This is a genomic window from Streptosporangium sp. NBC_01755 (genome assembly GCF_035917995.1).
GTDB lineage: Bacteria > Actinomycetota > Actinomycetes > Streptosporangiales > Streptosporangiaceae > Streptosporangium.
The window spans coordinates 4,886,332-5,001,674 of the sequence record NZ_CP109131.1 but is presented as its reverse complement, the minus strand read 5'-3'; the positions used below and the strand labels follow the sequence as shown (position 1 = coordinate 5,001,674).

The 115,343-nt window shown below is 69.6% G+C and carries 97 protein-coding genes, 1 other RNA gene and 1 pseudogene (2 of these 99 only partly in view); 48 read left to right on the top strand and 51 right to left on the bottom strand.

Features of this window, described 5'->3' with window-relative positions:
* From OG884_RS23925 to OG884_RS23900, 6 genes are all read left to right on the top strand, one after another.
* Positions 1-489, top strand: the 3' portion of a protein-coding gene (locus OG884_RS23925; protein WP_326636353.1) for a serine/threonine-protein kinase. 1,137 nt of this gene lie to the left of the window's left edge; 489 of the gene's 1,626 nt are visible here — the last part of the coding sequence; its start codon lies off the left edge, out of view; the stop codon is at positions 487-489.
* A 119-nt stretch (positions 490-608) separates the two neighbouring features.
* On the top strand, positions 609-2,423 hold the full coding sequence (locus OG884_RS23920) for a hypothetical protein (RefSeq protein ID WP_326636351.1): 1,815 nt from the start codon (positions 609-611) through the stop codon (positions 2,421-2,423).
* Positions 2,416-3,987, top strand: coding sequence for a serine/threonine-protein kinase (locus OG884_RS23915; protein ID WP_326636349.1), 1,572 nt, complete (start codon positions 2,416-2,418; stop codon positions 3,985-3,987). The genes OG884_RS23920 and OG884_RS23915 overlap by 8 nt, the downstream gene beginning before the upstream one ends.
* An 80-nt stretch (positions 3,988-4,067) precedes the next feature.
* Positions 4,068-4,199 carry a hypothetical protein gene (locus OG884_RS23910; protein WP_326636347.1) on the top strand — a complete coding sequence of 44 codons (132 nt, stop codon included), beginning with the start codon at positions 4,068-4,070 and terminating at the stop codon, positions 4,197-4,199.
* Complete coding sequence (locus OG884_RS23905; protein WP_326636345.1) at positions 4,196-4,531, top strand: hypothetical protein; 336 nt, start codon at positions 4,196-4,198, stop codon at positions 4,529-4,531. Before OG884_RS23910 ends, OG884_RS23905 begins: the two co-directional genes overlap by 4 nt.
* 232 nt (positions 4,532-4,763) lie before the next feature.
* Complete coding sequence (locus OG884_RS23900; RefSeq protein WP_326636344.1) at positions 4,764-4,955, top strand: hypothetical protein; 192 nt, start codon at positions 4,764-4,766, stop codon at positions 4,953-4,955.
* Between the two features lie 132 nt (positions 4,956-5,087).
* Here OG884_RS23900 and OG884_RS23895 read toward each other — a convergent pair whose 3' ends face one another.
* Positions 5,088-5,399, bottom strand: a complete 312-nt coding sequence (locus OG884_RS23895) for a DUF3817 domain-containing protein (protein WP_326636342.1) — start codon at positions 5,397-5,399, stop codon at positions 5,088-5,090.
* Positions 5,400-5,428: 29 nt separating this feature from the next.
* A complete protein-coding gene (locus OG884_RS23890; protein ID WP_326636339.1) occupies positions 5,429-6,256 on the bottom strand; it encodes an SURF1 family protein in 828 nt (275 codons plus the stop codon).
* A 132-nt stretch (positions 6,257-6,388) separates the two neighbouring features.
* Between OG884_RS23890 and OG884_RS23885 the strand changes: the two genes are divergently transcribed.
* Together OG884_RS23885 and OG884_RS23880 are read left to right on the top strand one after the other, a co-directional pair.
* Positions 6,389-6,565, top strand: coding sequence for a hypothetical protein (locus OG884_RS23885; protein WP_326636338.1), 177 nt, complete (start codon positions 6,389-6,391; stop codon positions 6,563-6,565).
* 209 nt (positions 6,566-6,774) lie between these two features.
* Positions 6,775-7,050 (top strand): hypothetical protein, encoded by a 276-nt coding sequence (locus OG884_RS23880; RefSeq protein ID WP_326636337.1) that lies wholly within the window; start codon positions 6,775-6,777, stop codon positions 7,048-7,050.
* Here OG884_RS23880 and OG884_RS23875 read toward each other — a convergent pair.
* Complete coding sequence (locus OG884_RS23875; RefSeq protein ID WP_326636336.1) at positions 6,984-8,819, bottom strand: gamma-glutamyltransferase family protein; 1,836 nt, start codon at positions 8,817-8,819, stop codon at positions 6,984-6,986. The genes OG884_RS23880 and OG884_RS23875 overlap by 67 nt on opposite strands.
* A gap of 131 nt (positions 8,820-8,950) precedes the next feature.
* Here OG884_RS23875 and OG884_RS23870 point away from each other — a divergent pair, with 131 nt between their 5' ends.
* The 9 genes from OG884_RS23870 to OG884_RS23830 all read left to right on the top strand — a co-directional run bounded on the left by OG884_RS23870 (position 8,951) and on the right by OG884_RS23830 (position 19,790).
* Complete coding sequence (locus tag OG884_RS23870) at positions 8,951-10,078, top strand: sensor histidine kinase (protein WP_326636335.1); 1,128 nt, start codon at positions 8,951-8,953, stop codon at positions 10,076-10,078.
* Positions 10,075-10,722, top strand: a complete 648-nt coding sequence (locus OG884_RS23865; protein ID WP_326636334.1) for a response regulator transcription factor — start codon at positions 10,075-10,077, stop codon at positions 10,720-10,722. The genes OG884_RS23870 and OG884_RS23865 overlap by 4 nt, the downstream gene beginning before the upstream one ends.
* 84 nt (positions 10,723-10,806) lie before the next feature.
* Positions 10,807-11,451, top strand: a complete 645-nt coding sequence (locus tag OG884_RS23860; RefSeq protein WP_326636332.1) for a Uma2 family endonuclease — start codon at positions 10,807-10,809, stop codon at positions 11,449-11,451.
* A gap of 285 nt (positions 11,452-11,736) precedes the next feature.
* Positions 11,737-12,930 (top strand): IS701 family transposase, encoded by a 1,194-nt coding sequence (locus OG884_RS23855; protein WP_326636329.1) that lies wholly within the window; start codon positions 11,737-11,739, stop codon positions 12,928-12,930.
* A gap of 274 nt (positions 12,931-13,204) precedes the next feature.
* Positions 13,205-15,037 carry a B12-binding domain-containing radical SAM protein gene (locus tag OG884_RS23850; RefSeq protein WP_326636327.1) on the top strand — a complete coding sequence of 611 codons (1,833 nt, stop codon included), beginning with the start codon at positions 13,205-13,207 and terminating at the stop codon, positions 15,035-15,037.
* A 36-nt stretch (positions 15,038-15,073) separates the two neighbouring features.
* The gene (locus OG884_RS23845) at positions 15,074-15,979 is read left to right on the top strand and encodes a pantoate--beta-alanine ligase (RefSeq protein ID WP_326636325.1); all 906 of its coding nucleotides are present in this window, start codon (positions 15,074-15,076) and stop codon (positions 15,977-15,979) included.
* Positions 15,976-17,115: a glycosyltransferase gene (locus OG884_RS23840; protein ID WP_326636323.1), complete on the top strand. Its 1,140-nt coding sequence runs from the start codon at positions 15,976-15,978 to the stop codon at positions 17,113-17,115. Before OG884_RS23845 ends, OG884_RS23840 begins: the two co-directional genes overlap by 4 nt.
* 93 nt (positions 17,116-17,208) lie before the next feature.
* The gene (gene hisS, locus OG884_RS23835; protein ID WP_326636321.1) at positions 17,209-18,537 is read left to right on the top strand and encodes a histidine--tRNA ligase; all 1,329 of its coding nucleotides are present in this window, start codon (positions 17,209-17,211) and stop codon (positions 18,535-18,537) included.
* 29 nt (positions 18,538-18,566) lie between these two features.
* Complete coding sequence (locus tag OG884_RS23830) at positions 18,567-19,790, top strand: ATP phosphoribosyltransferase regulatory subunit (RefSeq protein ID WP_326636319.1); 1,224 nt, start codon at positions 18,567-18,569, stop codon at positions 19,788-19,790.
* On the opposite strand, the gene OG884_RS23825 is transcribed toward OG884_RS23830, so the two are convergent.
* Complete coding sequence (locus OG884_RS23825; RefSeq protein ID WP_326636317.1) at positions 19,769-20,599, bottom strand: NAD(P)-dependent oxidoreductase; 831 nt, start codon at positions 20,597-20,599, stop codon at positions 19,769-19,771. The genes OG884_RS23830 and OG884_RS23825 overlap by 22 nt on opposite strands.
* 539 nt (positions 20,600-21,138) lie before the next feature.
* Here OG884_RS23825 and OG884_RS23820 point away from each other — a divergent pair.
* Positions 21,139-22,350 (top strand): sulfite exporter TauE/SafE family protein, encoded by a 1,212-nt coding sequence (locus OG884_RS23820; protein WP_326636315.1) that lies wholly within the window; start codon positions 21,139-21,141, stop codon positions 22,348-22,350.
* 100 nt (positions 22,351-22,450) lie between these two features.
* Entirely contained in the window at positions 22,451-23,863 is a 1,413-nt protein-coding gene (locus OG884_RS23815) for an SEL1-like repeat protein (RefSeq protein WP_326636313.1), read from the top strand.
* Between the two features lie 88 nt (positions 23,864-23,951).
* On the opposite strand, the gene ald is transcribed toward OG884_RS23815, so the two are convergent.
* Together ald and OG884_RS23805 are read right to left on the bottom strand one after the other, a co-directional pair.
* Positions 23,952-25,067: an alanine dehydrogenase gene (gene ald / locus OG884_RS23810; protein ID WP_326636311.1), complete on the bottom strand. Its 1,116-nt coding sequence runs from the start codon at positions 25,065-25,067 to the stop codon at positions 23,952-23,954.
* Between the two features lie 73 nt (positions 25,068-25,140).
* Positions 25,141-26,535, bottom strand: coding sequence for an aspartate aminotransferase family protein (locus tag OG884_RS23805; RefSeq protein ID WP_326636309.1), 1,395 nt, complete (start codon positions 26,533-26,535; stop codon positions 25,141-25,143).
* 293 nt (positions 26,536-26,828) lie between these two features.
* On the opposite strand from OG884_RS23805, the gene OG884_RS23800 reads away from it, so the two are divergent.
* The 5 genes from OG884_RS23800 (at position 26,829) to OG884_RS23780 (ending at position 33,679) form a co-directional block, all read left to right on the top strand.
* Positions 26,829-28,175: a M20/M25/M40 family metallo-hydrolase gene (locus tag OG884_RS23800; protein WP_326636307.1), complete on the top strand. Its 1,347-nt coding sequence runs from the start codon at positions 26,829-26,831 to the stop codon at positions 28,173-28,175.
* Positions 28,176-28,490: 315 nt separating this feature from the next.
* Positions 28,491-30,284 (top strand): substrate-binding and VWA domain-containing protein, encoded by a 1,794-nt coding sequence (locus tag OG884_RS23795; RefSeq protein WP_326636305.1) that lies wholly within the window; start codon positions 28,491-28,493, stop codon positions 30,282-30,284.
* An 80-nt stretch (positions 30,285-30,364) separates the two neighbouring features.
* Positions 30,365-32,191: a substrate-binding and VWA domain-containing protein gene (locus OG884_RS23790; RefSeq protein WP_326636304.1), complete on the top strand. Its 1,827-nt coding sequence runs from the start codon at positions 30,365-30,367 to the stop codon at positions 32,189-32,191.
* Entirely contained in the window at positions 32,191-32,922 is a 732-nt protein-coding gene (locus OG884_RS23785; protein ID WP_326636303.1) for a hypothetical protein, read from the top strand. The genes OG884_RS23790 and OG884_RS23785 overlap by 1 nt, the downstream gene beginning before the upstream one ends.
* Positions 32,923-32,932: 10 nt before the next feature.
* The gene (locus OG884_RS23780) at positions 32,933-33,679 is read left to right on the top strand and encodes a PspA/IM30 family protein (protein ID WP_326636301.1); all 747 of its coding nucleotides are present in this window, start codon (positions 32,933-32,935) and stop codon (positions 33,677-33,679) included.
* A gap of 70 nt (positions 33,680-33,749) precedes the next feature.
* Here OG884_RS23780 and OG884_RS23775 read toward each other — a convergent pair whose 3' ends face one another.
* Positions 33,750-34,274, bottom strand: a complete 525-nt coding sequence (locus OG884_RS23775; protein WP_326636300.1) for a cysteine dioxygenase family protein — start codon at positions 34,272-34,274, stop codon at positions 33,750-33,752.
* A 75-nt stretch (positions 34,275-34,349) separates the two neighbouring features.
* On the opposite strand from OG884_RS23775, the gene OG884_RS23770 reads away from it, so the two are divergent.
* The 3 genes from OG884_RS23770 to OG884_RS23760 all read left to right on the top strand — a co-directional run bounded on the left by OG884_RS23770 (position 34,350) and on the right by OG884_RS23760 (position 36,295).
* A complete protein-coding gene (locus OG884_RS23770; protein ID WP_326636297.1) occupies positions 34,350-35,216 on the top strand; it encodes a LysR family transcriptional regulator in 867 nt (288 codons plus the stop codon).
* Between the two features lie 125 nt (positions 35,217-35,341).
* A complete protein-coding gene (locus OG884_RS23765) occupies positions 35,342-35,986 on the top strand; it encodes a LysE family translocator (RefSeq protein WP_326636295.1) in 645 nt (214 codons plus the stop codon).
* 87 nt (positions 35,987-36,073) lie between these two features.
* Positions 36,074-36,295, top strand: coding sequence for a type II toxin-antitoxin system HicB family antitoxin (locus OG884_RS23760; protein WP_326636293.1), 222 nt, complete (start codon positions 36,074-36,076; stop codon positions 36,293-36,295).
* Here OG884_RS23760 and OG884_RS37590 read toward each other — a convergent pair.
* Both OG884_RS37590 and OG884_RS23750 read right to left on the bottom strand, forming a co-directional pair.
* Positions 36,217-36,738 carry a cytidylyltransferase domain-containing protein gene (locus tag OG884_RS37590; RefSeq protein ID WP_442811511.1) on the bottom strand — a complete coding sequence of 174 codons (522 nt, stop codon included), beginning with the start codon at positions 36,736-36,738 and terminating at the stop codon, positions 36,217-36,219. The two genes, OG884_RS23760 and OG884_RS37590, sit on opposite strands and share 79 nt — an antisense overlap.
* Before the next feature lie 26 nt (positions 36,739-36,764).
* Positions 36,765-37,244, bottom strand: a complete 480-nt coding sequence (locus OG884_RS23750) for an NUDIX domain-containing protein (protein ID WP_326636290.1) — start codon at positions 37,242-37,244, stop codon at positions 36,765-36,767.
* Between the two features lie 256 nt (positions 37,245-37,500).
* Here OG884_RS23750 and OG884_RS23745 point away from each other — a divergent pair, with 256 nt between their 5' ends.
* A complete protein-coding gene (locus OG884_RS23745) occupies positions 37,501-38,061 on the top strand; it encodes an NUDIX hydrolase (RefSeq protein WP_326636288.1) in 561 nt (186 codons plus the stop codon).
* A gap of 155 nt (positions 38,062-38,216) precedes the next feature.
* Here OG884_RS23745 and OG884_RS23740 read toward each other — a convergent pair.
* The 3 genes and pseudogenes from OG884_RS23740 to OG884_RS23730 all read right to left on the bottom strand — a co-directional run bounded on the left by OG884_RS23740 (position 38,217) and on the right by OG884_RS23730 (position 40,800).
* A pseudogene (locus OG884_RS23740) lies at positions 38,217-38,848 on the bottom strand (mycothiol-dependent nitroreductase Rv2466c family protein).
* Between the two features lie 811 nt (positions 38,849-39,659).
* Positions 39,660-40,478: a phosphotransferase family protein gene (locus OG884_RS23735; protein WP_326636286.1), complete on the bottom strand. Its 819-nt coding sequence runs from the start codon at positions 40,476-40,478 to the stop codon at positions 39,660-39,662.
* Positions 40,479-40,506: 28 nt separating this feature from the next.
* Positions 40,507-40,800 carry a winged helix-turn-helix transcriptional regulator gene (locus OG884_RS23730; protein WP_326636284.1) on the bottom strand — a complete coding sequence of 98 codons (294 nt, stop codon included), beginning with the start codon at positions 40,798-40,800 and terminating at the stop codon, positions 40,507-40,509.
* Positions 40,801-41,013: 213 nt separating this feature from the next.
* Here OG884_RS23730 and OG884_RS23725 point away from each other — a divergent pair, with 213 nt between their 5' ends.
* The gene (locus OG884_RS23725) at positions 41,014-42,222 is read left to right on the top strand and encodes a cysteine desulfurase-like protein (protein ID WP_326636282.1); all 1,209 of its coding nucleotides are present in this window, start codon (positions 41,014-41,016) and stop codon (positions 42,220-42,222) included.
* Between the two features lie 151 nt (positions 42,223-42,373).
* Here the strand turns inward: OG884_RS23725 and OG884_RS23720 are convergent, their stop codons facing one another.
* Positions 42,374-42,640 carry a DUF397 domain-containing protein gene (locus OG884_RS23720; protein ID WP_326636280.1) on the bottom strand — a complete coding sequence of 89 codons (267 nt, stop codon included), beginning with the start codon at positions 42,638-42,640 and terminating at the stop codon, positions 42,374-42,376.
* A gap of 128 nt (positions 42,641-42,768) precedes the next feature.
* Between OG884_RS23720 and OG884_RS23715 the strand changes: the two genes are divergently transcribed.
* A complete protein-coding gene (locus OG884_RS23715; RefSeq protein ID WP_326636278.1) occupies positions 42,769-43,155 on the top strand; it encodes a VOC family protein in 387 nt (128 codons plus the stop codon).
* A gap of 301 nt (positions 43,156-43,456) precedes the next feature.
* Here the strand turns inward: OG884_RS23715 and OG884_RS23710 are convergent, their stop codons facing one another.
* From OG884_RS23710 to OG884_RS23695, 4 genes are all read right to left on the bottom strand, one after another.
* Positions 43,457-44,203, bottom strand: coding sequence for an SDR family NAD(P)-dependent oxidoreductase (locus OG884_RS23710; protein ID WP_326636276.1), 747 nt, complete (start codon positions 44,201-44,203; stop codon positions 43,457-43,459).
* Between the two features lie 93 nt (positions 44,204-44,296).
* Positions 44,297-45,622, bottom strand: a complete 1,326-nt coding sequence (locus OG884_RS23705) for an FAD-binding oxidoreductase (RefSeq protein ID WP_326636274.1) — start codon at positions 45,620-45,622, stop codon at positions 44,297-44,299.
* A gap of 49 nt (positions 45,623-45,671) precedes the next feature.
* Positions 45,672-46,601 (bottom strand): decaprenyl-phosphate phosphoribosyltransferase, encoded by a 930-nt coding sequence (locus OG884_RS23700; RefSeq protein WP_326636272.1) that lies wholly within the window; start codon positions 46,599-46,601, stop codon positions 45,672-45,674.
* Positions 46,602-46,624: 23 nt separating this feature from the next.
* Positions 46,625-47,557 (bottom strand): DUF3068 domain-containing protein, encoded by a 933-nt coding sequence (locus OG884_RS23695; RefSeq protein ID WP_326636270.1) that lies wholly within the window; start codon positions 47,555-47,557, stop codon positions 46,625-46,627.
* Between the two features lie 201 nt (positions 47,558-47,758).
* Here OG884_RS23695 and OG884_RS23690 point away from each other — a divergent pair, with 201 nt between their 5' ends.
* Positions 47,759-48,967, top strand: a complete 1,209-nt coding sequence (locus tag OG884_RS23690) for an acyltransferase family protein (protein ID WP_326636268.1) — start codon at positions 47,759-47,761, stop codon at positions 48,965-48,967.
* Between the two features lie 64 nt (positions 48,968-49,031).
* Here OG884_RS23690 and OG884_RS23685 read toward each other — a convergent pair whose 3' ends face one another.
* Positions 49,032-50,915 (bottom strand): hypothetical protein, encoded by a 1,884-nt coding sequence (locus tag OG884_RS23685; RefSeq protein ID WP_326636266.1) that lies wholly within the window; start codon positions 50,913-50,915, stop codon positions 49,032-49,034.
* A gap of 78 nt (positions 50,916-50,993) precedes the next feature.
* Between OG884_RS23685 and OG884_RS23680 the strand changes: the two genes are divergently transcribed.
* Positions 50,994-51,782: a methyltransferase domain-containing protein gene (locus OG884_RS23680; protein ID WP_442811510.1), complete on the top strand. Its 789-nt coding sequence runs from the start codon at positions 50,994-50,996 to the stop codon at positions 51,780-51,782.
* Here the strand turns inward: OG884_RS23680 and OG884_RS23675 are convergent.
* From OG884_RS23675 to OG884_RS23645, 7 genes are all read right to left on the bottom strand, one after another.
* On the bottom strand, positions 51,763-52,086 hold the full coding sequence (locus OG884_RS23675; protein WP_326636263.1) for a hypothetical protein: 324 nt from the start codon (positions 52,084-52,086) through the stop codon (positions 51,763-51,765). The genes OG884_RS23680 and OG884_RS23675 overlap by 20 nt on opposite strands.
* Positions 52,083-53,045 (bottom strand): DUF3068 domain-containing protein, encoded by a 963-nt coding sequence (locus OG884_RS23670; RefSeq protein ID WP_326636262.1) that lies wholly within the window; start codon positions 53,043-53,045, stop codon positions 52,083-52,085. Before OG884_RS23670 ends, OG884_RS23675 begins: the two co-directional genes overlap by 4 nt.
* Complete coding sequence (locus tag OG884_RS23665) at positions 53,042-57,238, bottom strand: alpha-(1->3)-arabinofuranosyltransferase domain-containing protein (protein ID WP_326636260.1); 4,197 nt, start codon at positions 57,236-57,238, stop codon at positions 53,042-53,044. Before OG884_RS23665 ends, OG884_RS23670 begins: the two co-directional genes overlap by 4 nt.
* Positions 57,235-58,554, bottom strand: coding sequence for a glycosyltransferase family 4 protein (locus OG884_RS23660; RefSeq protein ID WP_326636258.1), 1,320 nt, complete (start codon positions 58,552-58,554; stop codon positions 57,235-57,237). The genes OG884_RS23665 and OG884_RS23660 overlap by 4 nt, the downstream gene beginning before the upstream one ends.
* Positions 58,555-58,957: 403 nt before the next feature.
* Positions 58,958-60,631, bottom strand: a complete 1,674-nt coding sequence (locus OG884_RS23655; RefSeq protein ID WP_326636256.1) for a hypothetical protein — start codon at positions 60,629-60,631, stop codon at positions 58,958-58,960.
* 123 nt (positions 60,632-60,754) lie between these two features.
* Entirely contained in the window at positions 60,755-62,968 is a 2,214-nt protein-coding gene (locus OG884_RS23650) for an acyl-CoA dehydrogenase (RefSeq protein WP_326636254.1), read from the bottom strand.
* 218 nt (positions 62,969-63,186) lie between these two features.
* Positions 63,187-64,317: a hypothetical protein gene (locus OG884_RS23645; RefSeq protein ID WP_326636252.1), complete on the bottom strand. Its 1,131-nt coding sequence runs from the start codon at positions 64,315-64,317 to the stop codon at positions 63,187-63,189.
* Between the two features lie 288 nt (positions 64,318-64,605).
* Between OG884_RS23645 and OG884_RS23640 the strand changes: the two genes are divergently transcribed.
* From OG884_RS23640 to OG884_RS23630, 3 genes are read left to right on the top strand one after another with little or no spacing between them, the layout of a single operon-like run.
* Positions 64,606-64,743, top strand: a complete 138-nt coding sequence (locus OG884_RS23640) for a hypothetical protein (protein WP_326636250.1) — start codon at positions 64,606-64,608, stop codon at positions 64,741-64,743.
* A gap of 22 nt (positions 64,744-64,765) precedes the next feature.
* Positions 64,766-64,927 carry a hypothetical protein gene (locus OG884_RS23635; RefSeq protein ID WP_326636248.1) on the top strand — a complete coding sequence of 54 codons (162 nt, stop codon included), beginning with the start codon at positions 64,766-64,768 and terminating at the stop codon, positions 64,925-64,927.
* Positions 64,928-64,946: 19 nt separating this feature from the next.
* Positions 64,947-66,074: a S1C family serine protease gene (locus OG884_RS23630; protein WP_326636246.1), complete on the top strand. Its 1,128-nt coding sequence runs from the start codon at positions 64,947-64,949 to the stop codon at positions 66,072-66,074.
* A gap of 139 nt (positions 66,075-66,213) precedes the next feature.
* Here OG884_RS23630 and OG884_RS23625 read toward each other — a convergent pair whose 3' ends face one another.
* A complete protein-coding gene (locus OG884_RS23625; protein ID WP_326636245.1) occupies positions 66,214-67,284 on the bottom strand; it encodes a polysaccharide deacetylase family protein in 1,071 nt (356 codons plus the stop codon).
* Between the two features lie 368 nt (positions 67,285-67,652).
* Here OG884_RS23625 and OG884_RS23620 point away from each other — a divergent pair, with 368 nt between their 5' ends.
* Both OG884_RS23620 and glpK read left to right on the top strand, forming a co-directional pair.
* Positions 67,653-68,480, top strand: a complete 828-nt coding sequence (locus tag OG884_RS23620; RefSeq protein WP_326636244.1) for an MIP/aquaporin family protein — start codon at positions 67,653-67,655, stop codon at positions 68,478-68,480.
* 72 nt (positions 68,481-68,552) lie between these two features.
* Positions 68,553-70,070: a glycerol kinase GlpK gene (gene glpK, locus OG884_RS23615; protein ID WP_326636242.1), complete on the top strand. Its 1,518-nt coding sequence runs from the start codon at positions 68,553-68,555 to the stop codon at positions 70,068-70,070.
* Between the two features lie 151 nt (positions 70,071-70,221).
* Here the strand turns inward: glpK and OG884_RS23610 are convergent, their stop codons facing one another.
* On the bottom strand, positions 70,222-70,590 hold the full coding sequence (locus OG884_RS23610) for a roadblock/LC7 domain-containing protein (protein ID WP_326636240.1): 369 nt from the start codon (positions 70,588-70,590) through the stop codon (positions 70,222-70,224).
* A 153-nt stretch (positions 70,591-70,743) separates the two neighbouring features.
* Positions 70,744-71,658, bottom strand: coding sequence for a hypothetical protein (locus OG884_RS23605; RefSeq protein ID WP_326636238.1), 915 nt, complete (start codon positions 71,656-71,658; stop codon positions 70,744-70,746).
* Between the two features lie 479 nt (positions 71,659-72,137).
* Here OG884_RS23605 and OG884_RS23600 point away from each other — a divergent pair, with 479 nt between their 5' ends.
* Positions 72,138-72,503: a hypothetical protein gene (locus tag OG884_RS23600; RefSeq protein WP_326636236.1), complete on the top strand. Its 366-nt coding sequence runs from the start codon at positions 72,138-72,140 to the stop codon at positions 72,501-72,503.
* Positions 72,504-72,709: 206 nt separating this feature from the next.
* On the opposite strand, the gene ssrA is transcribed toward OG884_RS23600, so the two are convergent.
* The 5 genes from ssrA to ftsE all read right to left on the bottom strand — a co-directional run bounded on the left by ssrA (position 72,710) and on the right by ftsE (position 77,657).
* Positions 72,710-73,094: a transfer-messenger RNA gene (ssrA, locus tag OG884_RS23595) on the bottom strand.
* 458 nt (positions 73,095-73,552) lie between these two features.
* Positions 73,553-75,442: a penicillin-binding transpeptidase domain-containing protein gene (locus OG884_RS23590; protein WP_326636233.1), complete on the bottom strand. Its 1,890-nt coding sequence runs from the start codon at positions 75,440-75,442 to the stop codon at positions 73,553-73,555.
* Complete coding sequence (smpB, locus tag OG884_RS23585) at positions 75,439-75,906, bottom strand: SsrA-binding protein SmpB (protein WP_326636230.1); 468 nt, start codon at positions 75,904-75,906, stop codon at positions 75,439-75,441. Before smpB ends, OG884_RS23590 begins: the two co-directional genes overlap by 4 nt.
* A gap of 121 nt (positions 75,907-76,027) precedes the next feature.
* A complete protein-coding gene (ftsX, locus tag OG884_RS23580; RefSeq protein ID WP_326636228.1) occupies positions 76,028-76,936 on the bottom strand; it encodes a permease-like cell division protein FtsX in 909 nt (302 codons plus the stop codon).
* 31 nt (positions 76,937-76,967) lie between these two features.
* Positions 76,968-77,657 carry a cell division ATP-binding protein FtsE gene (gene ftsE / locus OG884_RS23575; RefSeq protein ID WP_184939289.1) on the bottom strand — a complete coding sequence of 230 codons (690 nt, stop codon included), beginning with the start codon at positions 77,655-77,657 and terminating at the stop codon, positions 76,968-76,970.
* A gap of 236 nt (positions 77,658-77,893) precedes the next feature.
* On the opposite strand from ftsE, the gene OG884_RS23570 reads away from it, so the two are divergent.
* Positions 77,894-78,082, top strand: a complete 189-nt coding sequence (locus OG884_RS23570; RefSeq protein ID WP_326636222.1) for a hypothetical protein — start codon at positions 77,894-77,896, stop codon at positions 78,080-78,082.
* A gap of 75 nt (positions 78,083-78,157) precedes the next feature.
* Here the strand turns inward: OG884_RS23570 and prfB are convergent, their stop codons facing one another.
* Positions 78,158-79,276 (bottom strand): peptide chain release factor 2, encoded by a 1,119-nt coding sequence (gene prfB / locus OG884_RS23565; RefSeq protein ID WP_326636220.1) that lies wholly within the window; start codon positions 79,274-79,276, stop codon positions 78,158-78,160.
* Between the two features lie 65 nt (positions 79,277-79,341).
* Between prfB and OG884_RS23560 the strand changes: the two genes are divergently transcribed.
* The gene (locus tag OG884_RS23560; RefSeq protein WP_326636218.1) at positions 79,342-80,451 is read left to right on the top strand and encodes a hypothetical protein; all 1,110 of its coding nucleotides are present in this window, start codon (positions 79,342-79,344) and stop codon (positions 80,449-80,451) included.
* A gap of 238 nt (positions 80,452-80,689) precedes the next feature.
* On the opposite strand, the gene OG884_RS23555 is transcribed toward OG884_RS23560, so the two are convergent.
* Positions 80,690-85,570 carry an NAD-glutamate dehydrogenase gene (locus OG884_RS23555; protein ID WP_326636216.1) on the bottom strand — a complete coding sequence of 1,627 codons (4,881 nt, stop codon included), beginning with the start codon at positions 85,568-85,570 and terminating at the stop codon, positions 80,690-80,692.
* A gap of 836 nt (positions 85,571-86,406) precedes the next feature.
* Between OG884_RS23555 and OG884_RS23550 the strand changes: the two genes are divergently transcribed.
* Positions 86,407-87,945: an FAD-binding oxidoreductase gene (locus OG884_RS23550; RefSeq protein WP_326636214.1), complete on the top strand. Its 1,539-nt coding sequence runs from the start codon at positions 86,407-86,409 to the stop codon at positions 87,943-87,945.
* 116 nt (positions 87,946-88,061) lie between these two features.
* Here the strand turns inward: OG884_RS23550 and OG884_RS23545 are convergent, their stop codons facing one another.
* The 5 genes from OG884_RS23545 to OG884_RS23525 all read right to left on the bottom strand — a co-directional run bounded on the left by OG884_RS23545 (position 88,062) and on the right by OG884_RS23525 (position 93,247).
* Positions 88,062-90,044 carry an acetoacetate--CoA ligase gene (locus OG884_RS23545; protein WP_326636212.1) on the bottom strand — a complete coding sequence of 661 codons (1,983 nt, stop codon included), beginning with the start codon at positions 90,042-90,044 and terminating at the stop codon, positions 88,062-88,064.
* A gap of 159 nt (positions 90,045-90,203) precedes the next feature.
* Positions 90,204-90,938 (bottom strand): HAD family hydrolase, encoded by a 735-nt coding sequence (locus OG884_RS23540; protein ID WP_326646977.1) that lies wholly within the window; start codon positions 90,936-90,938, stop codon positions 90,204-90,206.
* Positions 90,939-91,166: 228 nt separating this feature from the next.
* Entirely contained in the window at positions 91,167-91,799 is a 633-nt protein-coding gene (locus OG884_RS23535; protein ID WP_326636211.1) for an HAD family hydrolase, read from the bottom strand.
* Positions 91,800-91,958: 159 nt separating this feature from the next.
* The gene (locus tag OG884_RS23530) at positions 91,959-92,465 is read right to left on the bottom strand and encodes a DUF6912 family protein (protein WP_326636209.1); all 507 of its coding nucleotides are present in this window, start codon (positions 92,463-92,465) and stop codon (positions 91,959-91,961) included.
* Positions 92,466-92,602: 137 nt separating this feature from the next.
* Positions 92,603-93,247 (bottom strand): HAD family hydrolase, encoded by a 645-nt coding sequence (locus OG884_RS23525; protein WP_326636207.1) that lies wholly within the window; start codon positions 93,245-93,247, stop codon positions 92,603-92,605.
* Between the two features lie 81 nt (positions 93,248-93,328).
* On the opposite strand from OG884_RS23525, the gene OG884_RS23520 reads away from it, so the two are divergent.
* A complete protein-coding gene (locus OG884_RS23520) occupies positions 93,329-94,531 on the top strand; it encodes an acyl-CoA dehydrogenase family protein (RefSeq protein WP_326636205.1) in 1,203 nt (400 codons plus the stop codon).
* Positions 94,532-95,070: 539 nt separating this feature from the next.
* Here the strand turns inward: OG884_RS23520 and OG884_RS23515 are convergent.
* Positions 95,071-95,832: a hypothetical protein gene (locus OG884_RS23515; RefSeq protein ID WP_326636203.1), complete on the bottom strand. Its 762-nt coding sequence runs from the start codon at positions 95,830-95,832 to the stop codon at positions 95,071-95,073.
* A gap of 82 nt (positions 95,833-95,914) precedes the next feature.
* Between OG884_RS23515 and OG884_RS23510 the strand changes: the two genes are divergently transcribed.
* Together OG884_RS23510 and OG884_RS23505 are read left to right on the top strand one after the other, a co-directional pair.
* The gene (locus OG884_RS23510; protein ID WP_326636201.1) at positions 95,915-100,375 is read left to right on the top strand and encodes an HAD-IC family P-type ATPase; all 4,461 of its coding nucleotides are present in this window, start codon (positions 95,915-95,917) and stop codon (positions 100,373-100,375) included.
* A 54-nt stretch (positions 100,376-100,429) separates the two neighbouring features.
* Positions 100,430-100,555 carry a hypothetical protein gene (locus tag OG884_RS23505; protein ID WP_326636199.1) on the top strand — a complete coding sequence of 42 codons (126 nt, stop codon included), beginning with the start codon at positions 100,430-100,432 and terminating at the stop codon, positions 100,553-100,555.
* A 146-nt stretch (positions 100,556-100,701) separates the two neighbouring features.
* Here OG884_RS23505 and nagZ read toward each other — a convergent pair whose 3' ends face one another.
* The 5 genes from nagZ to OG884_RS23480 form a co-directional block, all read right to left on the bottom strand.
* A complete protein-coding gene (gene nagZ / locus OG884_RS23500; RefSeq protein ID WP_326636197.1) occupies positions 100,702-102,066 on the bottom strand; it encodes a beta-N-acetylhexosaminidase in 1,365 nt (454 codons plus the stop codon).
* An 86-nt stretch (positions 102,067-102,152) separates the two neighbouring features.
* Entirely contained in the window at positions 102,153-102,410 is a 258-nt protein-coding gene (locus OG884_RS23495) for an HPr family phosphocarrier protein (RefSeq protein ID WP_326636196.1), read from the bottom strand.
* A 183-nt stretch (positions 102,411-102,593) separates the two neighbouring features.
* A complete protein-coding gene (locus OG884_RS23490; RefSeq protein ID WP_326636194.1) occupies positions 102,594-103,049 on the bottom strand; it encodes a PTS sugar transporter subunit IIA in 456 nt (151 codons plus the stop codon).
* 42 nt (positions 103,050-103,091) lie between these two features.
* Positions 103,092-103,328 (bottom strand): glucose PTS transporter subunit EIIB, encoded by a 237-nt coding sequence (locus OG884_RS23485; RefSeq protein WP_326636193.1) that lies wholly within the window; start codon positions 103,326-103,328, stop codon positions 103,092-103,094.
* A 64-nt stretch (positions 103,329-103,392) separates the two neighbouring features.
* Positions 103,393-104,427 carry an SIS domain-containing protein gene (locus OG884_RS23480; protein WP_326636192.1) on the bottom strand — a complete coding sequence of 345 codons (1,035 nt, stop codon included), beginning with the start codon at positions 104,425-104,427 and terminating at the stop codon, positions 103,393-103,395.
* Positions 104,428-104,587: 160 nt separating this feature from the next.
* Between OG884_RS23480 and OG884_RS23475 the strand changes: the two genes are divergently transcribed.
* The 3 genes from OG884_RS23475 to OG884_RS23465 all read left to right on the top strand — a co-directional run bounded on the left by OG884_RS23475 (position 104,588) and on the right by OG884_RS23465 (position 107,483).
* Positions 104,588-105,328: a GntR family transcriptional regulator gene (locus tag OG884_RS23475; RefSeq protein WP_326636191.1), complete on the top strand. Its 741-nt coding sequence runs from the start codon at positions 104,588-104,590 to the stop codon at positions 105,326-105,328.
* A gap of 51 nt (positions 105,329-105,379) precedes the next feature.
* On the top strand, positions 105,380-106,747 hold the full coding sequence (locus OG884_RS23470; protein ID WP_326636190.1) for a PTS transporter subunit EIIC: 1,368 nt from the start codon (positions 105,380-105,382) through the stop codon (positions 106,745-106,747).
* Between the two features lie 226 nt (positions 106,748-106,973).
* The gene (locus tag OG884_RS23465; protein ID WP_326636188.1) at positions 106,974-107,483 is read left to right on the top strand and encodes an Rv3235 family protein; all 510 of its coding nucleotides are present in this window, start codon (positions 106,974-106,976) and stop codon (positions 107,481-107,483) included.
* A gap of 46 nt (positions 107,484-107,529) precedes the next feature.
* Here the strand turns inward: OG884_RS23465 and secA are convergent, their stop codons facing one another.
* Complete coding sequence (gene secA, locus OG884_RS23460; protein ID WP_326636186.1) at positions 107,530-110,343, bottom strand: preprotein translocase subunit SecA; 2,814 nt, start codon at positions 110,341-110,343, stop codon at positions 107,530-107,532.
* Between the two features lie 337 nt (positions 110,344-110,680).
* Here secA and OG884_RS23455 point away from each other — a divergent pair, with 337 nt between their 5' ends.
* The gene (locus tag OG884_RS23455; RefSeq protein ID WP_326636184.1) at positions 110,681-111,868 is read left to right on the top strand and encodes a winged helix-turn-helix domain-containing protein; all 1,188 of its coding nucleotides are present in this window, start codon (positions 110,681-110,683) and stop codon (positions 111,866-111,868) included.
* 105 nt (positions 111,869-111,973) lie between these two features.
* Here the strand turns inward: OG884_RS23455 and OG884_RS23450 are convergent, their stop codons facing one another.
* The 4 genes from OG884_RS23450 to OG884_RS23435 all read right to left on the bottom strand — a co-directional run.
* On the bottom strand, positions 111,974-112,678 hold the full coding sequence (locus OG884_RS23450) for a response regulator transcription factor (protein WP_326636182.1): 705 nt from the start codon (positions 112,676-112,678) through the stop codon (positions 111,974-111,976).
* A 94-nt stretch (positions 112,679-112,772) separates the two neighbouring features.
* Positions 112,773-113,414 (bottom strand): ribosome hibernation-promoting factor, HPF/YfiA family, encoded by a 642-nt coding sequence (hpf, locus tag OG884_RS23445; protein ID WP_326636180.1) that lies wholly within the window; start codon positions 113,412-113,414, stop codon positions 112,773-112,775.
* A gap of 519 nt (positions 113,415-113,933) precedes the next feature.
* Positions 113,934-114,638 carry a ComF family protein gene (locus OG884_RS23440; RefSeq protein WP_326636178.1) on the bottom strand — a complete coding sequence of 235 codons (705 nt, stop codon included), beginning with the start codon at positions 114,636-114,638 and terminating at the stop codon, positions 113,934-113,936.
* 105 nt (positions 114,639-114,743) lie between these two features.
* Positions 114,744-115,343: the end of an LpqB family beta-propeller domain-containing protein gene (locus tag OG884_RS23435; RefSeq protein WP_326636175.1), read on the bottom strand. It continues 1,200 nt past the right edge of the window; only the last 600 of its 1,800 coding nucleotides appear in the window; its start codon lies beyond the right edge, outside the window — the gene reads right to left on this strand; the stop codon is at positions 114,744-114,746.

Sequence of the window (115,343 nt, the reverse complement as noted above, 5' to 3'; positions counted from 1 at the left end):
CCCGGCAACAGGGCCAGGCAACTGCTGCCCGCGCTGACCGGCGAGGGCAAGCCCACCAACGACGGGGGCTGCCAGTGGGCGGTCAGTGGCATGGGACTGGAGGTGCGTCTTCCCGATAGCAAGCAGTGGGGCAAGAGCCCTCAGCAGGCCCACGAGCTGTTCGTGAACCAGCACCAGAGCACCATACCGAGCGGGGAGAACGCCTGGAGCTGGCCGGAGATCCAGGCCGGTATCCGCTCCGCCCGCTCCACGGCGCCGACGGCCGTGAAACCCGTCGGGGACGAGTCGTTCGGCTACGACGTCTACGAGAACCGCAGGACAGGCAGGCTGGAGCAGAGCTATGTGATCATCCGTGTGGACAGCCTCGTCCTGGAGGTCGGTTACACCGTGGTGGACGGCAGCAAGGACGGTCCTGCGATCCAGGCGGGTGCCCACACCACCGCGACGTGGGTCGCGAACGCGTTGAACAATCAGAAAGCGGGCGAATGAACCATCCAGACGTCCCCTCATCGCAGGGCAGGCACGCGGGCGGGCACACCGCCCCCGCGCCGGGGCCGGGGCCGGGGCCGGGGCCGGGGCCGGGGATCGCCGGAACCGGGGGCCCGCCCATGCTCGAGCAGAGCTCGCTGGAGCAGGTGATCACCCGGTTCGGGCCGATGTCCCCGCAGCAGGCCGCGATGGTCGGCGTGGCCGTGCTGGACCAGCTCGTGGTGATACACAGGCAGGGCATGCTCCACGGGGATGTGCGACCGGGCTCGGTGTTGCTCGGCCCGTACGAGCAGATCGTCCTCACCGCGCCCTCCCTGCCGTCCTCGCTCTTCACCTCTCCCGAGGGCGTGACCAGCCCTGCCGCCGACCTGTGGTCGCTCGGCGCGACCCTCTACACCGCGGTCGAGGGCCGCCCGCCGTCGCCGGGCGGCTCCCTGGACAACGCGGGCCCGATCGCACCCATCCTGTTCCGCCTTCTCGCGGGCGACCCCACCCAGCGACCCGATCCCGACACCCTGCGCAATGCCCTGCTCGACGTCTCCCTGTACCGTCCCGAACCTCCCGCCCCCCCACTCCCCTGGGGTGCGCTCTCCCAGGTTCCGGGACCCACCCCTTCCGCTCCCTCCGGCCCCTCCACCCCTTCCGCTCCTTCCGCTCCCTCCACCCCCTCCGCTCCCTCCACCCCTTCCGCTCCCTCCGGCCCCTCCACCCCCTCCGCTCCCTCCACCCCTTCCGCTCCCTCCGGCCCCTCCGGCCCCTCCGGCCCCTCCGCTCCCGGAGCACCGGCGGCCTTCGGGCAGGCGGCCTTCCCGACCCTCGCGGCACCGGTACCCCAACCGCTCAGCGGCCCTGAAGCACCAGGAACGGCGGGAGCCTCCGGGGGGCAGGAGGGCGGGACCGTTTCGATCACCGAAGCGGAGGTGACCACGCCCTTCAGGAAGAACCTGACCGAGCAGATATCCACAGTCACCGCCGGGCTCGCCCCCCAGGACGTCTCGGCCCCCCAACAGGCCGCGCCCCCTGCCCCGAACGCGCCGACCGCCTGGCCGGGACCGCTCCCTCCCCTGGACACACCGGCCGCCTGGCAGGACCCGCCCTCAAGCCCGCCTCCCCAGGGCTCACCTCACCAGGACCCGTCCCCCCCCGGCGGGCCCTTCCAGCACGGTCCCCCGCCAGCCCACTCGAACCCCCCGGACACCCCCACCTCACGCGAGTTGGTCCCCACCCCCGACGCGGCACGGGAGATGGCGGACGAGCCCACCGGGCGTTCCGCGCGGGCGACGGGGGTGCTCGTGCCCCGGCCGGTCGTGGCACTGACCGGGGTGCTGCTCTTCGGCATGGCGGTCAGCATCGGCGTCCTGCTCACCTCGGTGCTCGCCAACGCCGACGGCGACATCTCCGTTACCCCCTCCGGGGCCAAGGGGCGCTTCGCCACGGCGCCCCGGGCCTGTGGCCTGCTCGACGACAAGCAGGTGAACCAGCTGGTGCCGGGATTCAACAGCTCGGAGGTCGAACACTCGGCGTGCGACTGGCTCAACCGGTACGACTGGCGCAAACCCAACGTGGAGAAGTACGACCTGCGGGTCCGGCTGATCGCCCAGAAGCAGAACGGGTCGGAGGTCGCGAGAGCGAAGGAGTATCTGGCCGGCAAGAAGAAGGACACCCTCGACAAGGGCCAGTTCGCCACCCCCAAGCCGACCCCGCCCAAGGACCTGCGAGGGATCGGCGAGGAGGCCTTCACCTCCGGCGGGCACAACTCCATCAACCTGTACGGCGGGTCCTACAAGACAACGGTGGTCTTCCGGATCAGCAACCTGATCGCCGAGGTCGACTACGAGCGGGGCGGTGTCAAGGATGACCCGGACGGCAAGATCGCCGAAGGCGCGTTGCAGGCCGCGCGCTGGCTCGCCGAGTCCCTGAAGACCGATGAGTGATCCGGCGTCCGGCCCGCTGCCCGTGCTGGCGGGCCGCTACCGGGCGCTCGCACGGCTCGGCGCGGGCGGGATGGGCGTGGTGTGGCGGGCCCGTGACGAGCTCCTCCACCGCGAGGTGGCGATCAAGGAGGTCACGCTCGCCCCGCACCTGCCCCAGGCGCACCGCGACGAGATGCGGGAGCGCACCATGCGCGAGGCCCGCGCCGCCGCCAGACTCGGACATCCGTCCATCGTGGCCGTCCACGACGTCATCGCCCAGGACGGCCGCCCGTGGATCGTGATGGACCTGGTCAGGGGCCGTTCGCTGGACGACGCGATCCGCGCCGGCGGACCGCTCCCGCCGCACCGGGTGGCCGTGATCGGCCTGGCCGTGCTGGACGCGCTGACCCTCGCGCACAGCCGGGGCATCATGCACCGCGACGTGAAACCGGCCAACATCATGCTCGCCCAGGACGGCGGGGTGTTGCTGACCGACTTCGGCATCGCCACGCTGGAGGGCGACGCCCAGCTCACCTCACCGGACGCGCTGGTCGGCTCCCCGGGCTACATCGCCCCCGAGCGGCTGCGCGGCGCCGGCGACGGCCCGTCCGCCGACCTGTGGTCCCTGGGCGCGACCCTGTACGCGGCGGTCGAGGGCCAGGGGCCCTTCCGGCGTGACACGCCGGTCGCCACCATCGGTGCGGTGCTCACCCAGGACACCCCTTTCCCGTCCCGGGCCGGGGAACTGGCTCCCGTACTGCTGGCCATGCTGGCCAAGGAGCCCCGGCAGCGACCGGGAGAGTCCGGGCTGCGCACCGCGCTACGGCAGGTCGCCCAGGGACTGCCCGCGGGACCGCTCTCCCCGACGACCGCACCGCAGGTACCGCCGCCCCAGACCGCGACACTCCAGATCGCGGCCCCGGCACCGGCCAGACCGCGCCGTACCGGCCTGATCGTCGGAGCCTCGCTGGCCGTGGTCGCGGCGGCGGTGGCCGGTACGGCGGCGGTGGCCGGTACGGGGCTGCTGACCATGGGCGGGTCCGAGACGTCCGGGACACCGCCGCGGGCGGCGGACGCCGGCCGGTTCGCCACCGCCCCCGACCCGTGCACGCTGCTGGCCGGGTCCCAGGTCGAGGTCGCGGTGCCGAGTGCGTCACCGCTGCCCATGGAGGGCAGGCAGGGCCACGAGCCCTACTGCAGCTGGGACAGCTCCCTGGGCGATACCCGTACCGACCGCAGGCTGCAGGTCGCGGTCGGTCACATGGCTCCCACCCCCGGCAAGAGCGGCCCCGACACCGCCCACGCGTTCTTCGTCTCCGAGCGCACCAGGACCATCGCCGACCAGGGCAACGGCCTCCTGGGCTCCACAGGCCCGCTCAGGAACATCGGCCGGGTCGGGGCGGAGGCGTTCTCCTACGACATCGTCGCCCTGGACCGGATCCACTCCCTGATCCGGTTCCGGGTGAGCAACCTGCTGGTCGAGGTCAACCTGTCGGAGGTGGGAAAGCGTGCCGGAACCGCGCTGCGACGGGACGCTCTGAAGATCGCACGCCAGGTCTCCGAGGAGCTGAACAGCCGTGACTGAGGAACGCGTCCGCCGGGACGGCTCGCGTTGACCGACGCCGAGAAGCACACCGGACAGCACACCGGACCGGGAGGGTTCGCATGACCGATCCCGGCCTTCTGGCCGGGCGCTACCGCATGCTGGAGCGCCGCGACCGCGCGGGCACGAGCTGGCGCTCGCGCGACGAGCTGCTCCGCCGCGACGTCACGATCACCGAAAGTACAGCCTGGTGATCTCCACCTTCGGCTTCGTCTCCGACGAGGCGGCCCGGCGCACCTACGCGAGGTTCCTCAAGGAGACCCGCGAACGGACCAGGACGGACGTGGGAGCTCCGGTCACCCACGTCAAACCGGCTGAGGCACTGGCCGGGATCGGCTCCGAGGCATATGCCGACGAGGTCACCAACGAACTGACCTACACCGGCTCGGTGGTCTTCCGTGCGGCCAACCTCGTGGTCGCCGTCCAGTACCAGCGCGGCATCGCCGAGGACGTCGACGGCAGTACGAGCAGGGGCGCGCTCAAGACCGCCCGGTGGATCCTGGAAAGGCTCAGCCGGGAGAAGTGAGCCCCGGACCTGGCCTCAACGGACCTGACCTCAGCCGGGCAGGCGGAACGGTCGTCTCGGGAGAGTCTGATGGACGAGATGGCCCCGGCGTGGCGGCGCTCAGGGCACTGGCGGAGCAGCGGGAATCACGATATATCTCGGCTGGAACCGCGCGGTGTGTCCACACGTTGGACTGGCGACGCACAATGAAATACAGACGGGGCGTCCGCCCCGCGTTCGGAGGATGTTGAGGATGTCGCCTATCCAGAAGTACGCGATCGGCGCCGGAGCAGTGGTGTTCCTGTCGTGGCTGTTCCTGCCGGGTTTCCTGACGCTGCTGATCCTCCTGGGCGTCGTCGCCGCCCCGGTCGTCGGCTACCTGATGCTCGATCCGTCCCAGCGCGAGCGGCTCAAGCGCGCCCGCCGTCGTGGTCTCGGCCGCTGACGCGAGGACTGTCCCACCCGTCGCGGCCCGGCCTCGCGAGCCCACGTCCACGGGCCACGACAGCCGGGCCGACGGGGACCGGATCGCGAGGGGCCCTGCCGGCAGGGACCGGACCGCGAGGGGCCCGGCCGATCAGGCGGCGGCGGTCGCGAGCTCTGATTCCACCCGGCGGGTGACCCTGCGCTCGAACACGAACGAGAGCAGCGGCACGGTGCCGGCGAGCATCACCCCGAGGATGTACTGCCACGTCCAGCGCGCCTTCATGCCCAGGTTCATCGCGGCCACGAGATAGAGCATGTAGAGGAAGCCATGGATCGGGGAGACGACCTTCGAGGGCTCCTCGATGCCGAAGCCGTACCTGAGCACGATGCAGGTGACCAGGACGAGCAGCATCACGCCGACGATGTAGGCCAGGATGCGAAAGGGCTTGAGAGCGGATTCCACTGTCGGTTACCTCGGTCTTGGGGTTCGGTTCACGGGGTGGTGTGAGCTGGCAGGGCGGGGGTTTCGGGCGCGGCGGCGGCTCCGGCGTCGAAATCGGAGTCCGAGCCGGAGTCTGAGCCGGAGCCGGGGGTGCTCTCCCGCACGCGGCCGCGCAGCGCGTCGCGTACGAAGTGCCACCACATGAAGACCGCGAACAGCCCGAAGATCCACCACTGGGCGGCATAGGCGAGGTTGCGCCAGGTGAGCACCCCCGACTCGGTCGGCGGGGGGACGTTCACCGGCCTGGCCGCGACCGCGGGAGCCGGTGACTGCTCGCCTGCCACCACGAACCCGTTGCGCAGCTTCGTGTCCCGCCAGAGGTTGATCAGTTCGGCCGACGACACGGTCAGCACCTGCCCCTGCGGCAGCTGCCGGGTCCGGCGCTGGACACTGTCGGTGGCCTCCGAGGGCTGCAGCCGCCCGCTGACGGTCACCCTGCCCTCGGGCACGGCCGCCACGGCGGGATCCTGCGCCGTGGCCACCCAGCCACGCACGATGGGAACGAAGGTTCCGTCGCCGAGATCGAGCGCGGTGAGCAACCACAGGCCCCCGTCGCGCTCGGCCACCAGAAGCTGCTTCGAGGCGTCGAAAGTGCCTTCCGCGGTCACCCTGTGGCTGACCGCATCGGCCGTTATGTGCTTTCCGGGCGTGGTGAGGGTGGTGACCGCCACGGGGGCGGGGTCGACCAATGCCCGGGGCCCACCGGACTCCTCGAAGACGCCGAGCTGCCACCTGCCCAGCAGCCCGCACACGACGAGGGCTCCGACCGCGAGCAGGTGGAGCGCCACCACGCGGGCGGAGAACAGGATCCGGAGCATGACACCACGCTATCCGCCCCGGTAGGCGGTCCGGCCCTCAGCACCCGCCTCGGCCCGGCGCGAGGACGGCCTTCCCGTGAAAGTGGACAAATCAGTGTTGGGGAGGCACCCAATATCGCTAAAGTCATCCCCATGTCTGATCCTCAGCAGATTGACCCTGCGGGCAACACCCAGGCGTTCCGCGCGTTCGCCCAGCGCAAGGACCCGGAGGCCGCCCCCGAGAAGCGGTCGCTCACACTGCCGATCACGGCGGCCGTGGTGGTCGCGGTGCTGGTCATCGTCGTCGTGGCCGCATACCTGCTGCTCTAACAACCGAACGGTACGAAGCGCCGACGGCACCGCCCTCGGCGCTTTTCGCGTTCCCGGGCGACGGGAACGTGCCGACCGGTTGGTGTGATGAGACTCACCGCACCCCGAGTATGGACGGTGCGGCCACCGCTCACTAAATTAGACAGGAAATCCAATAGTAACGAGCGTGGAACGCTCTCATCGCCACAGCAGGAACCGGGGGAAAGTCTGTGCCGCCGGAGAGGTCGCCGACGGCAGAGGCCGGCAAGGAGCTCGAGGTCGACGTGATCGTCTACGGCACCGGCTTCAAGGTCGTCGAGGCGCTGGACGGGCAGCGGATCATCGGCAGGAACGGCCTGTCGCCGGTCGCCCGGCCGCTGAAACCGGTGGCGCGGCCGGGGCCGTGCCACCGGGCGTCCGTGTGTACCGCCGCGAGAGGCTACCTGCGCTCGCTTACCACCAGCGCGCTGCCACCGCCGCGCCGGGTCGGTTCCGCGACCGCCTGAAGCCTCCCGTTCCGCAGGAACTCGACAGCCGTGGCCGCGCCGATCTCGGGGTTCAGCACGAGGCTGTGGCCCTGGAGCGTGAGCTCGGCGCCGTAACGATCGATGAACGCCTGCTCGGCCTGGGTCTGGGCGGTGTTGCGCTGCGTGGCCCGGGGGGCGGCGAGCGCCTCGGGCAGCGACATGCCGAAGTCCCAGCGGTCGAGGAGGATCTGCAACACGGTGGTGATGATCGTCGAGCCGCCGGGGGAACCCAGCGCGAGCAGTGGCCTGTCATCGGCCAGGACGATCGTCGGCGCCATCGAGGAGCGGGGCCGCTTGCCCGGCGCGGGCAGGTTCGGGTCACCGGGGGCGGGGCCGAAGGTGAAGTCGGTCAGCTCGTTGTTGAGCAGGAAGCCCCTGCCGGGGACGACGATGCCGTTGCCTCCGGTCGACTCGATGGTGATGTTGTAGGCGACCACGTTGCCCCACCGGTCCGCGACCACCAGGTGCGTGGTCTCCGGCCCCTCCTTCGCCACCTCTGGGGCCGTCTCGGCGGCCTCGGCGGACGGCGCCGCCTGGCACGGCCCGTACACCCCGTCGGGGGCGCCCGGCGCGGCCGGATGCGGCATCGCCCGCTCGCCGATCAGGCAGGCGCGCTCCTTGGCGAACCCGTCGGAGAGCAGCTCCTTCAGCGGGACGCCGGGGATGTCTCCGACGTACTTGCCCCGGTCGGCGAAGGCGAGCCTGGACGCCTCCAGGTACTCGTGCTCACCGACCTCGGGCAGGGCCTCAAGGATGTTGAGCGCCTCACCGACCGTCGAGCCTCCCGAGGACGGCGGCGCCATGCCGTACACGTCCATGCCCTTGTACGTCATCTTCGTGGGCGGCCGTTCGAGCGCCCGGTACGCCTTCAGGTCGGACAACTCCATCAGCCCCGGCCGCACGTTACGGGTGGAGCCAGGGGTGATGGGCGGCTTCTTGACCGTGGCCACGACCTCGGCGCCGAGGGCACCGCCGTACAGCCACTCCCCTCCCTGCCTGCCGAGCCTGCGGTAGGTGTCGGCCAGCTCGGGGTTGCGGAAGGTGGAGCCGACCGGCGGCGGGGCGCCGCCAGGCAGGTAGAGCTTGGCCGTGGAGGTGAAGTCCTTGAAGCGGGCGGCGTTGGCGGCGGTCTGGTCGTAGAAGGTCTGGTCGACCTTGAACCCCTTGGAGGCGACGTCGATCGCGGGTTTCAGCGCCTGGCGCAGCGAGAGCGTGCCGAACCTGCGCAGTGCCAGCTCCCACTGGGCCACGCTGCCGGGCACCCCCGCAGACAGTCCGCTGGTCACGGCGTCGTCGAACGGGATGCCCTCCAGGGACGTCGGTCCCATCGCCTTCGGCGCGGTCTCCCGGCCGTCGATCGTGTGGACCTTCTTGCGGCGCGCGTCGTAGTAGACGATGAACCCGCCCCCGGCCAGCCCCGCCGAATAAGGCTCGGTCACGCCCAGGGCGGCCGCCGCGGCGACCGCGGCGTCCATGGCGTTGCCGCCCTCGCGCAACACGCCCAGCGCGGCCTTGCTGGCGTCGAGGTCGACGGTCGAGACCGCGCCGCCGGACCCCTCGGCGACGGGTTTCTTCTCCAGCTGCGGCGACAGCGGCGGTGACAGCAGCGGTGACAGCGGCGGTGACAGCGGCGGCGGCGACACCGGCGGAGAGACCGCGGATGGAGATGCCAGCGCGGGTTGGACGAGCAGTAAGGAACTTCCCACCAGGATCCCCGCCAGGGGGGTGGCGACGCGACGACTGATCATGAAGACCTCCCGCAGACAGCTTGACTCAGCCGGTGAGCCTTGTCAGCCCCTTCCCTAACCCAAGGGATGTAGTGCCACATACCTCACTGAACGGACGTAACCGCTATGGAAGCGCACGTACAGTGCTGAGCGTGCGTGCCAAACCCCGCTGGGTCGACCTTCTCCTACCGCTGTTCGTGGGGGCCCTCCAGGTCGCGGGCACACTCGGCGTGCAGTGGTCGCAGATCCACGACACCGGCATGCTCCGCGTCCCGCTCGATCCGCTGGGCTACGTGCTGCTGCTGGCCGGGCCGCTGGCCCTGACCGTCCGGCGCCGCCACCCGGCGCTCAGCGTGGCCGTCGCGGTGGGCTCGACCCTGCTCTTCATCGGCCTGGGCCACGCCTACGGCCCGGTCTTCCTCAGCCCGATCATCGCGTTCCACACCGCCGTGGTCGGCGGCCACCGGCGGGTGGCCTGGCCGCTATGGGGCCTGGCCTACGTGTTCTTCGTGGTCTACACGTCCTGGTTCGCCCCCGCCCCCTCTCCCGGCTGGTTCCACAACATCGCGATGGCCGCGCTGATGGGCCTGGTACTGGCGGTGGCGGAGTTCGTACGGGCCAGAAACGAGCGGCAGGCCGAGCACAAGCGGGTGGAGCGGGAGGAGGTGCGGCGGCAGGCCAGCGAGGAGCGGCTGACCATGGCGCAGGAGCTGCACGACGTGCTCGCGCACAACATCTCCCTCATCCACGTCCAGGCCTCCACCGCGCTGCACCTCATCGAGGACCACCCCGAGCAGGCGCGGACCGCGCTCACCACGATCAAGCAGGCGTCCAAGGACGTGCTGACCGAGATGCGCTCGGTGCTCAACGTGCTCCGCGACGGCGCGCCCCGCTCCCCGACCGCCGGCCTGGACCGGCTCGACGAGCTCACCGAGCGCAGCGGGCTGCGGGTCGTCAAGAACGTCACCGGCGAGGTCAGGCCACTGCCTCCCGGGGTCGACCGGGCCGGCTACCGCATCGTTCAGGAGGCCCTGACCAACGTCACCAGGCACGCCCCGGGCGCCTCGGTCACGGTCGCCCTCGACTACGGCCCCCGCGCGCTGACCCTCCGGGTCACCGACTCGGGCGGCAACGCCCCCGGAGAGAATCTCGGCAGTGGCAACGGCGTCCCCGGCATGCGGGAACGGGCCTCGGCCCTTGGGGGAACGCTGACCGCCGCACACCATGGAAGGGGCTTCCGCGTCGAGGCCCGGCTGCCGATCCCGGAGGAGTCCGAATGATCAAGATTGTCCTCGCCGACGACCAGGCCCTCGTCAGGGCCGGGTTCCGGGCCCTGCTGGACGCGCAGCCGGGGATGACCGTGGTGGCCGAGGCCTCGGACGGGGCGCAGGCACTGCGGCTGGCCGCCGAGCACGAGCCGGACGTGGTCCTGATGGACATCCGCATGCCCGGCATGGACGGGCTGACCGCCACCCGGGAGATGCCTCCCGGGCCGAGGATCATCATCTTGACCACCTTCGAGCTCGACGAGTACGTCTTCGAGGCCCTCCGCAACGGCGCCAGCGGCTTCCTGGTGAAGGACACCGAACCGGCCGAGCTCATCCAGGCCGTCCGGGTGGTGGCCGGAGGCGACGCGCTGCTCTCCCCCGGCGTGACCCGCCGCCTGATCGCCGAGTACGCCAGCCGTGCCAAGGAGCCGCACCGCAGCCGCGATCTCGACCTGCTCACCGACCGGGAGCGCGAGGTCCTCGCCCTGGTCGGCACCGGCATGACCAACGACGAGATCGCCGGCAAGCTCTGCATGAGCCCCGCCACCGCCAAGACCCACGTCAGCCGGACCATGATGAAACTCCATGCCCGCGACCGTGCCCAGCTCGTCGTCATCGCCTACGAATCCGGCCTCGTCCGCCCCGGCTGGGTCTGATCCTCTCGCTTTTTCACCAGAATTCCGCGCTTCACCCCCTCACTCTGGAAAACTCAGCGTGTTCACAACAGCACGGAGGGGCATATGGGTATGGAACTACGACGGCGCCACGCGGATCTGCGGCCATCACCCGAGACCGCGTCCCGACCCCTGCCGCACACACCGCGCGAGCTCTTCGACGCACTTCCCTCCCTTCCAGGGTTACGTGCCGAGGTGATCGGCGGAAGGTTGGTGGTGAGCCCACTGGGGACCCCCGAATACGCCCGAGCTGCGATGCTCCTTTCCTTACGGCTCCACCCACTGATCACGGATGGCGATCTGGAGGCTTACACGAGCAACGTCGCGGTCTGCGTCGACGGGTCCTATGACCCGGTTGTTCCCGACTTCGTGCTGGCCCGGGTCGACTGCCCGCGCTGGGGCGACCGCGAGCTGCTCTCCTCCGGCCTGCTCATGGTGGCCGAGATCGTGTCGCCGGGAAGCGTCACCGACGACCGCGACCGCAAGCCCGACATCTACGCCTCCGGCGGCGTCCCCGTGATGCTCCTCATCGACCCCGTGGCCACCCCCGCCACCGTGACGGTCCTCAGCGACCCCAAGGAAGGGGCGTACCGGACCTCCACCCGGGTCGAGATGGGCTCGCACCTGCACATTCCAGAACCGGTCGACTTCACCCTCGACACGTCGATCTTCGCGACCGCCCAGGGCACAGTGTCAACGACCCCCTCCTGAGGGAGGGGGCTTGAGGCGCGGTAACGCGCCTTGAAGCCCCGCGTTGACCAGCCCTGGCCGTCAGCTCAGGGAGGTGCGTTTTGATGGCTACGTTGGACACGAGATCGCAGACCCACCGGCGGGTGCTTCCTCAGCCTGCCGCTCTGGAATCCGTGGGAGCGGACACGCCCGAGGGTGGGCACGAAACGGCTCACGGACACCGCCTCGCCTTGCATTCCGCACGTGACCCCGGTACTACATTCGTAGATCATGGAATGAGTGCCGGGTGTAGCCCGTTGACCAGGGATGATGGACATCATCACCTACGATCGGATCGTGGCCTGGGAGGAAGATCTTCGCGAGTTGAGTGAGGAGATCGCCGGGCCGTTGTTCACCCGTCCGGAGCCGAGGGCGACGTTCGCGGATCTGGTGCGCGGCCTGCTGGCCGATGTGGCCCGCAAGAACTCCTGGCAGCTGGCCGATCATGTCGGGCATGGCACGGCGTATCGGATCGAGTGGCTGTTGAACGGCGCCAAGTGGGACGCCGACGCGTTGCGCGACCGGGTGCGGGATTACGTCGTGGCCGGTCTGCGGCCCGAGGCGGCGGGTGGCGGGCCGGCCGTGCTCGTTGGCGACGACACCGCTGTGATCAAGAAAGGGGATCGGTCGGTCGGGGTGGCCCACCAGCATTGCGGGTTGACCGGTCAGGTGGAGAACTGCCAGGTCATCTGCATGCTGTCGTATGCCAGTGAGCGCGGGCACGCCTTCATCGACCGAGAGTTGTACCTCCCCCAGGGCTGGGCCGCCGACGCCGAACGGCGCGCGCGGGCCGGAGTACCCGCAGACCGCGACTTCCTGACCAAGCCGCAGCTGATGGCGTTGATGCTGGAGCGGCAACTGGCGGCCGGAGTGGGACTGGACTACTTCGCCGCCGACGCCGGCTACGGCCGCGACCCGGACCTGCGGGAGTTCTGCCATCGGCGTGAGGTCGCCTACGTGCTGGCGGTGCCGGTCGATCTTCCCCTGGTCGGGGTGCGCGGACAGAGCGAATGCGCGGGCCATGTCCTGGATCGGCTGCTGGCTCTGGGGAAGAGGTCGGTGTGGGAACGCCGCTCGTGCGGGGCGGGCACCAAGGGCGCCCGCGTGTATGACTGGACCGCGATCGCGGTGACGGTCACCGACCAGGCGCCCGCTGCCGGATTCACCCATACCCTGCTGCTGCGCCGCTCGATATCCAACCCGGCCGAGGTGAAGTTCTTCCTGGCCCACGCCCCGGCCGGCACGGCCGTACCGGAGTTGATCTCGGTTGCCGGAATGCGCTGGAAGATCGAGGAGAACAACGAGTCCGGCAAGGACCTGCTCGGCCTGGATGAGTACCAGGTCCGCAAGTGGACCCCGTTCCACCGGCACGTCACCACCTCCATGCTCGCTCTGGCCTGGCTCGCCGTCACCCGCGCCCGCCTGGGAAAAGACCCACGGACGAAGGAGAGGAGCAGCTGACGACACCGCGGCTGATCCCTCTCTCCCTGGCCGAGATCCGCCGCCTGCTCGCCCGTACCCTGCTCGCCGCCGTCACCTGCGTCGAGCATGTGCTGGCCTGGTCACGCTTCCGCCGACTCCACCAAGCCCGCGCGCCGATCAGCCACTACCGAAGGCGCGGCGACCCACTACCCCAAGATCTGCGAATGTAGTACGAGGTCGAGGCATTTGCCGCTCTGCTCGCCAAGGATCCGGGGAAATCGACGTGACCTCCGCCGGTGAATTCAGGATCAGTTTGGTAGATCTCTCAGGCGAGACGAAGATTGCCTACACGCCCCTGGGAATCATGCTGCTCAACGCGGCTCTGGTCGGCGATGAACGGCTCAGGGACAATGTGGAGATCTCCCTCCACACGTTCCTGTCGGGTACGAGCCTTGCCTCGATCATCGAAGAGATCCGCGCAGCCCAACCAGATCTTCTGGGCTTCTCCTGCCAGGGCTGGAACGTGATCGCCTACCGGCAGATGCTGCCCACCCTCCGCCAGCTCCTGCCCGACGCGGTCATCGTGTTCGGTGGCAACCACGTGTCCCACCAGGGCGAACGCTGGCTTCGTGAACTCCCGGAACTGGATTTGGTGATCACCGGGGAGGGCGAACGGACGATATGCGAACTCGTCCATTCGATCCGCGACGGCATTCCCGCGTGGGCGGACATCGAGGGTCTCGCCTTCCGGCAGTCAGGCACGGTCGTCGCGACCGCTGATCGACCTCGGATGGCGTCCCTCGACGAGACACCGTCTGCCTACCTGCGGCCGGGCCTGGACCTGACACAGTTCGACGTCGCGCTGTGGGAGACGAACCGGGGATGTCCGTATCACTGCGCGTTCTGCCACTGGGGCGGAGCCGTGGGCCAGAAGCTGACGAAGGCCGCATCTGATCGGCTCGAAACAGAGATCGACGTCATCGGCAGTGCCGGAATCGACACGATCTTCCTCTGCGACGCGAACTTCGGCATCCTCCGCCAAGACGTGGAAGTCGCCCACATGCTGGTGCGAGCGCTCCAACGGCACGGCTCTCCCCACACCGTTCATGTGAACTGGGCCAAGAACCACGCGAAAACTGTCGAGGAGATTCTGGCCGTCTTCCAGGCCGGGGGCATCCACACCAACGTGTACCTGGCGCTGCAGACGATGAGCCGTCCCGCCTTACAACTCGCCGGCAGGTCAGAGCTCGGACGCTCGGAGATGACCGCGATGGCCCAGCGTGTGATCGCCGCCGGTGGCCATGTCGGCGCAGAACTCATCTTCGGGCTCCCCGGCGAGACTCTGAGTGAGTTCCGGGCCGCCTATGACGAACTCTTTCTGTCCTTCCCGAGCCTGCTGATCCACCCGCTGTGGATCCTGCCGAACACCAGCTATGACGCTGACCGCGAGAAGCTCGGGCTGATCACGATCCGCCCGGATCCTTCGGTCGACTACGAGGGAGTCCTCCAGCACACCACCCTCGACATCGAAGAGAACCGGGCCGGCCTACGACTCCTGCTCGCGGATGAGATCTTGATCGGCTCCGGCTGGGCCCGCACGACCGTCCGGGGCATGGCCCACTGGGCCGGTCTGCGGCCGACCGAAGTCCTCGACGCACTTCCGGCTTTCGTCGCAGGGCAAGAGGGACGGCTCGGCCGGGTCCTGTCCAAAGCCTTCGATGAGATCCACGCCGAGTGCTACTTCCACCGGATCCTCCGTAGCCGAGTCCGTAGCGCGATCTACACCGACCGTGACGAGAGCCGGGAGTTGTTGATCGCCTTTCTCGATCACCTCATCGACGACACCGTGCTTCGGGACACGTGCCGACAACTCGCGCTCCACGACACCACGCTGCTTCCTCGCGCCGACCTCGAAGCACGAGCTTCGGCTCCAACTGCCGACAGCCATTTCGAAGCCGCCTACGACACGCACGCCGCAGCGCAGGCCCTGCTGAGCGGGTCCGTTCCGACAAGGCCCTCAAGACGAAGCGTGCCGGTCAAGATCCGCGTGCGGCATCCTTCGGGCTTCGCCGACCACCTGAACGACGCCATCGACCTGTCCGCTCGCTGGGGAGGGCAGGTTGCCGAGGTCTCTCCCCATTCCTGAATCGTCTACCGAGATCCCTTTGCCGAGAGGTGCGCGTTGCTGCACATCAAGTCCGTCGCCGACGCCCGCCCGATCCTGCGAGAGCTCTGGGGAACCGGTCAGTCGATCGGCTCCATCCACACGCTCGGCGCGCTGCACAACGCCCACGGCGAACTCATCCAGCGGTCGGCGAACGAAAACGATCAGACGATCGTGACGGTCTACCCCAACCGGATCCAGCTCTTTCCCGGCAGCGTCTACCAGTACGACCTCGACGCCGACATCGCCCTGGCCGAGTCCCGCGGTGCCACCATCGTCATCTCCTCCGACGACCAGGAGATGTACCCGCCGGAGTACGCGACCTTCATCGACCAGGGCGAGCGCCACCAACGGCTCAACAATTCCGTCTTCGACTTCGCCTCACGCGGCCAGGTCACCGGCGCCATCCGGTGGATCTCCCTGTGCCGCCCGACGGCCAGCTACTTCGGAATGAAAGACATCGAACAGGCCCTGCTGGTCCAGCGTGCCACCCAGGACCTCATGATCGACTGCGAGATCAGGCACGTCCCCTGCGTCCGGCTGAGAGGCAGCGGAGTCCCCCTCTCCTCCCGGCTGCGTTTCCTGCCCGCGGAGCGGCTCGCAGAGGTCGGAAGCATCTACACGGCGCTGGAAGCAGGCCGCCAGGCCGTCCAGAACGGCGAACATGATCCCGGTAAAGTCGTCTCCCTCGTCCGTTCTCTCCTGCGGCAGAGCCTGTCGACGTTCAAGGTCCTCTACGTCACGGTCGTCGACGTCCACACCTTCGGGCCGGTCACGACCATCGAAGGACCACCGTTCATCCTGCACTGCGCGGTGACGGACGGAGACCTTTACCATTTCGACGGCTTGTGCATCAGGACCGCGGATGAGCTCGCCCACTCACCAGAGGTGATCTGGATCGACTCAGTCAGTGATCAGCCATGACGCTCCGGATCCTGGTCGGCCTCCCCAGCTTCAACGAGGCCGAGACCATCGCGACCGTGACCCGGGACATCGATGCCGCTCTGAGCGCGGCGCCCTTCCCGGTCACCGCGTTGCTCGTCAACGCAGACAACTCCTCCACAGACAGAACCGCGGAACAGTTCCTGACCACGGCCACCCAGCATCCGAAGCGGGTACTGACCACCGCTCATGCCTCCGGCAAGGGTACGAACTGGCAGGCGTTGTTCCGGCTTCTGGATGAGGGCGAGTTCGACATCGGTGTGATGGTCGACACGGATCTCGGGGGCGTGCCCGCCTCCTGGATCCACAAACTGATCATCGCCGCCTCGGACAGCGACTTCGCTTTCCCGCTACGCCCGCCCACCTGGAACGGCGGCGACCTCACCTACCAACTCGCCTATCCCATGCTCGCCGGCGTCTTCGGAGCAGATCTCCGGGAGCCGCTCTGCGGCGACATCGCCCTCAGCCGCCGCGGTGCGAAGCTCGTCCTCGATCAGAACTGGACGGACAGCGCGCACAGATTCGGCGTCGACGCCCTCGTCGCATCCGTGGCCCTGTCGTCGTCTTGGCGGATGGTCCCGCTCCAGGAACGGCGCCGCAACAAGCTACGCAGCTTCTCCGGCGGCTTCGGAATGGGACCCAAGTTCGCGGAGGTCGCGATCTCTCTCCAGGAACGCTGCCGCCTCAGGCTGGGGCATCCGCCTCCGCAACGGTTCGACGCCGCACCCATGGCGACTCCAGCCGGTGACAGCCGACCTGTCCCTGCACAAGACGCGGACATCTCCCAGCTCGCAGCAGAAACCAGTCTCCGCCTGGCGGCCGACCTCGGCACAGGAGCCACTAACCATCTGCCCGAGGCCCTTACCGACCAGCTGCGGGAGCGCAGTTCCTCGGGTGCCTTGCCTCAAGGTCTGCCCTGGCCGTTGTGGAGGGAGGTCCTCCTCGCATGGATCAGGGACCAGCATCGAGAGATCCCCATCAGCCTCTTGGAGACCCTGTTCCTCAGTCGTGTGGTGGGGCATCACCACGAGATCAAGGGACGTGCCGACTGGTACGGCACGGTCCGCGACCAAGCACGGGACCTCTTTGATCACTGTCGGTCACTATGGTCATCGTGATGCACCAGGTGGGCTTTAGACTTTGGACGGTGCCGCGCTCAAGGTAGGTACCGGCTCCCGTCCACCTTCAAAGACGAGAAGAGATCACCCGGAATGACCGACGAGCAGATTGTCCGGCCGGCCCCCATCAGCGGATTCACGGAGTGGCTTCCCGAGGTCCGTCTGATCGAACTGGCTTGGCTCGACCAGATTCGCGACGCCTTCGAGCGGTACGGATTCTGCTCGGTCGAGACCCCGTCGGTCGAGGTCCTTGACGCGCTCCTGGCCAAAGGCGAGACCTCGCAGGAGGTCTACACCCTGCGTCGCCTTCAGGGCGGCGAAGACGACAGCGATGCCCGTCTCGGTCTGCACTTCGACCTGACGGTGCCGCTGGCCCGCTACGTCGCCCAGCACTTCAACGACCTGGTCTTCCCGTTCAAGCGGTACCAGATCCAGCGGGTCTGGCGCGGTGAACGGCCTCAGGAGGGCCGCTACCGCGAGTTCACCCAATGCGACATCGACGTGATCGGCGTCGACAGCGTGCCGCTGCACTTCGACGCCGAAATGCCGCGGATCGTGCACGAGATCCTCACCGGTCTGCGCGTAGGCCCGTTCAGCATCAACATCAACAACCGCAAGGTGCTCCAGGGCTTCTACGAGGGTCTGGACATCGACGACCCGATCGCGGTCATCCGCGCGGCCGACAAGCTCGACAAGATCGGCGAGGAGGGAGTCGCCCAGATCCTCACCACCCAGGTCGGGCTGACCGCCGAGCAAGCCACAGCCTGCCTCAGCCTCGCCCGGATCCGCGGAACCGACAGCTCGGTCGTCGAGCAGATCGCCGCACTCGGCCCCAAGAGCGACCTGCTCACCGAGGGCCTCGACGAACTCGCGTTCGTGCTGGACTCACTGGCCGACCTGCCCGAGGGCGGCATCTGCGCCGACCTGTCCATCGCCCGAGGCCTCGACTACTACACAGGCACCGTCTACGAGGGCAAACTCCTCGACTACCCGACCTACGGCAGCATCTGCTCCGGCGGCCGGTACGAGAACCTCGCAGGCACGTTCATCCGCCGCAGCCTGCCCGGCATCGGCATCTCCATCGGCCTCACCCGGATCTTCGCCAAACTCCTGGCCGAAGGGCTGCTGCCCGTCGACGGGCCGAAAAGCCCCAGCGACCTCCTGGTCGTGGTGCCCAGCGACGAACGCTCCAAGCTGGCCAACGCCACCGCGGCCCAGCTCCGGTCCCGCGGCTTCAAGGTGGAGGTCTACCACCAGGCCGACAAGCTCGGGAAACAGATCCGCTACGCCTCCCGCAAGGGCATTCCGTTCATCTGGTTCCCGCCCTTCGAAGACGGCAAGCCGCACGAGGTGAAGGACATGACCAGCGGCGAACAGGCCCCCGCCGACCTCGAGAGCTGGTCACGGCCTACGCAGCCATGACCTCGCGGCACCTCGGCCTCCCCCGGGGGATGCACGACGTCACCCCGGAGCTCGCGGAAGCCCACAATCAGATTCGTCACGACTGGTTTGAGACCTGTCGATTGTCAGGGTTCCAGCCTGTCGAGGTACCGCCTGTGGGTTTCGCGGACACGTTCACCGCCGGGCACCACGCGGCGGGGGAGCGGACCTACCATTTCCCTGACCGAGCCGGCCGCGAACTGGCCCTGGTCTCCGACAGCCTTCCTTCCCTCCTCCGACTCACCGCAGGACGGAAGGCCGTTGACCAGCGGATCGCCCACTGCACCCCGGTCTTCCGGTACGAGCGCCGCCCACGTCGGCACTTCCACCATCTGGGCCTCATGGAGGTCCATTTCCGTAGGCTCACCCCGCCAGAGCACCAGGCGGCCACCGCCCGTCTCCTGTTCACGCTTGCCGACTTCCTCACGGGCAGGCTCAACTTTACCGTCACCCTCTCCAATCCCGGCCTATGGCGGGGCCTGATCGCCAGCGGGACGGCGTCACCCGAACTCAGCGGTGTGCTCAACCGCCTTCGAACGGCTCACGCATCACAGCGGCCGTCCCTCCTCCACGAATCTGGCGCAGATGACGCCGCAGTCCTCCTCGCTGAGCAACTCGTCGCTGACCCCTCCGGTGCCGAACTCCTCCGTAACGGAGGACCAGCATCAGAACAGGTTGCCGCCTGCCACTCCCTGGCCGAACAGCTTCGAGCCCGCGGAATGAACGCGATCATCGACTTGTCCGAGCTGCACGCCAGCGAGTTCCACGACAGCACCGCATTCCTGCTGCGACCTGACAACGAGCCGAGGCTCCTTGGAGACGGCGGCTCCTACGGAGCGTTCGCCGAGGCGTTCATCGGAACACCCACCAGCCTTCACAGCGCTGTCATCGGCCTCGAAAGGCTCGCTGATCTCCAAGGCCCCAAAGTCGCGGTGCCACCGGCCGTCATCGCCCTCCTCGCCGAGCCCCATGACGAGATGATCAAGATTGCTGACAGCATCTGCAGAGAACTGAGAGGCCAAGGCATCGCCGTCTGGGACGTCCTGATCTCCAAGCCCCTCCGGCAGCATCTACGGGACTTTGCTCGGCTGGGCGTGCCGTACTCCGTGCTCATCGGCGAACGCGAACTGGCGGACTCGCTGCTGACCATCCGGGACCAGGACGGCCGGCACCACAGGGTGGCGAGAACGGATCTGGCTGGTTGGCTGGCCACTCAAGCCAACGGCCGAACCTGACCATCCCGCTGCCCCGTCCGCTCAACCGGATGCCGGAGCGGGGAACCGAGCACGAACCGTTCGAGCTGCTCGTCAACGAACGCCGCAGCGCGATCCCAGAAGTCCCGGGTATTACCGCCGACGTGAGGACTGATCAGCACGCCGGGGCAGGCCCACAACGGATGACCGTCCGGCAACGGCTCCGGATCGACGACATCCAGACCCGCACGCAGGCGGCCGGAGGAGACCTCGGCAAGCAGGGCATCGGAGTCGACCACCGGCCCCCTGGCAACATTGATCAGCAGCGAGCCGTCCTTCATCCGCCCCAGCAGATCCTGATCGACCAACCCTCGCGTCTCATGAGACAACGGCACCAAGACGACCAGCACGTCGACACCCCCGACCAGCTCGGGCAGATCCACGACCCCATGCACACCGGGCCGGGAACGACGCGCCACGGGGAGGACACGCACATCGAAGCCCGCGAGCATTCCGGCCAGGGCCTGCCCCACCGCGCCGAACCCCAGAATGGCCACCGTCTTGCCGACCAGGCCAACTCGCGGACCTGGATCGGACCACACCCCACGCCGCTGGGCCTCCGACCACGCCGGCACGTTGTTCAACGACGCCAGCAGCAAACTCATCGCCGTCTCAGCCGTGGCTCTTGCATGCAGACTCGGGGCGTTGAACAAGGGCACATGTTCCGGCACAGCAGCGATCACGTGATCGACGCCTGAGCTCAGAGCCTGCAGGAACTTCAGCCTCCGCATGGTGGAAACCAAATCGAGGCTCCCCGCGTCGGCGGGATGCGGCAAGACAAAGATCTCCACATTCGACTCTTGCCTCCTCAATCCCTGCGGACCCGGGTAGGTCTCGATCCGAAGGGCTGTGTAAGACCTCACCCGGGTGATCAGATCAGCCGGAAGCCAAACCAGGGGTGCCGTCATGGCCGCACTCTGCCATATGCGGCAGGCCCGGGGAGAAGTTCGTTTTCGAGGCAAGCTGTGAGTGTAACGGCGTGCACGGCTCGCTCGGGGTCACGGTCCTCGTACCCGTCATCTACCTGCCCCTCTTCGTTACCGCAGTGCCTCCTGCAGCTCGGCTTGAAAGGCTGGTCTCTACCGCGCCCCCGAATGGCACCTCGCGACCGGTCGATTCTGTCAGTGGCGGATGCCAGGCTGGGGTCGTGGCAGATCTACTCTCGATCAGAGCCCGCCGACTCTAGCCGTGTTCACCGACCGGGCCGGGAGCCGGGCCGGTGCCGGATGGCGATCGGCTCCCGACGGGAGGGGGCCGAACGTCCGGTAAGGGCGGCATGAGCGCCGGGTAAGGAAATGTCACTGTCGGTTGACCTCCGGCGGGATTAGGTTTGCTCCGTGGGGATCTGGAGCGATACCGGAGATGTCCGCTGAGCGCGGGGGCGGCCACACTGTTCGCCGGAGGGCTCGCCGCGGGGCTGGTGGCGGGCACCACCTCGTGCGCGGCCGTGCAGGGCGGCCTGCTCACCGGGCTCTCCTCCGGCGGCCGATCGGCCTGCTCCGGCGGGCGCGGCGGGCTCGCCGCGGGGCTGTCGAGCCCGGCGGCCGTCGCGCTCTTCCTGGCCGGGCGCTCCGGCTCCCACGTGGCGGCCGGGATCCTGCTCGGGCTGGTGGGGTCCGCCGTACAGCTGGGTCCTCAGCTCAGGGCCGCACTGCTCGTCGTGGCCGGGATCGTGGTCATGATCTTCGGGATCCGCACGTTCGGCCGCGAGCGGGACCGCGAACCCGAACCGGACGGGCACGAGTGCGGACAGGCTCAGGGATGCGGCGGGTCGAGCGGTGAACACGGCCCCGACGAGGCTGCGGACGGGCGTGCCCCCCGGCGCGACGCCGCCCCCCGGCGCGGAGCCTTCTCCCGGATCACCGCTCCCGCGCCCAGGGCGGTGGCGCTGGGCGCGGCGACGGTCCTGCTGCCGTGCGGGGTGACGCTCAGCACCGAGATGGTGGCGGTCTCCAGCGGGTCGGCGCTGGGCGGGGCCGCGGTGATGGCGGGGTTCGTGGCCGGGACGGCACCGGCGTTCGCACTGCTCGGACTCATCCTGCGGCGGGCCGCCGCCACCAGGCTGGCGGCGCTGGCGGGGGTCGTCGCGCTGGCGGCGGGCCTGTGGACCGTCTCCTCGGGGCTGCGCCTGGGAGGCTGGCTGCCCGGATCCGGCGGCCCGGCGCCAGCCGTGGGCCATCCGGTGCCGGCAACGGACGGCCCGGCGGAGATGACGGGCGGCCGGCGAGGGACGACGTCAGCCGGCCCGACAGGCGCCCCGGACGGCCCGGCGGGAACGGCCACGCGCACCGGCGGCGTGCAGCGGATCGAGATCTGGGCCACCCGCGACGGCTACCGTCCCGGTGTGGTGACCGCCCGCGCGGGAGTGCCCACCGAACTCGTCTTCCGCCTCGCAGGCGACCCCGGCTGCAACCGGACGCTCACGATCGACGGCCGCGACGTGGCGCTCCCCGCCACCGTGCGGCTCGGCGCACGGGGCGCGGGTTCCCTGCGCTACATCTGCTCGATGGGGATGTACATGGGATTCGTGCACTTCGTCTGAGCCGGACGCGAGGCGGAAGTCCATGATTACCCTCCGCTGTCGGCCGGTTACATGGCACTCTGTGATCTGTCGGCTGCGTGCCGTCGGCAAGGAGGGGGACATGGGGTGGTGGCCTGACGACCAGGAGGCGAGCGCGGGGCTGATACCCACCCCCCGGAGCACTGAGCACGAGAACGACACGGACGGCGAGACGGAGCTGCTGCTCTCCGCGCACGGCGGTGACGTGCAGGCCGCTCACCTGCTCGGCCGCCACTTCGCGCAGCGGGGCGACCGCTCGGCGGCGCGGCACTGGTGGGAGCGCGCGGCGGTCGCGGGCAACCTCGACAGCGCCTACAACCTGGGTGTCTGGCACGAGAAGCACGGCACCCCCGGGGAGGCCGCGAGGTGGTACGAGTTGGCGGCCGACGCCGGCGACGTCGAGGCCGCGGTGAACCTGGCGACGCTCCTGCTCGACCAGCACGGCGACGCCCCGGCCGCCCGGCGGTGGTACGAGACGGCGGCAAGGGCGGGTTCCCGTGCCGCGGCCAGGAGGCTCGCGCTGCTCTGCGAGGACGCCGGCGAGGCGAAGTCCGCCGGGGAGTGGCACCGCAGGGCCGCGATGGACGGCGATCTGGCCTCGGCTCACGACCTGGGTTTTCTCGCCTACGCCTCCGGCGAGGATGACGAGACGCTGCGCTGGTGGGAGCTGGCCGCCCGGGGCGGTCACGCCGACGCGGCCTACCACCTCGGCCTGTTCCTGCAGGCCAACCGTGATCCGGAGGGGGCGGAGGCGTTCTACCGGCTGGCCGCCAGGAACGAGCACCCCGGAGCCGCGTCCCAGCTCGGCGGCATCGCGCTCTCCCTCGGCGACCTGCGCACCGCTCGCGCCTGGTTCGAGCGGGCCGCCTGCACCGGCAGGATCGACGACCAGCGGACCGCGGGGTTCGTGTGCGTGGAGATGAGCGACGCGCGTGGGGCCGGCCACTGGTTCAGCCGGGCCGCGGCGGGTGGTGATCCGGAGGCCGCTTTCAATTTCGGTCTGCTGCTCATCGCCGAGCACAGCGACCTGCGGGGCGGGCAGCACTGGTTCCGCCAGGCGGCACAGGCCGGGCACCACAGGGCCGCCGTCGAGCTGGCCGCGCTGCTGTCGGCCGCGGGTTTCTCCCGCGAGGCGGAGCGGTGGCTGTCCGATCCGCCGTCCCCCCTCTGGGATCGGGCCACCGAACCCGAACTCGTCGCCCGCGCCGAGCTGGCCGCGGCCGCCGTGGCCCGGCGGGGCGGTGCCCCGCTGAGGATCGGCGACCTGACCGAGCTCCTTGGCACCTGGGATCTCGTCACCCGGCCGCTGCGTGACCACACGGACGTCACGGCCTGGCTGACCGAACGGAGCGGTCTGTCACCGGGTGCGATCGAACACCTGGCGTCCATCCGGGCCACGCTGCTCCGTCCCGGCGGTGTTCCCTGGCCGACCCCGGCGGAGGTCGAGCAGGCCCTGGTCACCGTTCGCGCCCTGCGCTCCGCCTGGTCAACGTGACCGATGCCGTGCGCTCCCCCGGTCAACGTGACCGATGCCGTGCGGCCCGCGTCCCAACGGGATGGGACGCGGGCCGCACAGGACCGGTTCAGGCGGCGATGACCTCGGAGATCGGCACGTAGGGCAGGTCGAGGGCGATGGCGACCTGCTCGTTGGTGAGCCGTCCCGCGTGGGTGTTGAGGCCCAGCGCGAGGGAGGCATCCTGCTTGAGCGCGTTCTCCCAGCCGAGGCCGGCCAGCTTGACCGCGTAGGGCAGCGTGGCGTTGGTCAGCGCGTAGGTGGAGGTGTTGGCGACCGAACCCGGCATGTTGGCCACGCAATAGAAGATCGAGTCGTGGACCCGGTAGGTCGGCTCGGCGTGCGTGGTCGGCCGGGAGTCCTCGAAGCAGCCGCCCTGGTCGATGGCGATGTCGACGAGCACGGAGCCCGGCCTCATGGAGGAGACCAGCTCGTTGGAGACGAGGGTCGGGGCCTTGGCGCCGGGGATCAGTACGGCCCCGATGACCAGGTCGGCCGTCACGACCTCCTTCTCGATCGCGTACGAGGTCGAGACGAGGGTCTTGAGCCGGCCCTGGTAGATGGCGTCGATGAAGCGCAGGCGATCGACGTTGAGGTCGAGGACCGTGACGTCCGCGCCCATGCCGACCGCGATCTGCGCGGCGTTGAGCCCGGCCACGCCGGCGCCGATGACGACGACCTTGGCGGGGGCCACGCCCGGCACGCCGCCGGGCAGCACGCCGCGCCCGCCGTTGAAGCGCATCAGGTTGTAGGCGCCGACCTGCGGGGCCAGGCGGCCCGCGACCTCGGACATCGGGGCGAGCAGCGGCAGGGTGTTGCCGACCTGGACCGTCTCGTACGCGATGGCGGTGACCTGCCGCTCCAGCAGGGCCTCGGCGCACTCGCGGCCGGCCGCGAGGTGCAGGTAGGTGAAGAGCACCTGGCCGGGGCGCATGCGGTGGTACTCCTCCGCGATGGGCTCCTTCACCTTGAGGATCATCTCCGCCTGGCCCCACACCTCGTCGGCGGAGTCAAGGATCTTGGCTCCGGCGGAGAGATAGTCCTCGTCACCGAGGTGCGAGCCGATGCCCGCGCCGCGCTGGACGTAGACGTCGTGGCCGTGCCGGGCAAGTTCGTACACACCTGCCGGGGTCGCGGCGACACGGTACTCATGGTTCTTGACCTCGGCAGGCACGCCGATTTTCATGGAGGTTCCTTTCGACTTCTCGATGGGGGATGTCACGGCGGGCCTCCGGCGAGCCGTGCGCGGCCGCTCATGCTCAGAGCCGGCTCCACGCCTCCTTCAGCACCGAACGGAGGATGGACCCGATCTCGTCGAACTCCTTGGGGCCGCAGATGAGCGGCGGGGCGAGCTGGATGACCGGGTCGCCGCGGTCGTCGGCGCGGCAGTACAGGCCCGCCTCGTACAGGGCTCCGGAGAGGAAGCCCCTGATGAGACGTTCCGACTCGTCGGCGTTGAAGGTCTCCTTGGTGGCCTTGTCCTTGACGAGCTCGACGCCCCAGAAGTAACCGGAGCCGCGCACGTCGCCGACGATCGGCAGGTCGAGGAGGCTCTCCAGGGTGGAGCGGAAGACCGGCTCGTTGCGGGTGACGTGGCCGAGCAGGTCCTCCCGCTCGAACAGGTCGAGGTTGGCCAGCGCGACGGCCGAGGAGACCGGGTGACCGCCGAAGGTGTAGCCGTGGGCGAACATCTCGGTGCCGTTCTTGAACGGCTCGAAGAGGCGATCGGAGGCGATCATGGCGCCGATCGGCGAGTAGCCGCTGGTCATGCCCTTGGCGCAGGTGATGATGTCGGGGACGTAGTCGAACTTCTGCCCGCCGAACATGGTACCGAGGCGGCCGAAGGCGCAGATGACCTCGTCCGAGACGAGCAGGACATCGTACTCGTCGCAGATCTCACGGAGGCGCTGGAAGTATCCGGGCGGCGGCGGGAAGCAGCCTCCGGCGTTCTGCACCGGCTCGACGAAGACGGCGGCCACCGTGTCGGGGCCCTCCATCTCGATGGCGCGGGCGACGCGCTCGGCGGCCCAGTAGCCGTACTGCTCCGGTGTCATGCCGGGCACGCCGGTGATCTCGTCGGCACGGTAGTGGTTGGTGTTGGGCACTCGGACCGAGCCCGGGACCAGCGGCTCGAACATCTGCTTGAAGGCGGGGATGCCGGTGATCGACAGGGCGCCCTGCGGGGTGCCGTGGTAGGCGATCTGGCGGCTGATGACCTTGTGCTTGAGCGGCTTGCCGGTCAGCTTGAAATACTGCTTGGCGAGCTTCCACGCGCTCTCGACGGCCTCGCCGCCGCCGGTGGTGAAGAAGACCCGGTTGAGATCGCCGGGGGTCTCGGCGGCGAGACGCTGGGCCAGCTCGACCGCCTTGGGGTGCGCGTACGACCAGAGCGGGAAGAACGCCAGCTCCTGGGCCTGCTTGGCGGCGGCCTCGGCCAGCTCGCTGCGGCCGTGTCCCGCCTGGACCACGAAGAGCCCGGCGAGGCCGTCGAGGTAGCGCTTGCCGTGCACGTCGTAGATGTGGGAGCCCTCGCCCCTCACGATCATCGGAACCTCGGCGCCCTCGTACGAGCTGTGCCGGGTGAAGTGCATCCACAGGTTGTCCTGCGCGGCCTTCATGAGCGAGGTCACGTCGGTGTTTTCAGGGTGCTTCATCACGATCTTCCCTCGTTTAGCTGAGCTCCCACCAGTCTGCCTGCCAGAACCTCTCTTGCCAAGCGAAAACATGGCATTGAAGTGTTTAGTTCGCCGAAATCCGCAAAACATGCATGCAACAACGACGAAATCCGTCATAGGGTGACGGCGCCCGACAGTGGCGCCCGGAATCTTACCCAACCCCCTGTTCCACTTGGCGGAACCCTGGTATGCCGACGCCACGTGCGAGCGCCTCCGCACCGGCGGCTGTGATCCAATAGGACGGACCAGATATTCAGATGCGAGGGAAAGTCGTGACTCCTGACGAGATCGAGAACGCCGTCACCGCCGGTCTGCCCCAGGCGATCGCGGACCTCAAGAGGCTCGTCGCCATCCCCTCCGTGGCCTTCCCCGGCCACCCGGAGGAGCCCGTGCACGCGGCCGCCGCGGTGACCGAGGAGCTGCTGCGGAGCACCGGCCTGCCCCGCGTTCAGCAGATCCCCGTCGCGGGGAGCTTCCCCGCCGTCTACGCCGAGGCCCCTGCCCCGCCGGGCGCGCCGACCGTTCTCCTGTACGCCCACTACGACGTGCAGCCCACGGGTGACCTCGCACTCTGGCGCACCCCGCCCTTCGAGCCGACGGAGATCAACGGCGCGATCCACGGCCGCGGCGCGGCCGATGACAAGTCGGGCGTCATCTCTCACGTCGCGGCGCTCCGCGCCTTCCAGGGCCGCTTCCCGGTCGGCGTCAAGGTCATCATCGAGGGCCAGGAGGAGTACGCCGGCGAGCGCCTGGAGTCCTTCGTCGAGCACAACCCCGAACTGTTCCGCGCCGACGCGATCGTGGTCGCCGACACCGGTAACCCCCGGGTGGGCGACCCGTCGGTGACGACCTCGCTGCGCGGCATGGGCGCCTTCACCGTCGAGGTGCGCACCCTCAAGGAGTCGCTGCACAGCGGCTCGTTCGGCGGCGCCGCCCCGGATGCCCTAGCGGCGCTGATCCGGATGCTCGCCGCCCTGCACGACGACCACGGCGACATCCGCGTTCCCGGCCTGCCGCGCGGCAGATTCCTCGGCTCCGGCCCGTCGGAGGAGGACTTCCGGTCCACCGCGGGTGTGCTCGACGGCGTCTCCACCATCGGCTCGGGCTCGCTGGCGGACCGCCTGTGGGCCTCGTACGCGATCACGGTCACCGGCCTGGACGTGCCGCCGCTCTCCGGCGCCGTCAACGCGGTCCAGGCTGTCGCCAGGGCCCGGGTGACCGTGCGGGTTCCCCCGGCCGGCGACCCGAAGACGACGGTCGAGGCGGTCGTCGACTTCCTGCGGCAGGTCGCACCCTGGGGCGTCCAGGTGGACGTCGGCGACTACACCATGGGCTCCGGCTACCTCGCCGACACCGGCGGCGCGGCCCGCTCCGCGCTGAACCGGGCCATGGAACGCGCCTTCGGCCGCCCGCCGCGCGACGTCGGCGCCGGCGGCTCGATCCCGCTCGTCTCCACCTTCGCCAGGCAGTTCCCCGCCGCCGCGATCCTGCTCTTCGGCGCCGAGGACGACGACGCGGCGATCCACGCCCCCAACGAGCGGGTGAACATCGAGGAACTCCGTCGCACCGCCACCGCCGAGGCGCTCTTCCTCCAGGAGTACGGCTCCGCGACGGCCTGATCGCCCGGGTATCCGGCACGACGCGCCAGGCGTGTCGTGCCGGATGCGATACAGGACCGATACGACACGGGAGGCGTACGGCACGGCCGGCTGTCCGGCTGAGTCCCGTCTTTTCGGGCTTTCCCGAAGTTCCACGGCCCGGCGAAAAAGTCCCGTCTTTTCGGGCTTTCCCGAAGTTCCACGGCCCGGCGAAAAAGTCCCGTCTTTTCGGGCTTTCCCGAAGTTCCACGGCCCGGCGAAAAAGTCCCGTCTTTTCGGGCTTTCCCGAAGTTCCACGGCCCGGCGAAAAAGTGCTGAAGGTCGTACGATCATCCAGTGGTCTATCCCCCCGCAAGACCCCGCCGGCGTGTCCTGCCGTATCTGCTCGCCGTGGTACTCGCCATCGCCCTGATCGCCGGACTGCGCTGGTACTTCAGCGGCGGCCCGGGGGACGAGCCGAACGAGCCCGGCGCCTGTTCCGGCGAGTCGACGCAGATCAGGGTGGCGTCCTCGCAGGACAAGATCTGGATCCTGCGCGAGGTCGCGAAGGAGTACAGCGGCCGTACCGTGGCCGGGCGCTGCGCCGACGTGGTCATCGACGAGGCCAACTCCGGCACCGCGATGCGGGCGCTGGCCAAGGGGTGGGACGAGAAGACCGACGGCAGGCGGCCGGACGTCTGGTCCCCCGCCGCGTCGGCGTGGGTGACGCTGCTGCGCCAGCAGGCCTCCAGCACCGACGGCACCGTACCGGTCGCCGACGGCAAACCGAGCCCGATCGTCACCGCGCCCCTGGTCTTCGCGATGCCCAAGCCGATGGCCCAGGCACTGGGCTGGCCCGGCAAGGCGATCGGCTGGTCGGAGCTGGCCGGGCTGGCGGCCGACCCGCGAGGGTGGGCGAAGTACGGCCACCCCGAGTGGGGCCGGTTCAAGCTGGGCAAGACCAACCCCAACTTCTCCACCAGCGGCCTGAACGCCACCATCGGCGCCTACTTCGCCGCCACCGGCACCACCTCGGACCTGACGGCCCGTGACGTGGCCGACGCCAAGACCAGGAACTTCGTCCAGGGCGTGGAGCAGTCGATCGTGCACTACGGCGACATCTCCATGACGTTCCTGGGGAACCTGCTGCGCGCGGACGACCGAGGCGAGTCGATGGCCTACATCTCCGCGATCACCGTCGAGGAGAACTCGGTCACCGACTACAACCGGGGCAACCCCTCGGGCAACCCGGCGACCCTGGGACGGCACGCCCCGCCGCGCACCCCGCTGGTAGCGGTCAACCCCAAGGAGGGCACGCTCTACTCCGACCACCCCTACGTGCCGCTGACCTGGATGGACGCGGCCAAGAAAGCGGTCGCCGACGACTTTCTGACCTACCTGCACAGCCCCGAGGCTCAGGCGAGGTTCCAGTCGTACGGCTACCGCTCCTTCGAGGGAAAGCCGGGCCCGCAGGCCACGGAGCAGAACGGCGTCATCCCCGACGCCAAGATCACTACGCTGAGCCCGCCCACCCCCGCCGTCCTGGACAGGGTCCTGCGGAGCTGGTCTGAGCTGCGCAAGCGGGCCAACGTACTGATCGTGGTGGACAAGTCGGGCTCGATGGAGGAGGAGGCGGCGGGCACCGGCGAGACCCGCCTGGAACTGGCCAAGAAGGCGGCGATCAACGCGCTGCCCCAGTTCCGGGGGGACGACAAGGTCGGTCTCTGGGCCTTCTCCACCGCGCAGGACGGCGAGAAGGACTATCTGGAGCTGGTCCCGATCGACCGGGTGTCGAAGATCGGTGACTCTCTCCGCGACCAGTTGAACGGGCTGGCCGCCGGGGGCGGAACCGGGCTGTACGACACCACGCTGGCGGCCGTCGAGCGGATGCGCGGGGCCAAGGACGAGGGGGCCATCAACGCGGTGGTCTTCCTCACCGACGGCAAGAACGAGAAGAACGGCGGCAGCGATCTGGACAACCTGCTCGGCAGGCTCACCCCGGACGTGCGGCTGTTCACCATCGGGTACGGCGAGGGCGCGGACCAGGGGGTGCTCAAGCAGATCGCCGAGGCCACCGACGGTGCCGCCTACGACTCGTCGCGGGCCGACACCATCGACCAGGTCTTCACCAGCGTGATCTCCAACTTCTGATCGCGAGGACTTTTGACCGGGGAGAACTCCGAAGGCGGTTCATTCGTCGGATAAGTACAGACATCCCCCGGGAGGCAGGGTTGTACCAGCAACCGCAGAAGCGGCGTAGGAACTTCGCCCCGTTCATCGTCGCGATCATTCTCGCCGGAGCTCTGATCGTCGCCCTGCGGATCTTTGTCGGCGCGAACGGGCCCGGAGGCTCGGGCGCGTCGCGCGAGGCCGGCGAGCAGTCCAAGGCGTGTGACGACGGCGTCACCCTGACCGTCGCCGCCTCGTCGGAGAAGGCCGAGTTGCTCAGGGAGATCGCCTCCGGCTACAGCGGCAAGACCGTGGAAGGGCGCTGCGCCGATGTCGTCATCGAGACCAAGGCGAGCGGCGGCGCACTGCAGGCCCTGGCCAGGGGCTGGGACGAGCGGCAGGACGGCCCCCGCCCCGACGTGTGGTCGCCCGCCGGCAGCGGCTGGGTCAGCCTGCTCCAGCAACGCGTCTCGGAAAAGGACTCCGGCTCCCTGGTCGCCGCCGAGAACCCGTCGATCGCCAAGACACCCCTGGTCGTGGCGATGCCCATGCCGATGGCCCAGGCGCTCGGCTGGCCGGACAAGAAGCTCGGCTGGTCGGACCTGCTCGCCGTGTCGGCCGGGTCGTGGGCGAAGTACGGCCACCCCGAGTGGGGTCGGTTCAAGCTGGGCAAGACCAACCCCAACTTCTCCACCAGCGGCCTGAACGCCACCATCGGCGCCTACTTCGCGGCGACCGGCCTGTCCGGCGACCTGTCGGAGAAGAACGTGGCCGACGCCAAGACCAGGGACTTCGTACGGGACGTGGAGCGTTCGATCGTGCACTACGGCGACACGACGCTGACGTTCCTGTCCAACCTCCAGCGGGCCGACGACGCGGGCGCGGGCCTGAGCTACATCTCCGCGGTGGCGGTGGAGGAGAAGTCGGTCTGGGACTACAACCAGGGCAACCCGACCGGCGCCCCCGCGACGCTGGGCAAGCACGCCAAACCCAAGGTGCCGCTGGTGGCGATCTATCCCAAGGAGGGCACGCTCTACTCCGACAACCCGTACGCGGTGCTGACCGCCCCGTGGGTCGACGACACCAAGCGTGCGGTGGCGGCCGACTTCCTGGCGCACCTGCGGGCTCCCGAGCAGCAGGCGCGGTTCGCCGAGTTCGCCTTCCGCTCCTACGACGGCAAGGCGGGCAAGCTGATCACCCAGGCGAACGGGCTGCTGCCCGCCGAGCCGAAGGCGACCCTCAGCCCGCCCGCGCCGAACGTGCTGGACAAGGTGCTCGCCAGCTGGGCCGACCTGCGCAAGCCCGCGAACGTCCTCATGGTCATCGACGTCTCCGGTTCGATGGGCGCCACCGTGTCCGGCACCGGCAAGAGCAAGCTCGACCTGGCCAAGCAGGCCGCGATCAACGCGCTTCCCCAATTCGCCTCGCACGACAAGGTCGGGCTGTGGATGTTCTCCACCAAGCGTGACGGAGAGCGGGACCATCTGGAGCTGGCCTCGCTCTCCGCCGTCGACAACGCCCAGCGCAAGAAGCTGCGCGCCAGGCTTGAGGGCCTGACCCCCGACGGCGGCACCGGTCTCTACGACACCGCCCTCGCCGCCCACGAGCAGGTGCGGAAGCTGCGGAGCGGTGACGCGATCAACGCGGTGGTCTTCCTGACCGACGGCAAGAACGAGGACCCCGACAGCCTCTCCCTGGAGAACCTGCTGCCCGACCTGCGCACCGAACCCGGTCAGGAGACGGTGCGGATGTTCACCATCGCCTACGGCCAGGACTCCGACCTCGACGTGCTGCGCAAGATCTCCGAGGCGACCGACGCCGCCGCGTATGACTCTCGCAAACCTGGAAGTATCGACCAGGTGTTCACCGCAGTGGTATCCAACTTCTGATGGCACGCTTCGTCGACGAACTCAAGGACCCCTGGGGCCTGCTGCTGGCCGCGACCGCCGGCGGCGCCGCGTGGGCCGTCAGCGTGCACCCGGTCGCCGCCGGGTTCGTCGGCGTCGTCGTCTGGCTGGCCAAGGCCGGGATCTCGGCGTTACCGGAGCGCGGGAGCCGCGACCGGCCCGCCGTCACCCCCGGCAGCCAGGAGGAGTACTGGCTGAGACGGGCGGGATCCGCCGCCTACGGCTTCGCCGAGCTGAGCGCCTCGATGGGGCAGGGCCCGCTGGCCGAGCGGATCGCGCTGATGCGCCCCCAGGTGGACGACTCGACGGCCACCCTGGAGCGGCTGGCCGAGCAGGCCTCGCTCACCGGCACCGCGCTGGCCAGGTTCGACCTCGACAGGCTCGGGCACGAGCAGGCCCGGTTGACGCGGGCCCGCGCGGAGGCCAGGCAGGACCTGGTCGCGGACCTCGATCGTGCCCTCGCCTCGCTGGCCTCCCAGCGGGCCGTGGTCGACCGGCTCTCATCGGCCAGGGAGCAGGTGCTCGCCCGGATGGAGTCGAGCGCCATCAGCATCGAGGAGCTCCTCGCCCGTGTGGTGGAGCTGTCGGCGGTGTCGGCGAACGGCCGGTTGGAGCCGACCCGGGTGCTGGACGAGCTCGCCGACGCCCTCGAAGGAGTCCGCCAGGGCCTCCACGAAACCGAGCAGATCACGCGCGACGCGCTGGATCGATAAGGAGCCCCCCATGTTCAAGGTCATCCGTCGGGCCTGGCGTTACCTGGTCTTCGCCCTCTCCGGACGGCTGGACGAGCTGGCCGACCCCCGCGTGCAGATCGAGCAGGCCATCGCGGAGGCCAAGGAGCAGCATCAGCGGCTGAGCCAGCAGGCCGCCGCGGTCATCGGCAACGAGCGCGAGATGGAGATGAAGCTCGCCCGCTCGACGGAGGAGACCGGGAAGCTGCAGGCCAACGCCCGCCAGGCCCTCCTGCTGGCCGAACAGGCGCGGTCCGCGGGCGACGAGCGCAAGGCCCTGTCGTACGAGGACTCGGCCCGTGCCTTCGCCTCCCGCCTGGTGGCGGCCGAGGCCGCGCAGCAGGAGTCGCAGCTGACCTACGAGCGGGCCAAGCAGTTCTCCGCCCAGGCGCGCGCCTCGGTCGAGAACAACGCGATGGCCCTGCAGAAGAAGATCGCCGAGCGGATGCGGCTGCTCTCCCAGCTTGACCAGGCCAAGGTCCAGGAGGAGCTCAACAAGGCCATGGGCGATCTGTCCGGGCTCACCCCCGCCGGTGAGACGCCCACCCTGGACCAGGTCCGCGACAAGATCGAGAAGCGTTACGCCCGCGCACTCGGCGAGGCCGAGCTGACCTCCGGCTCCGTCGAGGCCCGCATGATCGAGGTCGAGCGCGCCGCCATCGACGTCGAGGGCGCGGCCCGCCTGGAGGCCATCAGGGAGAGTCTGAATAGCGACCGAAAGCCCGAGATCGGGAAGTAGGCGACGCTCGCCTTCAGGCCGGGAAGGACGTCAACGGCCTTCGGGCCGGGGAGGACGTCCACGGCGTGGTTCAGCGGACGGGCAGGTCGTAGACCCGGCGCACGCTGGTGGGGGCGGCGCTGAGGTCGGCCCCGTAGATGTGAAGTGAGATGGCCGTCTCGTCCCCCGTGTTGTGGACACGGTGAATGTCGCCGGGCGGGGCGAAACCGCTGACCTCCCCGATCTGGTTGGCGGTCCGGCCGATCTCGGTCAGGTGGTCGCCATGGTCGCGGTAGAGGGTCTCGTACTCGACACCCCGCAGCACGCCGAACACGCACCAGGCGATGTGGTCATGGATCACGGTCTTCTGGCCTGGCCGCCAGACCACGGCCACGATCGAGAAGCCCTCCTCGGCGTGGAGGGTGTGGCCGATGTAGCCGTCGGGGTCGCCGAGACGCTCTTCCTCGGTGAGGATCTCGAAGGACGGCAGCCGTTCACGCAACAGGTCCGCCACCGCGAAGGCGGTCGCCCGGGGGTCGGCAGACGGGTCGACGAGTTCCCTGACCCCCTCAACGATCTCGGCCAGGCCCGGACGGGTGCGCGTCAACGTCTTCATGCCTCAAGGATGCGCCGAGAAGATATATAACGTCTAATGCCCATCTTCCCGTTCATTCATCGATAAAGTTAATACATGCTCGATATCGTGCGGCTTCGTGTCCTCGCTGCGGTCTCCAGGCACGGCTCGGTGACCGCGGCGGCCAGGGAGCTGCACTACTCCCAGCCCTCGGTGAGCCACCACCTCGCGAAGCTCGAAGCCGAGACCGGGGCCAAGCTCATCCAGCGGGCCGGCCGGGGCATCCGGCTGACCGAGGCGGGCCGCCTGCTGGCCGAGCGGGCCATCGAGATCATCGGCCGCCTCGACTCCGCGTCCGCCGAGCTCTCGGCGCACGTGGGCCTGCACTCCGGACGGGTCAGGCTGGCCGCCTTCCCCTCGGCCCTGGGAACGTTCGTGCCGCAGGCCGCCGCCGCCCTCGCCAGGGAGCACCCCGGCCTGGAGCTGCGGCTGACCGAGACCGAGCCTCCCGACGCGCTGCGCATGCTCCGGGCGGGCTACGTGGACGTGGCGGTCATCTTCCGCTTCGAAGGCACCGGCCCCGAGGAGGATGGCATCCGCCTGCTCCACCTGCTGGACGACACCAGCTACCTGGTCACCTCCGACCAGACCGGCGACCTGGCCTCGCACCGCGACTCCCAGTGGATCGGGGGCTGCGACCGGTGCCGCAGCCACCTGCTGGAGCTGTGCGCCAGGGCGGGTTTCGAGCCGGAGATCGCCTTCACGACCGACGACGCCGTCGCCGTCCAGGCCCTGGTCGCCGCCGGGATCGGGGTGACCGCCCTGCCGGGGCTCGCCCTGCAGGCCCACCGGAACCCGGGGGTCACCGTGATCGAGCTCCCCGGCTCGACCCGCCGCGTCTACGCCGCCACCTACGGCGCGCCCCCCGACCCCCCGGCCACCACCGCCCTGCTGGCCACCCTGGCCTCGGTGACCCGCCCGTAGGGCGACCGACCCGACGGGGGGCCTGGCTCCACGGCGACCGACCTGACGGGGGCCTGGCTCCGCGGCGTCGGCACTCGGCGGAAACCCGTTGGCGACCGAGCATCGGGCGCACCTAGGATCCCTATATGCCAGATTTGACGATGCTTGCCCTTTTTGCGGCGGCGACCCTTGCCCTGCTGCTCGTGCCGGGCCCCGCGGTGCTCTACATCGTGACCCGCAGCGTCGCCCAGGGCCGGGGGGCCGGACTGGTGTCGGTGCTGGGGATCCACCTCGGGTCCCTGGTCCACGTGGCCGCCGCCGCCCTGGGCATCAGCGCCCTGCTGGCCGCCTCGGCGACCGCGTTCGCGGTGGTCAAGTATCTGGGCGCGGCCTACCTGGTCTGGCTGGGCGTCCGCAAGCTGATGACCCGCCCCGACCCGGACGGGGTGGCCGAGCCGCCGGCCGCGACGAGAAGCAGGATCTTCTGGGAGGGCTTCGTGGTCAACGTGCTCAACCCGAAGACAGCGATCTTCTTCCTCGCCTTCCTCCCCCAGTTCACCGATCCGGCCGCCGGCCCGATCGCCCCGCAGATCGTGCTCCTCGGCCTGATCTGGACCGTCCTCGGCATGGCCAGTGACGGTGTCTACGCCCTGCTCTCCTCGGCCATGGCCGGTCGCCTGCGCCGCTCGGCCCGCGCCCGCCGCCGCCTCGACGTCACCAGCGGCCTGGTCTACCTCGGCCTGGGCGCCGTCGCCGCGTTCACCGGCGAGAGCGCCGCGGCAAAGGCCTGAGCCCTTATTTCGGAGCCTCCCCGCGCAGGAGCGCCCAGGCCTGGGCTTTACGCGACTTTCCCAACCGCCCTGACGTACGCTGACGGCATGAGCGAGATTGCCAGGTTCACCGCGATCATCACTCCCGATGACGAGGGGTGGTATGTCGCGCGCTGCCTGCAGGTCGAAGTGACCAGTCAAGGCCCCACAGTCGACGAGGCGCTGGCCAATCTACGGGAAGCGCTGGAGCTCTATTTTGAGGATGAGCCGGCTCCGGAGATCTTCGAACAACCCATTGTCGCTCCGCTCGAGATCCAGCTCTCCGCGTAAGCCCTCGCCAGTTTCCCGTGTGCTCGGGCGCCCAAGTCGTGCGCGCGATTGACGGCGGCGACCGACGGATCCGACAGCGCCAGGGCGGTGGAAACCGCGTCGATCGCCGCTGGAGAGACGAACGGCTCGTTGCCCTGGACGTTGAGGTAGCCGTCCACCTTCAGATAACGGAGACATTCGGCGACTCGATCGGTGCCGGCGAGGTGGTCTCGGGTCAGCAGGCAGGCCATGTCGAGCCGACGGCATACCTCCTGAATGCGCGCGTCATCAGTGGCGATGAAGGTTTCCGCGATGCGCTCAGCCTTCTGGCAGCGTTGGTAGACATGCCACATCAGGGGCTTGTCGCCCAGGAGCGCGAGAGGCTTTCCGGGGAAGCGGATCGAGCCGTACCGGCAGGGGATCACGACGACATGGCGCGGGGTGGCGCCTCCTGACGAGTGCATGGGGATGGCTCCTGGATAGAGAAGGTCTACGAGGACAGGAACGTCGCGAGCTTCACCGCGACACTGGGTGAGGAGCAGTCGATGGGCTTCAACCAGCGATAACCGCCGACCTCCTCGGACTGCAGGGTGATGTGGAGGCCCTGTCGGCCGGTGACCCGGAACGCGAAGCGGAAGTCGAAGTGCGGCTGCTCGGGTTCGGCCTTGGCCGGATTGGCAGGGGTGGTGTGGATGTTGATGTCCAGCTGTACCCCATCCATGACAGGGTCCCGGTTGGCCATGTCTGCGAGAATGCCGGTCTCTTCGGTGAGTTCACGGAGCGCCGCGGCCTGGAGGTCGGCATCGGCGTCTTCCAGGTGACCGCCTGGCAGGAGAAGTAGGCCCAGGGTGTTGTGGTGAATGTGCAGGACCTGTCCACTCAGGTCGATCAGTACGGCGCTGCAGGTCACGTGACCGGTGAAGGTGCTGCGACTGACGAGGGGATCCGGCCTGGCCAGACCGTCGATCAACGGGCTGAGGGCTACACGCTCGCTCGTGTCCCGCTTGAGCTTGGCACAGAGAGATCACGCCTTGGACGGAGTGTGGGTACCTGATGTGTGCCTGCTCGGCGTGGCATGCGCGCACCGGTGGGGCCCAACCTGTACGGTGCGAACCTCCTCGTAGGCCGCGTGCTTTCTAAGGAGCTGACTGTGTCAGTGCTCGTCGCTCACATCCGAACAGCCGGTCACGGAGGGCTTTGCTCTCCGGCTGGTGTGGGGGTGCCCCGTGGCGATCAGTGACTCGGACATCTCGAGCGCACTTTCCGCCTACCTCGAGCGCTACCCGGACGAGGCCGCGCTGCTGGCTGGGCCGGTGCAACTGCTGTGTCAGGGAGGGGACTTCGCCTCGCGGCGGAATTTTCCGATGCACGTGACTGTCGGTGCGCTGCTGGTCCGCGGTGACGCCGAGATCCTGCTTGTCGAGCACCGCGCGTACGAGATCACGTTGCAGCCCGGAGGTCACCTCGAACCGACCGACACCACACTGATCGACGCGGCAGTGCGCGAGTTGGCGGAGGAGACCGGTCTTGACCCCGGCAAGGTCTTCCCGGCGTCGCAGACCCCCGTCTACGTCGAGTACGGCAGGGTTCCGGCACGACCGGAGAAGAACGAGCCGGATCACTACCATCTCGACATCGGGTACTCCTTCGTGACAGCGCATGCGGACGTGGGGCGCATCCAGGAGTCCGAGGTGACGGGTGCCGCCTGGTATCCGCTCGCCGTGGCCGAGCGCCTTGTCGGGCACCGCATTGCGCGAGCGGTCAGCGCACCGGCCCGGATCGGTTGACCGGACCCGTCGAACGCTTCCGGTCGGCAGCTGCACCGGATCACGGTGCGTACCGGTCGAGACTCCGCGGTCGTTGTCCCTCTCCTTGTCGAACCGAACGCGGGAGCCTCGACGGTCGCAGCCTCAGCCGACGTCGGCCGAGCTGCGGTGTCCACTCACTGAAAGGATGGTTTGCGGTCCCGGCTCCGCTTGAGCTCAAAGAAGCCGTCCGTCCCGGCGACCATGACCAGACCATCCCAGAGTCGTCCGGCAGCTTCACCGCGGGGGCCAGCGTGATCACGGGGCCGAACAGGGCCGTGCCGCCGATGCGGAGAACGGGCGTCCCGACATCGAGGCCGACCTTGTTGAACGCCTCGTTGTGCGAGTCCCTGATGAGCTGATCGAACTCCGTGCTTATGGCGGCTGCGGCCAGCGAATCGGGCAGGCCCGCCTCCGCGAGAGCTTCGGTGATAACGATGGGATCGTCGCGACGTCTTTGGTTGTGAAGCCGGGTGCCGATGGCGGTGTACAGCGGTCCGAGGACGCCGCGGCCACCGTGCTCAGCGGCTGCCGCGCAGACCCGCACCGGACCCCATGCCTTCGTCATCAGGTCCAGGTAGTCCTCGCTGAGTCCCTTGCCCTCGCGCTGGACGAGGTTCAGGTGGGCCAGCGACATGATCCGCCAATCGGCGCGCACCGGCCGAACCTGCTCGACCTCCAGGAGCCAGCGCGAGGTGATCCACGCCCAGGGGCACAGCGGATCGAACCAGAACGGGACCTCGTCGCGGTCCGGCTGTTCCTTGATCATCAGAATGAGCACCGTCCTATCTCAGACCGGTTTTGCATATGCCCTCTCCCGCCGGAAGGTTAGATGTTGAACAATCCGTCTTGGGCGGGCATGTTGCACTTGGCTGTGCGCCCCGCGATTTTCACCAGAGCCGCGAGATCGCTGAGCTGAGCGTCCTCGTCCGCGGCGCTAATGCTTCGTTCCTCAATGGAGGTCACGAACGCGCGGTCGAGAATTCTAGGCTGCCAAAGCGGCCTTTCCAGCCCTCGGCGTCCCGAGCCGGCGGGGATCTGCACTTCCCATGAGGAACGTCGCACTAGGGGCCTGCCTGACCTGCTCGGGGGTCAAGCCGGTTTGGGCCGTAACGGCTGGCGTCACCGGGGCGAACGCGGGCGGCCGGATGAGAGATGCGCTCCTGCCGACCACCGTCCACACGCCTTCCTCGTAGCGGAGTGCGAGAGCGGCGACCTCGATGGGCTGGGCCGGGTAGCCCGGGGGGTCGTCGCCTCGAAGTCGATGACCACGAACGTCGTCGCCAGGAAGGCGGGGTCTTCTGTCAAGCCACCCATGTATCCACCGTCCTCGCGGGTTCCGTGGCGTTGCCGGCCCACGCCCGCCCCATCGAGCAGAGCATGCCTGAGTGCCAGCCGCCGTAGTTCTTCTTTACGCGTGATGATGGCGAGCGTCTGCCGGGGTTAGTACACCGCGCAGCATAAGCAGACGGACATGACAGATCGTCTTCAGCGAGAGCCTGAATGGCCACGCGGAAGGCGTCGACCTCGTGGTAGGCGGTCCTGACCTGCCGAGCCTCGTCGGCTGAGAGCTAAGGGCCTCAGCCGAGCAGATGCAGAACCCTCTCGGCTTGGCGCTCCAAGGTGCCGACGGGGTTGTGAGGTGTCGCCGGGCCATCGGGGCCGAGCTGGAGGAACCAACCCAGCGCGATCAGGAGGCGAAAGTCCCGTACACGCTCGGCTTCTCCCGGCGCCAGGTCGATGTGGGCCAGCAACCGCTCGGCGTTCAGGGTGCCGTCGACGCGCGAGATGTGCTCGGTTACCTCGCCAAGTTCGAAGGCGCGATCACTGCGGCCGGAGTCTTCCCAGTCGATAAGCCACACGCGACGCTCGTGATCATCCCACAGGACGTTCGCGTGATTCCCGTCCGCCAACCCGAGAACGGGCGGCAGAGGGTTCGTGGTGAGCTTGTCAGGGGTGGCGGAGGCCAGCCAGGCGGCGCCCGCTTGGAATGCCCGCCGTACGAGGAGATCTTCGCCGAGATCGGGTTGTTTGTCTGCCAAGGTGCGGACCTTGTCCACGGCTACGACAGGTCCCCAGGGAGCAGGCTCGACGGCTTCCACTACCTGGGCCGGGATCTGGTGCAACAGGTTCAGGGCGGTGGCGAGCGCGGCGAGCTGCTCGCCGGTGGCGAGCGTGCCGCGCAGAACTCGGCCGGGCAGTCTGCTCATCGTGATCACAGGCGGATCGGCGTCGAGCGCGGCTTCGATAGGTGCGGGCGCGAGACCAGGTGCGTATTCGGCCAGGAGCGTCAGCGCGGTCCACTCCCGGTGCGGCTCTCCTCGGTCCCACGATGCGTACCGCTTGATCACGACCTCGTCGCCGAGCTCGAGGTGGTGGGTACTGAAATTGGGGTCCAAGAAGGAAGCATGTCACCGGAAGTAGCGGCTACAGCCCAGCGCGGTCAGGGGTCTGGGTGCGCGGGGTGTTCCCGGCTCTCACGCCGCGCCCGGTCGGCGAGTGGGCGCCGACGCGGGCCTCGCCGCCGCAGTGGCGGCAGATGACCATCGCGTCGAGGGTCTCGCCGCAGGAGTGCTGCCAGCGGACCGGAGGGTCGTCGGGATGCAGGTGGCGGTCGCCCCACCTCATGAGCGTGATCAGGACGTCGCACAGTTCGACGCCCGCGGGCGTGAGGTGGCACTCGAAGCGTACGGGGTGGTCGCTGTAGCGCTCCCGCCGCACGACAGCGATTCAGCTCGCGGCGTCGGTCAGGTGAAGCCGCCGGTGCGCGAGAACGGCGCAAGGGAAGGACGGACCTCGCCCGTAGATCCCACATGGGTTACCCAGGAAACCCGCGGAACACCAGCCTGGATAGGCTACGACCGCACGACCGGGCCGTTTTCTGTCGGGCCGCCGGACAGAGCGCCGGTGGTCGACAGCGATCAGGGAGGTCTGATGGCATACGACGTGGCAGCCGTACGGGCGCGTTTCCCCGCCCTCGACGAGGGCGCGGCGCACTTCGACGGGCCGGGTGGCTCACAGGTTCCCGAGCAGGTGGCGGACGCCGTGGCCGGCACCCTGCGGGCCGCCGTCGCCAACCGCGGTGCCGGAACCGTCGCCGAGCGCCGGGCCGACCGCATCGTGGTCGAGGCACGCCGGGCGATGGCCGACCTGCTCGGCGGCACGCCGACCGGCATCGTGTTCGGCCGGAGCATGACGCAGCTCACCTACGACATGGCCCGCACGCTCGCCAAGGGGTGGCGTCCCGGTGACGAGGTCGTGGTCACCAGACTGGACCATGACGCGAACATCCGGCCCTGGGTGCAGACCGCCGAGGCACACGGGGTCACCGTCCGCTGGGCCGACTTCGATCCGGAGCGCGGTGAGCTGGACGTCACCACGATCGCCGGCCTGCTCACCGAGCGCACCCGGCTGGTGGCCGTCACCGCCGCGTCGAACCTGCTGGGCACCCGCCCGGACATCCCGGCGATCGCCGAGCGGACGCACGCGGCCGGAGCGCTGCTCTACGTCGACGGCGTGCACCTGACCCCGCATGGCCCGGTCGACCTCGGAGGGCTCGGCGCCGACTTCTACGCCTGCTCACCGTACAAGTTCCTCGGCCCGCACCTGGGCGTGCTCGCCGCCGACCCCGCGCTGCTGGAGACCCTCCGCCCGGACAAGCTGCTCCCCTCCAGCGACGCGGTACCGGAACGCTTCGAGCTGGGCACCCTCCCCTACGAGCTGCTCGCCGGTACGACGGCGACGGTCGACTTCCTCGCCGGTCTCGTACCGGGCGAAGGCACCCGGCGCGAACGCCTGACCCGCTCGATGGCCGCGCTGGAACGGCACGAGGAGGCCATGCTCGGGCGGCTCGACGCGGGTCTGGCCGAGATCGGCGGAGTGACCTCGTACGGCGCGGCCTCACGCAGGCGGACCCCCACGACACTGTTCTCCATCGGCCGCGTCAGACCCGCCGACGCCTACCTGTCCCTGGCCGAACGCGGCGTCAACGCGCCCGCCGGCCACTTCTACGCGCTGGAGTGCTCCCGCCGCCTGGGCCTCGGCGACACCGGCGCGCTCCGCGCCGGAATCGCGCCCTACACCAACGAGTCCGACGTGGACCGGCTACTGAAGGGCGTCCACGAGCTGACCCGGCGAGCCTAGCCCCGCCGCGTGAAGCCCGCCCCGATCACCGACGGTCGGTCCTCAGCCGCAATTCGCGAAGATACGAAACCCAAGACTGATCTGCTGGTATTTCGCCAATTCGACCGCTCAGCCGGGATGGTGGAGCCGGTCCGCCACAGCCGAATCCCGGTCAGTCGCGCAGCACGGTGGGATCGAACTCACCGTCCTTCACCCCGCCGATGAAGGCCGGCCACTCACGCTCGTTGAAGGCCGGCTTCGGGCCGTCCGGGTTCTTGGAGTCGCGCACCAGATATAACTCGTCGGCATCGGTCTTGTGCGGGGCCAGCGCTACATCAGCCGGAACGATCGCCACTTCCACGCAGTCGGCGCCGCCGTTGCCGGTACGGCTGCTCTTACGCCAGGTGACGCCGGAGAGGTCCTCTGATGCCCCGATCACGCCCCCAAGCCGCAGGAAGGTTCGGCCCGGCAGTGAGGGACGAGCCATGGACGCGACTCGCCACGCCAGCTGCCGGGTAGGAGCCTCAGAGGCCGACCGTCTCGTCCGCTTCGGGGAAGGATTCCAGCATGTCAGTTGAGTTGAACCACACCATCGTGGCGGCCCGCGACAAGAAGGCGTCCGCCGAGTTCCTGGCAGGCGTCCTGGGCCTTGAGGTCGGGGCCCCCTACGGCCCCTTCATCCCGGTGGCGACCGGCAACGGCGTCACCCTGGACTTCGCCGACAGCCACGAGGACCGGATCGCCACCCAGCACTACGCCTTCCTGGTCTCCGAGAAGGAGTTCGACGTCATCTTCGGACGGATCCAGCAGGCCGGCATCACCTACTACGCCGACCCCTTCCACCGGCAGGTCGGGCAGATCAACCACCACGACGGCGGCCGCGGCCTCTACTTCGAGGACCCGAACCACCACAACCTGGAGATCATCACCCGCCCCTACGGCAGCGGCGGATGACGCGGGGAGCACCGACCTCTACCGATCCGGCGGAGCGCGTCGGAGATCAGGTGGGATGAGCACCATCGTGGAGATCTCCCCGGTGTGCCCGCCCGCCTCGGTGCCCTGCGCGACGACGATGTCCCGGCAGTGGCTGAGTCCCGGCGGTGGCTGAAAGCGAATATCGGGAGTTCGATCCCGAGCATGTCCGTGACACGTGTCCGCATGCGCCCACGGTACGACCCGCTCCCGGCAAATTGCAACGCGTTCTAGTACAGAACATTTAGTTGGTATTGTCGAGCAACTACAACAAGAACCTGTTTCACCGAGGCATCCGGCGCCAGATCGCGCGCGGCAGCACGCGCATCACCGCGAAGAACACCCGCAGCCTGCCGGGGACCCAGACGACCTCGGCGTCGACGCGCAACCCGGCGATCACCGCGTCGGCGACCCGGCCCGGAGTGGACGACATCGGTGCGGGAGACATGCCCTCGGTCATCCTGCCGATCACGAAACCAGGCCGGACCACCATCACCCGGGCACCCGATCCGTGCAGGGCGTCACCCAGCCCCTGCGCGAACCCGTCCAGGCCCGCCTTGGCCGAGCCGTACACGAAGTTGGCCCGGCGCACCCGCACCCCGGCCACCGAGGAGAGCACCACCAGCGTGCCGTGGCCCTGCTCGCGCAGCCGCCGCGCGGCGAAGAGCCCGGCGGACACGTGCCCGCCGTAGTTGACCGCGACCGCCTCGGCGGCGGCCACCGGGTCGGCGTCATAGACGTCCTGGCGGCCCAGCACGCCGAAGGCGGGGATGACCACGTCCAGGTCGCCGACCAGCTTCGCGGCGGCCTCGATCACCTCACCGTGCGTCTCGGGGCGGGAGGCGTCGAAGTCCAGCAGGTGCACCTCGGCGGCCCCGATCACCGGGGGCGGCCCGGCGGTGGCGGCACGGGCGGCGAGCACGACCCGGCGGGCACCGTCACGGACCAGCCGCTCGACGATCGCCAGCCCGATCTCGCTGCGCCCGCCCAGCAGCAGCACGGTGTCCACCGCGCCCAGCGCGTTCTTCATCGAACCGACCTCCTCATCGGCGTCCCGGAACCGGAACGTGTCCGCTCGCCCACCACGGGGGCCGAGTCGCACGGCACGTCACACGAACGCGGCTCAAAGGGAGAGTCTCCTGGCCAGGTCCGAGCAGAACACCCCGGCCGGATCCACCTCGTCGCGGACCTCCCGCCACTCTGCCAGCCGGGGATACATCGCGGCCATCGTCTCGGCCGACATCCGCGAGTCCTTGGCCAGGTAGATCCGCCCGCCCGCCCCGGCCACCCAGCCGTCGAACTCGCGCAGCAGCCCGGCCAGCCCCCGCCGGCCGGCGGGGATGTCCAGGGCGAGCGTCCAGCCGGGGACCGGGAAGGACAGCATCCCCGGCGTGCCCGGACCGAACCGCTTGAGCACGGTGAGAAAGGAGACCACCCCGTCGGCCGACAGCCGCGAGACGATCCGGCGCAGCGTCGCCTCCTCGCCGAAGGGCACCAGGAACTGGTACTGGACGAAACCGCGCGAGCCGTAGACCCGGTTCCAGCCGTTCACCGAGTCCAGCGGGTGGAAGAAGGGCGCGAGCCCCTGGATGAGACCGGTGCCGGGGCGCGACCTCCGGTACCAGGCCTCGTTGAAGGCCCGTACGGTCACCTGGTTGAGCAGGCCGTTCGGCGCCCAGCCGGGGGCCTTCACCGCGAAACCGGGAGCGAACGCCAGCGGGTCGGCACCGCGCGGCAGCTCGTCGCGGGTCGCGTGGTCTCCCCTGGTGAGCACGCTGCGGCCCATCCGGCCGCCGGAGGCGAGCAGGTCGATCCAGGCGACCGTGTAGCGGTAGCGGTGATCGGTGGCCGCCATCGTCTCCAGCGTGTGGTCCAGGTCCCGGGTGCGCTCGACGTCCACCCGCACCCGGGAGGTCTCGATCGGCAGGCACTGGAACACCGCCTCGGTGATCACACCGGTGAGCCCCATCCCGCCGACCGTGGCCCAGAACAGGTCGTCGCCCGGGGTCAGCGTACGGCCGGCGCCGTCGGCCGTGACGAGGGTCAGGGAGCGCAGGTGGGCGCCGAAGGAGGAGTCGGCGTGGTGGTTCTTGCCGTGCACGTCCGCCGCCACGGCCCCGCCGACCGTCACGTGCCTGGTGCCCGGGGTGACCGGGACGAACCAGCCCAGGGGCACCAGGGCGCCCATCAGGTCGTGCAGGCTCAGCCCGGCGGCGGCGACGACCAGGCCGGTTGTCTCGTCCAGGGACCACGAGGTCAGCGCGGTGCAGTCGAGGACCAGACCGCCGGAGTTCTGCGCGGCGTCGCCGTAGGAGCGGCCGAGTCCCCGGACCGCGACGCCCCGGCCCGGCGCCCGCCGCACCAGCTCGGCGACCTCCTCGGCGGAGCGGGGCCTGGCCAGGCGCGCGGGGGTCGGCGCGGTACGGCCCCAGCCGGTCAGGAAGGTCATCGAATCTCCTTGGGCATGGAGACCTCGGGCTTCGGCGCTGGAGAGGGGGTCAAGGCGGGTAGATCCCGAGGGCGAGCGAGACGAGCAGGAGCGCGACGAACACCTGGGTGGGCCGGTCGCGCAGGGCGAGCTCCTCCGGCTCCTCCCCCACTCCCCGGTCCACCAGCAGATTGTGCCGCAGCACGATGAGCAGGAAGGGCACGATGCTGATCCCGTAGAACGGTCCCGGGTGGTCGTTGAGCGCCCACAGGCAGTAGGTCACGATCATGGCGCCGGACGACATCATCCGGACACCGGCCAGGTAGCCGGGGGTGTAGGCGGCCAGGATGGCGCGGGTGGAGTTGCCGCCGGCGGAGGCGCGCAGCTCGGCCTCCCGTTTGCCCGCCACGAGCTGGAGCGAGCCGAGCGAGATCACCACAAGGAACCAGCTCGTCACCGGCACATCCACGGCGACCGCCCCGCCGAAGGCGCGGATCACGTGGCAGCCCGCGACCGCGACCAGGTCCACCACCACCTCGTGCTTGAGCCAGTAGGTGTAGGCGAAGGTCAGCGCCAGGTATCCGACGACGACGGCCGGCAGCCGCCAGTCACCCGACAGCGCGGCGAACGCCGGGGCGAGCACGATGAGCAGGACTCCGACGGTCCACGCGAGCCGTACCGAGACCAGGCCCGCCGCGACGGGGCGGTGGCGCTTGCGCGGGTGGCGGCGGTCGGCCTCGACGTCGGCGGCGTCGTTGAGCAGGTAGGTGCCGCCGGCGGCCAGGCAGAACGCCACGAAGGCGATCAGCGCGCCCAGCAGGCCCTGGGCGGTTCCCAGTACGCCGGCCGCCGCCGGGGCCGCGAACACCAGGGCGTTCTTCAGCCACTGGCGCGGGCGGCAGGCCCGGGCAAGGGCGACGGGCGAGAACCTCCGGGCGCCTGAGAGGGTGGGTTCCGGAGCGTCAGGGGAGGTGTGCCCGGCCACCGCTTTCTCGTTCACCGGAGCTCACCGCATTCCGATCGTCAGCCCCGGCCGGTCCGGCGGACCAGGAGGAATCCGGTGACCAGCAGGGCGAGCCCCAGCAGCACCAGGATCGCCGGGATCGTCACCTTGAGCAGGGTGATCTGGTTCTTGCCCTCGGTGGCGTTGCGCACCAGCTCGTCGACGGTCTGGGAGGTCATCTTGACCGTCGCCGCGAAGGCGACGATGCTGTGGGCGCCGTCCTGGGTCCTCAGGACGTCGTTGCGCTGCTGCTCCTGCTTGACCGGTGAGCCGGTCACCGGCTCGATCCAGTAGGTGTTCTTGCCCTCGTAGAACCGGTCCACCTGGACGTCGCCCTTCACGTCCTTGCCCTTCGCGTCCTTCACGCCCATGATCGAAGCGGGGATGCCATGGGTCTCGGTCTTCGTCTCCGGGGCCACCTGCTCGAACTTGTACGCCGGCAGGCCGTTGACGTCCTCCTCGCCGACGAAGGTGGCGTCGAAGGCCACGCCCGCGACGGAGTTGAAGACCTTGTAGGTCTTCTTCTCGACGTCGAAGGGGAACTTGTAGATCTGTCCCTCAAGCTTGCTGGGCTTCTTGTCGATGTTCACCGCGCAGCAGTTGATGCCCTCGCCGGTGTACTTGTTGAAAGCACTGCGCCGCTGGCCGAACGAGAAGCTCGGGTTATCGTTCGTCGGGTCGTTGACCACGGTGAACTCGTCCCAGACGACCCGGTCGCCCTGGAACTGGGACACGTCCCCGCGGGTGGTGACGGTGATGGTCAGGTCGCCGGTCATCACCTTGAGCTCCTTGGCGCTGAAGTACTGCGCCCCGGTGGCCTCCAGCTTGCTGATCCCGTATTGGGCGGCCGGAGCCGCGATCAGGTTGCCGCCGATCTGGAACCGCACCAGCGGCGCGAGCACAACGAGGAACGCCCCGACGGCTAACAGGGTCACTCCGACGACCCGACGCATCTACCCTCCTGGGGGATTACAGCATGGGGGGTTTAGGGGGAAATAAGTGGATTGACAAGACTACTGACCAGTATGTTAAGTGCAGCGACTGATCGACGCCACCGAGGGATGCGGAAAGTGACCGAAACAAGTTCTAGATCGGAACGGCTTTCTCCGCAGCCTCCCCCTAAAATATCCGGACATCTGGCCACTCTTGACGGTGTGCGGGCCATCGCCTCGTTCGCGGTGCTCGTCTTCCATGTCGCGAGCGAGTCCGGTGCCGCGCTGCGCGACGGCTTCGGCGGCGCGTTGCTCTCCCGCGGCGACGTGGCGGTGCCGATCTTCTTCGCGCTCTCCGGGCTGCTGCTCTACCGCCCCTACGCGGCCGCGCTACTGTGCGGGACCCCCGACGTCCACACCCGTTCCTACCTGTGGAAGCGGGCGGTGCGCATCCTGCCCGCCTACTGGCTGGTGGTCGTGGTGACCATGTTCATCTGGTCGCGCGACCACGTCTCCGACGCCTGGAGCTGGCTGACGCTCCTGACCCTCAACCAGAACTACGTCACCGAGCCCTGGTGGTTCGGCCTGGGGCCCAAGGGCCTGGCCCAGATGTGGAGCCTCTCGGTCGAGATGGCCTTCTACCTTCTGCTCCCGCTGCTCGCGGCGGGCCTGGCCGCCTTCGCCCGGCGCGGCGGGGCGGACGTGCACCGGCGGGCCCGGCGGCTGCTGATGGGCCTGGGCGTGCTGATCGCACTCTCCTTCGCCTGGACGCTGCTGACCTACTATCCGGAGTACCGGCCCTTCCTGAACAGCTGGCCGCCCCGGTCGATGATCTTCTTCGCCGTGGGGATGGCGCTGGCCGTGGTGCTGGCCTGGATCCGCGCCACCCCGGACACCGACTCCCCCGCCCGGCGTTTCGAACGGGCGGTGTGGGCCTCCCCCGGCTCGTGGTGGCTGGTCGCCGCCCTGGCGTACGCCGTCGCCGCCTCCCCCGTGACCGGAACCCGCTTCCTCGGCATCGACGGCGTCTGGTCGGGCCTGTTCGAGCTGGCCCTCTACGCGATCGTGGCCCTGTGCCTGCTCGTCCCGGCCACGCTGCCACCGCCGGGCGACTCACCGGTGAAGGCCCTGCTCGCCAACCCGGTGATGGGCTTCCTCGGCCGCATCTCCTACGGCGTCTTCCTCTGGCAGTTCGCGGCCATCTACCTGTGGTACGGCTTCACCGAGCAGCAGCAGTTCTCCGGCGACTTCCTGGCCAACCTGGTCCCCATCACCGTCATCACGCTCGTGATGGCCACCCTGACCTACCTGTTCGTGGAACAGCCCGCCCAGCGTCTCAACCGCCTCGTGCGCCCGCCCCTGCGCCCGGAGCCCGCGGAGGGATCGGACCTGCAACCCGTACGGCGGACCCCGGAGACCTCCAAGGGCTAGGAGGGCTGCTCACATGTACGACCCGACCCGGTACGGTGGCCGGACCCGAGAGACCTCCAAGAGGCTAGAAGGGCTGCTCGCCCTCGGCGACCGGCGCCCCGAGTGCGACGCCGGTCAGGCAGAGCGGGGCCGTCGGGTCGTCCATCACGATGTTCATCCCCTTGCCCACCCCCGTCACCGGGAAGTGGACGAGGCCGTCTGAGGTCTTCTTCAGGCTGAGCACGATCCGTTCCTCACCGACCTGCACGGTCACCGAGACCGGCCGGTCGGAGACGTAGGCCAGCGCGCCCGCCGTGGCCTTCCCGCCGAAGGAGACCGCGTCGGGGAAGAACGCGGTGCCGTCCAGGGTCCGCATGCACCGCTCGCCCTCGCCCCTGGTGGCCAGGAAGCCGAAGATGCTCATCCGCACCAGCCTGCCTTCCCGGTTGAAGACCTTGGCGTCCTCCGAGGGTTCCGGGTGCGCCATCCTGACCCGTACGGTCGGGCGGGCCAGCGGGGCGAGCAGGTGGCTGCTGAGCCGCCGTTCACCGTTGACCGGGAGCACGATGTCGTCGGGGAGTGTGGTCGGATAGATCACCACGTTGTCCGGCGCCGCGGCGAGCTGAGCGGCGGCCGTGTCGAGGTAGGAGCGGACGCGGTCGCCGGTGAGGGTGTCCCGATAGGCGCCGATCGAGATCGTCGACAGCATGAGGTAGGCACTCGAGGTCAGCCCCGCGGCTAGGACGAGCGCGGACGGCGCGGGCAGCGCGTGGCGGTAGGCGCCGCTCTCCCCCCTGACCGGCAGCAGGGCGAGCCCCAGGCAGATCATCAGGACGACCACCGCGTCCGCGACGTAACGGCTCTCCAGGCCCACCAGCGACGTGTAGTTGCCCCGGGCGATCACCGTGGGGATCGCGTCGGCGAGCAGCAGGTAGCCGCCCAGGACGAGCCACGCCCGCAGCGCGCGGCGCCGGTAGAGGACGGTGATCACCAGCAGGACCGCCAGGACCGCCCAGGAGACGGCGACGAGGACGTCGGAGGGGGCGGTCAGGCCGCCGGTCGGGGTCGGCGCCCAGTCGACAGGACCGCCGATCGCCCCGCTGGGGAACGTCCGGCCCAGCAGGAGCGAGAACAGGTCGGCGGCCACGCCGGGATCGGGCACCGAGGCGCCCTCCCCCGGCGCCGTTCCCATCCTGGCGAGATAGACGATCGTGTAGGTGGCGAGCGCCATCACGTGCACCGACCAGAGCCGCCAGTGCCGCCGTACCTCGCCGAGCATCGAGGAGATCCAGCCCGTCTCCCTCTCCCGCAGGAAGGCGGTGGTCAGGGCGAAGAGCAGGAAGGTGACGAAGACCCCCTTGGTGCTGAAGGCCATGCCGACCACGCACCACGCCAGCGCGTGCCGGCCGTACCGGGCGCCCTCGCCGTGAGCGAAACGGACCTGGCCGGTCAGCGCGAGTACCAGGGCGAGCTGGAGCGGCACCGCGTTGATGGCGGCCGCCCACCAGCCAAAGGCCGGGATCGTCAGCGGGGAGAACAGGAACAGGGCCAGCAGCGGCAGGATCGCCGGCCGGGTGCCGAACAGGATCCGCAGCAGCCTGAGCGCCAGCACGCTGAGCAGCGCCTGCGCGACGAACGTGACACCGGCCACCAGCAGCCAGTCGTAGGGCGCGATGCGCGAGAGCACCCAGGTCAGCGCGAGGGCGCCGGGCATGAAGTGCCCCTTGTGCACCCGGGTCACGAAGTCGAGGGTGAGGTCGCTCTGGTAGGCGTCGCCGACGAAGAGCAGGTCGTCCTCGACGAAGTAGGAGTCGCGCAGGATCAGCACCCGCAGCACGAGCGACACCACGATGAGCAGGGCGGCGCCGAGCAGCACCGGGCTGCGGAGGGCCGCCGGCCAGCCGGGCAGCACGATCCGCAGCGCCGACGGCTCCGGCCGCTCCGGGCGTTCCGTCTCCGCGGCCTCCACCGGCCCTCCCCCTTCTAGCTCCCCGTGTTCCGGCAAAACAGCCTACGAGTGTGAAAAGTTCGCTGGCAACGCGGTGTTATGCTCCGCTCCACCTGGTTCGTTCTACTCCGTGGAGGAGCAGCATTGGAGACCTCCCGGGCACCGTTCCGTGCTACCCTGGGCCGGTCCATCGCCCTGCTCGGCGGCTTCCGCAAGGAGCAGAGCGATCCGGACTTCTTCTACGGCATGCTGGCCCGGGACACGGTGGCCCAGCTCGCCTCCTACACCGAACTGGACGGCGCGCTCGTCGCCGACGTCGGTGGCGGCCCCGGCTACTTCACGGACGTGCTGCGGTCCGTGGGCGCCCGGCCGGTCTGCGTGGACTGCGACGCGGGCGAGATGACGGCCCGCCAGGGCGCCGCTCCGGAGGGCGCGGTGCTGGGCAGCGCGCTCGACCTGCCGCTGGCGACCGGCTCGGTGGATGTCTGCTTCTCCTCCAACGTGCTGGAGCACGTGCCGGAACCGTGGCGGATGGCCGACGAGATGGTCCGGGTGACCCGCCCCGGCGGTGTGATCTACCTGTCCTTCACCAACTGGCTCTCGCCCTGGGGCGGCCACGAGACCTCGCCCTGGCACTACCTCGGCGGCCACCGCGCCGCCGAACGCTACACCCGCAGGTACGGCAGACCGCCCAAGAACGTCTACGGCGCCGGCCTCTATCCCGTCTCGGTCGGCGCGGCGCTGCGCTGGGCCAGGCGGCAGCCGGACGCCACGGTCCTGGACGCCCTGCCCCGCTACCACCCGCGCTGGGCGACCCCGGTGATCCACGTTCCCGGGCTGCGCGAGATCGTGAGCTGGAACCTGCTGCTCATCCTGCGCCGCCACTGACCGCCTCCTCCGGTACCGCCATGCCGAGCACCACCGCGCGCAGGCAGACCCCGTCGTCCTGGACCGAGATCCGCCCTGGCCCCGATGCCGCCGCGGCCGGCAGGTAGACCCGGTCCCGGCCGGCCCTGAGCGGGACCTCGGCCCGCCGCCCGTCCCCGAGCACCGTCGCGCGCGTGTCCCTCGGCACCCGGTAGTCGATGTGGAAGATGTTCCCCTCGTACCCGGCGGGCAGGTCGGCGACGGCGGTGCGGTCGCTCAGCGGGAGGCAGCCGCCGTCCCAGGCCGCCACCTGGGCGCCGCTCATCCGTGCTCACGCTCCGGAGCGGCACCGACGGGCTCCGGAGCCCGGGGAGGTCTTCGAGGACGCAGGCCCCAGAAGACCAGCGCCAGACCGGCGGCGAGGAAGACCCCGGGCAGCAGATCGCGGACGACGAGGACCCAGCGGGTGAAGGCACGGACGTCGGAGACCCGGGCGGCGACGTCCTCATCGGACATCACCAGGTCGGCCCTGAGGCTCTTCTTGCGCTCGATGCCGTCGGGGGTGCGCAGGCCCTGGCGGTGCCGTTCCCTCACCTTCACGGTCAGGCCGCTCTCCGGCTCGACCCAGAGCGTGCGGGTCACCTGGGCGTAGCGGGAGACGCCGATGGCCCGCCAGCCGGGCAGGCCCAGCACCTTGCCGGGGAACTGCTCGGGGAAGTCCTCGATCTTCACTGGGCCGGCCGTGTAGGTGTAGCGGTAGGTCCGCAGACCGTTGATCTGCTCCTGGCGCTCGTAGCGGAGCGGGACGGCCAGCCGGAGCGTCGTGTCGTACATCGGGTACGAGCGCGGCTCGGCGCGGAACGGCAGGCGGAAGGCCAGGCCCGACTGCCGGGCGTCGGGGTCCTCGTCGACGTAGGTCTCGCAGCAGTCGACGACCATCCCGGTACGGCGGTCGAAGGCGGTCCGACGCTCGTGATAGTCGATCCTGTCCCCGGCGGAGGTCGTTAATGAGGTGAACTCCACCCACACCGCCGTGTCCGCGGTCCCGGCTCCGGCGTCCCCGCTCAACGTCGTGGTGGACACCAGCGGGACACCCGTGTGCGAGGTCAGCGTGCCCATGTCGAAGTAGTCGGCGTCCAGCGCGACCATCCGGTAGGTCCTGCCCTGCTCCAGTGGCAGGACCAGCACGCTCTCGTAGACGTAGAAGCGGAGCAGCGCGGCGAGCGTGAGAAGGAAGGCGCCCGCGCCCGTGAACACCGCCCGGGGGATCCTGGCCCGGGTCACCGGCCCACCACCGTCGATTCGGACTCGGGTGCCGGCCGCCGGGCCGACGCGCGGCGCGGCGGCGCGGGCGCCTCGGCCGGAGCGCGACCGGCCACCTCGGCCGGAGCGCGACCGGGAAGCGCGGCCGCCAGCCAGGCGAGCACCAGCAGGCAGAGCACCTGCGGCACGACACCGGTCAGCGGCCCGGTGAACACCTCGGTCGCGTCGAGGCCGCCGTACCGGGTGCCGGCGGCGAGCGCGAGACCTGCCAGGCCGATCGGCACGACGAGCGCCCAGGGGGTGGCCGCCGCGCCCGCCAGCCCGGGGAGCACGCCGAGACGGGCGTGCCTGGCCTGGGCCACCGCCTCCAGCCAGGCGAACAGGGCCGTCGCCCCGGTGATGATCGCCATCCCCGCGAAGCCTCCGGTCCACAGGCCGAGGAGCGGGACGAGCGGCCAGACCCAGGCCGCCCGGATCACGGCGGGCCTCGCCCCCCGCGACTTGGCCGGCCAGGCGGAACGGATGAGCGCCAACGCCGCCACCGGCAGCACCAGCGTCCAGCCGCCGACCAGCGCCATACGGTAGGCGGAGTCGGGCTCGTAGCGCATGGTCACGACGCCCTGGCCGGCAGGAAGTTCCCACGCCTGCCGCCAGCCGTCCAGCCTGACCGGTGTCAGCCGCCTGCCGCCGAGGGAGGCCTGCCAGCCGACGTTGTGGTTCTCGTTGACCACCAGGTAGGAGGGGCCCGTGGTGGAGACCCGCACCCGGCGCTCCTCCTGCCCCCATACCTGCGCGGTGGCGGGCGTGGCCGTGATCGCGCGCCGGGCATCGGCTGCGGACGTCCGCACGACCATCGACTCGATCCTGAAGGCGTCGCCGGGGGACGCGCTGATCCGCACCTCCCCTGCGCCCGGCTCGACCGGCTCGCAGGCCCGGTAGCCGAGCGGGCGGCCGTTGACCACGTCGTCCAGCGTGCCGCTGACGATCTGGGTGGCCACCGGGTTGCCGTTCACGGTGAGCGTGGGACCGTAGCCGCAGGGCAGCCTCAGCGGGAACGGCCTCAGCGAGCCGAACGGTTTCACTCTCGGGATGGTGATCTCCGAGACCTCGATCGGCCGGGACGCCGGGGCGGTGAAGCCGATCTCCAGGCGGTCCGTGCGGATCGGCGCGAAGGAGACGCGCCCGTTGGCGCCTACCCAGCCCTGCGCGGTACGGCCGCCGCCACGCACGCTCACCTTGATCGGCGGCTGCCCCACGAAGGAGTCGGGAAAGAGGACCATGATCTGCGAGATCGTGGTCTTCTTGCCGAGCTTGACGGTCAGCGTCGGGTGGCGGTCGAAGGTCTGGGCGTACCAGGCCGTGTCCAGATCGCCGTCCATGGCCGCGCGGCCGAGCACGGCCGGATGGTCGACCAGCGTGGAGGAGGCGCTCACCTGGGGGTAGGCGCCCGGGATGGTGGTGAGCAGCTGGGCGGAGGCGGGGTCGGTGAGCACGGTCCTGCCGGTGACGACGCGTTCCCCCGCGCTCTGGACCGTGAAGATGCGGTCGAAGCCGGAGCCGTCCTCGCCGGTGATCTCCAGGGACGGCGAGCAGGTCCAGGTCGCCGAGCCGTGCATGCACGGCGACGCGGTCCCCTGGCGGGTCAGCAGCACCGTGTCGGGATCCCGCTCACCGTCGGCGGGAACGACGATGCTGCGTGTCGCCCGCACACCGGGAATCGCGACCTCGGTGATGCCGACCCGGGTGCCGACCCGCGACGCGGGCTCTGAGACCAGCTTGGTGACCCGGATCCGCAGCCGGGAGGTCTTGCCGGCCGGCGGGTTCAGCAGCTGCGGTTCCGCCGAGTCCGCGACCGGTACCAGCCGCGTTCCCGCGTCGGTCTCCAGGGCGACCTCCGCCACGGCGGGCCCGAGCGTCCCCTGCTCGAACGCGACAGTGATCTTCGGCATGTCGACGGGCTCGGCGAGGCGCACCTCCAGCCACTCCCCGACGGCTCCGTTCCAGCCGTCGGAGCGCCATCCGGTGCGCGGGTCGGCGTCCAGCGCCGCGTACGGCTGCCGTCCCGGGTCGCGCCGGTCACCGGCCCCGATCTGTGACTCGGCGGAGGAGGCCCGCACGTCAAGGATGCCGGAGTAGCGGGCGGTCGCGGTGGCGGCGGTCCAGGCGGGGTCGGTGAGGTCGCTCTCCCCGTCGCGTTCCGGCGACTGCTCCTCGGTGAGCGTGGCGGTGCCGATGCGGCGCAGGTCGCCGAAGACGATCTCGCGGCGGCGCAGCGTGTCGGTCACCACGGTGTTCTCCGGAGACGTCGCGCCCGCTCCGGACTCGTCGCCGACCACCATCGGCCGGTCGTCGTCGAGCAGGCCCTCCTCCGCGAGGGCCAGCGCCGCCTCCGGTGCCCCGGTCACCCGGAGGACCCCCTCGCGGGGCACCGTGGCGACGAGCGGCGCGGGGTCGGGGACCGCGTAGACCTCCAGAGCCTGGTAGGGCTGCTCGAACCAGCCGGCGGCCGTCGTGCTGGCCCTGGTCCCGATCTCCGGGCCGAAGGCGGCGACCCGTTCCAGGCCGGTGGACTCGGCGATGGTCTCGTGGACCCGCGCCGGCCAGGCCGTGCCCAGGCTCTCCCTCGCCAGGTCGTTGCGGACGAGCAGGTAGGTGACCCCGATCCGGCGCAGCGCCGAGGTGAGACCCGGCGAGCCCCGGCCGGTGGCGAAGCGCTCGTCCACCGCCTGGATCAGGCGGGCCAGCCCCGGCGACCCCCAGGGCACGTTGGTGTGGGTGGCCCAGCGCACGGTCAGCAGCGACTGCATGGGCTCGTCCATCGGGCGGCCCCACAGGTATTCGCCCCGGCGCGATCCGGGCGCGGCCAGCACCATGCCGTCCCCGGTGTTCCGGTTCAGCCAGGTCGCGGCGTCCCGCCAGTAGGAGGGCACCTCGTCGAAAGCGCCGGCGGGGGTCGTTCCCGCGGTGGCGACGGGCAGCGCGCTGAGCGCGACGAGGACCGCGGACGCCGCGAGGACGGGTCTGCGCAGCCGCACGGGAGCGGCCAGTGGCAGGGCGGCCAGGCCGAGGGCGAGCGGTAGCCGCAGCAGCGCGTCGAATTTGTGCAGGTTGCGGAAGGCCGCGAGGGGACCGTCGAACAGCGCCCTCACCTGCTCGGTCCACGGGTGGGCGAGCACGTCGGTGTGCCCGGCGGAGACGATCACGACCCCGGCCAGCAGGCTGATCGTGAGGAACGCCCGCTCCGGGGTGGCGCGGGCGGCGATCCCGGCGAGGCCGAGCCCGGCGACCAGCGCGGTCAGCGCGATCAGCGCGGGAGATGTCGCCTGCTCGAACGCCGCGGGCAGGAACGCCTCCCCGTCGACGGGCAGGAACGAGAGCCAGCCCGAGGTGCCGCGCAGGACATTGATCAGCGAGGTGACGTACGTGGTGGCGGAGGCGGTCTCGATGAAGGGCAGGAAGGAGAAGATGTAGCGGCCCATCACCAGCAGGGGCAGCAGCCACCACATCGACACCGCGCCCACGCAGCCCAGCCACCACAGCAGCAGGTGCCTCATGCGGGGTCCGCGCTTCCGGGTCAGCAGGTACAGCAGCGGCACGACGAGCACGGCGAGCACGGCCACGGCGTTGATCCCGCCGGCGAACAGGAGGGCCAGCGCCGACAGGGCCGCCGCCCTGCGCGGGCTCGCCCGCTGCCTGGCGCCGTGCACGAGCGGCAGCAGGATCCAGGGCAGCACCGCGCTCGGCTGGAACTCCGAGGAGTTGATCCCGATCAGCGCGACGGCGTGCGGTGCCAGGGCGTAGGCGAGCCCGGCCAGGACGCGGGTGGCGGGGGTGCCGATGTCCATCGCGCGGGCCACCCGCTCGACGCCGACGAACGCGGCGCACAGCACCAGGGTCATCCACAGTCGCTGGATGTTCCAGGGGGGCATGTCCAGCGCCTCGAAGAGCGCGTAGAACGGGCCCATCGGGAACAGGTAGCCGTACGCCTGATTCTGCAGGTGGCCGAAGAACGCGCCGTCCCACAGGTGCATCGCCCGGGCGAGGAAGCCGAGGGGGTTGAGCGCCATGTCGAGCTTGGTCTCGGAGATGACCTGGCCGGGCGAGGTGTTGAACGCGATTGCCCCGAGCAGGAGGCAGCCGGCCAGCAGATGCAGCCGGTGCCGTAGCCGGGCGGGCCCGCCTTCCGTGCTGTCAGGGGTCAATGCGGTGCTCAAATGGGGTCGGTCTCACCCATGGCGAGATGGAGGTCGGAGGTCCGGACCGGCGAGCTCACGGCGCTCACAGGCTGCTGTCGACGGACTGCTGCGGGGAGCTCTGTGGCGATAAGTCTGGTCATAGTAGCGCCAGTTCTTCCCCAGGTGAACTCACCTGCCCAGGTCCGGCAGGCCTGCTGGATCGCCGTGCGCCGCACGGGGTCGGCCAGCTCCTCGATCGCCCGGTCCACCGCGTCCGCGAGCGTCTCACCGTCACGGACCAGCCAGCCGGTCACGCCGTCCTTGATCGAGTCACGTAGCCCGGCGACGTCGTAGGCGACCGTGGGCACGCCGAAGGCGGCCGCCTCGATCACGGTGAGACCCCAGCCCTCGAACTCCGAGGCGGTCACGTTCAGCAGGGCTGAGCCGAGCACGGCGTTCTTGCCCGATTCGCTGAGGAATCCGTGCAGATGCACGCGGTCGGCGACGCCCAGCTCGGCCGCCGTCGCCAGCAGGGCGTCGGTCTCCGGCCCGCGGCCCACCACGTGTACGCGCAGGTCCGGACGGCTCTCGGCCAGCTCGGCCGCCAGGCCGACGACGCGGTCGACCCGTTTGTGGCCGACCAACCGGCCCAGGTAGACCAAGGCGGGGTCGCCGGGCAGGGTGTGCCGCGCGGCCGAGCGGGCCACCGAGCTGCCGTTGGGGACGACCTGGATCGGGGCCAGCCAGCGCAGCCTGGTACGGAGGTCCGTCCTGGACGACTCGGAAACCGTGATCGTGGTGCGGCGGCGGTAGAGCAGCCGGGCCACGGGCCCCTCGATGAAGCAGCCGATCCTGGCCAGCCAGGAGGGCAGGAAGGCGTGGAACTGCCGGTCGTGCACGTGGTGCACCAGGCAGAGCACCGTGGTACGGCGCCGCACCACGAGGGGGGAGAAGAACGGGATGCCGTTCATCGAGTCGATGACCACGTCGAAGCGGCGGCGGTGCAGCAGCAGCCAGAGCGGTACGAGCAGGTAGACGAGGTAGCGGTTGCCCATCCTGCGCAGCTCGACACCGTTGCGCCGCTCGGCTCCGGCCTGGCCGGGCTCGCGGCCGGTCACGAAGTGGACCGAGGCCCCCTGCGCGATCAGGTGGCGGCTGACCTGCCAGGCGTATTCCTCGGCACCGCCGGCCGCCGACTGCTGTGGCTCGCGAAAGTTCAGCACCGCCACCCGGACTCCGCGCAGGGACGCCTCGGGGGTCTCGATGACCTCCACGCTCAGGTTGGGCCACGACGGGTCGAACAGACGGGATCCGGCGTTCACGTCCCCGCCGGAAAAGGCCACGGTGTCGGCCACATTGTCTCCTCGGTCCTCTGCGGCGGCACGCGCCCGACTCGGGGCATGGCAGAGCCACACCCCCTTGTCTCCCAATGACGTTCAGCCTGAGTGGCTGGGAAAAACCGTGTCCGAGGGGCCCTTACCCGGCCCCCCGGATCACCTGTCGCCGTAGTTGTACAGAGGCCTGTTGGGCGGCTCCGGCGTGGGCGCGGCCACGTTCACCATTGCCACGGAGGCACCTACCGCAAGCACCGCACCAACGGCCAGGGCTGCGATCACTCGTAACACTGAGCTCTCCCTCCAGAATTCGGACAGTGTGCCGAGAGTAGGACGCGATTCACCTCATAATCCATAGTTTTGGGAAAAATGTGACGGATAAGGTTACCGCCGGGTAGCGCGAAGAGTTGAGGGTATGCCCAGCTCAGGCGGGTGCTTCGAGGCGCAGGAGTCGGAGTTCGTGCCCCTGGAAGACAGTCGTCGAACCGTGGAACGGGTCACCGCCCCCTGGGATGTGAAATGAGTTGCCACCCCCATAAATAAGAACATAACGGATATTTAACCCTGCTAGCGCCACCATTCGCCCACCCGGCTCGGCGCCCAGCGCCGCCTCCACCGCGGCGGACGCCGGACTCTCCGCCCCGACCCGCAGCCTGCCACCTCCGGGCAGCCCCACCAGCAGCGCGTCGTTCCAGAGCACCCGGCGCCGGAACATCTTGGTCGCGGGATCGAGGATCACCCGATGGCCGTTCCAGCCGAACGCCCGGTGCGCCCCCCACGGCAGCGACAGCAGCGCCCCCGGCGCGGGGTCGGCGTTCACGATCGCCTGGACCTCCCGCCACTCGTCCGGGTAGTCCACCGCCGACAGCCTGCCGAACACGCCGAGGGCGAAGGTGGGCAGGACCAGGATCGGGACGGCCACCGCGACGGCTGCGACGGCGCGCGAGTTCCAGCGCGCGACGACCGCGGCCAGGCCCACCGCCTGCAGCAGGACGAACGGGGCAAGGTACAGCTGCCCGTCGCGGAGCGGCCCGAACCCGGGCCACCAGCCGATCAGGCCGCCCAGCGCGCCGGGCGCGAAGGCTCCCGCCAGCGCCACCGCCAACCCGGCCACCGCCGCCACCGCCAGCCCCGCCCGGTACGACTTCGCCGCCCCGGCACCGTGGGGCGCCGGCGAGCCGGAGAGGCGAAAGAACCCCCAGACGGCGACCGCGGCGAGCACCAGTCGTACGATCGCCGACCACCAGGTCTCCTGGCCCGGCAGGACGGCGTGGGCGTTCCAGATCCCGCCGAGCGAGAGCAGGCTGCCGACCGTACCCAGTGGACCGTCGGCCCGGGCCGCGAACGCCCAGGCCCCAGCCGGATCGGTCACGGCCCGGCTACTCAGCGCGGGCACCAGCCACGGCAGGCTCAGCACCGCCATGACCAGCGCGACCTCCACCACCCGCCGGACCCGCACCCTCCTGGCGGAGGTCGCGCCGGCCCCCGGCGCGGGCGTTCCCCCGGTCACCACCGACGCGGGCGTTCCCCCGGCCGCCACCGACGCGGTCGCCCCCGGCGCGGTCGCCGCCGTCGCGAGCAGGGCGGGCGCGGCGACCAACATCGCCTGGAACCCGCCCACCGCCGCCGGGAGCAGCGCGGCGACCAGCCGCGACCGCCCGCCGAGCGCCACCGCGCGCACCGCCCAGGGCAGCCCCGCGACCCCCAGCAACAGTGCCCACTGGCCGAGCAGGAGCCGCTGGGCGAGGTAGGCGTTCCAGGTGTAGAAGGCCGCCGCCGCCAGGCGGGGCCCCAGCTTCCCCGAGGGCACCAGCGTGGCCGCGCCGGACGCGGCCAGCACGAAGATTCCCAGCAGGACGACCTTCTGGACCACCTGCTCGGGGACGATCCAGGAAAGGAACGCGACCACCAGGTCACTGGGCACCGCCCGGGGAAACCCCTCCCCGGGAAGGACCGGCGGCGGATCGGGCACGAACACCATGTCGTACCTGAGCACGAATCCCGGCCCCAGCGCGGGACCGAGAGCGAGCAGCCCGAACAGCAGCCCGAGCAGGGCGGGCGCGAACCGCTTCGCTGTCTCGCCCCAGTCGCCGCCCATGCTGACCGACTTTATGTGCTTGCTCCGGATATACATGCATATATCCGGAGTCACGGACTACTTGCCCGGTTCCGGATCGCCGGGCAGCCGAGCATGCACTCACCGATGATGTTGAGCCGCGGACTACTTGCCCGGTTCCGGATCGCGGGGCAGGCCGAGCATGCGCTCACCGATGATGTTGAGCTGCACCTCCGTGGTACCGCCGTAGATCGTCATGGCGCGGGTGGCGAGCACGGCGCGGTTCCAGTAACCGGCGTCGCCGAGCTTCATGTCCGCGGCGACGACGGCCGAGGAGCCGAGCAGCGAGACCGCGCACTCCGAGACGTGCTGGGCGTGCGAGGTGGACAGCAGCTTGCGGACCGAGGCGTCGGCGCCGGGCTCGGCGCCGGTCAGCTGCTTCAGGGTCACCCGCAGGCCGAGGGCGGCGATCGAGTGCCCCTCGCAGACGACCCGCGCCAGCTCCTGTCGCTCGGCGGCGGTCAGTTCCCGGCCGAGACGTCCGACCAGGCCGAGCAGGTCGGGAACGGACGCGCCGGTGCCGCCCGAGCCACCCGAGAGCGAGACCCGCTCGTTGGACAGGGTGTTCCTCGCCACCTTCCAGCCCTGGCCCACCTCGCCGACGACCATCTCGTCCGGAACGAACACGTCGTCGAGGAAGACCTCGTTGAACAGGTTCTCACCGGTCATCTCGGTGAGCGGCCTGACCGTGACGCCGGCGGCCTTCATGTCGACGATGAAGTAGGTGATGCCCTCGTGCTTGGAACCCGCCGAGGAGTTGCGGGCGATGCAGATGCCCCACTCGGCGACGTGCGCCACGGAGGTCCAGATCTTCTGGCCGTTGAGCCGCCAGCCGCCCTCGACCTTCTCGGCCTTCATCTGCAGGGACGCGAGGTCGGAGCCGGCGCCGGGCTCGGAGAAGAGCTGGCACCAGATCATCTCGCCGCTCAGCGTGGGGAGCAGGAAGCTCTCCTGCTGCTCGGGGGTGCCGTACGCGACGATCGACGGCACCACCCAGGCACCGATGATCATCTGGGGTAGCTTGACCCCGGCGGCCTTGAGCTCCTGGAAGATGAGAACCTGCTCCAGCGGCTTGGCGTCGCGGCCCCACGGCCTGGCCAGGTGCGGCATGACGTAGCCGGCCTTGGCCAGCGCCCGCTTCTGCTCCTCGCCCTCCAGCGCGGCGAAGGCGGCGACCTCGGCCCGGATGCTCTCGCGCAGCTCGGCGGCCTCCTCCGGCAGCTCGATCTCCAGCTCCCTGCTCACACCGTTCAGCGCCAGCTCGGCGACCGACTCGGCCCACTCGCTGGAGGGGCCGAGCAGGGCGCGCAGGGTCAGCGCGCGGCGGTAGTACAGGTGGGCGTCGTGCTCGTAGGTGTAGCCGATGCCGCCGAAGATCTGCACGGCGTCCTTGGCGCAGAGCACCGCCGCGTCGGGGGCCATCACGCCCGCGATCGCGGTGGCGTAGGCCGGTTCGTCCGCCGAGACGCCGCCGTCCGCGGCGCGGGCGGCATCCCACACCGTCGCGCGGGCCTGCTCCAAGGCGACGAGCATCCGGGCGGCCTTGTGCTTGACACCCTGGAACTGCCCGATCGGGCGGCCGAACTGCACGCGGACCTTGGCGTACTCCGCGGCGGCGGTCACGCACCACGACGCGACGCCCGCGGCCTCGGCCCCGAGCAGGATCGCGGCCAGGTTGAGCACCTCGGGGCCCTGCAGCCCGTCGAGGACCCGCCCGGCCGGTACGGTGACCGCGTCCAGCTCGACCTTGGCCACGCCCCGGGTGATGTCGAGCGAGCCGACCGGCGTCACGGTCGCCGCGGAGGCGTCCACCGCGACCCACTCCTCGCCGCGGTCCGTGCTCACCGGGAGCACCAGGACGTCGGCCAGTGCGCCGCCCAGCACCAGATCGGCGGCGCCGCCGATCGTCAGGGCGCCGTCCTCGCCGTGGGTGCCGGTGATCGAGGCGGTCAGCGCGACCGCGCCGGTCAGCGTGCCGTCGGCGAGGCCGGGCAGGAGCTCGGCGTGGGCCTTGCCGTCGGAGGCGAGGATCGCGGCACTGGCGAGCACCGTGGGAACGTAGGGACCCGGGGCGACGCGCTCGCCGAGGGCCTCGACGGCGACGGCGGTCTCCAGCAGGCCGTAGCCGCTGCCGCCGTGCTCCTCGGGAATGTGCAGGCCGAGCAGGCCCTGGTCGGCCAGTCCCGACCAGAAGCCGGGGCGCTCCTCGCCCTCTGCCGCGATGATGGCGCGCACGACCTCGGACGGGATGTTGCGCTCCGCCCACCCGGTCACCGATTCCCGGAGCGCCTCGTGCTCCTCGCTCAATCCGATCGCCATTACAGCCTCCAGACGCGATTCAATGCCAGAACCATATTCTAGAAGGTGCTTCCATCACAACGCGTGAACCCTTACCACCGGGTACGCCGCCCCCTGCCGTCGCGGCCCACCGGCGACCACGGAGGGCCCGGCTCCCACGGAACGGGATGGCCGCACGCCACCGGTCTCCGGCCGGGGATCGGCGGTCCCCCATCGGTCCTTTGAAGAAGGGCGGCGCGTCAGAGAGCTCGGACGCTCGCCATCAGGGGTGCGATGTCGGCCCAGAGCCGCTTGCGCGTGTCGGGCACGGTCACGAAGAGCACCGAGGGCTTGCGTCGGCCGATGTCGATCACCGCGAGCGCCGCCCGGGAGGAACGCTCCTTACCCTTGACCTGGTAGTTCACCCGGTAGGCCAGCACCCACCCCTTGCCGGTGGCCAGGCGCTGCGAGGCGGTCCAGGTGACCCTTCCCCCCTCGGGGTGGTGGTTGCGGATCGTCCACTTCACCGCGCTCAACGCCGCCTTGCGGTAGTCGGCGTCGCTCTTGAGCGGCTTGGCCGGGGGGGCACCGGGCAGCGGCCCCGAGGCGATGACCGTGCGCGGCAGCCCGGCCGAGCCGACCTGCTGGCCGACGGAGAACGACGGCACGGCCTTGGCCGCCCACGGCTTGCCCAGGCTGGCATAGGTCACCGCGGATTTGGCATCGGTCACCGCGCCCAGCACCACGCTCGGTGTGCCCGGCAGCGCCTTCAGCGCCGTCGCGCCCGGCAGTGCGGGCAGCGTGATCGGAGACACGGTCGGCGAGGGCTGCGCCGTGGGCGCCACGCTCCGACCGCCCCCCGCCGGGTCCGAGGGCTCGTCGCCGGAGAAGAGTATGAAGATCAGGACCACGATGACGCCGGTGACGACGGCGGCGCCCAGGCTGTAGGCGACCCGGATCGGGATGTCGCCGATCCGCATCAGCAGGCCACCGGACTTCCGTCCCGCTCCGCTCGGCACACCGGGCCGGGCCCGCACACCTGATTGACTCTGCGTGCCCGGCTCGCCGAACACGCCGGGCCGCTGCGACGCGCCGGGCCACCCCGTCGCGACGCCCCCGTCCGCCCTGCCCCCCGCATCCGTCCGACCGGGCGCACCCATCCGACCGGACGCATCCGTCTGACCAGGCGCACCGGGCCTGTCGGGACGCCAGGGGCCGGCGGAGCCGCCTATCCGCCTGACCGGGATCGTCCCGAGCCCACCAGACTCGCGCACCTGGTCGGCGTCCGCCTCCGGCTCGTCCGCCCGGCCGCCGGAACTCTGCCCGGAACGGCCGGGATCGGGCGGCGGCGAGTGGGGGAACGATCCAGGCCGCTTTGGTCTGGAGACCAAAGCGGTCTCCTCACCGTCACCGATGGGGAATCTTCTGGGCACCCGAGGGCTGATGACCGAACCGTCTTCAGCGGGGATGGCGGGGATGGGAGCCGTGGGCGCGTCATATGAGGGGATGTATCTCTCGTTAGAGCGCCCGGAGGAGTTACCGCCGACGTCCGCCATACGCGTCAGGGTATGTCACCTGGAAAAGATTCGACGCATCGTCGTTTATTACGCTTCGGCCACGGGATGTACATCAGCCCAGGTAACAGTGTTTCCCCTGCCACGAACAAAATGTGGTTCTGTATGGCCGCGCTCATGAGGGGCTTCTACGAGATCGCGACGACCGACCCCAAGTGGGGCCGGCGCATCGTCGCACTGATCCGGCCCTCGGCGGAGAAGCCGTGCACTGATCCGGCCCTCGGCGGAGAAGCCGTGCACTGATCCGGCCCTCGGCGGAGAGGCCGTGCCCGGCGCGGACCTCACCGGCGAACCACTGGCCCACTGCGCGACCCGGCCGGCACGTCTCAAGCACCCCCGAGTGATCGAATATCACGACCGGCTGCCGCGCACCCCCACGGGCAAGCTCGGCCGCGGCGACCTTCGTGAGACGTATCTTCCTGCCTGAGCTGGGAAGATACCCATGCATGGGACGATCAAAGACAGGCGTCGCGCTGCTTGCGACCGCCGTCATGACGCTCGCGGGCTGCGGCCAGGGCATGAGTCTGCAACCACCCGGGACGGCCGGCTCCCCCAGCGCCTCGGTGAGCACCTCCGTCGGTGCCTCTGTCGGCGCCTCTCCGGGAGGCTCGCCCGGGACCACACCCGCTCCCGGAAACGGACTCGGTTCCCTGGAGACCGCCTACGAGCAGATCATCACCAAGGCACTGCCGTCCATCGTGCAGATCACCACGAGTGAGAGCCTCGGCTCGGGAGTCGTGTTCGACACCGCCGGGCACATCGTCACCAACGCCCACGTGGTCGGGAGCAGCAGGCGAGTCGAGGTCACGCTCGCCACGGGAGGCACCCCCCGGACGGCCAGACTGATCAGCTCGTTCAAGCTGGGCGACCTGGCCGTGATCAAGGTGGACGACCCGACCGGGCTGCAGCCCGCCGTCTTCGGCGACTCCACCAAGCTGCGGGTCGGCCAGATCGTGATGGCCATGGGAAACCCGCTGGGCCTGTCCGGCAGTGTCACCAACGGGATCATCTCCGCGCTCGGCCGCACCGTCACCGAGCCCTCGAACGACAACTCGCCCGGGGCGACGATCAGCGGGGCCATCCAGACCTCCGCGCCGATCAACCCGGGCAACAGCGGCGGCGCCCTGGTCGACATCGCGGGCGAGGTCATCGGCGTGCCGACCCTGACCGCCGTCAACCCCGAACTCGACAACGCCCAGGCCGCGGGCATCGGCTTCGCGATCCCCTCCAACACCGTCAAGGACATCGCCACGCAGATCATCAGGGACGGCAAGGTCACCAGCACCCACCGGGCCGCGCTCGGCGTCGTCGTACGAACCGTGATCGACATGAGCGGGCAGCCGGCGGGCGTCAGCGTCGTACGGGTGCTGAAGAACAGCGGCGCGCAGCGAGCGGGTCTCAAGGCCGGGGACCTGATCGTCTCGATCGACGGTACGCCCACCCCGTCGACCCAGGACCTGTCGACGCTCCTGTCGGGCCTCAAGCCCGGCGAGGACGCGAAGGTCGAGATCATACGCCCCGACGGCTCAAGGACCACCCTCTCCGTTCCCCTTGAGGAGCTCCACGGGGGCTGAGCCGGGGCGGGACCAGGATGCTCCTATGGATGTCAGGCGGCTGGATGTCAGGCGGCCGATTTAAGATCATTTGAGGACCCGAGGTCAGCCGGTAGTCGGGTCAGACCCCACCGGGAGGCACTCACCCACGTCATCACCGTCAGTAGGGCAGAACGCGATCGCTGAAGGACTTGGCCACGAAGGGCGCCTTGAACTTGGGGAAGGCGATCGTCTTCGCGTCGCCGTCAGAGGTGTAGCGCTCGTCGGCGTTCGCCTTCAACCAGTCGAGCCAGGCCACGGAGCAGAACTTGGCGCAGTCGCCCGTCTTGTCCATCGAGCGGATGCGCGGGATGCCGAGCGGGTCGAACTTCTTGTTGAACGGCGACAGCGCGGGGGTGTAACCGGCGAGGAACACGCCGCCGTAGTTGTAGGAGACGTCACCCGAGGAGCCCTTGAGACCCCACTCCTTGGTGTCGGGCTGGTTGCCGTACGGCAGCGCCAGCGTGACCGGGGGCGTCTTGATCAGCCCGGTGATGAGCCGGTGGCCCGCCGCCACCTCCTCGTTCACCGCCTTCTTCTCCTTACCGCGCAGGTTGAGGTGGTCGCGGGTGTGGTTGCCGATGTCGAAGCCCTTGTCGGTGAGCCAGAGGAGCATCTGTGCCCCCTCCTCGGGCGTCTCCTTGCCGAACATGTCGCGCGTGACATAGAACGTGCCGACCGGGCGGAAGCCGGGGTGGGCCTTGGCGACGCTCTGCAGGATCGCGACCGCGGTGTTCGGCCGGGGGAGGCCCGTCCCGTCCAGCTCGAACTGTGAGGGTGAGGAGTCGTCGAAGGTGAGGACGACGGGGTGCTTTCCCGCCGGGATGTCGATGCGCCCGGTGACGAACTCGGCCGCGGTGACGGGCACGTAGTTCTCCCTGGCCAGCCGCTCCAGCTCGGTGCGGAACTGTTTGGGAGTGCGGTCGTCCTGGGTCGTGGGCTTGTCGACCACCCGGTGGTACATGAGAACGGGGATCTGCCCGAGCTCGTTGGCCTTGACCTTGGCGGCAGCCGCCGCCCTGGTCTTGAGGAGGTTGGCCTGCGAGGCCGCCGCGGCGGCCGACGCCTTGGCCGCGGCGGCCAGCTTCGCCTTCTGCTCGTCGGCCCCGTCCTGTCCCGATCCGCACCCGGCCAGCACGACTCCTGCCGCGACGACCACCACACCGGCCCTGCCTATTCTGAGACGGCCCATCGAATCCTCCAAGCGCGCTGACGATACGCTTCTCATCCCCCTCTGACCTGCGGGTTGACCTCCGTCACTGGCAAAGGTTCCCGCCGGAGCCACTCTCGGCGACGTCGCGCGGACCCTGCCCTCTCCGCGTCGCACCGGCTCCGCCCAGGAGGGCGTCTCCCGCGTGAAACCCGGCCTGGAGCGGGATTCTCCCCCGGCGGAGATATCGCGGACGCCAGGCGTCATCTCGTACTTTGATGGCCTTACCGATGACTTATTTTGTTGACCATTATTCAACAATTCAGTCATGTTACCGTTGACCCCCCCTCCATTCCGCGCCTACCGTCCGGGCATCCGAGCGGCTCAGAACGGCATCGTGAGGAGGAGAGATGGCGGAGCGCCTGAAAAGCCGTGGGCTTCTCGGGGAGATGGCGGCCGAGTTCACCGGCACCATGATTTTGATCCTGTTCGGGGTGGCGGTGGTGGCCCAGGTCGTGGCGGCCGGGATCGGCGACCACGACAGCATCGCCTGGGCGTGGGGGCTCGGGGTGATGCTGGGCGTCTATGTCGCGGCGCGCACCAGTGGTGCCCACCTCAACCCCGCCGTCACCGTCGCGCTGGCCGCCTTCAAGGGCTTCTCCTGGCGCAAGGTCCTGCCGTACTGCCTGGCACAGACCGCAGGCGCGTTTGTGGCGGCGCTCATCGTCCGCTTCAACTACGGCGAGGTGCTGGAGAAGGCCGACCCCGGGCTCACGATCAAGACCCAGAGCGTCTTCTCGACCCTGCCGGGCAACGGGTCACTGCCCGTCGGCACCTGGGGCGCCTTCCGCGACCAGGTGATCGGCACCGCCATCCTGCTCCTGCTCATCCTCGCCCTCTCCGACGCGCGCAACACGGCGCCCATGGCCAACCTCGCCCCCTTCATGATCGGCCTGCTGGTCGTGGCCATCGGCATGGCCTGGGGTAGCAACGCGGGCTACGCCATCAACCCCGCCCGCGACTTCGGGCCGCGGCTCGCCTCGTTCCTGACCGGGTACGAGACGGCCTGGCAGGACCAGTACGGGCAGCTCTACTTCTGGGTGCCGATCGTGGCGCCCCTCATCGGGGGGCTGATCGGGGCGTTCCTCTACGAGATCCTGGTGGCCGGATTCCTTCCTTCCGAGGAGACCGGCCCCGAGGTGGGGCGGGTAACGCCCGAAGACCCGCGCCACCCCTGAACGGACGCGCGACAACCGCGGGTAAGAACAGCAGCAGATCCCCGGAGAGTCTCACCAAGGAGGCACCACGCAATGCCTGACTTCGTCGGAGCGGTCGACCAGGGCACGACGAGCACCCGTTTCATGATCTTCGATCACGGCGGCAACGAGATAGCCCGGCACCAGCTCGAACACGAGCAGATCCTGCCGCGGGCGGGGTGGGTCGAGCACAATCCCACGGAGATCTGGGAGCGCACCAGGGCGGTGATCGAGACGGCGCTGAACAGGGCGGGCCTGGTCGCCGCCGACCTCGCCGCGCTCGGCATCACCAACCAGCGCGAGACCACGGTGGTCTGGAACCGGACCACCGGACGCCCGTACCACAACGCGATCGTCTGGCAGGACACCCGCACCGACCGGATCGCCTCGGCCCTGGACCGCGACGGCAGGGGCGACGTCATCCGCCACCGGGCGGGCCTCCCCCCGGCGACGTACTTCTCCGGCGGCAAGATCCAGTGGATCCTGGAGAACGTCGACGGGGTACGCGAGGCGGCCGAGGCCGGAGAGGCGATCTTCGGCAACACCGACACCTGGCTGCTGTGGAATCTCACCGGCGGTACCGACGGCGGCGTGCACGTCACCGACCCCACCAACGCCAGCCGCACGATGCTGATGAACCTGGAGACCCTCGACTGGGACGACGAACTGCTGTCGTTCTTCGGTATCCCCCGCCGAATGCTGCCTGCCATCGCCCCCTCCTCCCATCCCGGCCTCTACGGCACCACCAGGAGAGGCGGCCCGCTACGTGGCGAGGTCCCGCTCTCCGGTGACCTCGGCGACCAGCAGGCCGCCACAGTCGGACAGGTCTGCTTCGAGGTGGGCGAGGCCAAGAACACCTACGGCACCGGCAACTTCCTGCTGCTCAACACCGGCACCGAGTTGGTCCGCTCCAAGCACGGCCTGCTCACCACCGTCTGCTACCGCTTCGGCGAGGAGCCGCCGGTGTACGCGCTGGAGGGTTCCATAGCCGTGACCGGTTCCGCCGTGCAGTGGCTCCGCGACCAGCTCGGCATCATCTCGGGGGCGGCGCAGAGCGAGTCACTCGCCCGGCAGGTCGAGGACAACGGCGGCGTCTACTTCGTGCCCGCCTTCTCCGGCCTCTTCGCGCCGTACTGGCGGTCGGACGCCCGGGGCGCCATCGTCGGCCTGTCGCGCTTCAACAACAACGCCCACCTCGCGCGGGCCACCCTGGAGGCGATCTGCTACCAGAGCCGCGACGTGGTCGAGGCGATGCGGCAGGACTCCGGCGTCACCCTCGACGTCCTGCGGGTCGACGGCGGCGTCACCGCCAACAACCTGTGCATGCAGATCCAGGCCGACCTGCTCGGCGTACCCGTCTCCAGACCCGTGGTGGCCGAGACGACCGCGCTGGGGGCCGCCTACGCGGCGGGGCTGGCCGTCGGCTTCTGGAAGTCGAAGGACGAGCTCAAACAGAACTGGCAGGAGGGCCGCCGCTGGGAGCCGCAGTGGTCCGAGGAACAGCGGGCCGCCGGCTACGCCGGCTGGAAGAAAGCGGTCGAACGCACCCTCAACTGGGTCGACGTGTCCTGAACGCAGCCGGATCACCACCGGCGAACCCGCCTCGCGCCGACGGCCGGGGCCCGCCCTGTCTCCCCCTGTCTCCCCCTGTTTCGCCCACCCCGCGCCGCACACCGCCCCTGACCGGTGGTCCCTCGAACACCGGTAACCCGCCGGCCCCCGGTCAGGCTCCGGTGAGCAGCTTGCCCAGCCGCTCCACCGTGGGCCGGGACTCCACGTGCAACCGGGAGACGTCCAGCCCCTCGTCGGCGAGCACGACGAGCAGCGCCTCCTGGCGGACGGCGTAGACGACGATGTATCCGCCGCGGCAGCGGGTCACCACCTCACGAAGCTCCCCCATGCCCACCTCGTAGCCCGTGCGTTTACCCAGCCCCAGCGTGGCGGCGGCCAGTGCGGCCAGCACCTCGGGCCGCGAGCCCTCGCTGTCGGCCGCGACGAGCAGTCCGTCCACCGACGCGACGGCCGTCTCCAGCACGCCGGTCACCTGCTCACGCAGGATCTTCAGCTCGGCGAGCACCGCCTGCTTGCTCATCAAATACCTCCAGCGTGAAAACCCCGGGACTCAGCCATGGGGTGCGAAAGCGGCGCGGTGCCACTCGATGTTCTCGGAAATCTGAGCAGGCGCAGCCTGTGCGGCGGCCGTTCACGGCCTGCCGCCACCCTGCCGCCGAGCGGGTCCATGATCTCATCCCCCCTCGGGGCCGGGGTCGCCCGTCTCCTGCGGGGGCAGGGACCTGAGGGCGAGAAGAGGCCGGGGCGGGGCCGGGCCTCCCCCTACGGGGGCCAGCACTTCGTTGATCCTGCTGGTACCCGGGCGGCGGCGGGGCAGCCGGGCAGCCGGGTCCTCGTCCTTTCCGCCGGGCTCGGGGACGAGCGCGGCTCCGCTCGGCGCGGCCCCGGAGCCGTCGAGGTCGAGCGCTCCTTCCTCGACCATCCTGGCGATCTCGCTCATCACCGCGAACAGGCCCTTGCCCAGCACGAAGGCGATGTCGCGCGGTGTCCTGCGGCCGTTCGCCCGTTCCAGGACGGCACGGCGGGTGCGGTCGGAACCGAGCATCGTGGGAACGGGGACGGCCGGGGGCACGGGCCTGACCCGCATGGACAGGTCGAGCCGGCGCCAGGCCGCCACGTGCTCCATCCGGCGGGCTGTCTCCCGCGCGAGCCGCTCGGGCCCGACGCCCGGCAGGACGGGCAGCAGCGGCAGGGGGCCGCCGGGCCCGGCCGGTTCGGCGACGCACGACTCGACGCCGTAGAGGGTCATCGCGAACACCGCGTCGAAGAGCGCGGCCATGCACACCGCCTCCAGGCCCGCCTCGCCGACGACGCCGCGCCCGGCGAGTTCCGCGGCCAGCCGGTCGGAGGGGGCACCGGCCGCGTACGCGTCGGTCCACTCCTTCTCCGACACCCGGCCCGACCTCAGCAGCAGCGACTCCGGGCCGGGTGCGGCCGGTGTCGCGGCGGCCACCACCAGGCCGTTCCTGATCCACAGGGTCCCTCCGGGGCCGCCCTCAACGCGGAGCACGCCGGAGAATTCCTCCCGGGAGAACCGGAGCAGAAACGTCCCGATCTCCCCCAGGACCTCCGGCTCCCCGGTGGTCACGCCGCCATCCCGCGCCGTGGCAGGGAACGGTCCACCGCCCCGCGGGGCGGATTCGGCTGAGTCACGGCCGATGACGGCACGAAGTCACCTCTGGTTCCGCTCGCGGCGGCCGAGCCGTTCACGTACGGAATGCGGGTCGGCCTTCACCACTGTGTTTCCTCCATCTACCCCTGGCGGGCGCGCCCAGCCGGGAAAAGATGCCGCCGCACACGCCCCTGGCGAGCCGGGAGGCGTCCGGGCACGGCGGACCTCCCACTCCGCGGACGGGACAGGTCATGCCCTCGGCCGTGGGATGGAGCTCCAGGTATCTCCCCGAATGAACCGGGCATCCGGCACTACACCCTACTGCATTTCACTAACAGTAGTAGGTAAGTGTACTTTACGTATCTACAGTCACAAATGACCTCGCCTGTATATGCGATACCTCCGTACTACGAGGCGTCAAGGCCCGTACCGGTCCCCCGGGGGGAAAGAAGCTCATGAACATCGAAACCGCCCTCAAGGAAGCCATGACGATCGACGGTTCGGTCGGTGCGGCACTGGTCGACTACGAAAGCGGCATGTGCCTCGGCACGATCGGAGGAAGTCGCGACCTGGACCTGGAGGTGGCGGCGGCGGGCAACACCGAGGTCGTCCGCGCCAAGGTCCGGACCATGGCTGCGCTGAACGTCAACGACTCGGTGGAGGACATCCTCATAACGCTGGCCAGGCAGTATCACATCATCAGGCTCCTGGCCGACAGCGGCGGCCACACCTTCCTCTACCTGGTGCTCGACCGGGACCGTGCCAATCTGGCCCTGGCCAGGCACCACCTCCGGCGCATCGAAAGCTCGCTCACCATCTAGGTGTACGAGGAGCGCGGCCACACGCCGAAGGGCGGCCGCTCCGGGCGGAGAGGTCCGGCGAGCCTCCTGCGACCGGCCGCGGCAGCGGATGACCCGCACGACACACCGGGGATCCACGCACACGAACGAAGGGCGGTCAGGACGGCGGTGGAGCCGACCTGACCGCCCTTCGGCGATCTGTCCCGCACGCCAGGCGTGCGGGACGGGGGTGGAGGTGGCGGGAATCGAACCCGCGTCCTTCAACTTCAAGACAGGGCTTCTCCGGGTGGAGCCTGCTGTGCTTTTCTCAGCCCCGGCAATCACGCAGGCAAGTCGCCGACGGGCTCAGCCACTGTAAGATTTCCCGATCTTCCCCGTGGCCGGGTCGATCGGTTGAGCCTCCTAGCGATGCCGGATCCGGGCCGGAGGCGCTCCCGGGCCGGCAGAAGTCACTCGCTGCTTAGGCGGCGAGTGCCAGGTTGCCCTGGCTGACTTCGGAGTGCGTCTTATTGGCACTTGTTGGTCGCGGTCACAGTGTTAACGAGGTTATGTCCGCAGTCCTCGACCCGCTTCACCTGGCTTGCAAAGCCAAAGTCGAAACCAGTCACCCCCTGTTGAATTTTCAACCCGTCCCCAAGGGGGCGAGCTATCCGAAGATACCCGTTACAACAGAGGTAACGCCAATCGAATTCCCGCCCGACGCGCCGGGCGAGGTGGCGAAGGCACCGTACGAGGCGGTGCGGGCTCAACGGGGTGGGGACTCGACAGGGCGCGGGCCCAGCGGGGCGCAGGCCCAGCGGGGCGCAGGCTCAACGAGGTGTGGGCTCAACGAGGTGTGGGCTCAACGGCCTGGGAACGCCGAAACCCCGGGGACGTCCGCGAATCGCGAGCGCCCCCGGGGTCGACCGGCAGGGTCGAGCCGGTCCTGACGGCAGGGCCTCCCCCGAGATGAGGCCCTGATCTCATCACAGCGACCGAGCCTGCAACCCCCCAAGCAGTGCTCGGTCACTTAGAAGGACGCAAACGAGGCACCCCATGGTTGCTCAGGGTGAAAAGAATATTCCGGGAGGTCACAGACCGGCGTGGAGCCCCTGGAAGAACCGTCCCGCGGCGGCCGCCCCCGCTGTGGGGTCGGGGCTCTGCATCAGCACGGCGACGGCCACGTCCCCCTGCCACCCGACGAACCAGGCGAGCGGCTTGCGGTTCTGCGAGGCGGCGGCCGTGATGCCGTGGACGGGATCGCCGGGGGCCGTGGCTGCGCGTGCCGAGCCCGCGGTCACGCCACTGCGCATGAAGGCGCGGAGGGTGCCGACGGTCTTGTCGTCCAGCTTGATCGGGTCGGGCGCTTTGTAGGGCTCGGTCTCCGTCGTGGCGTCGGCGGTCCGGGGGTCGGTGACCAGGACCGGCGGGCGCCAGGTGCCCGAGGCGGCGGCCCCGGCGACCAGTGCCATGGAGAGCGGGCTGACCAGCACGTTCTGCCCGGCGAGTGCCTTCGCCGTGGCCGCGTCGTTCTTGAGCGGCCTCATGGAACCGCTGAACCCCTTCAGCGGCAGGGCCCAGGGGGACCCGATGCCGAACTTCGCGGCGGCGGCCGCCAGTTCGGAGCCGTCGATCCTGCGGGCCAGTGCGGCGAGCGCGGTCACACAGCCGGTGGCGAAGTTGGCCTGGAGGGTCGGCGTCCCCCCGATGGGCGCGCCCTCCTGGTGGAACTCGGCACCGCCGACGGTCCTGTCCGCCGGGCAGGCCAGCTTCTGCCTGGGGCTGATCCGCGCCTTGAGCATGCCCTCGACGGACATGATGGAGAACGCGGTCCCCGCGGGGAACCTCCCGGCGAGGGCGTGCTTCTCCTGGTTGTACTCGTTGGTGCTGGACACCGCCAGGATGTCGCCGGTCGAGGCCTGAACCGCGACCAGCATGCCGGACCCGCCCAGCAGAGCGCTGTCGGCGGCCTTCTGGTGGGCGCGGTCGAGCGTGGTCTGGACCGGCGAGGTGGCACGGTCGGGCCGCCACTTCTTGAGCTCGGTCACCTTGAGCGTCTTGAGATCGACAGTGATCACGCGGGTGTCGGTCGAGCCGGTCAGGTGCTCCTGGTACGCCTTCTGCAGACCGGCCCTGCCGACCGTGTCCCCGGCCCGCTGCGGGCCGCCGAGCTGCTGCTCGGTCTCGGGGGTGACGGCGGTGACGGTGCCGACGATCTGGGTGGGCGAGGCGGGGGCGACCGCCTGCTCCTGCTCGGTGAGGATGATGCCGGGGATCGCCTCCAGCTGGGCGCGGAGCTGCCCGAACTTCGCACGGCCGAAGGTGACCAGCGGTACCTGGAGGTTGGGCTGGGCGGAACGGATCCGGCTCAGCAGGCGGTCATGCGGAAAGCCGGTGATCTTGGAGAGCCGCTGGCAGAGCCTGTCCGCCTCGTCGTTCTTCAGATTGGCCGGAATCACGCTCGCCACGTGCAGGACGGCCTTCTCCTGCAGCGGGTCGCGGTTGCGGTCGAGGATCGGCTGGCGCCCCTCGGGGGTGACCTTCACCGCGAACCGCTGACCTTCGCGCAACTGGGGGTGGAGAACGCTGGGCGACCAGCGCACCTTCCAGTGGCCGTCGACCAGGTGGAGCGGGAGCTTGCCCTCGTACTCCCACAGGGGGTTGTTCTCCCCCAGGTCGACCTCGGCGTCGAAGTCGGCCTCGACCTCGTCCGCGGCGCGCCGCATGCTCTTGACGTTGAAGCGGAACGAGGCCGCGTCGAGCTGGAGTTTGGCGTCTTGGAGTGCCCGGCTGACCACCTTCTCGTCGCCGTCCGTCCGCCTGGCCGCCGCGGCGTAGTCGCCCGTCTGCCAGCCGATCAGGAAGTCGCGCACCGCCTCGTGGGCCGAGGGCTCCTCGAAGCAGGCGGACAGCATGGGAGCCGTCACCGCCAGCGCGAGCGCCGCGGAGACGGCACGCCCGGCCTTCCCTCTCGTGGTCATCTGTTCCTGTGCCTGAGCGCGCGTGCCATCTCCCGCTTGGCCTGGTTCTCGGCCAGCGTCTGCCGCTTGTCCCAGTCCTTCTTTCCCTTGGCGAGGCCGATCTCGATCTTGGCCCTGCCGTCCTTGAAGTAGATGGCGAGCGGCACCAGGGTCAGGCCGCCCTCCTTGGTCTTGGCGACCAGCTTGTCGATCTCCTTGCGGTGCAGCAGGAGCTTGCGGGTACGGCGCGCGGCGTGGTTGGTCCAGGTGCCCATGGTGTATTCGGGGATGTGGACGTTGATCAGCCATGCCTCGCCGTCCTTGATGACGGCGTACCCGTCGAGGAGGGAGGCACGGCCGAGCCGCAGCGACTTGACCTCCGTGCCCTGGAGCACAAGACCAGCCTCGTAGGTGTCCTCGATGTGGTAGTCGTGCCAGGCACGCTTGTTCTGGGCTATTACCTTCCGCCCGGTCTCACGTGGCATGTGTTGAGCCTACCGGTCACCGGGGCCGCGAACCGCGCCCGAGAGCGCGGCCTCGGCCGCGCGCGGTGCGCGGGCGCCGGGCGCCCGCGCACCGCGCGACGGTCACGGAGGAGCGGGGGCGTCACACACGCAGGTAGCGGCGGAGCGTGACGAAGGAGGCCAGCACACAGATGAGCACGCCGAAGACCATGGTGACGCTGATCACCGAGGCGACCGTCTCCCAGGAGAGCTGACTGTTGGGAGAGAGGTAGAGCTGCACCCCGTCGAAGAGGAAGACCTTGCTGACGATCAGCAGCATCGCGGCCAGCACACCGCCGATCAGGCCGGCGATGACGCCCTCCATCACGAACGGGAGCTGGATGTAGAGGTTGGAGGCGCCCACCAGGCGCATGATGCCGGTCTCGCGCCTGCGGTTGTACGCCGAGAGCCTGACGGTGTTGCCGATCAGGAGCGTGGCCGCGAAGACCAGGATGATCGCCACCACCAGGGCCGCCCAGCGGAGCTTCTCCAGCAGCCCGAAGAACTTCTCCAGGAGCTCCTTCTGGTTGACCACGTTGGAGACCCCAGGCGCGCCCTTGAGCGCCTCGATCACCGGCCCGTAGGCCTCCGGGTCCTTGAGCTTGACCCGCAGCGACTCGGGCATGTCCTCGACCTGGATGGCGGAGAGCAGCACCGTGTTGTTGGCGTTCTGGTCCCGGAAGTTCTTGTAGGCCTCGGCTGCGTTCTCCACGGTGACCTGCTGGACCTGGGGCATGGCCTCGACTGTCGCCTTCAGCTCGGCCTGCTCCTGAGCGTTGACTCCGCCGCTGCCCTTGCACTGCGGGAAGGGGTCGTTCTTCTTGCACAGGAAGACCGAGACCTCGACCTTGTCCGCCCAGAAGTCCTTCATGCTGGAGATCTGGGAGTTGATCATCAGACCGACGCCCAGCAACGCCATGCCGATCGCCACGGTCACGATGACCGCGATGGTCATCGTGAGGTTGCGGCGGAGGCCGATCCAGACCTCGGAGAAGATGAAGTTTGCCCGCATGCTCTTCCTGTCGCTCTTTCCGGTCCTGGTGTCAGTACGCCTGGCCGTACACGCCCCGCGACTGGTCACGGACGATCTTGCCGTCCTCCAGTTCCACCACCCGCTTGCGCATGGAGTCGACGATGGCCGCGTCGTGCGTGGCCATGACGACAGTGGTGCCGGTCCGGTTGATCCGGTCGAGCACCTTCATGATGCCGATACTCGTCGCGGGGTCGATGTTTCCGGTCGGCTCGTCGGCCAGCAGGATCATCGGCCGGTTGACGAACGCCCGGGCCATCGCGACCCGCTGCTGCTCGCCACCGGACAACTCGTCGGGCATCCGGTGTGCCTTGCCCTCAAGGCCGACGAGCTCGACGACCTCGGGGACCACCTTACGGATGAAACGCCGGGGTTTACCGATGACCTCCAGAGCGAACGCGACATTCTCATACACGTTCTTGTTCGGGAGCAGCCGGAAGTCCTGGAAGACACAGCCGATCCGGCGGCGCAGGTGCGGGACCTTGAAGTTGGACAGTCGGGCGAGGTCCTTGCCGGCCACGTGGATCGCGCCCGAGTTGGGGCGCTCCTCCTTCAGGACCAGGCGGAGAAAGGTCGACTTCCCGGACCCCGAGGGGCCAACGAGGAATACGAACTCGCCCTTGTCGACATCGACGCTGACGTGGTCCAGCGCGGGCCGGTTCTGGTTCGCGTAGACCTTGGTGACATTATCAAAATGGATCACGGGCGCATCACGGCATGCCAGTCTAGGGGGTAGGACGGTCGCAGGAGTGGCAGAGGACCACTTCCACCTCTCGCCGATCGGGGGGCGCCGGTCATTTACGCTTGATCGACGTTCCGGTTGGCCGGTGCCCAGTCTAGGGGGAAGACCGGCATGGAACGTCCATAACGGAAACAAAACGATTCGGCGCCCGGTAACGAGCGGATAAAGTGGTTCTGACCTCGAAGAGGGAGGACGGCATGAGCTGTGAAGACCTGGTCTGCGCGGGGTGTGCTCACCCCGTGGCCGAGGGCCGCTGCCCTCGCTGCCGCGCGTACCGCGCTCAGCACCACCACGGCCTCGGCGGCATGACCCCCGCGTTCGTCGCGCTGGTGCTGATAGCGCTCTTCTTCCTCACCCTGGCCCTGAGACATCTCAGCGGGGCCTGAGCGGCGCCCCCCGGGGACACGCCTCACGGACGCCGGGCGTCCGTGAGCTGTGCCCATGAGGCGAGGGCGCGGGCTTCAGCCCTCGACACCCGCCTCCTGGCGGCGGGTCCAGCGGATCTCGGCCTCGATGAAGCCGTCCAGGTCACCGTCGAGCACCGCGCTCGGGTTGCCCGCCTCGGCGCCCGTCCGCAGGTCCTTGACGATCTGGTACGGGTGCAGCACGTAGTTGCGGATCTGGGTGCCCCACGACGTGGTCGACTCGCCACGGATCTCGTTCAGCGCCGCCGTCTCCTCCTGCCGCTTGCGCTCCAGCAGCTTGGACTGCAGGACCGCCATCGCGGTCGCCTTGTTCTGCAGCTGCGAGCGCTCGTTCTGGCAGGAGACCACGATGCCGGTGGGCAGGTGGGTCAGCCGGACCGCGGAGTCGGTCGTGTTGACGCCCTGGCCGCCGGGCCCCGAGGAGCGGTAGACGTCGACGCGCAGGTCGTCCTCGTTGATGTCGATGTGGTCCGTCGTCTCGACGACCGGCACCACGTCGACGCCCGCGAAGGAGGTCTGGCGGCGGCCCTGGTTGTCGAACGGGCTGATCCGGACCAGGCGGTGTGTGCCGTGCTCGCCACGGAGGGTGCCGTACGCGTACGGCGCCTTGACCGTGAAGGTCGTCGACTTGATCCCGGCCTCCTCCGCGTAGGAGGTCTCGTAGATGTCCGTCGGGTAGCCCTTGCGCTCGGCCCACCGCAGATACATCCGCTGAAGCATCTGGGCCCAGTCTGCGGCGTCCACCCCACCGGCCTGGGACTGGATGGTGACGACCGCCTCGCGGGCGTCGTACTCGCCGGACAGCAGGGTGCGGACCTCCAGCGCGCCGATGTCGCTCTTCAGGGACGCCAGCTCACGGTCGGCCTCGGCGAGGGTGTCCTCGTCGTCCTCGGAGGCGGCCAGCTCGTACAGGACGGAGAGGTCGTCCAGCCGCCGCCCCAGCGACTCGACCCTGTTGACCTCGCCCTGAAGGTAGGAGAGCCTGCTGGTGACCTTCTGTGCCCGTTCCTGGTCGTTCCACAGGTCCGGCGCGGCGGCCTGATCCTCCAGCTCCTCGATCTGCTTGCGTATCGCGCCGAGGTCGAGCACGTCCTGGATGCTGTTCAGCGTCCCGGTAAGCTCGTTGATCTGTTCTGCCGGATCGATGAGTGCCACGTCTGTAGAGGGTACGCGACCTTCACACCCGATCGTGTACAGCACTCTCCCCCAGCATGGCTAGCATGGCCCGCATCGGGGAACATCGGGAGGTGGACGTGCGCGGACACGGGCGATGGGGCGTGCTCGCGCTCGCGCTGGCGTTGACCACCGCGACCGCGGCGTGTTCCGATCCCCGTTCCGTTTCCGGGAACGCGCGGCCGAGCCCGCCGGGACCTCCGGCCGGTGACACGTCGGCCGCCCGCCCCACGACATCGCCGTCGCCGTCGCCGCTCCCGCCGCCCCCGGTCACGCTCGCCGGGGCGGCGAAGGCGCTGGCGGGCATCCTGGGCGCCGACGGGGTGCTGGGAGCGGCGACACCGCACCTGGACGCCGACCGCAGGATCATGCTGGCGCAGACCCGCGACGGGCAGGAGGCGCTCACGGCGGCGGCCTTCAACGGTTCCGCCGAGGCACTTCCCCCGTACACGTGGGGCACCCCCGAGCTGCTGGTCCCGCGCGGGCAGAACGGTCCCCTCTGGTTCGCCGCGATCGTGGACCGCAGGGAGCCCTCCGGCGGGGTCCGAACCGCCGTGCTGACCCTCATGCGGCCGCATGGGGAGGACTGGCGGCTCAGCTCGACCTCGCTGCTCGATGAGGGCACCCGGCCCCCTGAGATCGCCAAGGACGCCGACGGGTACGCGACGGCGCTGGGCGAGGAGGACACGAGCGTGGCGATCAGCCCGCGGCTCATGGCCCCGCTGCACGCGACCTCGGCCGAGGAGGGCGAGCGGGGGTTCGCGGCCGGGCTGATCGAGAAGGGCCCGCACACGACCGGCTTCGCCGACGAGATCACGAAGAGGCGCAGGGACGGGAAGAAGAAGTGCCTGGGCTATGACTCGATCTTCGCCGCGAGCAACTACCCGGTGCACGCGCTGCGCACCGCCGACGGCGGCGCGCTGGTCGTCTACGCGCTGATCAGGACGACGACCAGGAGCGCCAAGATCGATCCGTGCGCGTCGGACGCCCGTATCCCGTCGGACGCCAGGAAGCTGACGACCGAGCGCTTCATGCGTGAGGAAGTGCGCACCGTGGAGACGCAGCTGTACGTGAGCACGGTCCCGGCCAAGGAGAGCGGCCGGCCCGCCAGGGTCATCGGCTACCTGGGCGGCCTCACGAAGGTCAGCGTGAGCTGATCCGCTCCTCCTCCGGAGCCGCCATGCCACGCGCCGCCCAGGCCCCGCGAAGGAGCCCGGGTGGCGCGTGGCGTGGCGGCCGGACCCCGCGAGGAGCCCGGGTGGCGCGTGGCGTGGCGGCCGGACCCCGCGAGGAGCCCGGGTGGCGCGTGGCGTGGCGGCGGGCCCGTGAAGGAGCCCGGGCGTGCGGATCACGCGCCGCAGGCCCGGGTCCCCGCGAGGAACCCGGGCGGGCGGCTCACGCCTCGGCGTGCGGGAGGTTGACGGTGGCCGCCAGCGTGCGGACCGCGCGTAGCGCCACCGACAGGGTCGCGAGGTCGAAGTTGTCGCTCTCCCAGATCTCCGACAGGGTCTGTTTCGCCCGCGAGACCGCGGCCGAGTTGGCCTCGGCCCAGCGCGCCAGACGCTCCTCGGGCGACAGTCCCGGCGCGCTGTGCACCAGGACGTTGTGGGTGAGCGTCGCGTGCGCGGCGTAGAGGTCGTCGCGGAGCGCGGCCCGCGCCATGGAGTTCCAGCGACTGTCCCTGGGCAGCGCGATGACGCGCTCGCGTAGCCTGGAGAGCTGGAGCCGGTCGGCGAGGTCGAAGTAGACCTCGGCGACGTCGTGCACCGGCCTGTCGCTGCGTACGGCCACCTCGACCAGGTCGAACGTGGAGTAGGCGGGCACCATCGCGGCGACCCGCTCGGCCAGTTCGGCGGGGACGCCCCAGGAGACGAAGCCGTCGCGCCGCTCCTCGAACGCGACCAGGTCCGCCCCGGTCAGCAGCTTGGGCAGGTGTGGCAGCAGGCCGTTCATGCTCTTGGCGAAGAAGTCGACGGTGGAGGCCAGGTCCAGCGGCGGACGCCGGTTGCCCAGCAGCCACCGGGTGCCTCGCTCGACGAGCTTGCGCGCCTCCAGCTCCATGGCGATCTGGGCGGAGGTGTCGACCTTGTTGTCCAGTTCCTCGATCTGGCGCCAGAGGCTGGGCAGGTCGAAGACCTCGCGGGTGACCAGGTAGGCGCGGGCGATGTCGGGAGTGGACGCGCCGCTCTCCTCGCCGAGGCGGAACATGAAGGTGGTCCCGCTGGAGTTGACCAGGTCGTTCACCACACCGGTGGTGATGATCTCTCTCCGTAGCGGGTGGGTGTCCATGTAGGCACGGACCTCCCCGTCGCGCAGCGCCGAGGGGAAGTAGGACACCAGCCAGGACGCCAGGTAGGGATCGTCCGGCAGGTCGGAGGCGAGGATCTCGGCATCGGTCACCAGCTTGGTGTAGGCCAGCAGCACCGAGAACTCCGGCGCGGTGAGCCCGATCCCGGACTGGCGGCGCTCGGCGAGCGTCTTGTCCGACGGCAGGAACTCCAGCTCCCGGTCGAGCAGTCCGGCCCGTTCCAGCCTGCGTAGCTGGCGCGAGTGGATGTGCAGCATGTCGGCCGCCTGCTCGCGGGCGGCGGCCAGCACCACGTTCTGGTCGTAGTTGTCGCGCAGGACCAGCTGGGCCACCTCGCCGGTCATGTCAAGGAAGAGCTGGTTGCGCCGCTTGTCGGTGAGCTCCCCGTCGCGGATCGCCCTGTCCAGGAGGATCTTGATGTTGACCTCGTGGTCGGAGGTGTCCACACCGGCGGAGTTGTCTATGAAGTCGGTGTTGACCAGCCCGCCGTTGAGCGCGAACTCTATCCGGGCGAGCTGGGTGAAGCCCAGGTTGCCGCCCTCGCCGATCACCTTGCAGCGCAGCTCGCCGGCGGTGACCCGCAGGCCGTCGTTGGCCTTGTCGCCGACGTCGGCGTTGGCCTCGCTCGACGCCCTGACGTAGGTGCCGATGCCGCCGTTCCACAGCAGGTCGACCGGGGCCCGCAGGATGGCGCTGATCAGGTCGGCCGGGGCCAGCGACGTCACCTCGTCGTCGATGCCGAGCACGGCGCACATCTGCGCGGAGACGGGAATCGACTTGGCCGTACGGGGCCAGACGCCGCCTCCGGCGGAGATGAGCGAGGTGTCGTAGTCGGCCCACGAGCTGCGGGGCAGCGCGAACAGCCGGGCGCGCTCGGCGTGGCCTCGTGCGGCGTCCGGGTGGGGGTCGACGAAGACGTGACGGTGGTCGAACGCCGCGACCAGCCGGATGTGCTGGGAGAGCAGCATGCCGTTACCGAACACGTCACCGGACATGTCACCGATTCCGGCCACGGTGAAGTCGGTGCTCCGGATGTCGACGCCGATCGTGCGGAAGTGGTACTTGACCGACTCCCAGGCGCCCCGGGCGGTGATGCCCATGGCCTTGTGGTCGTAGCCGATCGATCCGCCGGAGGCGAAGGCGTCGCCCAGCCAGAAGCCGTACTCCTTGGACACGGCGTTGGCGATGTCGGAGAACGTCGCGGTGCCCTTGTCGGCTGCGACCACCAGGTAGGTGTCGTCCTCGTCGTGCCTGACCACGTCGGCGGGCGGGACCACCCGGCCGTCGGCGAGGTTGTCCGTGAGGTCGAGCAGGCCGGAGATGAACATCCGGTAGCAGGCGATGCCCTCGGCCAGGGTGTCCTCCCGCAACCCCGACTTCGGTAGATTTTTGACGACAAAACCACCTTTGGAGCCGGTGGGAACGATGACGGTGTTTTTCACCATCTGTGCCTTCACCAGCCCGAGCACTTCGGTCCGGAAGTCCTCCATCCGGTCCGACCAGCGCAGCCCACCCCGCGCGACCTTGCCGAAGCGCAGGTGCACACCCTCGACCCGGGGCGAGTAGACGAACACCTCGAACTTCGGCCGGGGCAGCGGCAGCACGCTGATCGACGGCGAGTCGAGCTTCAGGCTGACGTACGGCTTGCGCTCGCCGTCGATCCGCTGGAAGTAGTTGGTCCTGAGCGTGGCCCCGATCATCTCCAGGTAGGCCCGCAGGATCCGGTCCTCGTCCAGGGAGGCCACCTCGTCCAGGGCGGCGAGGATCTCCTCATGCAGCGCGTCGGCCAGGTCCGAGCGGACCTCCGCCGGGCGCCGGGGGTTGAGCCTGGCCTCGAACAGGCGCACCAGCAACCGCGCGAGCCGCACGTTGCCCATCAGCACCCGCTCGATGTACTCCTGGCTGAACGTGGTGCCCGCCTGGCGCAGGTACTTGGCGTAGACGCGCAGGATCTCGGCCTGCTCCCAGGTCAGCCCGGCGGTCAGGACCAGCCCGTTGAACCCGTCGCTCTCCACCCGCCCGGCCCACAGGGCGCCGAACGCGTCCTGGAAGAGCCGTTTGAACTCGTCCCTGTCGACCTCGGGCGAGGGCGTGTAGCGCAGGCCGAAGTCGTAGATCCAGGCATCCTTGGTCGCCGGGTCGTTGTCACGGTCGATCTCGTACGGCCGCTCGTCGACCACCTCCACGCCCATCCGCTGGAGCAGCGGCAGCACCCTCGACAGGGAGACGGGCGCGCCGAGGCGGTAGAGCTTGAAGCGGCGCTCTCCCTCCGAGGCGTCGTAGGGCTCGTAGAGGTTCATCCCGATCTCGTCGGAGGAGTTGGCCAGCGCCTCCAGCCGGCGCAGGTCGGCGACCGCCATCCGGGCGGGGAAGTCGGCCTTGTACCCCTCGGGGAACGCCGAGGCGTAGCGGCGGACGAGCCCGGGGGCCTCGTCCTCGGGGCTCAGCTCGGTGATCGCGGTGACCAGGTCGTCCTCCCAGGACCTGGTGGCGGCGGCCAGCCTCGCCTCCAGCTCCTCGACGTTCACCGCGTCCGCGTGCAGTGGCCTGCCGCGCTCGCCGCGCACGACCACGTGCAACCGGGCGAGGGCCGACTCGCCGACCATCGCGCTGTAGTCGAAGGAGGTGCCGCCGAGCGCTCTGAGCAGGATGTCCTGCATCTTGAGGCGGATCTTGGTGGTGTAGCGGTCGCGCGGAAGGTAGAGCAGGCACGAGATGTAGCGGCCGTAGTCGTCAGGGCGGAGGAAGACCTTGACCTGCTTGCGCTCGCGGAGCCTGAGCACACCGAGCGCGATCGGCAGCAGCTGCTCCACCGAGGTCTGGAAGAGCTCGTCCCTGGGGAAGGTCTCCAAAATCTCGATGAGGTCCTTGCCGTCGTGGCTGTCGGCGGTCAGGCCGGCGAGCACGATCACCTCGGCCAGCTTGCGCCGGAGCACCGGGACGCGCGAGATCGACTCACTGTAGGCCACGTGTGTGAAGAGGCCGAGGAAGCGCCGCTCACCGATGACCTCACCCGAGGCGTCGAAGAGCTTGACGCCCACGTAGTCGAGGTAGGCGGGTCGGTGGACCGTGGCGCGGGTGTTGGCCTTGGTGATGATCAGCATCTGTTGCTTCTCGCGGGCCTTGGCGCGCAGCTCGGGAGGGAGCGCGGCGAAGCTGCCGGAGTCGGCGCTGTCGTTGCGGAGGATGCCCAGCCCCGTCCCCGGAATCGGGTGCAGCCTGTCGCCCTCCGCGCTCTCCTCCAGACGGTACTCACGGTAGCCCAGAAAGGTGAAGTGCCCGTCGGCCAGCCAGCGCATCAGCTCCAGGCTGTCCTCCACCCCGGCCGGATCGAGGGGCGGCGGGTTGACCGAGATGTCCTCGGCGGTCCGCAGGGTGAGCGCACGCATCTTGACGAAGTCCTCGACGGCGCCGCGCACGTCCTCCAGGACGCGCTGCAGGTCGGCCTCTATCGACCTGAGCACTGAGGGGTCGGTCTGCCTGTCGATCTCGAAGTGCATCCAGGACTCGGCGAGCGCCTGCCCGGTGACGTCCTCCTGGCGGTGCCCGAGCAGCTTGCCGGTCATGTCCCTGCGCACCTGCATCTGCGGGTGGATGACCAGGTGGGTGCCGATGTCATGGCGGTCGAGCTCCATCGTCACCGAGTCGACGAGGAAGGGCATGTCGTCGGTGACGATCTCCACGATGGAGAACCCGGGATCCCAGCCGTGCTCCTCCAGGCTCGGCGTGTAGGCCCGGACCAGAGCTCGGCCCTGGGGGCGCTCCCTGGCGAGATGCCTCTGCGCGATCGCCGGGCCGTACAGGTCGACCGGGTTCCGGCTCAGCAGGTCTTCCGGGGCGACATGCCGGTAGTAGAGCCGTAGGAAGGCGAGCGCCTCCTCCACGCTCACGTGGTCGCTGCCCGGTGTGTGCGCGCACGTCTCGGCGGCACTCCTCAGCAACTCGTCCTTGGCCTCGTCGAGCGGCATGTCGCTCTCACTCCTTTGTGAGGGATTTTGCATATTTTGGTGGGGGTCCATGTCAAAACTCATGGTTCCCGGCGGGGAGAAAGTGATGTCACCACGCACGCCCTCCGGGGTGCGGTGCCCTCTTGGGGCCACCCGCTCCCGGCCACGCCCCTCTTCCCCGGACCCGGGACCCGGGGCGTGGAACGCCCGCCACACAGTGGTTGCCTCGTCACGGGTGGGTGGGTTCCGGCCAGGTGCCACGGCTCATCATGTGAGCCGAGATCTCTCGCCGCTGCCCGCGGGGAACGGAAGGTCTCCGGGTCGGAGACGGCGGGCTCTCCCTGGGAGATGGCGGTAGGGCAATCATCCCACAGAGTCGCCTCGGTGAGGCTACGGCGCAGCCGGGCGAGTCTGGGCTCGCTCCCGGCACCTCGCCCGGCGGGCCGGGCCGTCCGGCCCGCGCTCCGCCCATCGGGCTTGGCCCGTGGCACGACACCTCCAGTGGCCCTTTGCCCCGATCCTCGTTGACCGGGACGCACCACCGTTACTGATATCACCCGAAAACCGACCAAACGTCAATGTGACACTCGACCGTCGTCCATGGAGGAGGATTTCCACCGCCTCGTTAATCGTACGGTCCCGTAGGTAGGTCTGCTCGACGACTTCGCGGTGTTCTGGGGACGGTTGCGGATGACCCACAGGGCCGTCGAGATGTGTCCCGCCCTCGCACCGCGCGTGGTGCAGGAGACCTGAAGCCGTCGAGACCCGTCGTACGAACGGTGACACAAATGTGACCAACCAGGCGGGCGGTGCGGTCGTCCTACCGGGTAGTCGACACGGCACCTCGGGGAGAACGCATGCGGACCGCTCCTGACAGGCGGGCATTTCTTCGTACCGGCGGCCTGGCCGCCCTGGCACTGAGTGCTCAGAGCCCCCCCGCCCTGGCACTGAGTGCTCAGAGCACCCCCGCCCTGGGCGCCACCGGCGTGACCGGCCGGAGTGCCACGGGCGCCGCGAGCGGGCCGCGGCCCGCCGACTGGCGGGCCCTGGCCGACGGGCTGGCCGGCAAGGTCATCCGGCCCGGCGACGCCTCCTACGACAGCGCCCGGCGGCTGTTCAACCCCACCTTCGACGCGGTGCGGCCCGCGGGCGTGGCCTACTGCGCCAACCCCTCCGACGTCGCCGAGTGCGTCGGCTTCGCGCGCCGGCTGAACGTGCCGCTGGCCGTACGGTCCGGCGGACACTCCTACGCGGGCTGGTCCACCGGGACCGGCCTGGTCCTGGACGTGTCCCGGATGAGCAAGGTGAGCCACTCCGCCGGGCGGGCGAGGGTCGGGGCGGGCGCCAAGCTGATCGACGTCTACGACAGACTCGCCGCGAGCGGGGTCAGCATCCCCGCCGGGACCTGCGCCACGGTCGGGGTGAGCGGGCTGGCCCTGGGCGGCGGGATCGGCGTGGTCTCCAGGAAGTACGGCCTGACCTGCGACGTGATGGAGTCCGTCCAGCTCGTCACGGCCGCAGGACAGCTGCTGACCTGCGACGCCAACCAGAACGCCGACCTGTACTGGGCCTCGCGGGGCGGCGGCGGAGGCAACCTCGGCGTGGCGGTCTCCTTCGAGTTCCGGACCCACCCGGCCCGCGAGGTCACCGTGTTCTTTCTGCACTGGCCGTGGTCGAAGGCGGTCCGGGCGCTGCGCGCCTGGGAGGCGTGGGGTCCCTCGGCCCCGGACGCCATGTGGTCGGGCATGCACCTCAGCCGCGACGGCGGGATGGACGTGCAGGTCGTCGGGCTCTACCTCGGCGGCAGGGCCGGCTGCGAGCGGCTGCTCGACCGGCTGGCCGACGCGGCCGGGTCTCCCTCGTCGAGTTACGTCAGACAGACCTCCTACCGCCAGGCCATGCTGACCATGGCGGGCTGCGGCTCGCTCTCGGTCACCCAGTGTCACCTGGGCGGGTCCCTGCCGGGGCAGACCAGGGGCGGGCGGCTGTCCAGAGACACCTTCACCGCCAAGTCGCACATGGCCTACCGCCCGCTCTCCGAGGCCGGGGCCAGGGCACTGATCGCCCAGGTCGCCCGCCCCGGGCAGCACACCGTGCTCCTGGACGCCCTCGGCGGCGCCGTCGCCCGGGTCCGCCCCGACGCCACGGCCTTCCCGCACCGGGCCGCCCGCTACAGCGTGCAGTACTACGCCCACCGTGCCGGAGCGGCCGGCTGGGCCAGGACCGCGCACGCGGCGATGCGACCCCACTTCGGCGACCACGCCTACGTCAACTACATAGACCCCGAACTCGGCGGCTGGCGCGCGGCCTACTACGGGGCGAACGCCACCAGGCTCGCCCAGATCAAGGCCGCTCGCGACCCGGGCCGCCTGTTCCGGGTCCCCCAGGGAATCTGACCTCGGGGACCGCCGGCGGGAGCCTCGCCGTCCGAGACGCCCGGTCCTTACCGGGCCGCCGGGTCTCCCGATCGGCGAACTCCGTCCCGAGACGTCGTCCCCGCGGGTCAGGACGGTCAGCGTCGCGCGGTGTCGGCCTCCGGGACGAAGTGGGAGAGGACCTCGGGGTTGGCCATGGCGTCGAGGTTGGCGGCCTTCTCCGGGGGGACGCCGAGGAGGATCTTGCGGATGGGAACCTCAAGCTTCTTGCCGCTGAGGGTACGGGGGATGCCGGGGACCTCGATGATCTCGTTCGGCACATGGCGCGGGGAGAGCATCTCCCTGAGCTCCCGGCGCAGGCGCATCACCAGGTCGTCGTCCAGGGGCACCCCCGGGGCCATGGTGACGTACAGCAGCAGGCGGCCCTCCTGCCCGAGCTGACCGGTGTCGATCACCAGGCTGTCGGCGATCTCCTCGAAACGTTCCACCACACGGTAGAACTCGCTGGTGCCCATCCGCACCCCGCCCCGGTTCAGTGTCGAGTCGGAGCGGCCGTAGATCACGGAGCCACCGTCGGGAAGAATCTTGATCCAGTCGCCGTGCCGCCAGACTCCGGGGTACTCGGAGAAGTAGCTGTCGCGGTAGCGCGACCCGTCCGCGTCGTTCCAGAACATCACCGGCATCGACGGCATCGGCAGGGTCACCACCAGCTCACCGACCTCGCCGATCACCGAGGCGCCCGACGGGTCGAGGGACTCGACCTTCGCCCCCAGGCAGCGGCACGGGATCACGCCCGCCCGGACCGGGAGCAGCGGGACGGCACCGACGAAGCCGGTGCACACGTCGGTGCCGCCGGAGAACGAGCCGAGCTGCACGTCCGGCAGCGTGTCGTGCACCCAGCCGAACCCCTCGGGCGGCAGCGGCGAGCCGGTGGAACCGAGCCCCCGCAGCCGGTCGAGACCCGACGGCTTGAGGCCGGCCTTCATGGACGCGATCACGTACGGAGCGCCCGTACCGAAGTAGGTGACCCCCTCCTCGGCGGCCAGCCGCCAGAGCTCGTCGGTCTGCGGGTAGGTCGCCGCCCCGTCGTAGAGCACCACCGTCGAGCCGACCAGCAGGCCGCCGATGAGGTAGTTCCACATCATCCAGCCGGTGGTGGTGTACCAGAAGAAGACGTCGTCCTCGCCCAGGTCCTGGTGGAAGGAGATCGCCTTGAGGTGTTCGAGCACCACACCGCCGTGGCCGTGCACGATCGGCTTGGGCAGCCCGGTGGTGCCCGAGGAGTAGACGATCCAGAGCGGGTGCCCGAACGGCACCGGCTCGAAGTCGAGCGGCCCCGCTACGGAGCGCAGCTTTGCCCAGCTCACCGTACGAACCGCTGATTCCGGCGCCGGAGCGTTCTCGGACGCGTCCTGCGCGTCCTGCGCGTCCTGCTGATCCTGAGCCGAGATCTGCACCCGCGCCACCAGGGTCGGCAACTTGGCGGCGATGTCCTGGACCACCGCGGCGCGGTCGAAGCTCCTGCCGTTGTAGTCGTAGCCGTCGACCGCGACGAGCACCTTCGGCTCGATCTGGGTGAAACGGTCGATCACACTGGAGGCCCCGAAGTCGGGCGAGCAGGAGGACCAGATGGCTCCCAGGGAGGCCGTCGCCAGGAAGGCGATCAGCGCCTCGGGGACGTTCGACACGTAGGCCGCGACCCGGTCGCCCCGCCCGACGCCCAGCGCGGCCAGGCCCGCACGGACCCGCGCCACCTCCTCGGCCAGCTCGCCCCGGGTGAACGTCCGCCGCCCACCCGCCTCGTCGCGGGCGACCACCGCGAGCCGCCCGGGGTCGGACGCGGCCCCGCGCAGCGCGTTGGCCGCATAGTTCACCGTCGACCCGGCGAACCACTCGGTGCCGGGCATCTCCCCCGACATGACGGGCCCGTCACCACGCTCCCCCACGACCCCGAAGTAGTCCCAGATCGACGTCCAGAACTCGGCGGGGGCGTCAACCGACCACTGCCACAGGGACTCGTAGTCACCGGCCCGGCCCAGCCGCTCCGCATAGCGGGTGACCTTCGCGTTCCTCACAACCTCCGGGGAGGGCTCCCAGAGCAGCGCACCTTCCTCAACCATGGCCCCATCCTCTCGGCGCCCCAACCGAATGTCATCCCCCGGGTTCACACATCGCCCCGGCAATCCATGTGGATCAGTCATATACGTCCTTGCCGCCGCACCCAGAAAGTACGTCACCACCAGCATCGATATCCATCCGGCCATCGATGCGGACAGGAGTCAGCGGCCGGCGGGGAAGTGACCGGCGCGGCGGGCCGGGGAGGTGAGGCCGGCCACGGCGGCCACCACCTCGGAGGGGTTGGAGAGGTCGGGCAGCACCAGGTCCGCCCCGGCCTCGTGCAGTTCGGCCGCCAGGGAGCGCCCGGAGGCGACGCCGATCATCGCGGCCCCGGCGATCCTGGCGGCCTGGACGTCCCTGGCCGAGTCGCCGATCAGCACCGTGTTGCTCCCGTCGAAGGTCGCCCCGTACTTCTGCTTGGCCCGGCCCTGCGCGACCTGCAGGAGGGTGGCCTTGGGATAGACCTCCTCGCCGTAACCGCCGATCTCGAAGTCGACGTACCGCTCAAGGCCGAACGCGGTCAGCTTGTGCCCGGCGTTGCTCTTGATCGTGCCGGTGAGCACCGACTGGACCACGCCGTCGAGCCTCGCCACGGCCTTCAGCGCGTCGCGGGCCCCGGGCATCATCCGGCCGTCCTTGGCCAGGCGCCTGCGCCGGGCTCCGAAGGAGGTGGCCAGCGTGTCGAGGAATCTGGGGAGGTGGTCGTCCTCGGCGACGATCCCGTTGATGGCGAGCATCTCGAAGACGATCTCAGAGTCCGGGCGCCCGTTGGGCTGGGTCAGCTTGACCAGGGGCCTGCCGGTGACAGCGAGGAAGGCCTCGGCGTATGCCTCGCGGGTGACGATGGACACGTCGACCAGGGTGAGGTCGATGTTCCAGAGAACGAGGCGGTTGATCGGAGCCTCCCGGAATGGGTGCGGATGCCCAGGGTACGGCCCGAGGCGCACAACGACCGCCTCCAATGCCGAAAACATTAGTTTTGGGTGGGGTTGCCCTGCACTGGTGCCCCATTTGCAGTGAACATCCCAATCAACGAAACTCCACCCCAATTCCCCGTCGTTCATATACCCGACTTGTAGCTATTTTTCGGATACGGTGACCTATCCAGATCCAAGGGACAGGGTCTAGGCGTGGTCGAGGGCGTTCGCGAGGGTGTCGACGACCGGGACGCCGCAGGCCATCAGGTCGGATCGGCTGGTCATGCCGCCGGTGTAGAGGACCGCGTGCGCGCCGACGTGCTGGGCGGCATGCGCGTCGTCCAGGCTGTCGCCGATCACGAGAACGTCGGCCGGGTCGATGCCGAGCGCGGCCAGGTGTGCCACCATCGACTCGGCCTTGTGCCCGCCGGACGCACTGCGCAGACCGTCGATCCGGGCGAAGTGGTGGTCGATGCCGAACTCCGCGATCTTGGGAAGCAGCCGGTCATGCGCCCACATGGACAGCAGCGACTGCCTGCCTCCCGCGTTCCCCCAGCTTTCCAGAGCGAGGAGCGCGTCGTCGGCCAGCCCGCACTCCAGCATCAGCCGGTGGTAGTTGTCGTGGAAGCCCAGGTCGAGCATCTCCCACTCGCCCTCGTGGAGGGCGCGGCCGAGCATGCGCTCGTAGGCGGCCCAGATCGGGCGCGTGTAGACGGCACGGAAACGGTTGACGTCGTAGGAGCCCAGACCGTACGGCTCGAACACCGCGTTCGTCGCACCGACGACGGCGTCGATGTCGTGGAACAGGGTGCCGTTCCAATCCCAAACAATGTGTCTCATATCGCCTTCCAGGATAGCGAAACCCCCCGCTGGAGCGGCGTAGCGACAAGGTAGTCGGCCCGCTCACCGGACGCTCACGACACGAAGCCCCCCGCCTCTCCCCCGGACCCCGAACAGGGGAAAGGGACGGCCGGCGGTGACCGGGAGGCGGGGTGAAGGTCAGCCGACCAGGTCGGGGATCTCCTGGGTGGCGTACCAGAGAAGCTCGTTGGCCTCGGCGCCGTCCACGGTGAACCGGGCGTCGTCGTCGCCCCGGTCGGCCGCGGGCAGCGCCGCGACGGCGGCCTCGACGTCCTTCACCGCCGACAGGTCGTCCACGTGAACGGCGGCGATCCGCGCCAGCGGGACCGCCGCGGCAAGCCGTACCCGGGCGCGCTCCTCCAGGTCGGCGCTCGCGCTCACGTCGCCCTCCGGTACGTCGACGGCGACGACCACCCGCCGCGCGACGACCTCCACCCCGTCGGCACGGTCGGCGGCCAGCATCCGCAGGGAATCCCTGGCCGCCTCGGTCAGTGCGACGTACTCCAGTTCCTCGGTGTCACCCGAGACGTACCACTCGATCAACGCGGGTGTCACCGCGTAGCCGGTCAGCGGGGCCGGGCCGAGCTCTCCGACGGTGGCCACGCGGGCCAGCGCCGGGAGCGTACACGGCAGGTAGACGCGCATCCATGCCTCGATCTATCTCTCCGACATCGGCTCCGGTTCGGCGCCGATTCACGCATCGAGTGTGCCAGTACCGGCGACCCGCGGTGGCACTGCCGGCGCGAAGTGACACGATCCGTTCCCGGCCGGGCGAGCGGGCGTCAGCGCAACGGGACCCGCAACAGGATCTCCAACTCGGCGATGGTCACCTCGGGGTCGCGGTGGTGCACGCCGACGATGCTGAACTGCCGGGCGGCCTCGATGTTGGCCTCGATGTCATCGACGAACACGCACTCCTCACCGGTCAGGCCGATCCTGCCGAGCGCGTGCTCGAAGATCCTCTGCTCGGGTTTGCGCATACCGATCTCTCCCGAGATGACGACCTCGTCGAAGACGTCGTCCCAGCCCTCGCGGGGATACTCGTTCGCCCAGGAGTTGGAGAGCAGGCAGGTGCGCAGCCCGGCGGCGCGGGCCACGCGGAGCATCTCGTACATCGGCTCGACCCGGTGGAAGCGGGAGAACATCCTGTCCAGCAGCCCCTCGGCGGCCGGCGGCACGCCGTCCGTCGTGATCAGCCGGGCGGCCAGGTCGCGTTCGAAGTCCAGCCCGGAGATCTCCCCTCGCTCCAGAGCGTGGATCACGTTCTCGCCGTTCTCCGAGCCCTCGTACGCGTGGATGACAAGCTCGCGCATCACCTGCCGGTAGTGGGCCGCGTCGAGCCTCTCGTCGACGATCCACTCCGCGACCGCCTCGGAAAGACCGACGGTGAGCACGCCACCCCAGTCGATCAGCACGCCCTTGAACATCTGTCCTCCTTAGTGGAACGGGTTCCAGGCTAAGTGTGGCCGGTGAGCAACCGGAGGAGGGGTGGTGCCAAACTTGCCGCCATGGACTTCGCGCTCAGCGACAAGGCTCAGAAATACCTCGCCAATCTGACCGATTTCATGGCAACTCACATATACCCGGCGGAGCCGGTCTACCGTGCATGGCGCCAGGCCAGGGGCTACGACAACCACGAATTACCACCGGTAGTGGAGGAGCTCAAGTCCGAGGCGCGCGCACGCGGTCTCTGGAACCTGTTCTTGCCCGACGAGTCGAACATGTCGGTGCTCGACTACGCCAGCCTGGCCGAGGTCACCGGCCGCTCCATCGACCTCGCGCCCGAGGCACTGAACTGCGCGGCCCCCGACACCGGGAACATGGAGGTCCTGCACATGTTCGGCTCGCCCGAGCAGCGGAACCGGTGGCTCAAGCCCCTGCTCTCCGGCGAGATCCGCTCGGCATTCGCGATGACCGAGCCCGCCGTGGCCTCAAGTGACGCGACCAACATCGCCACCTCCATCCGGCTCGACGGCTCCGAGTACGTGATCAACGGTCGCAAGTGGTTCATCACCGGAGTCGCCGACCCGCGCTGCGAGATCCTGATCGTGATGGGCAAGACCGATCCGGACGGCCCCCCGCACCGCCAGCAGTCGATGATCCTGGTCCCGATGGACACGCCGGGCGTGGAGGTCGTCCGCCACCTACCGCTCTTCGGCTACCAGGAGCAGCACGGCCACTCCGAGATCGTCTTCACGGACGTCCGGGTGCCCGCCTCGAACCTGATCGCGGAGGAGGGGGACGGCTTCCGCATCGCCCAGGCCCGTCTCGGCCCCGGCCGCATCCACCACTGCATGCGCGCCATCGGCATGGCCGAGCGTGCCCTGGAGCTGATGTGCACCCGTGCCGCCAACCGGGTGGCCTTCGGCCAGACGCTGGCCCAGCAGGGCGTGGTGCAGCAGCAGATCGCCGAATCACGGCTGGCCATCGAGCAGGCCAGACTGCTCACCCTGAAGGCCGCATGGATGATCGACACGGTCGGCGTGAAGGCGGCCGCCTCGGAGATCTCCGCGATCAAGGTCGTCGCTCCGAGAATGGCGTGTGATGTCATCGACCGCGCCATCCAGGTCCACGGTGGCATGGGGCTCGCCGACGACGTCCCGCTCGCCTCGATGTACGCCCAGGCTCGCGCGATGCGCATATTCGACGGCCCGGACGAGGTTCACATTCGCACCGTGGCCCGCCGCGAGCTCAAGCCGTACCTCTCCTAGAACGTTCCGGAACGAGGGGGCATACGGCCCGATGGAGCGGAGATTCCTCCCTCAATATCCGATTCACTGGCCAGTACAAGTTTCACGTCTCTAATTCGAGGAAGATTACGAGCATGGCACTCAGGCCATATAAACGCACGTAGAAGGCGTGATCGGCCTCCTGCGGGCTCCATTTGCACCTTCCCTCGGTTCCCATGAGGAGGGATCATGGCAGTAGCTCAGGCGAGCCGGTCACGCGCCCGTACGGCGCGGAAGCCGACCACACCCGCCGCGTCCACCGCGCACGCACCGTCAGTCCGGAAGCAGACCGGCCATTCGTTGAAGCTGGACCTTCCGATGATGACCGTGCAGTTTCGGCCGCCGCATGTTCACATGCCTCACGTCAGCCGGCAGGAGGCGGGCCAAGCCATCGACACCGCCAGATCCTTCCTTCCACCGCCTGAGCGCATCGCCTACTACGGAGGGCTCGGCGCCCTGGCTGTGGTGGGGTTGATCGAGTGGCCGGTGGCGGCCGCCATCGGGGTCGGGACGATGATCGCTCAGCGTGCCCGAGGGAAGGGCCGTTCCCCAATCTCCGTACCCCGGACTCCGGCACCCACCGCCCAGGCCGCGAAACCCGCAGCGCGAGCCGCAAGAACCACCACCCGGCCCGCAAGCACCACCGCACGAACCACCAAACCCGCAACACGGGCCACAGGCACCACCACACCGGCCGCCAAACCCGCAACGCGAGCCGCAAGCACCACCACACGGGCCGCGAAACCCGCAACACGGACCGCAAGCACCACCGCACGAACCGCGAAACCCGCAACACGGGCCACAGGCACCACCGCACGAACCACCAAACCCGCAACACGAGCCACCAGACCCGCATCCCGGGCCACAGCCACCGCGCGGACAGCCAAACCCACCACACGGGCCACAGGCACCACCGCACGAACCGCGAAACCCGCCTCCAGGGCCACCAAACCCAAGTCCCGGGCCACAGGCACCACCGCACGAACCACCAAACCCGCAACACGGGCCACCAGACCCACATCGCGAACCTCGGCGTCCGCCTCACGGACCACAACCAGATCCCGGACAGCAACCGGATCCCGGACCACGAAACCCGCCTCCAGGGCCACCAAACCCAAGTCCCGGGCCACAGGCACCACCGCACGAACCACCAAACCCGCAACACGGGCCACCAGACCCACATCGCGAACCTCGGCGTCCGCCTCTCGTACCGCGAACTCCGCCTCCAGGGCCACCAGGTCCGCCGCCCGCCCGAAGACCTCGACTCGCAGGAGCGTCTCCAAATGATCACAGTGATGGGGCCGATCGGGCCACGTGTAACCACGGCCTGATCGGCCTCGTCATCTCGTCTGCTGGAGATCCGGAATGTTCGTGCCCCGTCTGCTCTCGCTTCCCGCGGAAACTCTCTGGGGCGCCATGCCCGACGTGATCCGCAACGCCCTGCAGCAGTCCCGGGGGAGGCAGATCTGTCCCGGTGGGCTCCGTATCGACCTGTACGTGATCGGCGGTCCCGGCAGCGGGCGCACGGTGCGACGGCTGGAGAACGCGCTGCTGAAGGTGGAAGGAGTCGAGCGGGCGGAGGTCAACGGTGCCCTCGGGACCGTGTTCGTGGGGTGCGACCCCGGCTCGGTCGACCTGGAGAAGCTGGTGGCGGTCGTCGAGTCGTTCGACGACGGCGACAGCAACAGCAACGACGGCGAGCCGGGCGAGGACGAGGACGAGGAGTTTGATGACGACTCGCTGCCGGGCCCGGCGTTCCTCGTTTCCGAATACGCGGAGCACCGCATCGCCAACCCCGCCAGGAGCCACACGCGCATGGGCATCCGGCTCGGCGCGAGCCTGGTCGGGACGGGTATGGCGCTCGCCGGGCGGGTGACGCACGCGCTGCCGCTCCCTCCGATCATTCCCGCCCTGCTGAGCCTGGCCGAGTCCACCCCGAAGGTCCGCACCGAGCTGGACCGCCGCCTCGGCGTTCCGGCCACCACCTCCCTGCTCGAGACGGCGGACATCGTCACCTACACGCTGGCGCTGCGGCCGCTGGGAATGCTCGTCCAGTCGGCCACCGCCGTCGGCCGCTACCTTGAGGCACGCGACACGCGACGGGCCTGGGAGAGGCACGAGCACGAGCTGGGTTCACGGGAGGGCTCCTACCACCACATCCGCGCGGTCAGGAAACCACGCCCGACCCCCATGACCAGCAGCCCCGTGCGAAGGTTCGAGCACGTCGCGAGCCAGGTGGCGGTGGGCGCCACCGGGCTGACGTACCTCCTCGGCAACAACCGGGAACGGGCCATCGCCATGCTCACCGCGGCGACCCCCAACGCCGCGAAGCTGGGCCGCGAATCCTTCTCCTCCGCGATCGGGCGTGCCCTGGCAAGGCGCGGGGCTGTCGTTCTCAACAGCCGCGCCCTGCGCCACATGGACGGCATCGACACGGTCATCATCGACGCCGACGTGATCGACACGGGTGCCTGGGAGATCGACCGCGTCGTACCCCTCGGCGGTGACGACTCCGACGGGCTGCACGCGCGGCTCTACGCCCTGCTCGACCTCACCGACCCCGGCACGCGGCGGGAACGCGACGGCTGGAAGGCCGAGCCGGTGGCGGGCCCGGCCGGGCTCATCGCGGCGGAAGCCGAGGAGTGGGAGGCTCGGGGGCTCCGGGCCGTCCGCGTGACGAGGCAGGACGTTCCCGTCGCCCTGGTCGGTATGGCGCCACAGGTCGACCCGCTGGCCGACGCGATCGTCGCCGCGGCCAAGGGCACGGGCACCGTGATGCTGGCGGGAGGCGATCCGGGGCTCGGTCTGCGGCTCGGCGTCGACGAGTTCGTACTGGGCGACTCCCATCTGACCCGGTCGGTCCGCGCGCTCCAGGCGGACGGCCACGGCGTCGCCGTGGTGTCGGGACGCCGCATGACCGCGCTGGCCCACGCCGACCTGGGTGTCGGCGTGCTGTCCCGCTCGGGCCGGGTGCCCTGGGACGCGGACGTGATCGGCGAACTCGAGGAGATCCACCTGCTGCTGAGCTGCCTGGCACCGGCGAGGAAGACGAGCGAGCGATGCGCGTGGCTGGACGCCGCGGGAGCGACCACCGGAGGCGCGCTGACCGCCCTGGGGCCGCCGTCGCGGTCACTGGGCAGGGCGCAGCTCTCCAGTGACTGCACGGCGATGGCCGCCATCGTCACGGGCGTGTGGGCGGGCTGGCACGCCGGGCGGGAGACAGCGCCGGTCCGGGTGGACCGGACCCCCTGGCACGCCATGTCGACCAAGGACGTCCTGGCCCTGCTGGGCTCCTCGCCCAGTGGGATCACCGAGGCCGAGGCCACCCGGCGCAGGACCTCGGCGGGATCCACGGGACCTGAGGGTCCCGCCTCGCTGCTCCGCGTGTCCGCCGAGGAGCTGGCCAACCCGCTGACCCCGGTCCTGGCTGCCGGGGCGGGTCTGTCGGCCCTGGTCGGCTCGATCTCCGACTCGGTGATGATAGCCACGGTGGTGCTCGCCAACGCGCTCATCGGAGGGGGCCAACGGTTCACCGCCGATCGGGCGCTGCACCGCCTGACCGAGGAGGTCGCGATCCGCGTGCGGCTGCGCCGCCCCAACGAGGGCATGAGCGTGACGGTCGAGGACCTCGTACCGGGCGATGTGCTCGAACTACGCGCGGGCGACACCGTGCCGGCCGACTGCCGGGTGCTCAGAGCGTCGGGCCTGGAGATCGACGAGGCCGCGCTGACCGGCGAGTCCCAGCTCGTCGCCAAGTCACCCACACCCGTCAACGCGCCCGCCGTCGCCGACCGGAGCTCGATGGTCTACGAGGGTACGACCGTCGCGGCCGGCAGCGGGCTGGCCGTGGTGGTCGCGGCGGGCGAGGCGACCGAGGCGGCCAGGACCGCCAGGCTCGCCAAGGAGGGACCTCCGGCCTCGGGCGTGCAGTTGCGACTGCGGGAGCTGAGCCGCCGGGTCCTTCCAGTCGCGCTCGGCTCCGGCGTCGTCCTGCTGGTCACCGACCTGTTGCGCGGCAGGTCGGTGGTCGAGGCGCTCGCGCCCGCGGTGAGCCTCGCCGTCGCCGCCGTGCCCGAGGGGCTGCCGTTCGTCGCCTCGGTCGCGGAACTCGCCGCCGCCCGGCGGCTGTCGACCCGCAACACCCTGGTGCCCAACCCCTCCACGATCGAGGCCCTCGGCCGGGTGGACGTGCTCTGCTTCGACAAGACGGGGACGCTCACCGAGGGACGCATCAGCCTGCGGTGCGTCTCGGACGGGCAGGACGAACGTCTCGTTGAGGCGTTGACACCCGAGTTGAGGCGCATCGTGGCCGCGGGGCTGCGCGCGAGCCCGCGGCACGACGGGGGACGCCCCATTCCGCACCCCACCGACCGGGCCGTGGTGAACGGGGCCGAGCGGGTGGGCGTGGTACCCGAGGAGGGAGAGGGAGGCTGGGAAAGGGTCGACGAGCTTCCCTTCGAGCCGGGACGCGGTTATCACGCCGTACTCGGCACGAGCGGCTCGGGGCCGCTGCTGAGCGTCAAGGGCGCTCCGGAGGTCGTGGTCACCCGCTGCACGTCCGTACTCCGCGACGGCCTGGTGGTCTCCCTCACGGATTCCCTTGAGGCGGAGCTGGAGAAGGAGCTCGACCAGCTCGCCCGGCAGGGCTACCGGGTGCTCGCGGTCGCGGAGCGCCCCGCCTCCGACCGTCGCGATCTCGACGAGTCCCGCATCCAGGGCCTGTGCTTTCTGGGCTTCCTCGGCCTGGCCGACCCGGTAAGGCCCACGGCGGCCGAAAGCGTCGACCGGCTGACGCGGGCGGGCGTACGCATCGTCATGATCACGGGTGACCATCCGAGCACGGCGGAGGCGATCGGCGCCGAGTTGAACGTGCTGAACGGCGGGCAGATCATGACGGGGCCCGAACTGGACGAGATGGACGACGACATCCTGCTGGAGGCTCTGCCGGATGTGACGGTCTTCGCCAGGACCACCCCGGCCCACAAGGCCAGGATCGTCGGCTGCCTACGCCGGGCCGGCAAGGTCGTGGCGGTCACCGGAGACGGCGCCAACGACGCCCCCGCGATCCGGCTCGCGGACGTGGGGATCGCCCTCGGCTCCCGCGCGACCCCGGCGGCCAGGGCCGCGGCCGACATCGTGGTGACCGACGACCGCATCGAGACGATCGTCGATGCGATCATCGAGGGCAGGGCCATGTGGGGGTCGGTCCGCGACGCCCTGAGCATCCTGCTGGGCGGCAACATCGGCGAGATCGTCTTCACGGTCGGATCCAGCCTGCTCAGCGGCCGGAACGTGCTGAACGCCCGGCAGTTGCTGCTGGTCAACCTGCTCACCGACATGCTGCCCGCGATGGCGGTGGCCGCCAGGCCGCCGACCGCGACCAGTCCGGAGAAGCTGCTGGAGGAGGGTCCGGAGGCCTCGCTGGGAGCCTCCCTGACCCGTGACATCTACCTGCGGGCCGCCACCACGGCGAGCGCGGCGGGCGCGGCCTGGGCGATCGGCCGGATGACCGGCACGCGCAGGCGGGCGGACACGATCGGACTGGTCGCGCTGGTGTCGACGCAGCTGCTGCAGACCCTGGCCCTGGGCAGCCGGGACCGCACCGTGGTGCTGGCCTCGCTCCTGTCCCTCGGCGTTCTGGGCATGACCGTCTCGGTTCCCGGGCTCTGCCGGTTCTTCGACTGCCGCCCCCTCGGGCCCGTGGGGTGGATCATCGCGCTGGGCAGTGCCGCCGCCACCACGGCCGCCGGGGTCGCCTTCCAGGCATCCAACCGCAGGATGTCACCGAACGTTCACCAAACGGTAATCTGCCAGCCGGTGACTTAGTCATGTTTGGCGTGGATTATCGCATTAAGCGATCCTTCTCCCTGTGAGGTTGTTATGTCCGGATTCCTCTCCACGGTGCTCGCCAAGACGGCGGTCATGCTGATCGAAGCCCTTCTCATGCGCGTCATCCAGTCGCTCGTCATCTCGCTGGCCAGGACCGGCAGGCTCCAGGCCGCCTGACCCGGTCTCGCGGCACGGACCCGGCCGTGACCACAAGGAGACCGTGACCGGGAACACGACCGTGACCGGAAGCACGACCGTGACCGGAAGCACGACCGTGACCACGGCGACCGGGGCCCATGCCGCGGTCGCGACCGGAAGCTCGCTCAGCGGGCCCGCGCGTTGATGAGCCGGGCGACCTTGAGATGCCCGGCCGAGCGCAGTACCCGCTCGGCCCTGGCCACCTCGGCGACCGGTGCCCTCTCCAGCAGGCCGTGGGCGGCCTTCAGCTTCAGCAGGCGCCGGACGGACTGGTCGAGCCGCGCCTCCGAGATCTTCCCGGACTTCACGGCGGCCAGCAGCGCCCGATGGGCCTCGCGGTAGTCCGGCGGCATGAGCAGCAGGTCGACCCCGGCCTGGATCGCACGCACCGCCACCTCCCCGTCGCCGTACCTCTTGCGTACCCCCGCCATGTCCAGCGCGTCTGTCGAGACGACCCCGTCGAAGCCGAGCTTCTCCCGAAGCAGCCCGGTCAGGATCGGCCTGGAGAGGGTGGCGGGATCACCTGAGGGGTCGAGCTTCGGCATGACGACGTGCGCACTCATGATCGCGTCGACGTCCTTGCCGATGGCGGCTGCGAAAGGCGGGGCGTCCAGCCTTTTCCACTGGGACAGTGAGTGCCTGATCACCGGTAGACCGGTGTGGCTGTCGACGTTGGTGTCGCCGTGGCCGGGGAAGTGCTTGGCAGTGGCCGCGATCCCCGCGTCGTGGAAGCCCTGGACCGCGGCGGCGACCATCGGCACGACCTTCTTCGGGTCCGAGCCGTACGCGCGCGGGCCGATCACCGGGTTGCGCGGGTTGATGTTGACGTCGGCGACGGGGGCGAAGTCGAGGTTGATGCCCAGGGCGCGCAGCTCGGTGCCCGTCACCTCCGCGGCCCGGCGGGCCAGCGAGGGGTCGCCGGTCGAGCCGACGACGGAGGCTCCTGGAAGGTCGGTGACCAGCGGGGCGAGCCGGGAGACCCTGCCGTTCTCCTGGTCCGCGCCGATCAGCAGCGGGATCTCCGGCGACGCCTCCTGCAGCCCGTTGGTCAGCGCCACGACCTGCCTGACGTTCTTGACGTTGCCCGCCCAGGGGAACAGGATCACCCCGCCGGGACGGTAGCGGGCGACCATCTTCGCCGGGGTGTCCACGCCGAACCGCGCCTGGTTCTCCCCCGACACCGTGTCGGCCGCCTCGCCGTACAACACCGGCATGAAGAGCTGGCCGACCTTCTCCTCCAGGCTCATCGAGGCGAGGACGGTCTCCACGCCGGTCTGCTCTGCCGCCCCGGGCTCTGCCGCCCCGGGCTCTGCCGTCCCGGGCTTCGCCGTCCCGGAAGGCTCGGCCGCCGAGTTCGTGGGCTCCGCCGGGGCCGCGTTCGCGGACGCCTCACCGCCCCGGGCCGCACCGGACGCCTGTGAAGCGGTCCTTCCGGTGTCGGCACACCCGGCCGCCATCGTCGCGATCACTGCGATCCCCGTCACACGCATCCACCGAACCATGCCTCTTACGCTATCCGGGCGAACGCCCCGGTGCCCGCGCAGCAAACCGTCCGGCGCCCCCGGGGCACCTCCGCTCACGGCGCCGACGCGATGTCCGCCAACCGGTCGAGAAGCTCCTCGGCGCCCTCACCCTCTGCCCTGATCACCACCACCTCCCCCCTCCTGACATCGAGTGCGAGGACCGACAGGATGCTCTTGGCGTTCACCGGCAGGCCGGCCCCCTTGGCGATGGTGACGTCCAGGGACGCCTTAGTCGCCGTCTGCACGAACGTCGCGGCGGGCCGGGCGTGCAGGCCGACCTTCGACATGACGGTGACATGGCGCTCGGCCACGTGTTCCTCCTCAGAGTCGACCGTGCGGTCTAGACCGCACGGCGTATTTTTCTTCCACTGTGCCATCTGATGACCTCAACGACTTCCCCAGTGCCATCTGATGACCTCAACAACTTCCCCTATGCCCTCTGATGACCTCAACAACATTTCACATTCTTCGCCATTTTCCGGTTCCGCGGACCGTCAGGCCGGATCGCCCCACTCGAAGAGCCGGTCACCGGCGTCCACGACCCCCTCGGCGAGGCCGGTGACGGCGCTCGCGACGGCGTCCAGCGCCACGACCGGGCAGATCGGGCGGCGCCCACCCGCTTCGATCCCGGCCGGATCCCACGCCACCACCGGCTGCCCGGCGCTCACCCGGTCGCCCTCCGCGACCAGCGGTTCGAAACCCTCGCCCCTGAGCTGGACCGTGTCGATGCCCAGGTGGACGAGGACTCCCCTGTCGTCGTCGCCGACGACCACGAACGCGTGCGGGTGCAGCTTGACGATGGTGCCCGCGATGGGAGAGAACACCCGGCCGGGCGCCCTGTCCGGCTCGATCGCCATGCCGGGCCCGACCAGGCCCTCGGAGAAGACCGGGTCGGGTACCGAGTCGAGTCTCACGGCCACCCCCGTGACCGGCGCCAGAACCGTGGTCACCGCACTCCCCTCGGCATGCCTCCGTCCGCGAGAACACCTCCCTCAGCCGATGATGTCCTCGATGTCGCCGGCGATCATGTCGGCCTCGGGACCCACCACCACCTGCACGACGCAGCCCGCCACCATCACGCCGTGCGCGCCGGCCGCCCGCAGGGCCGCCTGGTCGACCTTGGAGGCGTCACGCACCTCGGTGCGGAGCCGGGTGATGCACGGTTCGATCTCGATGATGTTGTCCACACCACCGAGTCCAGCGATGATCGCGTCGGCGTCGGCCGCCATGTCGCCCTCCAGTTGTGATCACCCTGTCCCCAGGGCTATGGGCAGGCTAGGGGAGGTACCGCGATCAGTCGGTCTGAGTCACCTTGTTGAGACCGCGAGGGGCGTCCGGGTCGATCCCCAGCCTGCGCGCGAGCGCCTCGGTGAGCAGCTGACCGGGGACGATCAGGCCCAGCGGCGCGACCCATTCGGGGAGGTCGGGGCCGTTCAGCGCGGCGGTGGAGACCGAGGAGAGCGCGGTACCGCCGCCGACCGTGTAGGCCGAGGCGCCCGCGCCGGTCACCCGCTCGGCGAGCGCCACGGTGCCGGCCAAGGTCGGCCCCTCGCCCGCCGCGACCAGGATGGCCGGGGTGTCGGAGTCGACCACGGCGATCGGGCCGTGCAGCAGGTCCGCGTACGACAGGCCCATGGCGTGCAGGTAGCACGCCTCCTTGAGCTTGAGCGCCAGCTCCAGCGCGGTGGAGAAGGCCAGCCCCCGGCCGGAGACCACGACGCCCGGCTTGTCCGCCAGGCCCTCGACGATCGCCTCCATGTCGCCCGGGTCGTCGACCAGCTTCTCGACTGCGTCCGGGACCCGTCGCAGGTCGCCGGGGTCGACGTCCGCACCGAGGCCGAGGGCGAGCACGGCGAGGGCGGCGAGCTGGGTGGTGTAGGTCTTGGTGGCGGGGACGGCCTTCTCCTCGCCCGCGACCGTGCACAGGGCGAGGTCCGCGGCCTGGGCCAGGGGGCTCTGCTCGCCGCCGTTGGTGATGGCCACGGTCCTGGCACCACAGTCCTTCGCCCAGGCGAGGGTCTCGACGATCTCCTCGGTCCTGCCCGACTGGGAGAGGGCGACGGCCAGCACACCGTCGAGGTCCAGCCTGCGCCGGTAGGTGGTGGCGATCGAGGGAGCGGCGAGCGTGGAGAGCCTGCCCGTGTGCGCCTCGGCCAGGTAACGGCCGTAGACTGCGGCGTTGTCGGAGGTGCCACGGGCGATGAACAACAGCTGGCGGGTCTGCCCCGCGAGCCGCTCCACCTCCCCGACCCTGGGGAGGAGGGCGTCAAGCGTGGCTCGCAACGCGGCGGGCTGCTCGGCGATCTCGCTGCGCATCTTGGTCGTCATCTCGCGCTCATCCTTCGGCTCGGACGAACGAGATCGGGCCGTTATCGATCCGTCTCCGGTCCGTACGTTGACACCCTTTTCCGGCCTGTGGTCTAGTCCGGACTAGACCAGTACGAACCATAACTCATTTAGACATCCCAGATCGAGAGGGGAGGATCCCGTGGCCCAGATCGATCCGGACAGCCCGGTGCCCAAGTACTTCCAGCTACGGGAGATACTGCTCGATCTCATCGAGAACAACGAGCTGGCGATCGGTACGGCGATCCCGTCCGAGCGCGAGCTCTGCCAGCGCTTCGGACTGTCCCGCATGACCGTCCGGCAGGCCGTCGACCACCTGGTCTCCGAGGGCAGGCTCCAGCGGGTCGCGGGCAAGGGCACCTTCGTGGCCCGCCCCAAGATCGAGATGGCCCTGCGGCTGACCTCCTTCAGCGAGGAGATGCGCACCAGGGGCATGGAACCCGGCTCCCGTGACCTGGACCGCCGGGTGGTCAGGGCCAGCGCGCACCTGGCCAGGGAGCTCGGCATCCAGCCGGGCGACGAGGTCCACTTCATCGAACGGCTGCGGACCGCGGCGGGCGAGCCCATGTGCATCGAGCGGGCCCACATTCCCGTCTCCATCGCGCCCGACCTCGACACCCACGGCCTGACGGGCCGCTCCCTCTACGCCCTTCTGGAGACCCGTTACGGCCTGGTGCTCGATGCCGGCGAGCTCACCATCGACGGCGGCATCGCCGACCCCGGTGACGCCGACCTGCTGAAGCTGCCACGCGGCGGGGCCGTGCTGCTGCTACAGCGGCGCTCCTTCGCGGGAGGTGTCTGCGCCGAACTCGGGGTCTCCACCTATCGCGCCGACCGCTACCAGCTCCGTACGATCCTGGAGCTACCGACTCGCCGCGCCTGACCCCCTGCCCTTCGCCGCACTCCTCCCTTCCACCCCCTGGAGGAAAGCCCGATGAGTCCCCCCTCGGCGGACGCGGGCCTGCCCGCCGCCCACCGGTCCGGGTCCGCCGCGATGAGCGTGCTCCAGCGCCTGGGACGTTCTCTGATGCTGCCGATCGCGGTCCTGCCGGCCGCCGGCCTGCTGTTCAGGCTCGGACAGGACGACCTCCTCGGCCGGACCGACAGCGTCCTGCTCGACGATGTGGCCCGTGTCGTCGGCACCGCGGGCGGAGCGCTCTTCGACAACCTGCCCATCCTGTTCGCGATCGGTGTCGCCATCGGGTTCGCCCGCAAGGCCGACGGCTCCACCGCCCTGGCTGCGCTCGTCGGCTATCTGGTCTTCCACGCCGTCAGCATGAACATGTTCTTCATCCTCTTCGACGCCGACCTGAGGGAGTCCATCACCACGGAGGTGTTCGAGCGGGCCACCCCGGGCGTTCCCGACGTGGTGCTCGACCTCGGCGCGCAGAACCCGACCAGGGTGCTCGGCGGCATCGTCATGGGCCTGGTCTCGGCACTGCTCTGGCAGCGCTACCACCGCACCAAGCTGCCGACCTGGCTGGCCTTCTTCGGCGGGCGCCGCCTGGTGCCGATCCTCACCGCCTTCGCCGGGCTGGTGATCGGGGTGTTCCTTGGCCTCGTCTGGCCGGTGCTCGGCGGCTGGGTCCGCGCCTCCGGGACCTGGCTCGCCTCCAACAGCGAACTCGGCGCCGGGGTCTACGGCATGGTCAACCGCGCCCTGCTCCCGCTCGGTATGCACCACATCGTCAACAACGTGATCTGGACCCAGGTCCCCGAGTGCGTGGTCGACGGCAAGAAGCTCGCCGGGGACCTGATCTGCTTCAACAACGGCGCCGTCGGCTACGGCGGATTCGAGGCCGGTTTCTACCCGGTCCTCATGTTCGGCCTGCCGGCCGCCGCGATCGCCATCTGGCGGGCCGCACCGCCGCACCGGCGCACCGCGGTCGGCTCGATCATGATCTCCGCGGCGCTCACCGCCTTCCTCACCGGGATCACCGAGCCGATCGAGTTCGCCTTCATCTTCGTGGCTCCGGTGCTGTTCGTGATCCACATCGTGCTGACCGGCATCTCCATGGCCCTCGCCTCCGCCCTGGGTGCCAAGCTCGCCTTCGGCTTCTCCTCGGGGCTGATCGACCTCGGCCTGTACGGGACCGCACCCAACGCCCAGGGGATACCGATCATCATCGTGATGGGGCTGGTCTACGCGGTGATCTACTACTCCGTGTTCAGCTTCCTGATCAGGAGACTGAACATCATGACCCCCGGTCGCGAGCCCGAACCCGACGTCGACTCCGGCGAGTCGGCCGTACCTCCAGGCACGGCGCCGGGTGGTCCTGACGCCGGGCCGTCCGGCTCCTGAACGACCCGCCGAGTGGTTTCGGCCGTCCAGCGAAGATCACGACTCGGGCCGGAACCCGCTTCCCTCGGGAATGGACCACTCCAGCCCAAGGTCACCTTCTCCGCCCCAAGGGAGGAAACAACCCGGATTTTCAGAAAGTTGGCGGACCACGTATCTGGGCAGCGGGCCGGAAACTCCTTCATGCGTCAGTTTCCCCGCCCGTAAGCCGAGCACAATCGGAGTCCCCATGTCGCCCCCACGACGTCCGGCACCACTCCCCCGGATCGCGCCGTCACCCGCCGCCGAGCCACCCTACGACGATGACCGCCCCGCGACAGACACCCCGGCCATGCCTCCGTACGTGCAGGGAACCCTGGCCCTCACCCTCGAACCCGAGGTGCCGGCACCTCCGACCGGGAAGCCGCTGATCTGGGGCCCGCCGGGGGCGATCCCCGACGAGCGGCGGCTGCGGGCACTCGCGCAGGCCGTCGCCGAGATCCTGTCCGGCAGGCGGCCCCCGGCGAGCGTCTCCTGTCACATGACCGGCAGGGCCCAGGCCGAGCTGGCCAGGAGCGGGAAGATCATCAACAGCGCGCGCCCGCCCCGGGCGGGCAGAGCCCATGTCTCCCAGCCCGAGGACGGGGTGGTGGAGATGTGCGCCGTGGTCGACTGCGGTGACCGCTCGCGCGTCCTGGCGCTGAGGCTGGAGCGCAGGGGCGTGCGGTGGCTGTGCACCGAGTTCGAGACGACGCCCTGACACGCCGCAGGGCCCGCACCACGTGTGCGGGCCCCGCAGGCGGCGATCAGGTCTCGACGTGCCTGGGGTCGCCGTGGCAGCGCTTGTACTTCTTGCCGGAACCGCAGGGGCACGGGGCGTTGCGCTCGACGTTGCCGTACGCGTCACGCTCGGCCTTGCTGCTGATCCGGGTGTGCTCCACCTCACCGCTCTCGCCCGGAGCCGTGTACTCCAGCTCGGTGGGACGCTGCGGGCCGCGCAGGCCGCGGGCGATGATCGAGCGGGTCTCCGCGACCGCCGCGTCCTCGGCGGGGTCGGCCTCCTCGACGATCGGGTTGCTCTGCACCTCGACCTCAAGGTTGAACAGGTAACCGACCGATTCCTCCTTGATGCCCTCAAGCATCTGGGAGAACATCTCGAAGCCCTCGCGCTGGTATTCGATCAGCGGGTCGCGCTGGGCCATCGCGCGCAGGCCGATGCCCTCCTGAAGGTAGTCCATCTCGTAGAGGTGCTCGCGCCACTTGCGGTCGAGAACCGACAGGATGACGCGGCGCTCCAGCACCCGCATGCCGTCCGGGCTCATGGCCTGCGCGTTGATCTCCTCCTCGCGACGGTCGTAGGCGGCCATCGCGTCGGCCTTCACCCGCTCGGTGAGGATCTGGGCGGTGAGCTCCTCGCGGCCTCCCACCTCCTCGATGAGCTCATCCGCGGTGATGCCGATCGGGTAGAGCTGGCCGAGTGCCTTCCACAGCTTGTCGAGGTCCCACTCCTCGGCGAAGCCCTCCGCGGTGGCACCCGCGATGTACTCGTCGATCACGTCGTTGACGAAGCCGCGAATCTGCTCGTGCAGGTCCGCGCCCTCCAGCACCCGGTGGCGCTCGGCGTAGATCACCTTGCGCTGCCGGTTCATGACCTCGTCGTACTTCAGAACGTTCTTGCGGATCTCGAAGTTCTGCTGCTCGACCTGATGCTGGGCGGAGGCGATGGCCTTGGAGACGATGCCCGACTCGATCGGGACGTCGTCCGGGATGTTGAGGCGCGTCATGATCATCTCGACCCTGGCCGAGTTGAACAGGCGCATGAGGTCGTCCTCGAGCGAGAGGTAGAAGCGCGACTCGCCCGGGTCGCCCTGGCGGCCCGAACGGCCGCGGAGCTGGTTGTCGATGCGCCGCGACTCGTGCCGTTCGGTGCCCAGGACGTAGAGGCCACCGAGTTCGGTGACCTCGTCGTGCTCGGCCTTCACGGCCTCCTTGGCCTTCTCCAGCGCCTCGCCCCAGGCCTTCTCGTACTCCTCCGGGGTCTCGACCGGGTCGAGGCCGCGGCTGCGCAGCTCCAGGTCGGCGCGGAAGTCGGGGTTGCCGCCGAGCATGATGTCGGTGCCTCGACCGGCCATGTTGGTGGCCACCGTGACGGCGTGCTTGCGGCCCGCCTCGGCGATGATCGCGGCCTCACGGGCGTGGTTCTTGGCGTTGAGGACCTCGTGCTTGACGCCCTTGCGCTTGAGCTCCTTGGCCAGGCGCTCGGACTTGGCGACGCTCGTGGTGCCGACCAGGACCGGCTGGCCCCTCTCGTAGCGCTCCTTGATGTCCTCGACGCTGGCCAGGAACTTGGCGTCCTCGGTCTTGTAGACCACGTCGGCCTGGTCCTTGCGGATCATCGGCCGGTTCGTCGGGATCGGGACGACACCGAGCTTGTAGGTCTGGTGGAACTCGTTGGCCTCGGTCGCCGCGGTGCCGGTCATGCCGGAGAGCGTCTCGTAGAGGCGGAAGTAGTTCTGCAGCGTGATCGTGGCGAGAGTCTGGTTCTCGTCCTTGATCTTGACGCCTTCCTTCGCCTCGATGGCCTGGTGCATGCCCTCGTTGTAGCGGCGGCCGTGCAGGACGCGACCGGTGAACTCGTCGACGATCAGGACCTCGCCGTCGACGACGATGTAGTCCTTGTCCTTCTTGTAGAGTTCCTTGGCCTTCAGCGCGTTGTTGAGGAAGCCGACCAGGTGGGTGTGCTCGGGCTTGTAGAGGTTCTCGATGCCGAGCCAGTCCTCGACCTTCTCCACACCGGACTCGAAGATGCCGACCGTGCGCTTCTTCTCGTCGACGGCGTAGTCGCCGGTGTTCTCCTCGCCGTCCTTGCCCTCGGTGCCCCTGCGAAGCCGGGGGACGATCTTGGCGAACTCGGAGTACCACTTGCCGGACTGCTCGCCGGGCCCTGAGATGATCAGCGGCGTCCTGGCCTCGTCGATGAGGATCGAGTCGACCTCGTCGACCACGGCGAAGTGGTGACCGCGCTGCACGCACTCTTCCAGCGACCACGCCATGTTGTCACGCAGGTAGTCGAAGCCGAACTCGTTGTTCGTGCCATACGTGATGTCGGCGTTGTACTGCCTGCGGCGCTCGTCGGCGGGCATGTTGGCCAGGATCACGCCGACCTCGAGACCGAGGAAACGGTGGATGCGGCCCATCTCGTCGCCGTCCCGCTTGGCCAGGTAGTCGTTGACCGTGATGACGTGGACGCCCTTGCCCGAGATGGCGTTGAGGTAGGTGGGCAGCGTGCAGGTGAGGGTCTTGCCCTCACCGGTGCGCATCTCCGCGATGTTGCCCATGTGCAGGTTGGCCCCGCCCATGATCTGCACATCGAAGTGGCGCTTGCCCAGCACGCGCCGGGAGGCCTCACGAACGGTGGCGAAAGCCTCGGGGAGCAGGTCGTCGAGGGACTCGCCGTCGACGTAGCGCTGCTTGTAGTCGGCGGTCAGCGCGCGAAGCTCGGCATCGGTCAGGCTCGTGAAGTCGTCTTCAATGGAGTTGACCTGGTCGGCGATCCGCTTGAGCTTACGCAGAAGCTTGCCTTCGCCGGCGCGAAGAATCTTATCGAGAAAGGCTGGCACTTTAGGTAAAGCTCCTCGCAGGTCTTCCGCGGCCGGACCGGCCCGGCTGAGGACGAGACATGGTTCTCCGCTGCCATCGTAGGCGGTTCCGCCACCAGACACAGCCACCCTGAAAGACGCTCTTGCGGCCTGTGGAGTTCCTTGCCCGCTTCTTTGAGAGAGTACGACCGAGCTCCAAAGGGTATGTCGTCTTTTGCCCTGTCCGCAGCTGGTAGTCGTGTGAAGACGGCACCACCCCGGGGATGTTCAGGGATGTTCAGACACCGGCATAGCATTTTTGTCGGTGTCAGGCGCTAGCCTCAGCCGCACACCGTGTTGTCTTCCCCCGGGGCGGTCAATGAAGCTCTCCCTCTCCTCAGACGAGGCCCGCCGCGTCATCCTGCGCGCCCAGGGGTTCCTCGGCGCGCAGTCCCGGCGCGGCGGCGCGGGCGCGGCCCTGCGCCGCCTGGGGGCCGTCCAGCTCGACACGATCTCCGTGCTGGCCCGCTCCCACGAACTGGTCGCGTACGCACGCCTCGGCGCGGTCGGCAGGGCGGAGGTCGAGCGGGCCTACTGGGACGAGCCCGCCAGGGCCTTCGAGTACTGGTGTCATGCCGCCTGTGTCCTGCCGATCGACGACTGGCCGCTGTACGCCTTCAGGCGGAGGTATTTCCGGGCCAGGAAGTTCCGCTGGCACGAGGTGCCCGACAGTGTCGAGGCGGTGCTGCGGCGGGTCCGCGAGAACGGCCCGATCACCACCGCCGACATCGGCGGCGCCAAGAAGGGCGGCCCGTGGTGGGACTGGTCCGACTCCAAGATCGCCATTGAGTGGCTGCTCGACACCGGCGAGGTCGTCTGCACGCGCAGGGTGGGCTGGCGCCGCGTCTACGACCTGGCCGAGCGCACGGTTCCCGCACACCTGCTGGCCGAGGAGCTTTCCGACACCGAGTGCGTCACCCGGCTCGCCGGGATCGCCGGGCGCGCGCTCGGTGTGGCCACCCGCGCCGACCTCGTCGACTTCCTGCGTCTGAAGGCGCCCGCGGCGCTGCTGCTCGACGGCTGCCTGCGCGACGGGTCCGCCGGGCTGGTCCCCGTCCGCGTCCCCGAATGGCCCGAGCGTGCCGCCGACGCCTGGGCCGATCCCGTCGCGCTGGAGACCGGGCCCAGGGGCCGTCACCGTACGACCCCGCTCTCCCCGTTCGACTCCCTTGTCTGGGATCGCGCGCGCACCGCCCGCGTGTTCGGTTTCAACCACCGGCTTGAGGCGTACGTTCCCAGGGAGAGGCGTGTCCACGGTTACTTCACGATGCCGGTCCTGGCCGGAGGCCGGCTGATCGGGCGCGTCGACCCCGCCCGCGAGGGTGCCACGCTGGTGGCCCGCCAGGTGAGCCTTGAACCCGGCGTCACGCCCGGCAGGGGCGCGACCTGGATGGCCGAGGCGCTCTGGGAGGCGGCGAGCTGGGTCGGCTGCGACGCCGTCCGGGTCGAGCGGGTGGATCCTCTGCTGGCCGGCCCCCTTCAGGACGCCCTGGGCCGGGCGCGCTGAGCCATCGGTCCAGTGGGCCGCCGAGGCACCGGGAGGCACCGGCCGCCGCGCCCGCTCGGCGGCACGGGTGCGGTGACCGTCCTGCGGTCACCGCACCGGGGCGGATCAGGTGATCTCAAGCATCCGCTCACGGACCGCGTAGACCACCGCCTCCATCCGGGAGTGGAGCTGGAGCTTGTCCAGGATGTTCCTGACGTGGTTCTTCACTGTGTTCTCGGAGATGAACAGCTGCTTGGCGATCTCGCGGTTGTTCATCCCCTTCGCGACCAGACGGAGCACCTCCATCTCCCGCTCGGTCAGGCGCGGGACGGGGAGCTGCGGGGGCCGCTCGGCCTCCTTGCGGCTCATGTTGGCGAACTCACTGATGAGTTTGGCGGCCATCGCCGGATTGATCAGCGACTGCCCTTCGTGGACGCCGCGTACGGCCTCCGGCACCTCGTCGAGCTGGACGTTCTTCAACAGGTAGCCGGTGGCACCCGCCTTGATCGCCTCGAAGAGATCCTCTTCCTCGTCACTCACGGTCAACATGATGATCCGCGTACTCGGTACCGAGGCCTTGATCTCACGAGTGGCCTCGATACCGCTCCTGCGTGGCATCCGGACGTCCATGAGCATGACATCCGGAGTGAGGCGGTCGGCGAGTTCGACCGCTTCCTGCCCGTCGCTCGCCTCGCCGACAACCTCGATGTCCGTCTCCGCGGCCAGCGCCATCTCCAGACTGCGACGGATCAGCGCGTGATCGTCAACGATCAGCACGCGGATCGGTTCGCCGTGCCCGGTCGGGCTGGTTGCGTCGTCGGGTTCCGTCACGCCTCCTCCTCGGGGGGCCAGAGCCGGTGGACCGCCATGATTACACGGGTTTCATGGTCCTCGGTTGGTCGGAGAGGATCTTTGAGCGCGTTCGTCAGGGCTCGACGAGCCGCAGCACGCCGTAGTTGTACCCCTGACGCAGGTATACGACGCTCGGCTGCCCGCTCTCCTTGTCACGGAATAGGTAGAAGTCGTGTCCCACCAACTCCATCTCGAGAAGTGCCTGGTCGATCGTGATGGGATCGGCCTTGTGGAACTTCTCCCTGACCATCAGCGGCCCATCCCCGTCCATCTGGATCGGGATGATGTCCTTGTCCTCGGGAGGTTCGGCTTCGGCCTGCTCGGTGAACGACCGGGCCGGGGCGCTTTCGAACGTCTCCGCGAGCGCGGTGGCCGTCAGTTCGGCGACCGAAGGAGGGCAGTGGTTGCCGTGGTGGATCTTCCTGCGGTCGGCGAGGCGCCGCAGCCGTCCTTCGAGCTTGCCGAGTGCGATGTCAAGGGCGGCGAAACGGTCGTCGGCCGAGGCCTCCGCCCGGACCGCTGGACCACGTGAATGGATGGTGAGCTCAACACGCTCTCGCTGATCGACGATACGGGGATTACGTTCTTTGGACACCTCCACGTCAACGCGAATGAGCTTGTGATCCAAACGCTCGATCCTGGCCAGCTTGGTGTTCACGTGGTCACGGAATCGGTCACTCACTCCGGTGTGCCGACCCTTGACGATGATCTCCATGCACAGCCCCCTTCGAATCTCGACGGTGGTATTTCGGCACCCGCTCGGCCGACCTGGTCTTCGTCCCCACATCCGCCTGCTGAGGGTTTCGCAGCTCTTTGCCACTACATGCCCTTCTCTTCTGGCGAGGAACATCTGGCTCCCCGGGAAGGCAGGACTTACCTCTAAGCCGCACCGTGATCGATCGACGAAAAGTCGTCTTACGTGGACCGTTTGGCCTGCGGCTGGCATCGGCTAGCCGGGCCGGCCTCCTGTCGGAGGTCGGTCCGGCGCAACCACGGACCCGAGCGGGTGCCATGGCTCAGACGCTATCCGCATCCCGGCCGAATGTCAGCTTGGTGGTCGGGCCGAAAATCACTTTGTGTGGTTCACGGCCGGGCTGCCGATCTTCAAAGACCCCTGCCCCACGCGCGGGCACCGCCGGGTGTGAGGGCTTCTCACATCCGTTGAGCAGCTCAGAAGGCACGATCGAGACAGTGATGTGTGGCGCCGGAGTGAGACGGGGCGTCAAATCGCCCCTTACTCTCCGTCATGGTTGTGAGTTCGGACTCTCCGGCGTGTAGCGGCGACCGTGGCGGCGAGGGAAGGCGTCACGCCCACCTCGCGCATCGCCCTCGCCGCCTCCGCGAGCGTCGCCCCGGTGGTGACGATGTCGTCGACCAGCACAATCACCTCTGTGCCACCCCAGGATCGCGGCACAGGCGCGTTGCGGCCGAGCGTGACAGAGAAGGCCGCGGACAGGTTCTCGGCCCGCTGGAGGGAACTCAGCCCCGCCTGGTCGGCGACACGGCGACGCTGGGCGAGAACCCTCGCCACCGTCGCGGGCCAGCCGGCCTGGCGGAGGCAACCGGCCGCCAGCTCCGCGAGCCGGGCCACCGGGTCGTGCCCGCGTCGCCTCAAGGCCGGGCGGGCGCTGGGCACCGGCACGAGCAGCACCGGCCGCTCACCGGCCGCCGTGGCGACGGCCAGGGCCAGCGCCCCGGCCAGGGGAGAGGCGAGGGCCGTGCGGCCGCGCTCCTTGTAGGCGATGACCGCCCGCCGCACGGCGGGGGTGTACTCGGCCGCCGACCAGCACTCCGGCAGGCCCGGCGGGGCGGGGTCGGGCATCCGGCGCGCGGGCCTGCCGTGCAGCTCGGCCGCGCAGCGGGGACAGACGAGGGAGCCCGGCGCGTCGCATCCGGCGCAGCGGGGCGGCAGGATCAGGTCGAGCATGGCGGTCGTCACCCGTCCAAGATGTCATGTCACACCGACAAAAAGCCCAGCCCAGGGCACCGGCGGGGATCCCCGCCCCGCTGCGAGAGGCCGGAGGCGGCCCGCGGCGAAGGCGGTTCAGCCCAGGGGGAAGGCCGGCGAGGACGGGCCGTTCTCCGTGAAGTCCGTCGAACCGGTCTCGTTCTTGACCAGCGGTTCCCACTTGGTGGAGTTCCAGTACAGGACCTGCCGGTTGTCCTGGTCGTCCTTGGCTCCGGCCAGCAGGATGCCGTCCAGCGCGGTGATGCTCTCTATCCCTATCCGCGAGTCGAAGGCCAGGGGCTTCGGCTCGGCGGTGACCGACGCCTCCAGCAGCTCCGACTTACCGGTGAGCGCGTAGAGGGTCTTGCCGTCCTTCCAGGCGATGTCCTCGATCGTCCGCTTGTTCTCACTGTCCACCACGACCTGAAGGTTGGTGATGCGCGTGTTCTCCCGCTCACCGATGACGGTGCCGACGTGGACCTGCTCGCCCAGCCCGTCCTTGACGACCACCGCGACGTGCACGCCGTCCCGCGCGACCTTCAGCGACTTGACGTAGACCGTCTCCAGGTCGGGGGCCGACACCCGGTAGCGGTGCTTGTTGTCGCCGTCGTGCCGGGTCACGATCGAGGCGTGGTCGTTGGGCCGGTCGACGGTCCAGAGCGTGTGGTGGCGGTCCCAGGACGGCGGGATGAGGGA

What these genes read in the sequence shown, in the direction of transcription:
- OG884_RS23775 (WP_326636300.1), bottom strand. Translation starts at nt 34,274, where the DNA reads ATGAAGACGTTGACGCGCACCCGTCCGGGCCTGGCCGAGATCGTTGAG.
- OG884_RS23555 (WP_326636216.1), bottom strand. Translation starts at nt 85,570, where the DNA reads ATGCCGCTCGACGAGGCCAAGGACGAGTTGCTGAGGAGTGCCGCCGAG.
- glpK (WP_326636242.1), top strand. Translation starts at nt 68,553, where the DNA reads ATGCCTGACTTCGTCGGAGCGGTCGACCAGGGCACGACGAGCACCCGT.
- OG884_RS23510 (WP_326636201.1), top strand. Translation starts at nt 95,915, where the DNA reads ATGTTCGTGCCCCGTCTGCTCTCGCTTCCCGCGGAAACTCTCTGGGGC.
- OG884_RS23465 (WP_326636188.1), top strand. Translation starts at nt 106,974, where the DNA reads ATGTCGCCCCCACGACGTCCGGCACCACTCCCCCGGATCGCGCCGTCA.
- nagZ (WP_326636197.1), bottom strand. Translation starts at nt 102,066, where the DNA reads ATGCGTGTGACGGGGATCGCAGTGATCGCGACGATGGCGGCCGGGTGT.
- OG884_RS23860 (WP_326636332.1), top strand. Translation starts at nt 10,807, where the DNA reads ATGGGTATGGAACTACGACGGCGCCACGCGGATCTGCGGCCATCACCC.
- smpB (WP_326636230.1), bottom strand. Translation starts at nt 75,906, where the DNA reads ATGCCACGTGAGACCGGGCGGAAGGTAATAGCCCAGAACAAGCGTGCC.
- OG884_RS23785 (WP_326636303.1), top strand. Translation starts at nt 32,191, where the DNA reads ATGGCACGCTTCGTCGACGAACTCAAGGACCCCTGGGGCCTGCTGCTG.
- OG884_RS23695 (WP_326636270.1), bottom strand. Translation starts at nt 47,557, where the DNA reads ATGCGTCGGGTCGTCGGAGTGACCCTGTTAGCCGTCGGGGCGTTCCTC.
- OG884_RS37590 (WP_442811511.1), bottom strand. Translation starts at nt 36,738, where the DNA reads ATGCACTCGTCAGGAGGCGCCACCCCGCGCCATGTCGTCGTGATCCCC.
- OG884_RS23900 (WP_326636344.1), top strand. Translation starts at nt 4,764, where the DNA reads ATGTCGCCTATCCAGAAGTACGCGATCGGCGCCGGAGCAGTGGTGTTC.
- OG884_RS23760 (WP_326636293.1), top strand. Translation starts at nt 36,074, where the DNA reads ATGAGCGAGATTGCCAGGTTCACCGCGATCATCACTCCCGATGACGAG.
- OG884_RS23550 (WP_326636214.1), top strand. Translation starts at nt 86,407, where the DNA reads ATGCGGACCGCTCCTGACAGGCGGGCATTTCTTCGTACCGGCGGCCTG.
- OG884_RS23520 (WP_326636205.1), top strand. Translation starts at nt 93,329, where the DNA reads ATGGACTTCGCGCTCAGCGACAAGGCTCAGAAATACCTCGCCAATCTG.
- OG884_RS23620 (WP_326636244.1), top strand. Translation starts at nt 67,653, where the DNA reads ATGGCGGAGCGCCTGAAAAGCCGTGGGCTTCTCGGGGAGATGGCGGCC.
- OG884_RS23805 (WP_326636309.1), bottom strand. Translation starts at nt 26,535, where the DNA reads ATGAAGCACCCTGAAAACACCGACGTGACCTCGCTCATGAAGGCCGCG.
- OG884_RS23650 (WP_326636254.1), bottom strand. Translation starts at nt 62,968, where the DNA reads ATGGCGATCGGATTGAGCGAGGAGCACGAGGCGCTCCGGGAATCGGTG.
- OG884_RS23630 (WP_326636246.1), top strand. Translation starts at nt 64,947, where the DNA reads ATGGGACGATCAAAGACAGGCGTCGCGCTGCTTGCGACCGCCGTCATG.
- OG884_RS23525 (WP_326636207.1), bottom strand. Translation starts at nt 93,247, where the DNA reads ATGTTCAAGGGCGTGCTGATCGACTGGGGTGGCGTGCTCACCGTCGGT.
- ftsX (WP_326636228.1), bottom strand. Translation starts at nt 76,936, where the DNA reads ATGCGGGCAAACTTCATCTTCTCCGAGGTCTGGATCGGCCTCCGCCGC.
- OG884_RS23675 (WP_326636263.1), bottom strand. Translation starts at nt 52,086, where the DNA reads ATGAGCGGCGCCCAGGTGGCGGCCTGGGACGGCGGCTGCCTCCCGCTG.
- OG884_RS23680 (WP_442811510.1), top strand. Translation starts at nt 50,994, where the DNA reads ATGCTCCGCTCCACCTGGTTCGTTCTACTCCGTGGAGGAGCAGCATTG.
- OG884_RS23485 (WP_326636193.1), bottom strand. Translation starts at nt 103,328, where the DNA reads ATGGCGGCCGACGCCGACGCGATCATCGCTGGACTCGGTGGTGTGGAC.
- OG884_RS23600 (WP_326636236.1), top strand. Translation starts at nt 72,138, where the DNA reads ATGAACATCGAAACCGCCCTCAAGGAAGCCATGACGATCGACGGTTCG.
- OG884_RS23865 (WP_326636334.1), top strand. Translation starts at nt 10,075, where the DNA reads ATGATCAAGATTGTCCTCGCCGACGACCAGGCCCTCGTCAGGGCCGGG.
- OG884_RS23455 (WP_326636184.1), top strand. Translation starts at nt 110,681, where the DNA reads ATGAAGCTCTCCCTCTCCTCAGACGAGGCCCGCCGCGTCATCCTGCGC.
- OG884_RS23505 (WP_326636199.1), top strand. Translation starts at nt 100,430, where the DNA reads ATGTCCGGATTCCTCTCCACGGTGCTCGCCAAGACGGCGGTCATGCTG.
- OG884_RS23545 (WP_326636212.1), bottom strand. Translation starts at nt 90,044, where the DNA reads ATGGTTGAGGAAGGTGCGCTGCTCTGGGAGCCCTCCCCGGAGGTTGTG.
- OG884_RS23780 (WP_326636301.1), top strand. Translation starts at nt 32,933, where the DNA reads ATGTTCAAGGTCATCCGTCGGGCCTGGCGTTACCTGGTCTTCGCCCTC.
- OG884_RS23530 (WP_326636209.1), bottom strand. Translation starts at nt 92,465, where the DNA reads ATGCGCGTCTACCTGCCGTGTACGCTCCCGGCGCTGGCCCGCGTGGCC.
- OG884_RS23770 (WP_326636297.1), top strand. Translation starts at nt 34,350, where the DNA reads ATGCTCGATATCGTGCGGCTTCGTGTCCTCGCTGCGGTCTCCAGGCAC.
- OG884_RS23715 (WP_326636278.1), top strand. Translation starts at nt 42,769, where the DNA reads ATGTCAGTTGAGTTGAACCACACCATCGTGGCGGCCCGCGACAAGAAG.
- OG884_RS23590 (WP_326636233.1), bottom strand. Translation starts at nt 75,442, where the DNA reads ATGACCACGAGAGGGAAGGCCGGGCGTGCCGTCTCCGCGGCGCTCGCG.
- hisS (WP_326636321.1), top strand. Translation starts at nt 17,209, where the DNA reads ATGACCGACGAGCAGATTGTCCGGCCGGCCCCCATCAGCGGATTCACG.
- OG884_RS23910 (WP_326636347.1), top strand. Translation starts at nt 4,068, where the DNA reads ATGACCGATCCCGGCCTTCTGGCCGGGCGCTACCGCATGCTGGAGCGC.
- ald (WP_326636311.1), bottom strand. Translation starts at nt 25,067, where the DNA reads ATGAAAATCGGCGTGCCTGCCGAGGTCAAGAACCATGAGTACCGTGTC.
- OG884_RS23480 (WP_326636192.1), bottom strand. Translation starts at nt 104,427, where the DNA reads ATGACGACCAAGATGCGCAGCGAGATCGCCGAGCAGCCCGCCGCGTTG.
- OG884_RS23570 (WP_326636222.1), top strand. Translation starts at nt 77,894, where the DNA reads ATGAGCTGTGAAGACCTGGTCTGCGCGGGGTGTGCTCACCCCGTGGCC.
- OG884_RS23625 (WP_326636245.1), bottom strand. Translation starts at nt 67,284, where the DNA reads ATGGGCCGTCTCAGAATAGGCAGGGCCGGTGTGGTGGTCGTCGCGGCA.
- OG884_RS23610 (WP_326636240.1), bottom strand. Translation starts at nt 70,590, where the DNA reads ATGAGCAAGCAGGCGGTGCTCGCCGAGCTGAAGATCCTGCGTGAGCAG.
- OG884_RS23920 (WP_326636351.1), top strand. Translation starts at nt 609, where the DNA reads ATGCTCGAGCAGAGCTCGCTGGAGCAGGTGATCACCCGGTTCGGGCCG.
- OG884_RS23815 (WP_326636313.1), top strand. Translation starts at nt 22,451, where the DNA reads ATGGGGTGGTGGCCTGACGACCAGGAGGCGAGCGCGGGGCTGATACCC.
- OG884_RS23840 (WP_326636323.1), top strand. Translation starts at nt 15,976, where the DNA reads ATGACGCTCCGGATCCTGGTCGGCCTCCCCAGCTTCAACGAGGCCGAG.
- OG884_RS23890 (WP_326636339.1), bottom strand. Translation starts at nt 6,256, where the DNA reads ATGCTCCGGATCCTGTTCTCCGCCCGCGTGGTGGCGCTCCACCTGCTC.
- OG884_RS23710 (WP_326636276.1), bottom strand. Translation starts at nt 44,203, where the DNA reads ATGAAGAACGCGCTGGGCGCGGTGGACACCGTGCTGCTGCTGGGCGGG.
- OG884_RS23855 (WP_326636329.1), top strand. Translation starts at nt 11,737, where the DNA reads ATGATGGACATCATCACCTACGATCGGATCGTGGCCTGGGAGGAAGAT.
- OG884_RS23725 (WP_326636282.1), top strand. Translation starts at nt 41,014, where the DNA reads ATGGCATACGACGTGGCAGCCGTACGGGCGCGTTTCCCCGCCCTCGAC.
- OG884_RS23765 (WP_326636295.1), top strand. Translation starts at nt 35,342, where the DNA reads ATGCCAGATTTGACGATGCTTGCCCTTTTTGCGGCGGCGACCCTTGCC.
- OG884_RS23875 (WP_326636336.1), bottom strand. Translation starts at nt 8,819, where the DNA reads ATGATCAGTCGTCGCGTCGCCACCCCCCTGGCGGGGATCCTGGTGGGA.
- OG884_RS23830 (WP_326636319.1), top strand. Translation starts at nt 18,567, where the DNA reads ATGCACGACGTCACCCCGGAGCTCGCGGAAGCCCACAATCAGATTCGT.
- OG884_RS23655 (WP_326636256.1), bottom strand. Translation starts at nt 60,631, where the DNA reads ATGGGCGGCGACTGGGGCGAGACAGCGAAGCGGTTCGCGCCCGCCCTG.
- OG884_RS23535 (WP_326636211.1), bottom strand. Translation starts at nt 91,799, where the DNA reads ATGAGACACATTGTTTGGGATTGGAACGGCACCCTGTTCCACGACATC.
- OG884_RS23640 (WP_326636250.1), top strand. Translation starts at nt 64,606, where the DNA reads ATGGCCGCGCTCATGAGGGGCTTCTACGAGATCGCGACGACCGACCCC.
- OG884_RS23915 (WP_326636349.1), top strand. Translation starts at nt 2,416, where the DNA reads ATGAGTGATCCGGCGTCCGGCCCGCTGCCCGTGCTGGCGGGCCGCTAC.
- OG884_RS23470 (WP_326636190.1), top strand. Translation starts at nt 105,380, where the DNA reads ATGAGTCCCCCCTCGGCGGACGCGGGCCTGCCCGCCGCCCACCGGTCC.
- OG884_RS23560 (WP_326636218.1), top strand. Translation starts at nt 79,342, where the DNA reads ATGGCCCGCATCGGGGAACATCGGGAGGTGGACGTGCGCGGACACGGG.
- hpf (WP_326636180.1), bottom strand. Translation starts at nt 113,414, where the DNA reads ATGGAGATCATCGTCAAGGGTCGGCACACCGGAGTGAGTGACCGATTC.
- OG884_RS23885 (WP_326636338.1), top strand. Translation starts at nt 6,389, where the DNA reads ATGTCTGATCCTCAGCAGATTGACCCTGCGGGCAACACCCAGGCGTTC.
- OG884_RS23705 (WP_326636274.1), bottom strand. Translation starts at nt 45,622, where the DNA reads ATGACCTTCCTGACCGGCTGGGGCCGTACCGCGCCGACCCCCGCGCGC.